The following is a 115,343-nucleotide window of genomic DNA, read 5'->3' on the forward strand; positions in this document are numbered from 1 at the left end:
CTGCCGAGGCAGCGGTACGTGCTGCACTGATCAGACTGCCCTCAAGGCAGGCGCGCGGATAACCTGTATGTCGGTCATTAACAATAAGCACTGCCGAAGCACGATCCAACCCCTTATCAATATTTTCTGGGAAGCTGGATATCCACTTAATACCCGTAATCGGGTTATCGCTTTCGATGGAAGCAGGTAGTGCAATAATCCTCTGCCGAGGATGATCTGGAAAACGAAGAAAATAGCTGTCCGGACTGATAGTTTTCCCGTAAGCATGTTGCAGATAAGCCTGTTTGACCGCCTCCACAAGAGTGTCGGGGTTCGCATTGAGCCAAGGAGCGATTTGTGCGGCACCAATTACCGTAAAAGAAGGTGTTGTATTTGCCATAATTACTCTTTATTCACGTGTTATTTAAAGTGTCCTAGACAACCTCTGCTTCCGGCTGCAGGATAGGAAAGTGGGTTTTTACCCAATTGGGGTTATAAATAGTATCGATATAACGATCTCCCATATCCGGTGAAATAGCCACTACACATGATCCTGCGGGGAGAATAGCAGCATATTGCTCAATACCAGCCAGTACCGTGCCTGACGATCCGCCTAATAGCAGACCGTGTTGAGCTAACCGATGACACATTGCCACGGTATCAATTTCTGGAACCATCAGTAGTTCATCAAAACTTGAATGAGTGCGGATTGCAGGAGGATTGCTGGTGCCAAGACCGGGGATAAGACGTTTTCCGGCTGGGTGACCAAAAGTGACGGAACCTTTACTGTCCACTGCAATTATACGGGCAGAAGGTGCGTGTTCCCGAAGATAGCGTGACACCCCGCCTAATGTACCAGTTGTACCCGCACCGATAAAAACATAATCTGGTGAGGGAAAAGCGTCCAGAATCTCCGGTCCAGTTGAGAGATAATGAGCCCTGACATTTTCCTCATTTTCATATTGGTTAATCCAGAGCAACTGTTCATCCTGCGCAAGCATAGATTTGATCAGGTTGATACGGGTAGCAAGAAAACCGCCATTTTCATCCCGTGCCTGCACAACAATCAATTTTGCTCCGTAGGCCTCAATAATGCGTGCGGTCTGCGGTGAAATGTTAGGGTCACTGACACAGGTAAATTTGTAGCCTTTAGCAGCACAAATCATTGATAATGCTAAACCGAGGTTTCCTGATGAACTTTCAATAACTCGCATGCCTGGAAGTAGTTTTCCCTCACGTTCCAGTTGCGTTATCATGTGCAGTGCTGACTTGAATTTTATCGAACCCGTGGCCGAAAATCCTTCCAGTTTCAGGTTTACATTAATTCCGTTACCAATGCATATTTTTATAAAAGCCTTTGAAAACAAAAAGTAATGCGAGTTGTCAACAATCATTTACTCTTCCCCATTCACTATTTTTCTACATGCTTGATTTGGGTGATATATGTTAAAGTAAAAACATAAACATGTTATTTTATTAAACCATTAATAAAATTAGTGATTATTTTTACCACAACATCTGAAAGTTAAACAACAGGATATTAAAAAATATCATAATATTTTTTAATATAAGAGTAATGTGTTGGGAAAGATCAAAGATGTGAAGTTGGATGTTTTTTTATTGGCAATAATAAAATTATGTCATGATTGAAGGTATAGTTGGCTATCCCTCAAATTAGTTTCTGATATACTGTTTAAAACCTCCCAACAATCATTTTGACCTGTGATTACACTAACGCGCTGCGCTTGTCTTCTCCGATTTACCGGGCTAATAAATTATCCAGGTAAATCGGAGAGCTAAAAAACACCTGCTAGAGAAAACTTTTTTGCTTACCCCACCCTATTAGAGAATTAGTAATAAAACTGTTCACCCTATTCACCTTTGAATATTTTTATTTAAATTCATATTGTTAAAGGATGATGACTTGAAATTGAACTCATCACCACTCTTCACCCAACCATTCACCTCATATCTGAAAAGGGTGAACAGTAGTGAAGAGTTGTGAACAGTTTAAAAATAACTATTCACCCTATAATACATTGATATATAGGGTTTAAATTATAGAGTGAACAGTGGTGAACACTTTTTTATATTTCTTTGAAAACTATCAGCAATAAAGAAAAAAATTATTCTTCCGGTAGGTTATCCCTTGTCAGTTTTGGCATCCACTCGATGGCGGTATCAAGATCTAGATTCAAGTTGCTACGAATGCCGTGTTTGCTTTTCTTACGCAGGTAATGCTGACCGTACTCTGCCAATGCGCCAGACATATCCATGCCAAAACGCGTTACAGAAACAGGTTTGTTCAGGTTATTGCCTTTCATATAAGCAAGGTAAGCGTGATAAAGATATTTACGGGGATTGAACGGCATAATTTCCGCATTGCCGATTAACAGGCCATCCGCTTCATCGGTCGCAAGCAGGTAGCCGCAGAAATCGACCAGTGGATCGGTGCTGCGTTTGATATCTAATGCTTCCGCAGATTTTTGTTGCTCTGCCAGTAAATGTCTTGCGGCTTGTGGTTCAGCGAACCAATGAAGCAGGTGCCGGATAATCACAGGCAATTCTGCTGCGATTTTATCCCGCAAGAGTGGATCACGTTCATTTTCCGGTACGACTTCGGAAAAGTTGAAAATCACCCGACGCCGCGATACACCACCACTGCGATCACTGAAACTCATGGCGTTGTTATTTACCGCCAGTACCACTGCTGGAATATGGGTTGAATAGGGCTGTTTGTGCTTCGGGTCAATGGCAACTTCGTCGTCGCCTGTAATCGCCTTGATACCGGAGCCATCGCCCACATAGCGGGTTTGGTCTGGTAAGATAATCAGAGAATAACCGACAATCAGCGCCCGTTCCCGTGGGTTTTCCAGTGCCGCCATACTGGCAGAAACCGTATTGCCTTTGCCTGCCAGCATCGCGCAGATTTCAGCAAAGATGCTTTTGCCACTGCCTCCGGCACCAGTGACTTCCAAAAATAACTGCCAATCGTAACGGTTTGCCAGCACCATAAACAGCGCTGCCAGTACCCGATCAAACTTGTTCTCACAGTTGGCCGTTGCCCGATTGAGCCAGCGCCAGAACTGTGGGGCATGGTCTTGCAGAGTTTCCTCCGAAATTGGGGAATTGAATTCAACGTCATTGGCAAGCAATAACCAATCATGTTTGTGGTGAGGCCGGAACTGGCATGTTCTCAGATCAAACACGCCATTGCTGAATCCGATTAAGTGCCGTTCTGGTGGCTGCATCATGGGAAGCTGTAATTTCAGGGCATCCACCGCAGAGCTGATGCCATGCGGTGAGTACGGTAGTTTCTCTTCCATGAAGGCTGCCACCATTTCCCGTTTTAAATCGCGGTCACTAACCGGACACCAGACAGTACCGTCATAGTGATGAACGGTTTCCGAAGCGCTATCCAATGCTAAATCACCGTCATAACGCGCCAGCAAGACTTCCCCGCGCTGGCTGGCTCCCATCTGGCATAATGTCAGCTTGGAAGGTTCGGTATCATTAGGTTGAGCGGCTGCTTTTTTCTCGGTTGATGTTGGTCGATAAAGCCTCTGAAAAAAAGCCAATTTTGCCCTTTCCACATCATGTTGTTGGCGGTAATCGTCCCAGTCGGCTTTATGCTCTGTCGGTGGTAACGAGATCCAGCCATTCACCGTCAGCGCTGCTTTCTCTGCTGAGATCCTGCCGATATTTACTTTGGGTTTGCCGGGGCTATGCCAGTCATTATCTGCCGCAATAATGATTTTTACGTCCGGCCATCGTGGGGACAATTTTTTAAAGTGCGAACAACGGCATTAATACTGATATGCAGTGCCCGTGTTGTGTCACGGATGCTAGCTGTTGTGGTCACCAAAACTTTGCGCCCGGAACAGCCCTCACGTCAATTTCTTATCCAGAATTCTGGTTATTTAGTTGCCAGAAGATGTTTTAATTTTACCAAATTAATGTGAACCTGTTCCAATATGATAACTTGTTCTTAAATAACAAATTATCATATTGTTGGAACAGGAGTGTCATTTAAGCTTTAAAATTATTTAAATTAATAATTATATCTGCGGATTCAATTGTTTCTTTTCTATGTGCCACCATTATTTTTGTAATATTCAAGCCTTTTAGATTAGATGAAATTATCATTTCATTCTCAACATCAAGGTGACTAGTTGCTTCATCTAAAAATAAAATCTTAGGGTCTTTGTATAATGCTCTCGCCAAACATAATCTCTGTTTTTGGCCTCCAGATAAAACAGTTCCCATATCTCCAATTAATGTTTCATATTTCATGGGCATTTTCATTATATCATCATGTATTGCAGCTATTTTAGCACAATTTACCGATTTTTCTATATCAGGTTTTTCATCGAAAAAAGTTATATTATCCATAATGGAGCCAGAAAATAATGCATCATCTTGTGCAACATAACCTATACTATCCCTGATGCTTTTAATATGAGATTCATTAACTGCAACATTTCCAATTATGACTTTCCCTTCTGTAGGTAGAATACTACCCATCATTAAATTAAGCAATGTTGACTTACCACATCCCGAAGCCCCTATTATAGCAGCAGAATCTCCAGCCGGGATATTGAAAGATAAATCCTTTATCAAATAAGGGGAGTTATCATTATATTTAAAACAGAGATTTTTAACTTTTACATTACTTGACGATATTTCTTTTTCTTTCAGAGATAAATCAGAATTAAACTCTGTTTCAGTTAGGACAATATCTGATAATCTCTCAAGATGAATTCCTAGCATTTTCAACGAAATAAACTGATCAATAAGAGATAGAACTCTAGACTCAAATTGGGATTTATATGCCAAAAATGACATTAAGATTCCAATAGTAAATACATTATCAAATATAAGAAGTGTACCTAAATACACTATCAATATATTTTGAATTCCAAATAATATTTTATTAACAAAAGAAAAGAGCAAAGATAATCTTTGAGTTTTAAGACTTGAATTAAGTGTATCAATAGATAATGATAACCAAGAGTTATATCTATAATTTTCTTTTCCGAAAATTTTTATCGTTTTTATACCTCTTATTGTTTCCATAAAGTTAGAACTTAGTTTTGCTGCATGAGCGATATTTTCTTTAGAAATTTCCCTTAAAGGAAAATACCATGCAATTCGTATGACCATATAAATAAGAAGTGTAATTATTGATATTAGAGCCAATTTAAAATTATACATTAGCATAATAAAAAGCGTAATTACAGATACAAAACTATTACATATAGAGATAAAAAAAGAAGATGTTAAAGTATTTTGTATACTATCAATAGAAGAAAATCTTGATATTATATCACCCAAGTGCCTTTTTCTAAAAAAATCTATTGGCAAATTGATTAAATGTGTAAAAACATTTGATTTCCATTGTATGTTCAAATTAGTACTAATATATGTAGTTAGTAAACTCTGCACAATAGTTATAACTTGTTCAAAAATTAGTAATATGCCAAATCCAAACGATAACAATAATATTAAATTTTTGTCTTCAGAAACAACCCCATGGTCAATTATTAATTGCATATAATATGGGCTAATAAGCGCAAAAAACTCTAGTGCAAAAGCTAAAAATAATATTTTTATTATTGATTTTTTTACTCCTGATATATTTCTAATAAACTTTGAAACATTTACTCGTTCTTTAAAAATATCCTTTTTGAAATCATTATTTGGCCAAAATTCAACAGCGATACCTGTAAAATAATCGGAAAAATCATCAAAGTTTAAGTATCTTATACCAATACTTGGATCCAAAATAATTATTTTTTTTGATAATACCTTTTTTAGCACTACAAAATGATTAAGCCCCCAGTGGAGAAGACATGGTAATGTCAGTTGTTCTATTTCATCAATATCTAAACGAATTGCTCTATAGGATAGATTTAGTTCTTTAGCATAGTTAGTAATATCATTAAGATTTATACCAGTAAGGGGTACAGAAAACTTTCTCCTAAGTGAAAGTAAATCAATCTGATACCCGTGAAAAGAAGCAATGGACGCGAGGCAAGCTAAACCACATTCAGCCATTTCTGTTTGCAATATAACTGGCAAATTATTAGAAGACCAAAATCTAATCTGATTCAATTTTATCATTTTAAATACTATCATTTATTGAAAATAAAGGCTCAAACATCCACTCATATAATTTTCTTCTTTCATGCAAAATGTCCGCATCAATAGTCATTCCAATCTCCAATGGCTTCTTGATTTTATTAATTTCAATATATTGTTTTTCAAGCTCAGCCTTTATTAAGTAAACTGGTTCATTTGTGGCATTTAATGCTGGAAATACACTTCCTATACTTTTTACTTCCTGAGCAGCCATAGCAGATCGACTAACAGATGTAACTTTTGCCTTGAATATTCCAAATTTTTGATATGGATATGCTGAATATTTTATATTTACAATATCTCCGATTTTTATAAATCCTATAGACTGATTAGGTACATATAAATGAAGAACAAGATCTTGGTTACTAGGAACTATACTCAATAGTAATGTTGATTGATCCACATATGAGCCTAACTCAAAATTGTTAATATTAACAAAGCCGGATGAATTGGCTCTTATTACAGACTCAGTCTGACTTTCAATATTTAAGATTTCTTGGTTAACAGAAGACAATACTCTTTCTATTTCTTGTCGTTCTATAATTTTTTTTAATGGAGCCTCCTCAATTTCCAATTCTTTTTCAGTAATTAAACGATCTATTACTATAAGGTCTTTTTTAGTTACATTTAGTCTTTCTAATTGTTCTAACTCATTACTCTCAATCGAAGACATATATTCTTTTGATATAAAACCTTTTTTTTCTAAATTTCTATATCTATATGTATTTTCCCTTAAATCATTTAATCTCTTTTTTTGTATTTTTATTTGAATTTTTATTTGTTCTTTTTGTTTAATTAAACCATTAAGATTATTTTTAAGCAACTCAATTCGGTTAACTTGAAGAGACTCCATTTTATTGATCTCATTGATTAATGTAATTTTCTTTAGAATTGCTTGTTCTTTTAAACTATCCTGCAATGTTCCTTCATTTATATACTGAGCCTTATAAATAACACCTAAAACATCCCCTTTTTTAACAAATTGTCCATCCTTAACCTTAATATCACTAATAACACCACTTTCTTTAGAGTAAATCTTAGACATTCCATCTTTAGGATAAACTTGACCTTTTATTGATGTTTTTCTAGAATATTCAGTAAAAATGATAAATATAATAATAAATATTACAAGCAAGCTGGAAAGGTATGTCAATACAGTAAAAACAAATGGACTGGTCAAAACCATTTGGCCAGCCATAGGTATTGATTTTTTTTCAAAGCTTCTTGACGAAAAAGGTCGCCTTTATAAATCATTTATGATTTCTAATATATTTTGATAGCCAAGATTATAAATCAGTTCTTTCATTTTTTCATGCATTTCAGTTTCAAAGAAAGAGAGTAATTTTTTAAGAGAAATATATGGATTATCATCAATTTTCTTAAGCAATTCAGTAGATCCATGATCTAAGTTTAATTTAATCCCATTACAAATTACATATCCATCATCTATAGATAAATTATTATTTGAATTTATTCTTAAATATGCCTTGTCAGATAGTTTAGATTTATTATTGCAAAATAAATCTAAATTCAATTTATTTGGTGTTCTTTGTTCTGAGCCAATTGATTGTAAAAATTCATTATATGCTTCTTCTGAACCTAAATATTTAAAAATAAACTTTGATAAATCCTCAATTTCGCTTTTAGCTTGTACCCATGATCTAGGAAGAGATTTCCTCCCTATCTCAAAATCATTTATTTTATTTGATAACCAGTATAAATAATTAAAGACATAAGGTGGAAAAATTCCAACAGATAAATGTATAGTCTCTTCACCAACAGGTAATGGATTATGCCACCAACCTCTAGGAAGATAAAGAACATCTCCAGCCTCCAATACGAAATCATCATATGGTTCAGAAGGACATGGATATATATCCTCCATATCCTTTGATTGATGTACATACAAAGGGTTTTGAAATGATGGCTCATAAATAACCCATCTTTTTTTGCCAGTTAGTTGTATTACAAAAATATCTCTGCTATCCCAATGGGGTTTAAATGAACTTTTCTCTCCATAAGATAAATATATACTTGAAAAAGTATGACTATCTGTCAATGAAGAACAGCATTTAGCTAAATAATCAATTTTAGGTTCGTTGATAATACCATTTGCAACTAATGTTGCACCAGCATTTAAATAATCATATAACTTAGAGTAGATATATCTATATCTTGTATTCCCTAAATCTTGATAAGATTCTAGGTATTCTCTTTTATCTAGAATACCATTATACATTAACTTAAGTCCTTCAAATGATTCTAAGTCAGAACGATTGTATATATCTTCTATTTCACTCCTGTTTATAAAATTCACATCATATATGCCCTTAAATACATATGTTTTTTTTCAAAAAAATTATCTAAAAAATATTTCTTTTCAATATTAAAATTAATTGTCATCATATTTACTATTTTTACAATAAATGTAGATACTAACATAAATTAATTATAATAATTTGAACATGAGTTGTGCATCATAATCAAAACGTAATAAATAATAAATAATAAATAATAAATAATAAATAATAAATAATAAATAATAAATAAGAGTACTGAGCACACCCCAAGTTCAAAATGATATATAAAATAATATCCTTATCTAAGGAAGTATCTAAACATATATAGTTATGCGTTCATGTCAGGGGGAATGAAATTACTCATTCTATTGATATAAAAGGGAATTGAATTTCATTCAGTGAAATTTAATCACATATAAAAAGATACTAGATGGTGTCGTCATGAGAAATTTCGTGCAATAATAATGCCCCATCATTCCATCATAAGAGTTGATTAACCATGAGTACACCTGCACACCGCCGCCACGATATTTCAGATCGCGTCTGGAGCCTACTTGAACCTCATTTGCCAGGACGTCAAGGCGCTTGGGGGCGTGTAGCTGAAGATAATCGGCGTTTTATCAATGGGGTGTTTTGGATTTTACGGACGGGTGCGCCTTGGCGAGACCTACATACTGATTATGGTGACTGGAAAAATACCCACCGCCGTTTTTGTCGCTGGAGAGATAAAGGGATATGGGAAAAACTGCTCGAACAATTGGTTAATGACCCCGATTTCGAGTGGTTAATGATTGATGCCAGCCATATTAAGGTTCATCCTGATGCGACAGGCGCTAAAGGGGGTAATCAGGAGATGGGGCTCACAAAAGGGGGCTCAATACCAAGATACATTTGGCCGTGGATGCGCATGGTATGCCGGTCAGAATTGTTATTACAAGCGGTACCCCAGCAGATTGTTCACAAGCTGAGGCCTTAATTAAAGGACTCGATGCAGAGCATCTATTGGCGGACAGGGGCTATGATAGCAATGCAATAGTAGAAAAAGCGAAACAACAGGGCATGCAAGTCCAGATCCCTAGCCGGAAAAATCGGAAGGTCGCCAGAGAATATGATCGTGAACTCTATCGGCTTCGCCATTTGGTTGAAAATGCTTTCCTTCATCTTAAGCGCTGGCGTGGTATAGCCACTCGCTATGCAAAAAATAGCGCGTCTTTTCTTGCCGCAGTGCAAATCCGTTGCCTTGTCCTTTGGCTGAAAATCTCATGACGACAGCATCTAGGTTAATATTAACAATAATTACAACCTGTATCCCCGCAGTAGTGACTTCCACTTTCTGGTACTGGAGGTCTTGTAAACAAATCCCGTATAAATGATGAGCCTGCAGCCCTGCGACCAGCCTCAGCACCTGCAGCTTGCTCAACTACCCCTCCTCCTATTCTACCGGCCAGACCTCCAACAATCGCACCACCTACAGTACCAACTCCTGGAACAACACTTCCAACCGCAGCACCCGCCATAACTCCAGCCTGAAAGCCAGCCCATCCTCCAACCTGTTTACCAACTACGCCTCCAGCTACTGCTCCTGCTACCTGATTGGTGTAACTAGGCTGCGTCCCTTAATTAGATAACCGCCTGTAAAAGAGTCGAATACAGCCTAATTTCACCATGGACAAATAGTTTCGGGCGGTTTTTTCGTAACGGGTTGCAATACGCCGATTTCCTTTCAGAAAACCGAAACAGCGTTCGACAACATTGCGGTCACGATAAGCCTGTTCATCAAATTGCGTACGACCATCAGCACTGCCTTTTTCATTGATTTTATAAGGAATAACGCTTTTGATCCTCAATTTACGCAGATAACCGCGGAGCTTTCTACTCGAATACCCTTTGTCTGCCAGCACGGCTTTGCCACGTCGTTTCATGAAACCATTTTTGCGTTGTATACCAATGCCGTCGAGCAAAGGGATGGCGGATTGACTTTCATGAGCTTGCCCAGCGGTCAACATCAGGTTGAGGGGAAAACCCTTTCCGTCGGTTGCCAGGTGGATTTTGGTGCCATAACCACCGCGTGAGCGACCCAGCGCATGATCGTCAGTGATATCGGGATGTTTTTTTTCGCGCCTGCGGCATCTTTACTCGCGCGAATATTGCTGCCATCCAGGCAAATTTCAGCCCAGTCAATCAAGCCTTTTTCATCCAGAATGGACAGTAACCGATTAAATATCTTGTTGATAATGCCCGATTTTGACCAGCGATTAAATCGGTTATAGACCGTTTTCCAAGGGCCATAGCGTTCAGGTAAATCACGCCACGGTGCCCCGGAGCACAAGACCCAGAACATCCCATTCATCACACGGCGGTGTTCAACATGTGGACGTCCTGCTCGCTCTGAATGGACCGGGGGCAAACAAGGTTCTATCACTATCCATGCGTCATCAGGAATGTCGTAGCGTGCCATCATCTTTTTCCCATATTGAAAACAGTTTAGATGAGAATACTATCAATTTACATTAAGGGACACAGCCTAGGGCCTGTATCACCAGCACCAGAAACTAAATCAAATTCTTGAATTGTTAATTGGTTGTGATATCAATTTATTGATCATGTATAATCTTTCTATTTGGAGAACATTCAAATGGCAAAGATTGATGTAACCTGCCCCGCTTGTCGTGCGTTTAAAGGGATCCATCGCAATGGGCGCTCACGTTCTGGTCATCAGCGTTATCTTTGCCAATCCTGCCGTCATTCCTGGCAACTTGAGTTCACTTATGCCGCATGTCGCCCCGGAACCCATAAGCAAATCGTCGATATGGCCATGAATGGCCTGGGATGTCGGGCGACAGCGCGGGTGATGGGGATTGGCCTAAATACCGTGCTTCGCCACTTAAAAAGCTCAAACCCAAATCGGTAACAGAAGCCATTGCACCCGGCACCGAAGTGATTATCTGCTGTGAAATGGATGAACAATGGTCGTACGTGAAGTCAAAGAAACAGTCGCGCTGGCTCTTTTACGCCTACGACAGGACAAGACGAAAAGTGATCGCACATGTTTTTGGTTCAAGGACAAAGAAAACATTAATGCGCCTGATGGCCTTGCTGGCACCTTTCAATATCGTTATTTATATGACAGATGGCTGGAAAAGTTATGAAAAAGCATTGGCAGGGAAACTGCATGTGGTCAGTAAGCGTTATACCCAACGTATAGAGAGGCATAATCTGAACCTTCGTCAGCATTTGGCAAGACTGACGCGAAAAACATTATCTTTTTCAAAATCCATAGAAATGCATGACAGAGTTATAGGATATTATCTGAACATTCATCACTATCAATAAATTGTAGTCATAACCTGTTAATTCACGCATAATAAATGTCTCTTATTTAGTTTAGTTGAAAATTTTCATAATTAAATATAAAATGACGCTATAAAAAATAAAAAAGAATAGCTTTAATGAAAAGTCATATTTAATAATTACTGATAAATATGAATATATAAAATAAAGAATTATAATTCCTGAAATTAAAATTAAAAATGTGAGAAATTTAAATGAATATACTGTTTTTTCATTTAGAAAATCATAATTTCCATATTCATATTTTAAAAAGTGAGATTCATTAATCACTTTAACAATCATGCTAATGAAACAAACCAACAACATTATCGCAATAATGTAGTCTATATATTCAAAAGCAGGATCGCCAATATCAAATATAGCCATAGAGAAAATATATATAAGAAAAAAATTTAAAAAGACAATTTCTTTCCTAAAAATATCTAAACCCTTTGATTTAGAAAGGTTATTCACTTTGGCAAAGATTGATTTTTTACAATTAGATTTTTTCATTAAATTTATAACAATCTATTTAACAAATAACTTGCATCCACATCTATTTGGAAACAATATATTTAAAGCCGTAACAAGTCAATACAATTTACATATTAAAATTGTTAATTTATTAAAGTAATATTGTAGGGGTTAAATATCCACCAATCAATAAATCTCACTTATATTAATTGTTCCAAAAATTGGTCAGACTTCTAACTTTATTGATAATGATGAATGTTTAGACAATATACTATGGGGAACCTCTAAAAACTGGTCATGTATTAAATGGTTAGATTGAATATTAAAAATAGTACTCACGCTCAATAAAAGTCCCTATCACCTTATCGTGCATTTCTTCGGATTTTGAATAACTGAGAGTTTTTCTATTCAGTCTTTTTACTCGAATACGCTGCGTTAAATTCGTTCTCTCTATACGCTGAGTAAACATCTTTCCAGTCAGGCACTCTTCCTCGGGAAGGTTGTTATAAACAACATAATCATCCGGGCAGTAAAACCGAATATTAAAGGGCGATAAGAGGGCAAGCAGCTTGTCTAACGTTTTTCTACTGCGATCGCCAAAAACAGGGGCCACTACTCATTTCAGGCGGGGTTCCCAAGCATACCAAAGCCAGCGTTGATTTTTCTTGTTCCTCACAAACGACCATTGCTCATCTATTTCACAGATAAGCTGAAAGTTATTTCCATCAAGGGGCAGTGTCGTTACGTTTCGGGGCGTGAGGTTTTTAACGTTTTCATGACGGTAGCCGTTGCGACTTTCAGGACTCGAGCGGTGTCACGAATTCCCCCGTTATTCATCGCCATGTCGATAATCTGCTCTTTAACGCCGGGTTTGCAGGCTTGATAGGTGTATTCCAACTGAAAAGCCTTACAGCAGGTATAGCAGCGATAACGAGGATGACCGCCATTCCCTTTTCCATGTCCTTTTACCTGTTCGGATTTATGACAATAATGGCAATAGACGTCAACTTTGGCCATGCTTCCTCCTTAAAAAGCAGGAAGCCTATCACAACAACTAACCATTTAATATATGACCCCCTTTAATTGTAAACAGCACCATCTTTCTTCTTCCGGAAGAATATACATGAGCCACAGTTCAAAAAAATTGTTCTTCTCTGAGGAAGTTATTACTATCTCTCTTTATTATTACCAACACCTTTAAGTGGCGAGTTAAAACTCCCGTAGCCTGAAAGGGAGTGCAGACAATGCGGTACATCTGCGCACTTTTGGAAGCAGATATTGTCAGACACCTAAACCCTCGTCTGGCGATGAAAGTTTCCCGCTCTCACAGTGAAACCGGCTGACCACACAATAGAACAGAACATTCCTGTCTTACGCTGATCGATACCGTTTTCATCGGTACAGCATTCATCCACATTGTGCATTTATCACAATAAACGTCCCGAAAACGGCGCGGCGTCACTTGCGTTAAAGCGCAGCGATGACCAAGTGACGCCGCCAGGCGTCCAACGTCCAGAGCACGTAGAGCCTGACTTTACGGCCGATTTGAACCCCGCATTACTCAGTGAAACCACTCATAACAGACCACTAACCGCCATTTTGTTTGATTGATAAACGATCGTCTTATCGGATTTTCAACCCATTGCCTGATTGCAGGCTGATGCAGTAAAAATGAAGGAGAAATTCATCACGTCAAGATAATGAGGCGTTCATCCTGAGTGAATCAGGCACTGAACGGGGAGTATGCCACCGCCGTGCTGAGCACGTAGCGAACTCCTGCAAAAACTTAACATAACCCTCGCTCTGCTACACATTGTCTGGCGCACCACGGAACGGTGAACCTGAACCGACATGCAGGGATTTGTTTAAAAATGAATAAAAACACGGCAAATTAGCAGGAGAGGCGGGAATGGCGCAGAAATCAGCACGTTCGAAAATTGAGCGGTTCAGAAAAGAATTTATTACCCACGCCCGGAAAGCGGGCGGGAGTTTTGCCACGGTGGCCGATCGTGAGCGGATTGCCCGACAGTTTCTTGGCTTTCTGAAAGACAATGGCATCAGGCTCCGGCAGATGGACAGCCTGAAAACCCGACACATTGAGCGCTATATTGCTGAACGTAAAGCCAGCCATATCAGCCACCGAACCCTGCAAAATGAGATGTCGGCACTGCGCATGATTTTGGCGCGGGCCGGAAAACACAAGTTAGCATCCACCGACAATGCGCGGCTGAACAACCGGGCGCTGGGAATTGCAAACACCCGCCGTAAGGGAACAAAAGCTGCGCTGACACCGGCCGCATTCAGAGAAATTTTTCAGCAGGTCGAACAAAAAGATCGGCGCGTGGCGGCGGTGATGCAACTGGCCTGGGTGCTGGGACTGCGTACCAAAGAAGCGGTAGAAGCCTATAAGTCCTTAGCCACCTGGAAAAAAGCGCTGGAAAACGGGCAGACGTCTGTGCGGGTGGTGTTTGGCACCAAAGGCGGGCAATCGTGGGAGCTGATGCTCCATGAACGTTATAACAATGAAATTCGTAAATAGTCCGTATTGAAGTTGTGTCATTCTGCATCCTGTTCAACGTCACAGGGTGCAGCCCTGACATTATTTTTGCCGACTCAATTTAAAAGCCAAGGCCGGAGATCAAGGATCATGATACCCCCGCACGGATTGTGGGTATCTGCCTGTGTCCATGCAGGCGGATATTCCGGTGGTATTAACGGCACTGACGCGAACCGACCCGGCCATGACTGACATTATCAGTCAACTGGACGAACAACTTGTTTCCCGCGTCTGGAATGACAAAAAAATCACGGCTCACCATGCCATTATCCCCACACGTCACGCTTTTGACCTCACCCGGTTAACAACCGATGAGTTACAGGTTTATCAGCTTATTCGTCAGCATTATCTGGCCCAGTTTCTGCCCGTGCAGGAAACGGATATGACGGAAGTGACGCTGGATATCGGCGGGCAACGCTTCCGGGCGAAAGGGCGGGTGAATGTGGTAACAGGCTGGAAAACGTTGTTGACCGATGAAGCCGGAGAGCAGACAGAACAGGAGACAGATTTGCCCTTACCGGTGCTGCATCAGGGCGATTGTTGCCAGATTGTTGAAGCTAACATCCGGTCACTGCAGACCAAACCGCCGGCTCCGTTTACCGAAGGCACGTTGATTGCTGCGATGAAAAATGCGGCCAGTCTGGTCAGTGATCCGCAATTAAAGCAGGTCTTGCGTGAGAATGCCGGACTGGGCACGGAGGCGACCCGTGCCGGCATTCTGGACACCTTGTTTAAACGCCGGCTGATTGAGCGGAAAAAGAAAGCGATTCAGTCAACACCACTGGCACGCGAACTGATTGCCGGGTTGCCGGAGGTTCTGACCAGTCCGGGCATGACCGCGTTATGGGAGCAGTCGCTGGAGGATATTGCGCAGGGTAAAACGTCGCTGGCGGTGTTTATGCAGAAACAGGCGCAATGGCTATTGCATTTAGTCGAACGCGGCAAAGCCCAACCGTTACACCTGACGTTACCGAAAACCCCGGACTGCCCGAACTGTGGCAGCCGGATGCGGCAGCGGCAGGGAAAAACCTCGCCGTTCTGGGGCTGTGTGAACTACCCGGGTTGTAAAGGGATGCTGAATGACAAAGCGGTCACCCAATCGCGTAAGGTCAGGCGGGCAAATCAAAAAGTCTGATGATCTGGTTGTTGATTGACGTGCTGACGGGATGCTTTAAGAATCACCCTGTTTCTTAAATGATCGGTGAGCCTGCAACGATCGCCTTTGGGTGGCTGTAAAACTCCCGTAGCCTGAAAGGGAGTGCCTCAACGCGGTACATCTGCCCTCCTTTGGAAGCAGATATTGCCAGTCCAACGGCAATGAAGGTTCATTATTCTTTATCATAACGTCAGCATCAGCAACGTCTATACCTGACGCCCGGCGGGAAAAACTATTCCCGTCAGGGAGTAGGGTTTTCTCCGTCACATTGTATTTTTACTTCCGTCATGGAGAACATCGTATGTCTGAGAACACCACAACCTTAACCAAAAACGACTATTTCAACCTGAATATTAAAGGACTGGGTTATCTGAATAATATCCGCCATGTCAGCACGGCCAGCGGTACGTTTCTGAGTTGCGTGATCAATGCATTAAATGGCCCGGGTGATAATCCGGTCTATGTGCGTTTTGATATCACCGTGGTGAGTAAGGAAGCGACCAGTCTGATCGGTCGTTGCCAGAAATCGGTGGATGAGGATAAAAAAGTACTATTGGGCTTTACCTTAAGTAACCCGTCTACTGATATTTTCACCCTGAAACGCGGCGATCATGCCGGTGAACAGCGCGTCAGCCTGAAAGCCCGTCTGATTAAAGTTGACTGGATCAAAATTGGTCAGGACAAAGTCTATCAGGCTGAACAGTCTGATTCGGCTCCTCCCCAGAACGGAGTTGCGCAAACTGAATATGCAGAAAATTCATTCTGATATTCCTTTTACTCCACCGACTTGCCCTGATGTTTCAGGGCAGTCTTTTAATTATCAAAGACAACAGGAAACAGAGATGAATATTGCCCCGATTGGTGTTCTGGCCCTGCAATATTGCCATAAGCAGTTACCGTTAACCGTGTTGCGAAGCCGTGCCGGATTTTATATCGGCACACTGGATGAGGGTGAACCCTGCTCCCGTGAATCCGTGGAATATTTTGCCTACCGTGAACAGGCGGAATTTGCTCTGAAACAAGGGTGCTGGACGCAACGTCAGTCAGTATAACTAAGAGGAAATGGATATGTCTTCGCGCGGTGTGAACAAAGTTATTTTATTGGGTCATCTGGGGCAAGCTCCGGAAATCCGTTACTTGCCAACGGGTGGTACGGTCGCAACGCTGTCACTGGCGACGTCAGACAGTTGGCTGGATAAACAAACCGGCGAAACCCGGGAAAAAACCGAATGGCACCGGGTAGTGATCTTCGGCAAATTAGCCGAAATTGCGGCGGAGTATCTGCAAAAAGGTGCTCAGGTGTACATTGAAGGCCAGTTGCAAACACGCAAGTGGCAGGATAATCAGGGACAGGATCGCTATTCCACCGAAGTGGTGGTCAATGTGAATGGCACGATGCAGATGTTGGGCAGTCGTAGTGATGTAAAGAATGCAACGGCACAGCAGGCTGGGCATAAGTCAGCACAAAAGGGACAACCCTCCCATCCGGTGAAAGAGATAAAAAATACTCAACTGGTACAGACAGCTGTTTTACCGGACGGTGATAACGAAGAATTGGGTTGGTTGGATGAAATCCCATTTTGACATTGTCTAACATATGGCCCTGTTATTACAGGGCTGATTAAGTAGCATCTTGGTATGATTTTCATTCCATGGACTTAACAAATAAATGATACAAAAGCTACATTCCCCACAGATTTTTTCAATCTTATCCATCCATTTTGTTAATATAGAATCATAACGTCTAAGTGATGCCTATAATTAAGGATAATTACTCAAATTTTATGCAATAGCATCGAATGAGTTTACTTCTTCGTTATTTCTTGTAAGTAGGAGCTAAGGCGAAATAGTACTAGCTCTTGATAATATGTAGGTGGGAGTTTCTCGCCAAGTACCCAACTCTGAAGTGTTCTACTAGGGACACCATAAAGTATCTGACACATCTCTGATTGTGTCATTGCAAGAGATTTTTGATATTTCTTTAGTTCTAAAGAGAACTCTTTCTTTTTTATCATTGTACTTATTCTAAATAAACATTGACGAGTGCGCACTGAGTGCGTATTATGCCCAGGAATTAATGATACCGAAATTAGACCTAATATACTATGCCAACTGAAACGTACTCAAAGCAATATATCGAAGCAAGTCAGCTTATTGATAATTTAGTTGAAAAATATAGCAGAAAACTCATAGTTAACTCTGACTTAGATAGAAAGTTAGTTAGTTTTCAGGCAAATAAAATCGAACCAATTTTTAGATGGTTTCACTATAGAGAGGGATTCTCAAAGCAGTTAATTGAGTATATTTTGGATAAGCTTGATGCGAAACCAGGGCAAAGTTTACTTGATCCTTTTGCTGGGACTGGTGCAGCTCCATTTGTTGCTGAAAAATACAAAGGTATGCATGGTATCGCTATTGAATTAATGCCTGTTGGAGCTTTTTTTATAAACTGTCGTAATGTATTTGCTAATATTTCGTCTGAACGATTAATTGAATATGCAAAAAAAGCTCTTGAAAGCAGAGATAAATGGCTTTCTGTGGTACCCAAATGGAAATTTAGCCATTTAAAAATAACTAAAGACGCATTTTCGCCTGAGTCGGAGTTGGAACTATGTAAATACAAAACTTGGCTTGATACACAGGAAGATGAGTCATTTAGATTATTTTTAGATTTTGTTTCATTTTCCATTTTAGAAAAATTTAGCTTTACTAGAAAAGATGGACAGTATTTAAGATGGGACTATCGCTCACCTCGCTTTTATGGTAAAGATAAAAAGACATCTTTTGACAAAGGCCCGATCTATACTTTTTTTGAGGCTTTAAGTGATAAACTTGATCACATAATTAATGATCTTGAACATTCGAAAGATCTATTTGAAGATAAAATAAACGCAGAGAAAAAGCAGATTGATATTATTCAAGGATCTGTACTTGAAAAAATAGATGAATTAGAAGATGAAAGCTTAGATTTTGTGATTACTTCCCCGCCATATTGTAATCGCTATGATTATACTAGAACTTATGCTTTAGAGCTGGCATATCTTGGTGTAGATGAAGATATTATTCGGGAGCTTCGTCAGACCTTACTTACTTGCACGGTGGAAAATAAACCAAAGTCATTTGAGTGGATCGAATCTGAATTAAAAAATAAAATTGATACTACTTTCAGAAGTCAGACGTGTTTATCAAAGATAGTATCTTTTTTAGATAGTGAAGCAAAAAAAGGAACTTTAAATAATAAAGGCATAAAGACAATGGTCGAAGGATATTTCTATGATTCAACCGTTCATCTCGCTCAGGTTTCTAGAAAAATGAAAATTGGGGCAAAGTATGTAATGGTTAATGATAATGTTCAGTATAATGGATTAGAAGTACCTGTGGACTTACTATTGTGTGAAATTGCTTCAGAATTTGGGCTTAAAACGAAGACGATTTGGGTTTTGCCTAAGGGTAAGGGAAATAGCTCGCAACAAATGAAAAAGCATGGACGAAGCGAGCTGAGAAAGTGTGTGTACGTTTGGGAGAAGCAATAAAGAATAACTTATTAGCTATTATTATGGCTGGCCAGTTTATATCTTCATGATATTATGATGTCTATCACTTCATCAAACTGGTCAGGATAGTTTATGTTTGCGGCACCTTTTAGCCAGCCAGATTCTAGTAGTGAGAATATTTCTTTTGACATGGCAGTTTCAATGGCTGAACCTAAGAATACTAAGTTAGGTGCCCTAATTTCTTTTTTTCCAAATGAAGAAATTATACGCTCTAATGCTGTCTTAGCTGTTTTCCAATGTTCATCAGCACCTGCAGGATCTATTCCTCCTTTCAACTCCCCACAGCAAAGGTAGTCTTCCGGATTTTCAAGATCTCTAGTAATAGCCGAATGACCTTTTAATACTATGATGTCAACAGATTTATCTATAAATTTTGGTTTCTTATCAAAAATTATACACCGTTTTTCATCACTATGGCTTGTCCATTGAACCGCAACAATTTTATTTGATTTATTATATTCTGGTTTTGGTGATAGCCTCCGATTCTCTAATTCAGCTATAATAGAATTTGTAAGCTTCTCTTGTGCTAATTGTCCGATAACATTCCTCATTGTCCCTCCTAGCGAATCACCAGCAGTTAATAAGTAGCGTTGTTGAAGAGAGCTTACATATTCACCATCATTTAGCTTTGAGAAATCTATTAGTTTGTTAATTATTTCGTCTTGAATGTCTGTTGACAAGTGAGATAAGCTTTTTTTAGAAAGCATACAGGAAGCTATAACAAATTCGAGTAGAGTATCATCATCTCTAATGTCTTTGATTGTTTCTATATCATTGGCATTTTGGGCGAAATACTGAGCGGTTTTTATAATTGATTCTGTACGCCTAAGTTTTTCATTTGCTTGTGAGAAGAAACCCGTTTCAGTAGCTCCTTTATTAGTTACTAAATCAAAGGCTTGTGTGACTGTTTTCATAAGTTAATCCATTGTTAATATGAATAGATATTTTCCGCCCTTTACAACATGAGAGGGTATAATTTATAAAATTACATAACCTAATGTATTTTAATGATTTTTACAATGGGTCTTTTTGCAGATATAAAATTTATTTTTGCCTTATTGTTCTCTATTTAGTGAAAATCAAAAGTAGAAATCGCCTTCATCTATTGGGAAAACATGTAATCCTCTTCTAGAAAATATTCGACTTGTGCAAATATTAATCCCTGCTCACTATGAAGTTCGAATGTGAAAATATTCTTTGAAAATAACTTAGGAAAGAGCCTATTTTGATTATGGCAATACAGTGAGTGAGGCCAAACTAGCCGTTCAATTTATTTACTTATTAAACTTACACATTCGATTATTGAATTAGATAACTCAATCAGTTAAAGTAAAAAAGCTATCGGCAAAATCCGATAGTCGGGGATTTGCGACCTCGTTTGTTATCCACTGGTAGATAGTTTCTACCAGTGTGCCTGCTATCGCCCTTTCAATGGTGGTTCAGGCAGGGGAGACTCACGTCTCGCCGGCTGATAACTCCGGTATCGCAAACCCTGTCTGAACTACCACCAATAATCAACAGAAGGGGACGCAGGTATGATTAACACTCTACAAGACTGGCACCCAGCCGAAATTATTTGAGCATTACGCAAGTGTGGTACCACACTCGCCGCTTTATCCCGTGAGTCGGGGCTCAGTTCTTCCACCCTGGCAAATACTCTATCCCGCTCATGGCCCAAAGGGGAACTTATCATCGCGACCCGTTTGGGAATGGAACCCGCTGAAATCTGGCCCAGCCGTTATTTCGATGACTACGGAAATTTTATTGAACGAAAAATCCGTCAGTCGGTTGATGAAAATCAGGCAGCGGCTGAATAACGCGCGGATAAAAACCCTGAAATTGACACACAATAACGTTTTTTTCGGTATATTAATTTTCAGCAAACACAGTTGAGTTGTTCATTGAATACATTACCGGGTTCCTTGCATAGTCAGGATTATTTTACGACTGAGCAGGAACCTATTTGGCATGAAAATAACGGTGTTAATCGGCTTAATCGCGGTCATACTGACGGGATGTACGACTCCCGTGAAACAACCGCTCCCTCAGCCTTCCCAAAATAGCTTTTCTTCCGTGACGCTGACACGAAATATTCAATCAGTTTCACCGGATATTTATCAGCAAACACCCGAAGTCGTCCGTTATGGCCGCTATGTGCTGGTCAGTATCGACCTGACAGCAGCACAGCGTGATCCACTTTCTCAACTGATGGATATTCAGCTCCCCGCATCCCAGAATCCCACTGTTGCCGATGCGATGCGTTACGCACTGCGTCAATCCGGTTACGCACTCTGTGTGCCTGACAAGAGGAATGACATTTTATATCGCCAACCACTGCCGTCCGTGCACGCTCAGTTAGGCCCTGTCAGGTTACGCACTGCGTTGCAGGTGATTGCAGGTCCAGCCTGGCAACTGGAAGTGGATGAGGTGCAGCGTGTTGTTTGTCACCATTTGCGGCAGGGTTATCAACTTCCGACTCCGGTCAAACATACTCAATCGGAAGGGCATTGATGAAATTACACCAACTCAGTGTGTTGGTATGGTTGCTGAGCAGTCCGGTCTGGGCAGTAACACCGGCACCGTTAGCTTTGCAGCAGACACTCACGACAGAAAGCCAGCCGCAATCCCTGAATAATCAGGCTGAACAGTGGCAATTAAGTACCGGCGAATATCAGCGTTATCAGCACCTGATGAACGGGCCACGGGGTATTCAGTCGCCGGGGCTTGATCCGCTGACCGCATTAGGCATTGAAACCGAAAGAGAGGCCGAACGCCGCCGTTATGCTGAACAGTGGGTTAAGGCAGAGTTTGCCCGAACGGAAAAAGAACTGCGTTTCCAGCGGGAAGTGAATGCCGCCTGGCAGCGGTTGTTTCCGGATGTTTTGCCGATCAATATGGAAAAATCGCATGAAGTAAACGGTCGGTTGGCTCTGTTTGTCAGAACCAAAGATTGCCCACAATGTGACACCCGTTTGGCCGAAGTCTTGGCGGCAAAGCAACCGGTGGATATCTATCTGGTCGACAGTCAACGTAATGATGACATTTTACGGCAGTGGGCTAAAACGCATCATATTCCGGTTGAACAGGTCCGTAACCGACACATCACGCTGAATCATGATGCAGGATACTGGTTCCGGTTTGGCAAAGGACTGATGCCGGTATTATTGCGACAGGGGGAACAAGGATGGCAGGTCACGTCATTACAATGAAACGGCTGAGCGTATTTCCCATTATCGGTCTGTTATGGATGACTACCGGCCATGCTGAACTGAACGTGATTGCCGATTTAGGCGGCAAAGATGCCTCGCCCTTTTATGAAAGCATTAATGCCCAGCCGAATTATCGTTCTGCACAGCCCCACCATTTCTCGCCAGAATTGGCGGATGAAGCGGCCATGTTGCCGGTTAACACACCGGAACTGACACTGGGAAAAGTGATCAACCGCTCACTGCAATTGCCGGGGATTGGAGCGTTATTTCTGATTGGCGATGATCCTGACTCTCGTCAGTGGCTAAGTCAGCATGCAGCCCGCCTTGCACAATTGCACGCGGTGGGACTGGTCGTTAATGTCAGTACAATGACTGGATTACAGTCACTGCGCGCCTTAGCACCGGATATCCTGTTATCACCGGCTTCCGGCACAGAGCTGGCGCGTCGTTTGCAGTTACAGCATTATCCGGTGTTGATCACTGAAAATGCACTTACGCAGCAGCCCTCATTATGAGCCGTCGTTATGTGGTTGAAGCCCTGCTGCGTCCGGCTGTCGAGCTGAATACCGCTGTGGTTTCAGCGGTTGCCGCATTTATCTGCATTCGGGCACCTTGGGCGATTGCACTGGCACCTTCAGTCAGCTATGTGATGGCCGGTGGTTTTACTGTATTAGCGATAATACGCACCTGGCAGGGCATTCAGGTTATCCGTTATCGCCGAAATCTGAGCCGTTTACCGCGTTACCAGATGAGCACAAAACACATTCCCGTCAGTCATCAGCGCTTGTTTCTGGGCCGGGGTTTTCGCTGGCAGCAGAAGCATACCCAGCGTTTGCAGGATACGCGGCGACCGGAAGTAGAACGATTTGTGCAACCCTCTCAGGTTTATCAGCTTGCCCGTTTACTGGAGCATCGAACCGAATACCGTTGGTCGGCATTGTCAAATCTGTTGCGTAAAGATTCCCCGTTAAATCCGGTGCGACCATTGCCGCCGGTTGGGGGCAATCCGATGATCCACGGCATTGAACCACAGGAAGCGGAAGTGTATATGGATCTGCGCGAGCGGGTCGGGCATACCTTAGTGATGGGCACGACGCGGGTGGGGAAAACCCGGCTGGCTGAACTGCTGATAACCCAGGATATCCGGCGCGGTGAAGTGGTGATTGTCTTTGATCCCAAAGGGGATGCTGACCTGTTAAGGCGCATCTGGGCAGAAGCCCACCGGGCAGGCCGTGGAAATGAACTTTACCTCTTTCATCTGGGTTGGCCGGAAATCTCGGCACGTTATAATACGGTCGGGCGGTTTGGCCGGGTCTCCGAAGTCGCTTCCCGTCTGGCGGGGCAATTGAGTGGCGAAGGCAATAGTGCGGCGTTCCGGGAATTTGCCTGGCGGTTCGTCAATATTGTCGCCCGCGCGTTGGTGGCACTGGGGCACCGGCCGGATTACACGCTTATCACGCGTTACGTCAATAATATCAGCGAACTGTATCAACTCTATGCCACCAAAGTGATGGCAGACAGGCAGCCTGCGTTGCTGGAACAAATCAATCAAACCTTCGGAAAGCTGAAAGAGAAAGATATTCCGCGCAATATGCAGGGGCAGCCGGATGCGCTCCGGCTGTGGGCAATGGAAATGACGCTCAGTTCTGAGGCCGGTAAACAGCTCTATGACCCCATTCTGGATGGGTTACGTTCAGCCGTGCGTTATGACCGTACTTATTTTGATAAAATTGTCGCCTCGCTACTGCCTCTGCTGGAAAAGCTGACCACGGGAAAAATCGCAGAACTGTTATCACCGGATTATCTCAATATGGCGGACTTGCGCCCCATTTTCGACTGGGAGCAGGTGATCCGCAAGAACGGGATTGTCTATATCGGGCTGGATGCATTGTCTGACAGTGATGTGGCTTCGGCAGTGGGCAACAGCATGTTTGCGGATTTGGTCAGTGTGGCCGGGCAGATTTATAAATATGGCATGAATGCAGGGTTGCCGGTGCGCCAGGACGGCAAGCTCGCAATTAACCTGCATTGTGACGAATTCAATGAACTGATGGGGGATGAGTTTATCCCGCTGATTAATAAAGGCGGGGGCGCCGGTATGCAGGTCACGGCCTATACCCAGACCTCCTCGGATATTGAAGCCCGTATCGGCAGCCCGGCCAAAACCGCGCAGGTGATTGGTAACTTTAATACCCTGATTATGCTGCGGGTACGGGATAACCGGACGGCAGAACTGCTCACCAGCCAGTTGCCCGAAGTGGAAATCTACAGCAAGACACTGGTCTCAGGGCACTCAGATATCGCCGATGTTGAACAGGGACAGGATTTTACCTCATCCACGCAGGATAGGGTCGGCACAGTCAAAACGCCGCTGGTGACGCCGGCTGAGATGATTAATCTGCCGAAAGGGCGGGCATTCGCCTTATTGGAGGGCGGACAGTTGTGGAAAATTCGCATACCTCTGCCCACCGGCGATGACGATGATGCCCTGATGCCGGCGAGTTTGCAGAACATCGCTGAGCATATGCGGCGGCACTACCGCACCAGTGAAAACTGGTGGGAAGAAAAAGGGTAGTTTCCGAAATGGCACAGTCAGAAAATCCATCCCGCACCGTCTCCCAACCGCCCCGCAAGCATGGTCTGTTGTATCGCCTGTTATGGGAATGGCCGTGGCAACTGATTGGCTTTATTGTCATGTCTTGGCTATTCAGTCTGTTACTGGAATATATCGGGATGACTTTTCTCTGGTCGGACGAGGGCGCGGCTCACAGTCAGACCATGATGAAAACCGAGCTGCAATTTTTATCCACGGAGTTTACCCGGAGTCTGTTGTTGTCAGAACCTTCACAAACGGTCTCTGATTGGCTGGCACAGACCTATCAATGGCTGTTTGTTGACAGTGGTTTTATGCACTGGATACAGGGGCAATCACACTCTCAGCTTAATAGCCGCAATGATTTTATGCGTGAATTCAATGCGGTATTACATAGCATATCGGGTTATTTGCGGGAATATGCGCTGGCGACGGTGTTTATCACGATGGTGACATTGATCCGGCTGGTCACTCTGGTGTTGTCCGTTCCGCTGTTTGTGATGGTGATTTTGGTCGCACTGGTTGACGGGCTGGGACGGCGGGATTTACGCCGGTATGGCGCAGGCTATGAATCCAGTTTTGTTTATCATCATGCCAAACGGGGCATTAAACCGGCTTGCACCATTCCCTGTGTATTGTATTTATCGTGGCCGGATGTGGTGTATCCCACGGTGATATTATTGCCCGCGGCACTCTTGCTGGGGATGGCGGTGGTGATTACAACATCGATGTTTAAGAAATATCTTTAAGCGCTGCATGATGGAAGGCAAAACAGGTTTTTATTTTGCCTTCGGTTGTTAGTAGACAAGCCGCGTGAGCGGTGTGTCAGTGATAAGTATTAATACATTTATTTCATTTAAAATGCTATTTTTCAGTTTTGAATTATTATGAATATGTAATAAATAACCAAATCCATACATATTCAATTTTATTGAGTATAAATGTTTATTGCTCCGAGTTTAACAGAGTCAAATTTTATAGAAGGCTCTATTGCTGAATCTATTTTCCATCTTCCCTTCGGACTAAAATTTGTTACATAAGAGATAGAGATACCAGATAAGACGTCTCCGAGATAAAGTTTGAAATGGACAAATACGTAATCTAGTTTTTGATCTGTATTATTTTGTACGTCAGCTAATATATATTTAACTCCATCTTGTCCTGTGACGATACGAATATTTGTAACTGATATCATATCATTGCTATTGGCAACTAATGATAAATTTGCCTTGACGTGCATTTCTAAGAGATCTGTCATATGATTTTTCATATTATTATCCTCGATATGTTTGCTATGTTAAGGTCATTGTAAATATCTCATATCTTTCCTCTGTTTAATATTTCATTTTATATTTATCATTTGTTATATGAACATATTTCATAATCTATACCCTTTATATTTCAAGTTGATATTACTGTTTGTATTTTTAATTTTTATCGAATTGATAGATGAGTTGGAATAATGGGACTTACAACGATATTGTCGGAAACTCAATGTTTAAGAAATATTTTTTGGGCGCTGAGTGATAGAGTACAAAGGTTTTTGTTTTGTACTCTATCATTCAGTAGACAAGCCGCTTGGCGGCGCGTCAGTTTTTCCGGTTAATGCTGATATTTTGAAGGCACATTTACGACCTGTGTCATGGATTCAAACCAGTCACAGGCCTGACAAGCCCGGTTGCTTCCCTTTGGATCGAAACAGTAATGTTCGTGCGAAGTATCTTCACAATACACTACGAATGGCTGATCGATTCGGTGCAGCTGAATAGTCGCGGCCTGTTCTTTGGAGGCCGGAAAAAACGCGCCACCGACTTCGGTAAACAGTTCGGTATCGTCCTGCTGTGCATGACAGTGTTCGCAGTGGTTTATCCAGTGCTGTCGGTGTAACTGTTGGCTGATGGCTTTGCGCAGGGTGTGGTGAAAACCGGGTAGCACATTACGCACGATAGACGGGATATCGACGATATAAAACACAAATGCCGGGCTGTCCTGTTCGGTGTAGTCCACTTCCGTGTCGGGTTCCTCATCTTTATCTGCTTCCAGTAATTGATGTCCGGCAGGTAACATAAAGGCAGTGACGGTGGTGGGTTCATGACAGTGCGGACAGGGTATCCGGGTTTGGGCGAGATACCAATATTCCGCATGCACATTGTAAAACGGCAGCCACTGCATAAACGGTTCCGGGTCAAAACTGCCATCGATATACCAGATTTGGGCGGTCGCATCCCAGTGTGCGCCCAGCTTTCTCACTGTCTCATACTCATCATCAGGGACGTGTAAATCAATCCGCAGCATATTGCTTCCTTCATGGCTCAGTGTTGGCTGAATAAATTAATCAGACTATTTATCTAATTTTCACCCAAGCATAAAGAGTTTATTGCTGACTGGTGGCAAAAAACTCCGCATCCTCGTATCCGGCGTCTATGATGAGGGGAGTTTTTATGCGTGGTGGCTTTTCGATATCCGGTGCGGCCTGTCTGCTGGGATTGACTGTATTGTGCATGCCGCTGGCTCAGGCGGCGGAGAAAGATGAGCTGGTTAGTGCCAAGCGTCTGATTGATCAGGTACTGATAGCACTGGAGCGCGCCAGCATCGCCGAAAAGCAATCTGACACGTCAATACAGCCTCGTTATGAGTTTGATTACTCCCGTATCAGGACGGATCTCAACACCATCAAAGCCGGTATCGATCACTACCTGATGCCTTCCCGCGATCAGCCCCGTGCTCCCGTCCTCCTCTCCGGCGATTACCGTCAGGAACATCCGCAATGACCTTGGCACAACGCCAGGCCTTTGAAGTGGCCTCAGGACACTTTGATGTCACTTTTTTATATCTGGTGTGTGTCGGCTTTTTCCTGGCCACGTTGTTTCTGTGGGCCGCCTGGGCGGCGGTGGAGGTCTGGAACGGCTGGGCGAATGAAAAAGTGCGTAATCAGACCCTCAGCCAGTTTGCTCTTCGAACCGCAGTATTGCTGGTCGTGGCTGTCTGGATGTTTGCCAGTTGAATCAATGAACATAACAAAAAGGAACTGAATCACTATGAAACGAATTTTTACGGCCTGCCGTCAGTTCAGCACAAATCTGATGACCCGGGTCAGCACTTTTCTGTTGCTGCTGGGGCTTTCCTGTGAGTCTGCCTGGGCCGATTTGCCCTCGATTGAACCGCCCACAAGTGGGGGTCGTGGCGGATTAATGGGGCAGGTGAAAGGGTATGCACAGGATGGCATTGTGATTGGCGGGTTGATCCTCTCCGCAGTCGCATTCTTTAAAGTGGCCTCGGCTGCGGTGGAAACCTTCTCCGAAGTGCGCGATGGAAAAGCCTTGTAACACGCGATTGCTTATGCTGAACGCGAGCAGGCCGGGCGCAGTGGTAAACTGATTGATAAGCCGACGATCACGCAGGCCATCGACCGTTACCGCTATATTGTCAGAAGCTCAGGATTGACGGGTAAGAATGCCCCGCACAGTATGCGTTACCATTTTGCTCAGCAATCCGGGGAGCATTATATAGTGCAAGGATTCAGCGAGCGGGAAGCGCTGGCACTGGTCTCAATGGATTTAGGGCATGGTGACGGGCGCGGACGTTATATTAAGCAGGTGTATTACCAGAATATTGAGGGCGAATAAGTTGTATGGAGCACACACGGTCGCTGCTTTAGTCATTGGAATATGAGCGAATCAACCTTGAGTCTTAGGCGATTATTCCTATGTTACGCTAACTCACTTTTGGACAGAAATGCGTTAGAGTTTCTTCTCTAACGCTTTCTAGCTTCAGATTAGTAAAAAGATGTTGAAGAGTTAAATCTTTGTTAGGCAAAAAAATCAGTGAATAGTGTTTGGGCTTGTGTACGATTACACAAAGTCAAAGCAAGAGGACTTAATTTCTTTCTGTTATTGCTTTTTCTTTCTTGATATGAATGCCTTACCAATAATAGCTGCATATGCTATACAAGATTCAAGCCCTTTTTTGTCTGCAAATTCTATCAAGAAACGACCAAGTTGTTGTTCGTTAAAACCATTTTTGATTAAAAATGTTGTTATCTCATCAATGTCCAAGTCATTACTTTCATTACTATCATAATTAAAACTATTTTGCTCAGGTCTATATGTGTGTTGCACTGAATTTTCCTTTCTTGCAGGCTCATCGGGTTGCGTGACGTCTATAGAACGAAGCTGTGTAATCTCAACAGTTTTAACCTTGCCAGTTTTACTCTTAATTAAAATTGACTGCCCAAAGTCAAATTTCATCCACTGCCATGAATGTGTTTTCGTTTTCGAGATATTATTATCAATAGGATTAACAGTGCCAAGCCCTATGACATAATAATTGCCTTCATAGTTTCTTACTAAGGTGTCGCTTTGTGTTTGTGGCGGCTGCCATTTATTTATATTAGGATAAATGAAACTTGTCGCAATGTTCCCTTCGGAAATTTTATTTAACCTAATAGACTCTTTTATTATATAGTCACTATCTTGTATATCCCAATGGGGAATATCGTTGTAGCAACCTAATATTGCACCTGCCATGCTTGCAATTGAATCAGTATCAGTACCTAAAAAATTAACACAAGAAATAATGGCCTCGTATGGAGAACAGTCCTTAAATAAATGGCATAGCAAACTGCTAGCAATAGCAGTATTAGTGGCAGTCCCTCTTCTCTCATTTTTATCACATTTTAGAGCAACAATTACAGCCTGATAATTTTCAGATGGTTTGCTTGTTTTCTTTAAGGCATTTACAGCATTTGATAAGTACTCTTTGGATTCCCTACGAATTCGCTCTACTTCATCATATAAATTCTTTCTGCTAATGTTTTCCCAGTTTGGCAACCAGAAATTCTTCAACTCATAGACACTATTTATAATGTCTGGTATGGCTGAGAAGTTATCTATTATTTTCTCGAGTTCTACAGGACTCGCTGGCTTTCCATTTAGTAATGCATATTGTAATGTATCTGCATGTAGTATTGCCCCACATACGGATAATAAATGCCCGTGAGTGACCAGAGAATCTTTAATGACAGAAACTTCATATTTTCTTTCGATTAAATTTTTACAGCTCCAAACATGAGGTTGTATCCTCATGGCTGTTCCATTCCCCCCTGAATTTGTATACTCAATGTAATTATTTTTATAAAAATTTGAAAACCAATTGGTATCTTTTCGCATAAGGTTAATAGCTGCAGCTTTAGTTGCCCTTCCCGCACCTAATGCATAAGATAACCATACAGGAAGTTCAATCTTAGCGAATGATTCAATATCAAATTCGCCATTTCCCCTTATGCATCTTGAAATAGCCAATCTCAGCTGAGTATCATCAGAATATGTACCAGCTGGCAAATTAACATTAGCTCCTGAATATCCGCCGATTTTTCTACTCCAGTTTACTGGCTTTTGCAGATAATTGTCAGAGATTCTCCGTTTTAATCCCTCATCATCAGCAAGCTCTGATATCCACCCAATAGAATCACCAGCGGCAGCCCACAGTGCAGAATTTATGACTTTTTTTTCTCTGAGTGAGTTCATTTTACCCTCTTAGAGTGTGTTAGGCACACCGGAAAACTTTTCTGGACAAATAATAACATTTACCCGGTCAAAACCAAAGGTCCTAAGTGTTCCATGTATCGACGCAGCATGTTCTTCATTTTGAACATAGACGCACCTTAGAAAATTCATATCAAGTGGGTTTGGATATAAGACTTCAGCTTGTTCACAGGTAGTTAAATGATTAGCTCTTTCATTTCGGGAAATATTATTACCTATCCATCTTATAATTGTTTCATCAAACATTGCTTGTAACCCAGCCAAGTCTGGTGTTCTAATCACCGAAGTATAAATGTTGTTTGTAGTTGTAAAATATACACCTAGATGGGTTAATATAATAGGATTGAAAGACATTATACACCACCATTTATTATTTGAACCACTAAACCAGCGCTTTGCTGCATTGAAATATCTAGTGTTAATTTCACTAATGGAAAGATTTATATAATCTAACCAGTCTTTATCTTTATTAAATACTTCTTGTGCCTCTTGGCGTTCACTTGCTACAGGAGACGCAATATAACTCAAGTATTGATCTGTATCCAATGCTTTCCGTGATAATACAGTTCTTGAGCCTGCACAACCTGTAAGCCCTTTTTCTGATGTAAAATGCAGAATTTCTTTTATGCCATTATCTTTAATAAATTGTTTAATTGTCATTTATAAATTTACCTCGTCAAAGGTTCCATTTGTGAAATAATTTACTAAATCTGATTTTTCGGATTCTTTGTATCCTATAACAACGGACTCTCTTGCTCGACTGATAGCCATTGCTAATAGACGTTTTAATTGTTGCAACTTATCATCATTTTCATCGTCGAGGTGTTGCATATTAATATTGCTCAAACCTAATATAATAACGTGATCAAATTCAAGGCCCTTAGCCGAATTCATTGTTGATAGAGCAATGTTTTCTGATCCCCTGGGCCATACTTTATTCTTTGTGATTGTTATGTAAGAGAGTCTGCTATTTGTTAACTGTTTTTTTATTTCGTTGAACCAAGCCCCGCCTTTAGGTTTTAGAAATGCTACGGATTCAGTTTCTAAATCTACATGCCTACGAATATAATCAATTGCATAACTAACTTGCTGAGAATATAAGCCTTTACAAACAATTGGCTTGGGTCCATGCCTAGTTGCTTGTGTAAAATCACTGACGCTTCCATCGTCATCTATAGTTAAACCTTGAGTAATAGAGGCAGCAAAAGTTGCAATCTCTATTGTATTTCTATGGTTTTCTTTTAGCCTATAGTATGTTGCATTCCTCATGTCTAAACCTGTCTCAGCCCAAGTAAACCCACGAGGATATAGTCGTTGTATTGTATCGATAACAAATGTTAAATAGTAATCTTCCTTGAGGTGATTGAGAATTGCCCTAATTTGATTAACTGAAAAATCTTGTGTTTCATCAACAACAATTATGTCATAATCTAAACAACTATTTGAGATCATTTTCTCACATTGTGTGTGCCAATCATCTAATTTTCTTTCTTCAAGATATTGCACATATTCTCGAACTATATTAATTAGAATCTGGCGTGTTGATCTAGTTACTTGAGGAGATAATCCACGGCCGGTTCTTTCTATAGTTAAATACCTATCTAAATCGGAATGAAGAAACCTACCTCTTAAATAATCTATTTCATCAAGGATGAAATTTAAGTCATAGCCTAATGAGATACATTTATTTAATAAATATGAAGTTTGCTCTTTATCTTGTATTAATTCAGTATTTAAATGAACCTTCGCCCAGTTAGCAAAAGTATCATTTTCAACTTGTACAGGTATCGCGCCAGTTTGAATACTATCGTTTATAAGACCTTCTATGTACCCAGCTAATGTTCTATTGAATGAAAGAACTAACGTTTTGATAGGGGCTTGATCATTATTAAGTGTTCTACGATATGATAGGGCGTTGACTATTGCAGTCAATCGAAGTAAAGCACTTGTGGTTTTACCACTGCCTGCGGCACCTCTAATAACCACAATTCCAAACGTGTTTCTACTTACTATCGGCAATTGTTCGCGTGTAGCTCGATGGTTGGATAAAATTTTCAAGAATTCTCCTCATTCTATCTTTCATATCAAAGTGTTTCTTGCTTATCTAACAGATAGTTAATTTTTAGAAATAGTATATATTGTTGTTATTTCTGATCCTTATTATTTCCATATCAAATATAGAAATTATCAGGTTTTATATTCTATAAACTTCAAGTTACAATTTGCAAGGCGAAAGCAGATTATTATTTCCTGAATAGTGGAGGATAATAAATGCATCTTGAAATACGATGATATAAAAAATGCGTTGTGACTTTCCAATCTTCCAGATAAGAGATTTACTATTTAGGTCATGATATATTTAACCATAAATATGGTGTTCTATACCAATCGCCATTGAAGATGCTTGATTTCTTATCCAAATCAGATCATGCATGCAACCATGAAAATTCATCTGACACCAGAACAAAAACACGCCCTTGAATTGATGCATGATACTACTCGCGACAGTCGAGTCTGTGATCGCATTAAGGCGGTGCTTTTGGCCTCAGAAGGTTGGACTGCTCAGATGATTGCACAGGCCTTGCGTATTCATGAAAGTACGGTCAGCCGTCACCTGAAAGATTTTATCGCGCAGGAAAAGCTCACCCCAGAAAATGGCGGCTCTGAAAGCCATCTCTCTGCCGAACAAACCGCCGACCTGATTGATTATTTGACCGCCAATTTGATGCATACCACAACCCAAATTGTGGCCTATGTCCAAGCCCGTTGGCAGGTTTCTTTCAGCGTGGGCGGAATGACAAAATGGCTTCACCGCCAAGGTTTCAGCTATAAAAAACCCAAGGGTGTTCCTCATAAATTCGATGCGCACAAACAGCAACAATTTATTGATGACTACAAGGCGCTGAAAGAGGAAGCGGGGCAGAATGAACCGATCCTATTTATTGATGCGGTGCATCCTTCACAGTCCACAAAGCTCAGCTATGGCTGGATGAAAGCAGGAAAAAATCAGGTAAAAGGGATCGAAACCACCGGCAGTCGTACCCGTCTCAATATTCTGGGCGCCCTGAATTTACAACGGATTGAAGACACCGTGATCCGTGAATATCCGCGCATCAATGCCGAAAATATCGCCTATTTCTTCGGTGCGCTCCGAGAAACTTACCCGCTTTCGCAAAAAAATCCACATCATTTTGGATGGAGCGGGTTACCATCGAGCCGAGTTGGTGAAAGATATTGCGTATGTCCTGAATATTGAATTGCATTACCTCCCGCCTTACAGCCCAAACCTCAATCCGATAGAGCGATTGTGGAAGTATATGAATGAGCAAGTGCGTAACAATATCTATTTTCCGGATGCGAAGACCTTCCGTGAAACTCTTCGTCACTTTTTTCATGTCACTTTGCCAGAAAAAGCGAAAGAGCTCACGACTCGACTGACTGATAATTTTCAGATTTTAAAACCTGCATCTTCAAGTTAGATTGGTATATTAGATAGAATAAAGTCAACAAAAAAATAGTAAGATATCTCAGATTTAATATTAACTTGAAATGGGGCATAAACGTGTTAGACCACACGGCTTGAACGGGTCACGGCGTATTGACAGTTTCTCCCTGACGCCCCAAAAATTCCGTCGCACTCCTGACATTATTTTTTTTCCCGGAAAATGAATTACCCATTGACCTGATGATTTCTGTTTATTAGCGTAGTCAGACTTATCCATGATCCGGTCGCTTGTGAGGATCACCTTCGGGCAGCGACAGCAACACTCCTGTAGCCTGCAAGGGAGTACACTAGATGCTGTCGTCATGAGATTTTCAGCCAAAGGACAAGGCAACGGATTTGCACTGCGGCAAGAAAAGACGCGCTATTTTTTGCATAGCGAGTGGCTATACCACGCCAGCGCTTAAGATGAAGGAAAGCATTTTCAACCAAATGGCGAAGCCGATAGAGTTCACGATCATATTCTCTGGCGACCTTCCGATTTTTCCGGCTAGGGATCTGGACTTGCATGCCCTGTTGTTTCGCTTTTTCTACTATTGCATTGCTATCATAGCCCCTGTCCGCCAATAGATGCTCTGCATCGAGTCCTTTAATTAAGGCCTCAGCTTGTGAACAATCTGCTGGGGTACCGCTTGTAATAACAATTCTGACCGGCATACCATGCGCATCCACGGCCAAATGTATCTTGGTATTGAGCCCCCTTTTGTGAGCCCCATCTCCTGATTACCCCCTTTAGCGCCTGTCGCATCAGGATGAACCTTAATATGGCTGGCATCAATCATTAACCACTCGAAATCGGGGTCATTAACCAATTGTTCGAGCAGTTTTTCCCATATCCCTTTATCTCTCCAGCGACAAAAACGGCGGTGGGTATTTTTCCAGTCACCATAATCAGTATGTAGGTCTCGCCAAGGCGCACCCGTCCGTAAAATCCAAAACACCCCATTGATAAAACGCCGATTATCTTCAGCTACACGCCCCCAAGCGCTTTGACGTCCTGGCAAATGAGGTTCAAGTAGGCTCCAGACGCGATCTGAAATATCGTGGCGGCGGTGTGCAGGTGTACTCATGGTTAATCAACTCTTATGATGGAATGATGGGGCATTATTATTGCACGAAATTTCTCATGACGACACCATCTACGGTGTGGTACATCTGCGCCCCTTTGGAAGCAGATATCGTCAGTCTGATGACGATGAAGGTCGCTTAATCTTATCCATGATGGCCAACCGGCCAGTCACCCAACGGGGAACACATTTCCCATTGGGTCAGGTGTTCTCCGTTGTTTTTATCAGGAGAATACCATGCAACAAAATACTCCCCCGGCCACGGTGCACACTGTGCCCCCGGCTGAATTATCCCCTTTTGCTGAAATTTTTCCTCACACCGGTTCACTGGAACTGATGTTGCTGGAGCACACGTTCATTAAAGCTGCTGCCGGTCTGTGTGACGATGACCGGTGTGACCGATGGCAGTATCGGAAGGTGTCAGACCGCGTCGCCTATATCGTGCCCATGCGGCCGGATTCCTCTGGGGTCAATATGAGTACGACGGACTTTAAAGGTGAAGTCTCCGCCGATGCCTTTGGACTGATGGTGACACTGAGCGTATTGGGTTAGCCTGATCACCGGGCAACCGTGGCGCGGACAACAACGACAGACACGTATGGCAGTCTATCGCTGGCTGCCTGTTCACCAATCACAGGCAAACCACTCAACGTTATCTTCAGTGGCCGCACTCAATCAGGTCTGCGAGCGGCTGGTGTCGTCACTGGCGGCGGCGGGAATTGTGGCTGTCCGGCAGCATGGCGCGCAGATCCACAGTTGGTTGTTACGTCATTTTAATCCATCCTCGGACTGGGGTATGGCAAAAGCCGATTTTTATCGCACGGTGAGTGATGAAACGCCCCTGCAGCTCGATCTCCCGATCCATAATGACTTTGCCGAAAGCCTGTGGTTTACCCCGCCGGTGTCTGATCCTGACAATGGCATCTGGTGGTTTGATGGCCTGCCACATAAAGCGGTGCCGGTTGAACGTCTGCGCCGTCCGCCAGAACCGGGCACGCTGACGGGCGAAGTGAAACGGGGCGATAATATCAATGTGCTGATGGATATGATGCCGGCAGGCACTGTGGTCACGCTGACCATTGTGGCGCAGGCACAGGATACACTGGAAGAAAGCTCCACCCGACTGGCAAAAAATGCCGTAGGGGAAAATACCGAATCACTGCGCGTCCGGCAGGATGTACAGGCCGTGAAGGAATTACTGGGGAGACGCCATAAACTGTACCGCAGTGCACTGACCTTTCTGGTGTGCGGTCAGGATTTAGATAATCTGAACCAGCGGGTGCATCAGTTATCTTCCACATTACTGAGCGCCGGATTACAGCCCGTGCGACCTGAATTCAGTGTGTCCCCGCTGAATGCTTATTTACGTGCGTTGCCGATGGGCTTTAACCCGCAGAAAGACAAAAAACACTGGTACAGCCGCCTGACGTGGGTCCAGCATCTGGCAGGACTGATGCCGGTCACCGGACGCTCAACCGGCACCGGGCATACTCCAGTGCTTGACCAGTTCCATTTGTATAATTATCAATGACGGCACTATCTTTAGCCGATTCTTCATGTGTGAATGCAATAACACTATTATCGAAATAAAGTCTTCCAGAAAGGTCTTCGACGGATTGTAGTGCCTGATTGGCATACTCGCTAAGTGTAACAGCGCACATAGTTGGATTGGCTTGACACTCGGCTTTGAGGGATTCTCGCTTTCCTGCTAGTTTACTGCTCGTTCTTTCAAAGATAGGTGCCGTGTCTTCCCCTTTTTTCTTCGCGGCCTTGATTGCGTTATCTAACTCAATCAACTCATGTGCAAAGAAGTTATACTCAAGAACTATTTCACTAGGCTGTGTCCCTTAATGTAAATTGATAGTATTCTCATCTAAACTGTTTTCAATATGGGAAAAAGATGATGGCACGCTACGACATTCCTGATGACGCATGGATAGTGATAGAACCTTGTTTGCCCCCGGTCCATTCAGAGCGAGCAGGACGTCCACATGTTGAACACCGCCGTGTGATGAATGGGATGTTCTGGGTCTTGTGCTCCGGGGCACCGTGGCGTGATTTACCTGAACGCTATGGCCCTTGGAAAACGGTCTATAACCGATTTAATCGCTGGTCAAAATCGGGCATTATCAACAAGATATTTAATCGGTTACTGTCCATTCTGGATGAAAAAGGCTTGATTGACTGGGCTGAAATTTGCCTGGATGGCAGCAATATTCGCGCGAGTAAAGATGCCGCAGGCGCGAAAAAAAACATCCCGATATCACTGACGATCATGCGCTGGGTCGCTCACGCGGTGGTTATGGCACCAAAATCCACCTGGCAACCGACGGAAAGGGTTTTCCCCTCAACCTGATGTTGACCGCTGGGCAAGCTCATGAAAGTCAATCCGCCATCCCTTTGCTCGACGGCATTGGTATACAACGCAAAAATGGTTTCATGAAACGACGTGGCAAAGCCGTGCTGGCAGACAAAGGGTATTCGAGTAGAAAGCTCCGCGGTTATCTGCGTAAATTGAGGATCAAAAGCGTTATTCCTTATAAAATCAATGAAAAAGGCAGTGCTGATGGTCGTACGCAATTTGATGAACAGGCTTATCGTGACCGCAATGTTGTCGAACGCTGTTTCGGTTTTCTGAAAGGAAATCGGCGTATTGCAACCCGTTACGAAAAAACCGCCCGAAACTATTTGTCCATGGTGAAATTAGGCTGTATTCGACTCTTTTACAGGCGGTTATCTAATTAAGGGACGCAGCCTAGCATTTGCACCACTGTTAACACCCTCTGCACTATTTGTAGCAAATGCACCGGCAATGCCCCCAATGATTTTACCGCCTGCTAGAATTTGTGCTGGATCATTAAATGTCTTAGCCAGTGTCACAGCTCCAAGTTCAGCTGCGAGTGCGCCAGCTGCTGCGCCTCTTGCATCTCCGCCACCAATGTGTGCAGCAATAGCTGATACTGCTGCATGACTAACCGCTTTTCCAGGAATGTCCAGTGCTTTGCCATAGTCCCCTATAACATTCGCCCCTTCAGCATTAATTTGATTACCCACATTGGAAAGTAACGCTGTAGCAAAATTATCTTTGAAACTACCACCATTAATTGCAGTATTTAGACTGGAACTGATAATTGACTGCCCTGCAACACGTTGGGCAACTTTGCTCCATTCTTGATTACTTAATAAAGGTGCTTTAGTTGCACCGTTAGCCGCTTTTTCCACGCCCATAAACTTGTCAAATCCGGCTAAAGCACCACCAATTGCCATTGAAGTGACGGTTGATTTTACCGTTTGACTGCTACCCATCTCTTTGAGAGTTTTGGATACATTGCCTTGGTTATTAATAAGGCTAACCGCCGCAGTAGACGCCAAAGATGCGATACCAGCAGAAACTGCGCCATATGTAGCAGTGCTTACTGTTGCTGCTGTTGCAGCACTAGCTCCAGCTGCCGCTGCTGCGCCACTGGCTGTACCTGCGGCAGCATTGGCGGCGGCGATAGTTGCCCCCGCACCTGCTGTGACGACAGCAACAGCAATAGCGATAACAGCAGAAACAGCAGGATTTAAATGCTGGCTCTCATAATTCCAACTCTTATAAGCATCCTGAACTTCATTCCAATGTACATCCCGGCGCTGATTTAACCCTTTTAACCAAGCTGTTTCAGGTGTATCACCAAGTGCTGCCAATGCAGCTTGCAAGGTTTGTCCTTTCTGTGTTTTGATATCAGCACTGATTCCATTTTCGGCATCAATTGTTAATTTTCCACCAATATGAACAGAAGGTAATATCCACGTTTCTTTTGAATAACCTTTATCTTGGTTTTTAATAAAAAAACCTTCAGAGTAATTAATGAATTGATTAAACTCTGTATCTTTAACTGCTTTAAAATTTATTTTACCGTGAGTACTAGGGGCTGTGGACGTTTTGTGACGGGAATTTGAACGGCATGATGATCTGGTATCATTGTTTTCGCCAAAAAACGGTTACCGTGAGAACATCATGCCAAGAACTATGTTACCAGCTTCTTTGCGGAATAAGCTATTTTTATTCATGCAACAAAATGGACTTGTCTACAACAAAGAAGAGCATCACCTCACTTTCGAAGGTATTCTTTACCGCATGAGAACGGGGATCCCATGGCGGGACTTGCCTGACGAATTTGGAAAATGGAACACCGTCTTTCGACGTTTTAATGCCTGGTCAAAAAAAGGCATTTTTAATTTATTATTCAAAATGTTGTCTGAATATACGGATACCGAATGGTTGTTTATTGATGGCAGTATTATACGGGTGCATCAACATAGTTCGGGAGCCGCCACAAAGGAAGATGAAGCCATTGGAAAAAGCCGTGGGGGACTCTCAACTAAAATTCACTTAGCCGTAGACAGTTACGGCTTACCTGTGCATTTTGAGCTTTCCGGTGGTCAAGCCCATGATATTGTTCATGCTGAAAGCCTCATCGTACAATCTCCGGCCTCAGATTTTGTGATTGCAGATAAGGGTTACGATAGCGAAGCCTTCCGAGAAATCGTCAAACGAGAAGGAGCGACCCCCGTTATTCCCTACCGGAAAAACAGCCGAAGATTGAATAAGAAGATTGATAACGGTTTATACCGTTATCGTCATTTAGTGGAAAATGCGTTCGCCAGAATTAAACATTTTAGAGCAATAGCAACAAGATACGATAAATTAGCACGAAATTACGCCAGTATGTTGGCACTGGCGTTTATCATTGTCTGGCTGCCAATGTGGGGAGAATAAATGATGAACACAAAACGTCAACAGACCCTAGTTAATGTAGCATTCTTACCAGCTTCGAATTTGCTAGCCTCATAAGTACTATCACCCCTACTTAGTAAATTGATATCTCCAATAGATTTAAACTCAGTTACTTTATTTGTTACATCATGACGATTCTGTGTAGAAGTTTTTGTGTTACCAAACCCACCCCAACTAGTTTTTGAACTTGTATTTGTTTCATGAAGAACCTCTTCTTGAGCTTGAGCATATAAGTATCCACCTTTAGCAGCTACGTTTAATTTATCCCAAGAGTTTAATTTAGTAGCTTGAAACAAAAGACTACCATTAGTTACAATATTTAAATTACCAACACTATTTATCTCTGTACTTTTATGAGTTATATTGGTTAAGCTACTGTCTCTGGTTATTTTATGAATGCCATTTCGACTAGATTCAAAACGTATGTTTCCATCGCTAGTAATATTTATATCTCCCTTAGATTGAAGATAACCTCCTTGAGTGGTTAAAGTATTATTAGAGATTAAAGTTAATTTTTTTTGGCCAATCAGGCTGGAATCTAACTGATACCCTCTCTGTTCCCAATCATAGCCTATAGGATTAGGCGCTGTCGAATATGGAAATGAGTTAAAAGTTATATTTCGGCCAGAAAATAATAATGTATGACCATTCGAAGATAATGTGGCACTTTGTCCACTGAGATCTCTTCCTGATTGAACTAAAAGATCTCCTCCTGCCTTAACTTTACTTGAAATTTTATCAATCAATTCTGTAGAAATCCAGAATTCAAATGGATCTATAGCTGAAGTTATTTCTGCAGAAGTATTTTTATGACCTCCTTTATACGTATCATCTACTAAAGAGAAATTAGGAGAATTATACATCCAAAGAGTATCTTTATCCTCTGTCCAACGCACACCTTGAGAACCTATCCAATATCTATACCCAAAGTCTTTTGAAATAATTCTAGGGCCTAAATCTATATCTTTTGCGGAAATTAAATTAATATCTTTTCCAGCTTCAATACCGATTCCACGTAAATTAAGAGATTGATTTACAGAATTTAGATATACAGAACCTTTTGTGTTTAATTTCTCAATTGACAATGCTTCTTCAAATGCTTTTAATTCCTTATCTCTATTAAATAGTTCCGACATTCTTTTATTATTTTTTAGGATAGAATCATCATAGTTTACGGTGATCCCTTGATTAGCAATTATACTTATATTGCCACTTTGAGGCTTAAATCTCAAATTAGATAATTTAGCGTTATTTCCAGCTGATATTGTAAGATCATTTGTAGCCTCAATTCCACCTAACCAACGAATTCCATTCAGTAAAAAATAACCTATGCGATTATCAGTGAGAATGTTTGCATCTCCCTCTTTACTTAATAAAGAGATATCCTTACCTTTAAGATCGCTTTGGATTATTTCAATGTCATTAACAGCATTAATGGATAAGCCCTTGTTAGCTAAGACTTTTGACTGATTTATATTAATAAAATCATTTGCTATTATTGAAATATCTCCACTTGATCGTATATTACTCTTGTTATTTATTGAATTAGAAGATAATACTATATTCTTCATACTAACTAACGATTCTGAATTATCATTATCAATGGTGATTTCACCTGTTTTTTCAGTATAATAAGGTCTTTTCTTTTCAATGTTTATATTATTTGAAAAATCAGCAATTAAATTTCCTTCAGAGAATAAAAGAGAATTCACTTGAGGATTAATATCTTTCCAGGAATGAGCTTCTCCTAAATTAAAAAATGAATGATCAGTATCACATCCTCCCCAAAAATTAAAACAAGGAAATGCATAGTCAAAAGTGTGGAATATGTTTTTTTCACCATTCTGAGTACTTATTACGTTTAAATCTCTTCCAGTTGGAATTAAATCTTTCTTGGATTTTATGTCAGAATTTATATTATCTAAATTAGTTGCATTAATATACAGATTATTCCCAGAACTTATAGATGCTTTGGTAAAATTAACATTGTGTTGGGTTAAATATCTCTTTACATTGACAGCATTGTTCTGATAAAAATCTATCGTATCGAACCATTTAGAATACTCAAATTTTTTTATATTTGCACTTTTTTTTCTCCACTATATCCTTCGATAGATTCTATATCATGATATTCAGTTATGCCTAATCGATTATTCTTACTAGTCGAAGTTGCTTCAACTTTCATATCATTGTTCAAAGAGGACTCTTGAATATTATCTAATTTTTCAGTTCTAATAATCAAATCGCCCTTATTGGTTTTTATAGCTGCTGAGTTATTTTCAATGTATTTACTCTTATCTCCTTCTGTATTCTTCTGAATCCACATATTGTTGTCAGCTTGAAAAAGAGCATCAGCACTAATATTATGCAATTCATTTGCATATATTCTCATATCTTGCCCAGCAGTCACATTACTTTTATTACTCAGTTTGCTGCTTGCAAGAATAATATTTCGTTCTGCCTGAACCGGAGAATTCGGTCCGATATTAATTTCTTTGGCATCTGCATTTAAGTCTGTCTTAGCTTTAATGCTGCCAAGCTCCATTTTGCCATTAGCACTGAGCGTAATATCGCCCTGATTACTGGTGATATCTTTCAGATTCACCCCGACACCATTTTCCGTAGCAATTAGGCGGATTTTATTGGCGTACATGCCACCCAGCGCTTTGGTATCGACAGCCAATTGTGGTGCTGCACCTTCTCCGGCAATGGTTTTTGTCGTGCCGTCTTTGAAGGAAATCTGGTTGGCCCCCTGAGTGAGTGCAAGGTTATTGGCCTGGATTTTTCCATTCAGTTCGGTGGCCCGGCTGATAATATCAACATAATCTGTTGACTGACCATTTAACCCTTTACCACCAATCGTGATTTGGCCTTTTGTCACATTCAGCGCTTCCAGTGCACCCTGGGTGTCAAATTGCGTTTTACCAGTAGTCAGTACTGCACCGGAGGTATTAATAAATCCGCATCCGTCACAGGTAATGCCATTGGGGTTGGCTATCATGACATTGGCTTTCTGGCCTGCAACCTCCAGTTGTCCCAGTAATTCAGAACGGCTGCTTCCGGTCACTTCGTTGATGATGAGTTGGGCTGCCTCTCCCTGCAGATTGGTGTTGGCGTTGATTTGGCCGGCCAGTTGAGAGTTAACCGCTTGTGTAGCGTTATTTAATACGGCGCCCTGAATATCGGTATTAAACTCTTTATACGTATTGTGAGATATCCCGGCATTATTGGGTGCAGCAATATTCACTACCGGAACATTGCCATTGTTTTGCACCTGTGTCTGCGAATTGTCAGGGGTAATGCCTCCTGCAAAGGCAGAATTCAGAGGATATACACCGGTCAGGTAAATTAAAAGATAGCAGGTTCCCCTTGCCATGGGATTATTATATTTATCCATTTTTTGTCCTTTAACTAAATTAAGTCTTAATTTGCTGGTATAGTTTCATTAAAAACTGAGTGAAGCAGACCAATAAATAACCCAGTGGTCTGGTTTGAGATGATTGGGATAAATCAGCGGTTTTCCTAGTGTGACCCTCTGATTCATCCTGTTGTGATTGAGCGAAATACCCAGTGATGTTCCTGTGACATTACCTCCTTCGATTTGCCTTTTTTTATTGTTTTCCAGCCAGCCTGTATCCAGTGCACCATTTAAAGAAAGTTCACCCAATAAAGGGAGTCTGGCTAATTTCCAGTTCAGTTCATTACGCCAATATCCACCATTATTCCCGATGAGATTTTGCTCCTTAAATCCTCGGACGGAATATTGCCCGCCTAATGAAAGGCGTTCACCGGCATAAAGATTATCCGGAGTAAACTGCCCATACAGGGAGGTCAGGTAATAGATATCTTCCGTAACAGGAATAAAATAACTGCTACTCAGGCTGAATTTACGGAACTGACTTCTGAGAGCATTGCGGTCGCCGGAGTTATCTTTAGTCGCACCCCAGATGCTTAAACCATGACTGAGCGTCGGGTTGAACGTAAGATAGCCCCCTGCCAGTACAGTGCTGTAGTTAGCACCCAGACTGACAGCGTTTAATGTCGGCTACTGACGGATAACTTTACTCCGGCCGCAATGTTGGAGGTCTGGCGGCGGACTAGCCCTATATTCAGCCCCAGTTTTTGCTTGCTATCACGGTATAATGTCCGGTTTGCTTTTAACTGATGAGTTTGTCCCTTGCTTTCATGGCGATAACGGTCGGTGCCTACAGATATCATTTGAAATGAGCTGTTTCTGGCATACTGGTAATCGAATGACCAGTAGCCATAAGGAATTGTTATCCCTGATGCCACGTTCCAGTTCTGGTGATTATGGCGAAAATCACTGTTACGGTTGGCGGATATTGACCACAGATCAGCAAGGTGCAGTAGGTTATCCAGCCCTAAAGTGACATTAATTTGTTCTTTCCCGGTATTTTTTTGCCCACTGTTATCCATTCCCAGACTGGCATGGACCGGCAATCGGGAAGCGGCTCGTTTTAAAATAACGTCAGAAAAACCGGGTTGTTTAGCCGGCTGGATATCAATCGTTATCTGTTGGGAAGGCAGACGGTTTAACTGTTCCATGCCCTGTTCAATATCCCGCAAATTAAGGGGTTTTCCGACCATATATGGAAAAGCCATTTTCAGGGCAAGGGGCGTTTCACCATCAAGCAGGATGGAGCCGACTTTTCCTTCCGTAACCGTAATTGTCAGGATGCCGGTGGATAAATCCTGCTCTTTTAATCCTGCCTGAGAAGTTACATAACCTTTTTCTATATATACGTAATTAACTTGAAGATGCTGGTTTTAAAGTCTGGAAATTATCCGTCAAACGGGTGGCGAGTTCTTTTGCTTTTTGGGGCAGTATGACATGAAAGAAATGCAGGAGTGTTTTACGGAATGTGGTGGCGTCCGGAAAATAAACATTATTGCGTACCTGCTCATTCATGTACTTCCATAATCGCTCTATCGGATTGAGATTAGGACTATAAGGTGGCAGATAATGGAGTTCTATATTAAGCACTTCCGCGAAATCTTTGACCAGTTCAGCGCGGTGATAACCCACTCTATCCAGAATAATATGGATTTTTTGTGTTCGGGGGTAAGTTTTCCGAATTTCGCCGAAAAACAGGACAATATTGCGGGCATTGATAGCCGGATATTCACGGATCACGGTGTCTTCAATCCGTTGTAAATTCAGGGCACCCACGATGTTAAGACGAGTACGGCTGCCTGTGGTTTCAACGACTTTGACATGCTCTTTTCCGGCTTTCATCCAACCGTAGCTTAATTTTGTCGATTGCGTGGGATGCACCGCATCAATAAAAAGAATCGGCTCACGCTGACCGAAATCTGCTTTCAGGGTGTTGTAAGCATGGATAAATTGCTGCTGTTTATCCGCATCGAATTTATGGGGGGGGTCCCAGGGGTTTTTTATAGCTGAATCCCTGACGGTGCAACCATTTCGTCATGCCTGCAAGGGTAAAAGTTATCTGCCAACGTGCCCAAACATAAGCCGTAATTTGTGCCGTTGTGCGCATCAAATTCTGAGTGAGATGTTCAATCAACTCCACCGTTTGTTCGGCCGATAAATGGCTGTCAGAGCCGCCGTTTTCAGGGGCAAGTTTTTCTTCTGAAAAATAATCCTTGAGATGGCGACTGACCGTACTTTCATGGATACGTAAGGCTTGAGCAATCATCTGCGCAGTCCAACCTTCCGAAGCCAATAGAACGGCCTTAATGCGGTCACGTACTCGCCCATCACGCGTCGTATCATGCATCAATTCGAGCGTTTCTTTTTGGGCATCGGTCAGGGTAATTTTCATGGGCGCGATCATGATCTGATACAAAGGAAAAATCAAGCATCTTCAATGACGATTGGTATAGGTGTTTGATACCTTACGTACCAATTCGTTAATTTTACCGGCGGTCAGGCAACGGGATAGAAAGGGTTTGGATAATGTCTGTTGCATTGATGCGGAAAGACTTTCTGCGCCTTCAAACTGAATTTGGTGAATCGGATGGCAGAATGCTCCTTCATCATCAGATGTCGGCACTGTGAGTGGTGATAGCGTAATGCTATTGCGGATGTCATCGCGCTGCTGTTGTGCTTGTTGTAATAAGTCTTTTTGTTGCTGAGTAATGGCATCTTGATCAACAGGGCTGATAAATGATGATGCATTTGATTTCCCTGAAATTGCTAGCAGCGCAAGGAGCAATAAACCAGCAGAATTAGTAGAAATTCTGCCCGGAGAATAAAGAGGCATAAATAAATTACACATATATAGAAAATGACGCTGCATTATATAGAAATGTAAATTTAAAACAATATTCTTATAGTTTTGTATTTTTTATAAATTTGGTTGTTTTTAAAGTATGTATGGAAACTGGACTGAGTTTGTTTAGTATTTGATCTCGCACCTTATTTATAGTGATTATAAATTTTATGTAAACTGTCTTAATATAAAAATTACATTTTTTTATTTTCAAATTATTTTTAATTATTAATATTAAATTGATGAGTTTGTTGGTTGAAAAGCAATCGCGAATTGGTGGTATACTTTTTTAGTGCATTAAAAATAATAAGTTGTGTGGAAATAATAATCAGACAGTAAATGTAAAAGATATGAAGATATAATTTTTTACTGGATGTTTTTTATTTAACGTTTGGAAAATGGCTTTATATTCAATATTAATTCATTAATTAACCCGAATTCTGGATAAAGAATTGACGAGGGGCCTGTTCCAGGAGCAGTGTTTTGGTGCGCGCCGAAACAGCTCCGGGGAGGAACAGGCCATGGATAACTTAGTTGAAGTTTTCTGTAATGTCGATGATTTTTGCCACTTTTTTATCCCACAGTGGACACAATTTTGTCTTGATAATGGATACCGCCTGCGCCGTAGGAAAGGCCATATGTATCCCAGTGAAATCATGACCATTTTGATCCTCTTTCACTTGTCGCATTACCGTAACTTTAAAGCCTTCTACTTGGAATTTCTCTGGAAATATCATCACCCTGATTTCCCCACCTTGCTCAGTTATACCCGTTTCGTCAGTGTCGCGCCTTCCGTTTTGGTTCCTCTGTGCAATTATCTGACTAAATTAAAAGGAAAACCCACAGGCATTGCTTTTATTGATTCCACCAGTTTGAAAGTTTGCCATAACATCCGCATTCCCCGCCATCAGGTCTTTCAGGGGATAGCCCAACGCGGAAAAACTTCACTGGGTTGATGTGATGGACGCCCCCTTTTTCAGTGGAAAATAGGGCCATCTTTTATCCGATGCACTGAATTTCGGGAAAACATCTCATGAGTACGATCAAAGTGGTGGGTATTGACCTCGCTAAAAATATCTTTCAAGTTTGTGTCTGGATGGAAGACGGAACTGTTGCTTCGAACCGAAAAATCCCACGACAAAAATTGCTTGATACCCTACGGGTTTTTCCGCCTAAAACCCTCATCGCCATGGAAGCCTGTGCGACTTCTCATTATTGGGGCCGGACATTGCAGTCTATGGGCTATCATGTCCGGCTTATTCCCACCCAGCATGTAAAAGCTTTCAGTCATCATCAAAAAAATGATGCCAATGATGCGCTGGCTATTTGTGAAACAGCCTGCCGACCCGGTATCCATTTTGTTCCCATCAAAACCGTAGAACAGCAAGATATCAAGGCACTGCGCAATGCCCGGCAGCTCATGGTGGAACAGCGTACCGCCCTTGCTAATCAAATCAGGGCCTTCCTCGCTGAGCAGGGAATCATTGTGCCTGTAGGGATTCAGACACTCCAACAGCACCTGCCTGATATTCTGGAAGAAGGCGATAATGACCTGTCTTGTGTGCTGCGCCGTTTATTGCATAGGCTGTGGGAAGATCTGCGGAATTTGAACGTCAGCATTCATGAAATGGATAACGAAATTATGGCACTTTCCCGTCAACAAGCAGGGTATGGGCACTTGCTGACTATTCCCGGTGTTGGTCCCCTGATTGCGGCGGCTTTCGTCAGTGACGTCAGCGCCTCCCAATTTGCTAATGGTCGGCAACTGTCAGCCTGGTGTGGCCTAGTTCCCCGACAACACAGTTCAGGCGGGAAAAGCCGTCTCTCTTCCCTAAGCAAACATGGCAACCGTCATCTCCGAACGTTAATTATTCATGGTGCCCGCGCGATGATGCAGGGCGTACAAAAACGGGATGACCCTTTAGGCGAGTGGCTAAGAACACGGATTACCCGATGTGGCCCCATAAAAGCCATCGTTGCTTTAGCTAACAAGCTGACCCGAATTATCTGGCGTATTCTGACAGATGAGGTTGATTATGATATGAAAAAAGCTTTTGCTATCCATTAATTAAATTAAGTGAATTGAAACAGACGCTTTAACTGAGTTTGCAAACACTGATGAAAAAACGGCTATCGGCCCTGCAATAACCTGAGTAAAACCTAGGTAGTCACATACCGATGACGGCTGAGAAGGAAACAGGGTGCGGATGACATCATGGCGCGGGCAAATAAGTCCTTTATGACGCCGGATATATGGTAGCAAACCGTATCGACTCAATGCTTGCACAACCGGGGGCGTCCATATATGGTTTTACGGTTTTAAGTTACATTTGGTCGTCAATCATCAGGGGGAAATTCTGGCGCTTAAAGTGACAGCCGGTAATGTGGATGATCGGGAGCCCGTCCGCGAATTAACAACAGAATTAACGGGATCTCTTTACGGTGATAAAGGTTACCTCAGTCAAGAGCTCGCGGACGATTTAGGCAAAACCGGTGTGACTTTCATCACCCAAAAGCGCCGAAACATGAAAGCCCGTCTGTAAGCTGAATGGGATAAGATGATGTTATCAAGGCGTTTTATTATTGAAAGTGTGCCGCAGGCATACAAACTGGCAGTATAGGGAACGCAGCCAGTATGTAGCATAAGCTCAGGAGGAGATGGTGGCAGACCCACCGAAGTCCGCTGTCGGAAGCCGGCTTCAAACCCCCTCAAGCGGCTGCTGTAAAGAGCGGTGGTCGTGAGCGTTGAGGTCAAAGCGCGAACAATAGTTCGGCAGGTAGGGTACAAAGAGACGAGTAAAACCGAACCCATGTGGACGCGTCGTAAAGAAGAGACTTGACATCAAAACCGGGGGCGTTTCTATCTTCCGGGATAAATCTGTGAGTGAATTCCGAATGCTGCGCAGGTGGTGTCCGGCGTAGAGTGGGCGTGACTTTGTATCGGGCTCTTTCTGGGAACTGCGGGAACCCGTCATCACGATGTCAAGGGAGAAATGCAAGTCACTAAATTGACAAGTATGAGAGTACCGATGGGTGATACGGGGGCGGAGTGACTCGTAGTAGTGAGGAAATATTAGTAATGAATGTGGAGCGAAGGGGTCACGTCAGGCAGCCTTACCCGGTATCCAACTGTCAGGCAGGAGGAGATACGGAGGTTAAGGCAAAACCGTTTGTCATTGAGAAAAGGGATGTGTATCGTGCCTGGTTATTGGTTAAAACCAATCAAGGTGCGGCAGGCGTGGATGGTCAAACCATCGCGGATTTTGAATCCAATCTGAAAGATAATCTGTACAAACTCTGGAACCGCTTATCATCGGGCAGTTATTATCCACCCCCAGTGAAAGGTATCGCTATTCCCAAGAAGTCGGGAGGTGAACGTCTGCTGGGTATTCCCACGGTGGCGGATCGCGTGGTGCAAATGGTGGTCAGGCTTCATTCGAACCGCTTGTTGAGCCTCATTTTCTGCCGGATTCTTATGGCTACCGACCGAATAAATCGGCAATTGATGCCATCAGAGTAACAAGGCAGCGATGCTGGCAGCAAGATTGGGTATTGGAGTTCGATATCAAGGGCTTGTTTGACAATATTCCTCATGATTTACTCATTTCCTCATGATTTACTCATGAAATCCGTGAGGAAACATACAAACAGCCCGTGGATCTGTCTGTACATCGAACGCTGGCTAACTGCAGCGATGAAATGCAATGGTGAGGTGTTATTCCGGGAGAAAGGCACCCCACAGGGAGGAGTTATCAGCCCGGTGCTGGCAAATCTGTTCCTGCATTATGTGTTCGACAAGTGGATGCAAAAGCATCATCCCCGGCTGAAGTGGTGTCGTTATGCCGATGATGGTCTAGTTCACTGTCAGAATGAAGCTCAGGCCAGAGAAATACGGAAAATACTGGAGCGACGTTTCAGTGAGTGTGGACTGGAACTGCACCCGGACAAAACCCGGATTGCCTACTGCAAGGATGGGGACCGAAAGGGCAGGTATGAACACATCAGTTTCGATTTCCTTGGATACACATTCAGGCCAAGATTGGTGAAGAACCGCAAAAGGAACAGCCTGTTTGTGAGTTTTATGCCAGCAGTCAGCAAAACGGCGCAAAAGGCCATGAGATTCAAAATTCGCAAGTTGAAGATCCGAATGCGGACAGAACTGAACTTAACACAGATGGCAAACTGGCTAAATCCCATGATAAGTGGATGGTTGAGCTATTATGGTCAATTTTGTCGTTCAGAGCTGTATAAGGTATTCAGGCAACTCAACAAAGCCTTAGTGCGCTGGGCCAGACGAAAGTACAAGGCACTGAGCCAGGCATAAAACCCAGGCTTCAAAACTGCTTCAAAGGATTGCAAAGCAGCATCAGGGGTTGTTTGCCCATTGGCGGGCAGGAATGACAGGCACGTTTGCTTGATGGGAGCGGTATGAGTCGAGAGGCTCACGTACCGTTCTGCGAGAGGTTGCGAGGGCAGTTCCCGCGGTCTACTCAACCGGTCGTCGACCAGCTCAAAAATATTTCTCAGATAGAGCATTCAAGGCATCGCAGTCAGCTCGGTTTTTTGTTGGAAGTTGCTGCCGGTCTTATTGCTTATACATTCCAGCCTAAAAAACCGAGCTTGAATCTACGGGATAATGAAATCGCTATCTTTAAACGAAGCTGAGGTTAATTAATTTATTCGGCATCTTTCTAACAAAAAGCCGAATATCAATGTATTGCCCCAAAAATTTAACAACATTCATAACGGCTTGTTATCTTATTCCATTTCCATTTATCATTTCTTGCTGCGGGATGTAATTCCATGCCCCCATTTATGTTCATAAACCCCATATTTATATATGCTTGCCTCGCCTCATCATATGGAGAAAGTTTTAACTTTCCTTCCATCCCTAATTGTTGTGATTTATTTACTGCATATTCAATGAGTAAAACACCACAACCTCGAATACCGCAATGAGTGGCCAAAAAAGAAACTTCAGGTAACTCATTTTCATGATTATCTTGCACTAATAATTGTAAGGCACCGACAGGAATACCTCTGAAATAAGCAACAGCAAAAAACTTTTTTGAACCGTCAGTTTTATCTCTCATAGATTGAAGCTTTGCATTAGTCGAGAGACAATTAAGTATACTAAACGCCTGATTATATCTCATTTTCCACCTTTCCTGTTCCTTATCAAGCTTAAGAAAATCAAAATAAAACCAATCCTCAGCCATAGTTTCTGTTAGCATCTTTTCCGTTGCGTAGAATGCTTCTTCTGGGCTGACCTCCTTGATTGTGATAAATGTTTTCATATTAACCAATGTTGTGTACATATCCGTACAGGATTTAGACCGGGTTAAAGGACCAAATCCTACAGAACGGTTGTTAATATTAAAAGATTTTGATCTGAACATTACATTAATTCCCCTCATTATATTTTGGAAGATGTAAATAATTCACCTGACTTTTCTCTAACAAAAATCCAAATATATTACAACGTATTAGGTGTCCAGACTGATATTTAACAGAATCTATAACGACCCGTTGCCTCATTCCATTTCCATTTATCATTTCTATCAGCAGGATATAATTCCAGGTGTTCCCCAGCCCCAGTAAATCCCATTGCCATATATGTCGCTCTCGCTCCCTCATATGGAGAAAGTTGTAACTTTCCTCCCATTCCTAATTGTTGTGATTTATTTACTGCATATTCAATGAGTAAAGCACCACAACCTCGGATGCCACAATGAGTTGCCAAAAAAACGACTTTAGGTAACCCATCAGTAATTAATAATTGTAAAACTCCGACAGGAACACCTCTGAAATAAGCAACAAAAAACAACACTCTTTTATCAATTTCTTCTAATTTAAGGCGAATACCAATATCAATATAGAAAAATTTAAATATTCCCAATGCCTGGTTATATCTAGAATTCCATTTTATTTGCTTCTCATCAAGCTGACCAGAAGAATTAGGGCACAACCACTCATTATTCATAGTTTCTTTCTTTATTTTTTCCGTTGCATGAAATACTTCTGATAGACTAGCCTCCTTGATAACTATAGAACATCTGATATCAATTGATCTTGGCCATATTTCTGAAAAAGATTTTGATCTGAATATCATATTACCCTCCTTATGATATAAAAGAATTGGGATAATTAAATAATTTTATAGTTTTCAATGCTGACTGATATAAAAACTCATCTATATCAAAAATAAAAAAATCTTTTAATTAAGTAACCTGAGCTTCGCTTAAGGGAAGGGAACTAAAGTGCCTGAGGCACGATCAACGTTTTTGCTAAAGAAAACAAAATAGTGGAGACCCTCAGGCATGTATAATTTAGAAGAACTTTACTGCTGCGTCGATGACTTTTGCCAAAAATTTATCCCTCTCTGGCATCAACAACTCATTGAAAATGGATTACGTAAACGGCACCGTGAGGCATCCCTTTCTCTCAGTGAAGTCATGATGATCCTCATTTTATTTCATATGAGTCATTATCGTGATTTTAAAACATTTTATATTGAACATGTAAAACAATATCTTACAGCCGATTTTCCCGGATTAGTCAGCTATACTCGTATCCTCACCCTGAAGAAAAGGGCGCTTATTCCTTTATGCGCTTTTCTTTCATCACGTAAGGCGCAAACTCAAGGGATTGCTTTTATTGATTCTACCAAAATTGCTGTTTGTCACAATCTTCGTATTCCCCGTCATCGCGTATTTGAAGGGATGGCACAACGAGGTAAAACGAGTACAGGCTGGTTTTATGGCTTTAAACTTCATTTGGTTATCAATGATTGCGGTGAATTGTTAGCCGTGAAACTCACCGCAGGAAACCAGGATGATCGTCAGCCAGTCAGAGTGCTGACAAAAGGACTAGCAGGATGTTTGTATGGTGATAAGGGGTATTTATCCCAGGCTTTATGCGATGAGTTAGAAGCGGAAGGCGTCACGTTAATCACCAATGTCCGGAGTAACATGAAAACCAAAGCATTATCTCTCTGGGATAGGTTGATGTTAAGACGGAGATTTTTGATAGAAACGGTCGTCGACCAGCTCAAAAATATTTCTCAGATAGAGCATTCAAGGCATCGCAGTCAGCTCGGTTTTTTGTTGGAAGTTGCTGCCGGTCTTATTGCTTATACATTCCAACCTAAAAAACCGAGCTTGAATCTACGGGATAATAAGATCGCTATCTTTAAACGAAGCTGAGGTTGATTAAAAAGCAGACGACTGTGCCTGTGGCACATGCGATTAAAAAATATTCTGTTTTGAGAGAAGCAACAGAAGCTGGAAATCATCCTGTGTTGCCTGAGCTAAGAATGGCTAAAAAGCATACGGCTGTGCCCGTGGCACATGCGATTAAAAAATGTTCTGTTTTGGACGAATCAACAAAGGTTGGAAATTCCCCTGTGTTGCCTGAGCTAAGGATGGTTAGAAAGCATACGTTTGTGCCCGTGGCACATGCGATTAAAAAACATCCTGTTTTGAACGAGGCAACAAAAACTGGAAATTATCCTGTGTTGCCTGAGCTAAGGGTGGTTAAAAAGTATACGTCTGTGCCCGTGGCACACGCGATTAAAAAACGTTCTGTTTTGAGCGAGGCAACAGAAGCTGGAAATCCTCCTGTGTTGCCTGTGTCAGGGATGGTTAAAAAGCGTATGCCTGTGCCTGTGGTACATGAGGCTAAAAAATCATCACTTCTGGTCGCGAATAAAATTCACTCTTTTTCCCGTTTCCCATAACTGGTTATTCATTGAGTCGCAGACGCCTTTGCCTTGATAGTTCTACTGATTTATCAAGGCAAAGGAGTCTTTGTGCATGTCTGATTCAGAAGACAAATCATCATCCCAGTCGCGTTTACGCGCCGGGGTATTAACCTCCTCATTAACGATTGAACTGCATACCCACTATGCCATCCGTCTGTGGGCAGGGCGCAGACGGGAAGAGATCAGCAATCCACGAAAATTTTCAGGCATTCTCGGGATGCCACAGGTGATTAAACGCGCGGGCACGATCAGTGTGGATGCCGCTGCCGATAATCCGTATGCCGATACCTGGCTGGTGAAGCTGGAACAAGCGCTGGATAGGGCTTCCGCCAATCTCCAGCAGAGTCTTGCCACTTTGCAGGATACGTTGAACGCGGTACCACAGCAGATCACCTTATCCGCCGTTTCCTCCGTCGAACCGCTGAATATCGGGGTTTACAGCCATTCACCATTAGGCTACCGCTGTGTCTGGCTGCTGGTTGGCTATGACCAGCTCGCTATGAAAACGTTTCAGGTTTTCCATTACGGGCTGATTTCACGCGCAGAGCGTGATGCCTTTCTGCACAATGGCAGCCGTGCCGTTCGCCAGATTTATGGCATTGTACGCTCTTACCGTTCCCTGGCGGTCACCCGGCAGGATATTGCGGAAAAAACGCCGGCCGGGCTTGAGGCGATTAAGTGGCTGGGTGAACCCCACCCCGACATTTTGTCAGGCAAGTTGCGGTCGGTTTTCTCGCCGCCATTGCGCCCGGCTGTGCAAGGCTGAGGGAGGGAAACTATGCCACTTTATCTGTGTGAAAAACCCTCCCAGGCCAAAGACATTGCCAACGTCCTGGGGGTGAAACAGCGCGGACAGGGATTTCTCTTCGGACCCGGTGTGATTGTCACCTGGGCCATCGGGCATTTGCTGGAGGTGGCTGCACCTGAACACTATGGCGAGCAATTTGGTCCGCCGTGGCGGATGGAGGTGCTGCCGGTGCTGCCCGCTCAATGGCAATGGACAGTCAAAAAAGAGACCGCCGGACAGTTTGTGGTGATCCAGCAATTATTGAAACAGACGGAGGAAGTGATTATTGCCACTGATGCCGACCGCGAAGGGGAAGTTATCGCGCGGGAGTTGCTGGAGTATTGCCATTTCACCGGTACGGTCAGGCGTCTTTGGTTGTCGGCACTGGATGAAACCAGCATCCGGCAGGCACTGGCCGCGATATTGCCGGGTGAGCAGACGGCAGCACTCTATCAGGCCGGCCTGGGACGGGCACGTGCTGACTGGTTAACGGGCATCAACCTGACCCGTTTGTATACCCTGAAAGCGCAGACCCTGGGTTTTGGCGATGTGCTGTCCATCGGACGGGTGCAGACCCCGACACTGGCACTGGTGGTGAACCGGGATAAGACCATCGCCCGGTTTGAGCCAAAACCTTACTGGCAATTGGTGGCTAAACTGGAAAAAGACAGCATGCGTTTTCGGGCCAAATGGCAGCCGGTAACGGATGAGTGTGATGAAGAAAATCGTTGTATTCAGCCGGATATTGTTCAGGCCGTTCAGCAACGTTGTCAGCAGGCAACACACGCCACCGTCATGGATGTCAGCAAAAAACGGGAGAAAACACCCCCGCCACTCTGTTTTGATTTGGGGACATTGCAGCAGACCGCTTCCCGTCACTGGGGCATGGGCGCGAGCCAGGTGCTGGCGATTGCCCAGTCCCTGTATGAAACCCATAAAGCGACCACCTATCCGCGCACGGATTGCGGCTATTTGCCAGCGTCCATGCAGGCAGATATTCCTGTCGTGTTGACAGCACTGGCGCGCACCGACCCGGCTATGGAGACCATTATCAGCCAGCTGGATAAACAAGGTGTTTCCCGGGTCTGGAATGACAAAAAAGTCACGGCACACCCTGCCATTATTCCCACGCGTCATGCTTTTGATCTCACCCGGTTAACGACCGATGAGCTAAAGGTTTATCAGCTTATCCGTCAGTATTATCTGGCGCAATTTCTGCCGGTGCAGGAAACCGATGTGACCGACGTGACACTGGATATCGGCGGGCAACACTTCCGGGTGAAAGGGCGGGTAAATGTGATCACAGGCTGGAAGGCACTGTTTGCCGATGGAGCGAGAGAACATGAAAAGGAAGACGAGCAGGAAGCCGGTTTACCCCTGCCAGCCCTTAACCAGGGCGATCGCTGTCAGGTGATTGAGGCAAAAATTCAGTCACTGTACACCAAACCGCCGGCCCCGTTTACTGAAGGTACCCTGATTGCCGCGATGAAAAATGCCGCCAGTCTGGTCAGTGATCCGCAATTGAAACAAGTCTTGCGAGAAAGTGCCGGGCTGGGTACGGAAGCGACCCGGGCCGGCATTCTGGATACGTTATTTAAACGCCAGCTGATTGAGCGAAAAAAGAAAGCGATCCACGCAACACCGCTGGCGCAGGAACTGATTGCCGGGCTGCCGGCGGTACTGACCGATCCGGGTATGACCGCGTTATGGGAACAATCGCTGGAAGATATTGCACAGGGTAAAGCGTCGCTGGCGGTTTTTATGCAAAAACAGGCGCAGTGGCTTTTGCATTTAGTCGAGCGCGGCAAGGCACAGCCGCTGCATCTGACGTTGCCGAAAACCCCCGAATGCCCGAACTGTGGCGGCCGGATGCGGCAACGGCAGGGAAAAACCGCGCCGTTCTGGGGTTGTGTGAACTATCCGGCCTGTAAAGGCATGCTGAATGACAAAGCGGTCACCCAATCGCGCAAAGCCCGGCGGGCAAATCAACGGACATGAAGATCTGGTTGTTGGTTGACGCCCTGACAGGATGCTTTAAGAATTAACCTGTTTCTTAAATGATCGGTGAGCCTGCAACGATCGCCTCCGGGTGGCTGTAAAACTCCCGTAGCCTGAAAGGGAGCGCCTCAACGCGGTACATCTGCCCACCTTTGGAAGCAGATATTGCCAGCTCAACGGCAATGAAGGTTCATTATTCTTTATCAGCGCGTCAGTAACGTATCTGTCTGACACCCGGCGGGGAAAAATCTTCCCGTCAGGGGACAGGATTTTCTCCGTTACCCCTTATTGTTGACCTCCATGGAGAACATCGTATGTCTGAGAACGCAACAGCATTAACCAAAAACGACTATTTCAACCTGAATATCAAGGGACTCGGCTATTTGAATAATATCCGCCCTGTCAGTACCGCCAGTGGCACGTTCCTGAGCTGTGTGATTAATGCGTTAAATGGTCCCAGTGATAATCCGGTCTATGTCCGTTTTGATATTACCGTGGTCGGCAAGGAGGCGACCAGCCTGGTCGGTCGTTGCCAGAAAGCCGTTGACGAGGATAAAAAAGTGTTGCTGGGCTTTACCTTAAGTAACCCGTCCACCGATATTTTTACCCTGAAACGCGGCAATCATGCCGGTGAACAGCGCGTCAGCCTGAAAGCCCGCCTGATTAAAGTGGACTGGATTAAAATCGGGCAGGACAAAGTGTACCAGGCAGAACAATCCGATTCGACGCCGCCACAAAACGGTGTCGCGCAAGCCGAATATGCAGAAAATTCATTCTGATACTCATTCTACTCCACTGACTTGCCCTGATGTTTCAGGGCAGTCTCTTTGCTAACAAATACAATAGGGTACAGAGATGACTATCCCCCCCATTGGCGTTCTGGCACTGCAATATTGTTATAAGCAATTACCGTTAACGGTTTTACAAACCCGTGCAGGCTTTTATATCGGCACGATAGAGGGCGGCGTGCCCTGCTCCCGTGAGTCTATGGAATATTTTGCCAGCCGTGAGCAGGCGGAATTTGCCCTGAAACAGGGGCGCTGGACACAGCGTCAGTCAGCGTAACAGAAAGGAAATCGATATGTCTTCACGTGGAGTAAACAAAGTCATTTTATTGGGTTATCTGGGGCAAGATCCGGAGATCCGTTACCTGCCAACCGGTGGTACCGTGGCAACGCTGTCAATGGCAACATCAGAAAGCTGGCGGGATAAACAAACCGGCGAGATGCGGGAGAAAACCGAATGGCACAGGGTGGTGATCTTCGGCAAACTAGCCGAAATTGCGGCAGAGTACCTGCAAAAAGGCGCTCAGGTTTACATTGAAGGCCAGTTGCAAACGCGCAAATGGCAGGATCAACAGGGGCAGGATCGCTATTCAACCGAAGTGGTAGTGAATGTGAATGGCACGATGCAGATGCTGGGCAGCCGTGGCGAGGCAAAACAGACGGCGGTTCAGCAAACTGGGCATAAGCCAGCACCGAAGCCACCGTCTTCTAAACCCGCCAATAAGGAAAGAAAGGTGACTCCGGCAGTACAACCTGCTGTGTTACCGGAAGAGGAGAACGTCGATTGGGATTCAGAGATCCCATTCTAGATCATGTATAAAACAAAAGTATAAAAATAACTTCTTTTATTGGTTGATTTAAATGATAACCCAGCAAATATGCTGGGTTTTTTTGTTTACCCAGCAAAACTGGCAAGCCTTTCAGACTGAAAGAATTCTGAATCACCCCGATTGAAAGGAATATAATCCAGCTGGAAAAGATGTTGCCAGATAGCTGCTGGGTCTGAAGGAAGTAAGAGGTCATAGAGTAAGCGAATCTGAGTTAACTTGATTGGTAGGTAAGCGTACAAAATATCGTGAAGTCCAATACTCAGTCAGATCAACCGGGTAGAGTGGAGTTTCTTACAGGGAGAAGGTGCATTGATCACTTAGCTAACTCATTTTTTCCCAAAATTGTGCCAGTAGTACGCTATACCACCAAGTGGTAACATTCTGACTTGACTCAATTTTTGTAATGCTACAGAGTATCTATTGTACAGGAGGCGATTCAAATCACTCATGAAACAAAAATTACGCAAATTTAATTCACAGGAGCTAATTGTATGCACCTTAGCAACTTTGGACTGGATAGCTTAACTTCTGAAATAATAAAATGACAAAAATTGAACAGTTACAACGTTTGGTTGATCGATTCAATAGTGACTTAGATTACTATCGTTCCAGTCGCTATAATGAGACTCAATTAAGAACAGATTTTCTTGATCAGTTCTTCATGATCCTTGGATGGGATATCACAAATTCGAACGGTAAGCCGACGAATGAGCGTGAAGTATTGGTTGAGGAAGGTTTAAGAGCTAGAGCAGGAGAAAACACTAAAAAGCCTGATTACACGTTCCGTTTCTTCTCAGAACGTAAGTTCTTCGTCGAAGCTAAAAAACCGAGTGTTCTGGTTTCAACTGATCCAGAACCAGCAAAACAAGTTCGTCGTTACGGCTTTACAGCAAAATTAAAAATCTCAGTTTTATCAAACTTTGAATACACTGCAATCTATGATTGTTCTAACCAAGTCTCAGAAGACGATACTGCTTTTAATTCCAGGATTAAATTATATCACTTCACTGAGCTAGTTGATAATTTTAATGAAATTCAGCAGATTCTTGGTAAAGACAGCGTGTATTCTGGTCGATTCGATTCTGAATGGTCAGACATTGAAAACAACATTTCGCGCTTCAGCGTTGATGATCTGTTTTTGAAACAAATCAACGATTGGCGTTTGATGCTGGCTAATGAATTCATTACTATCAAACCTGAATTAAGTGAAGAAAAACTAAATGACTTAACGCAGAATTACATCAACAGCATAGTGTTTTTGCGTGTCTGTGAAGACCGAGATTTGGAAGATTATGAGACACTTTATCATTTTGCTCATCAAAAAGATTTTCAATCTCTTATCAGTAAATTACAAGATTCTGATCGAAAATATAATTCAGGCCTATTCGCCCTTGAAAATATTGACGAACTGATTAGTAATAAAAATTCTTGTATTTGGACAATCATCGAACAGCTTTACTTCCCCCAAAGTGCATATTCTTTCTCCGTATTTTCTTCCGATATTTTAGGGAGTATTTACGAAGTGTTTTTGAGTGAAAAAATACGCATTAAGGAGCCTGGCGAAGTAGAGATTCAGCCAAAAGAAGAGCACATTGATCGGGATGTTGTTACTACTCCCAGTCATATCATCAAAGATATTATTCGAAATACTGTTATTGAGTTCTGTAAAGACAAATCTGACGAGCAGATATTAAACTCTAAATTTGCAGATATTGCTTGTGGCTCAGGCGCTTTTTTACTTGAAGTATTTCAGACGATTCAAGATATTTTGATTGACTACTATATTGAACATGATCGTTCGAAATTGCAACAGCTAACTGAGCACAGTTTCAAATTGAAACTCTCTGTTAAAAAAGAGATTCTAACTCGCTGTATTTACGGTATTGATAAAGATTTCAACGCTGTTAAAGCCTGTTCGTTTGGTCTACTTCTCAAACTACTTGAAGGTGAGTCAAAAGAGACTATAGGCTCCAATACGCCAATTCTACCAAAAACAGATAGCAATATTCTTTTCGGAAATAGTTTGATTACTCTGTCTGACAATGTGAAAACAACTGATCTTTTTAGTGTTAATCCATTTAACGTTGGTCATAGCTTTGACGTAATTGTGGGTAATCCACCCTACATGGCAACCGAACACATGAAGCAAATAACGCCAGCTGAACTACCAATTTACAAGAAGAAATACAAATCCGCTTTCAAACAATTCGATAAGTATTTCCTTTTTGTAGAACGTTCAATGCAACTTCTGAAGGATAATGGCTATTTAGGTTATATACTGCCGTCAAAATTTACCAAAGTAGGTGCTGGTAAAAATCTACGTAAATTACTTTCTGATAATAAATACCTTTGTAAACTAATTTCGTTTGGTTCGAATCAAATTTTCAAAAATAAAACAACCTATACTTGCTTATTATTTTTGAAAAAATCTCAGCAAGAAAAGTTTTCTTTCTATGAGGTGAAGAATTTCAAGAAATGGCTCATTCGTGAAGATACATTCTTGCTATCAAGTAATTATGAAGTAGATAAATTGGATTCAGATACTTGGATTTTGGAAAAAGAAACCAATGAAATCTTGCAGAAGATGTACAGTAAGTCCCAGCGATTAGGAGATATCTTAGGTCAAAAAGCGATTGCAAACGGTATTCAAACCAGTGCCAACGATTACTATATTCACAAAGAGATTAAGATCGAACAAGGCTATATTTACTTTGCATACGATGGTCATGAATATCATGTTGAGAAAGAATTGACTCGCCCATACTTTGAAACTCAGCGTTCAGGAGAAGACCATTTCTATACGTATAAAGACGTAGAGCCGAATGCTTTCGTCATTTATCCATACAAAAAAATAGGTGATAGAGTTCAACTTATAGAATATGCGGATTTAGAGCAGAATTACCCGAAAATGTTCGAATTCTTGCAAGTAATAAAAGATAATTTAGATAATGGCAAACGTTCTATTAAGCCTGATCCTACTACACCTAATGAATGGTATAGATATGGCCGTAGTCAAGCTCTCGAAAACTGCGATGTACCACAAAAGATCATTGTGGGCGTTTTATCAAATGGCTATAAATATTCAATAGACAATAACAGGACCTTCATATCATCAGGGGGAACCGCTGGTTACAGTATCATTAATGTTCCTGAAACTTGTCCTTATTCTATTTACTATATTCAAGCGATTCTATCTTCAAGATACTTAGAGTGGTTTGCTTCGATATATGGTGAAGTATTCAGAGGTGGTTTTGTCGCCCGTGGGACAAAAGTTCAAATACGGATGCCAATCCCAATAATCAATTTTGGCAATATAGAAGAAAAAGCGAAGCATGACGTTATTGCAGATTTACAACAAGGAATGAACAAACTGCATTCAGATATATCCAAAGCAGATACACGCTCGAAAATCGTTTTAGAAAGACAGTTCGACAATGCAAAAGAACAAATGGATAAGTTTATAAAAGATTTGTTCGATCTTGGTATGCTAGACAGTAGAATCCCTTCTGTTACTGATTTGTATAACCATTTGTAATTTAAAAATAAAAAGCAGCTCATATTAAGTGAGCTGCGATTTTGATACATACTATTTACGTAAACGTCTATCTCTTAACTTTTTCCAAATAGACATTAGGTTTTCATTATCTTCATTGGTAAAACCTAATTTAGATAAAATTGCGTCTCCTTGCATTCGCATAGCATCTTCAACTTTACCTTCTTTCACTAGCTGGTTCAGAGTAATCATATCGTGCTTATTACCTTCAATGACTGGGATATAAAGCTTTTCTATTTCAGAAGGAACAAGCTCTAATACCCCACCACCATAATAACGCCCTTCTAACTCTGCTGTGATGGCTGTTAGAGGGTTTAAAAAACTGCACACCAAGTTTTCTGCGCTTGTGAAAGTCGAAGATACACGATAAGCCGTATCTGTTGTGTATGCTCCAAATTGGTTTAAAATCAGTCGAGGAGCTTCGTGACAACGTTTCAGCATGCCAATTTCGGTGCTGTAAACGGATGGCACCTTATACCAAGGCTTGCGAATACGGCACTTATAACGTTCGTGATATTTCTCAGCTTCACCAAGCTCAATATAATCTTTTACCTTTGCAGGAGGCTTTTTAAGCTCTTCTTCGATGTATAAAAAGTTTGTTGGAAGACCTTGATCCTGATTGCTCTCATGTTGTACTTTGTCATACAAGATACCAGGGCAGTGTTGACTACGGCCAAACATAGGATGAGCGTATTGTTCTAATCCATATTGCTTGATAGTTTCGTTATCTACTAAAAAGAACTTGTTGGCTCCTGTTACAATGCCAACATCAACTTTTGCTATGTCTCTGAATTTATGTATAGATTCATGACTAATAAGCTTTTTAATAAGTGACAGTTCGTTCTTTTCCAAGATTGCTTTTGTCCACTTACCTTCTATTGTTTCGCCGTTTATTCCCAAGGTCTTGTTAAATAGCTCATCAGGGGATTCTTCAAGAAAGTCGAAACCATTTACACTAACAATACCAACACCTTCTGATGGTTGTTCAAGCCGTTCTTTCTTCTCAGCTAAAATAATGACAGCCCCTTGCAGAGTATCTTCAAACCAAATCTCTTTCGGGTCGAGTATCACGATTTTTGAACAGACTTGTCCCATATAGCTACGAAGCGATTGAGCATGCATTACGTGAATAATCTCAGAAGGGATAACCATTCCCATTCGACCACCATTCTTAAGTAAAGCAAGAGTCGATAGCAAGAAAGGAACCCAAGCATTTGTATGTTTAGTAAACTTCTGTCCTAATTGCTTAAAAACAAGTTCAGCCTGTTCCTGAAATGATTTTTCAAGAAATTGGTATCTTATAAAAGGAGGATTGCCGATAACAGCATCAAACAAACTATGTTCTAGATTCAGTTGCTTGTTTGCCCAGACTAGAAAATCACCTTCTTTAACAATAGCATTGTCAAAGCCCAAGGTTTGACAACGTTCAGATGCTTTTTGAGCTTCTGTATCAAACAATTCAAAACAAGAAAGCTTAATAGTCTTATCACATTGATTATTGTTAAGTGATTGAATGAATACACCATCACCGCAGCTTGGCTCTAAAACTGATTTAGGCCGTTTACTTAACACCCATTTAGTTACGTAATCTGCTAAGTTCTGAGGTGTGTAGTAACCACCTCTTAGCTTTTGGCTTGTCTGGTCTGCTTTAAATTTCATCATCTACCTTTGAAAAACTCTTAATAAGTTCATTTCTTTTTTCTTCTATATGTTTCTGAGCCTTATCTACAAACCAGTCTTTAAGTGTTTGTTGTTCATGCGCTAATATTGAGTATAGGGCTTTTTTTAATTCTGGATCGACTTCCAAAACTATACGCCCTGATTCACCTTTCGCCATTAGATAACCTATGTGATATTTGTTATGTAACATAAGTTACAGATTTTTAGGCTAAATAGAAAGCTTCATTGGTAGAAAAATTTGAGTACCTTGGAAAGGGTTCTCTTTGTACCACCTATGGAGGTTTGTTAACGTAACGCGATGCTCGACTTTAACATCCTATAACATTGGCTTGTTGAAGCCAGTCGCGTTGACTTTTACCTTGTTTAAAATTGGCAAAGATACCCAACGTGTGAGAAAGCAGTTTTCTGGCAATTCGATTACTCAAATGCCACAAATCCCGTGCCCAGCACTTCTCGATAGCAAATTGTCCGGCGAGTTGACTAATCACGGTTTCAATTAAACGGCGTTTGGCGTTAATGGCCCTTCTCGTTTTTCTGGGGAGGGGAGCATCCATATTGGCCCGCACCGGGGTAATCATTTCAATACCCTCTGCTTTCATTTCCTTTTTAAATTCAACGCCTAAATACCCTTTATCACCCAGCAAACAGCCTGTTATCGAGCCGATCACACCCCAGGCTGCTTTACGCTCACTGACATTGGCGGGCGTCAGTGTAAACCCGGTTACTACGCCGATTTCGTCTATCATGAGATGTCCTTTGAAACCGTAGTCAGTTTCGTTTTTGGCCGCACAGTACCCATAATCGGCTTGTCCTTTGAAGTTGGCACAGCCTTTTGCTCTTTTGAATCCACAGACGGGCAGCGGAAATCCGTCGATAATATGTACCGGCCTGTCGAGTGCGCCCAATAACCTCGCCAGCTTTTCTTGCAGTTGTTGTTTAACAACCCAAAGATTCGAAGTCTGTTTAGCGAAATTGGCGCGTGAACCTAGCCCCGGAAACCATTCGCGCCAGTGATGATTAAAGTATGTCCAAATGCCTTTATCTGTTGAAAATCCTAAAAATTCACCCACCACTTCCATCGTGATGGCTTCTGCATCGCTCAGTTTAGGCGGATATCCCCGGCTTCTGAATCGCCTACCTTGCTGTAACTGCGTTAAATTGTCATCTATCCAACAAAACACCCAAATGATAAAATTTTGCTGTGACATAGCCTTTTGTTCCTTTATTTCTCTATTTTTGACGACTTAAAGTTATAAAGGAGCGGCTATGTCATTTCAACTCACCCTAAAAGTCGAGCATCGCGTTAACGTAAGTACATATTGTTTCAATCAAGCCTGATTTAATAGTCGACTTTGAATGTGTAAGACAATACAAACCAAAATTCGAAAAAGAATTTTTCATCACAAGAAAATTTGAGAAATATATTAAAGCGGTTAAAACTAAATAACATTCCAAAATAGTGCTACACCTTGCATAACATAAGCCCTTTGTATTCAAATGGTTGAAGGCAATATGTGTAGCAACATTATGAAATCCTATTTAGCGACAAACATGTTCTTACGTAGTCTGGAATATCGTTTTACTAAGCTTTAAAATAACTATGATCAGTTAGATGTATGAGCTATTATTATGGTGCCTTCTTGTTGAATTGTTTTTTATTTGAACAGAGTCGGTAACCAAATAACTTAATTTACTTGTTAAACTTACATATTCGATTATTGAATTAGATAACTTAATCAGTTAAAGTAAAAAAGCTATCAGCAAAATCTGATAGTCGGGGATTTGCAACCCTGTTAAAGAGTAACCCACTGGTAGAAATTTTCTGCCAGTGTGCCTGCTATCGCACCTTCAATGGCGGTTCAGGCAGGGGAGGCTTCGGTCTCGCCGGACGGTTACTCCCGGTATTGCAAACCCTGTCTGAACTACCACCAATAATCAACAGAAGGGGAAGCAGGTATGACTCACACTCAACAAGACTGGCACCCAGCCGAAATTATTTGTGCATTACGCAAACGTGGTACGACACTCGCCGCTTTATCCCGTGAATCGGGACTCAGTTCTTCTACACTGGCAAATACCTTATCCCGCCCATGGCCCAAAGGGGAGTTTATCATCGCTACCCGTTTGGAGCTGGCGCCGTCTGAAATCTGGCCCAGCCGTTATTTTGACCGCCATGGTAATTTGATTGAGCGAAAAGCACGCAAATCGTTTGCTGGATAATACTCTGTTATTATCTATGACATTCAATACGATAATACCGGTTCAGGGTTTATCCGTTATTCTCTGTTACGACCTCTTTATTTTCAGCAAACACAGTTGAGTTGTTCATTGAATACATCACCGGGTTCCTTGCATAGTCAGGATTATTTTACGACTGAGCAGGAACCTATCTGGCATGAAAATAAACGCGTTAATCGGCTTAATGGTGGTCATACTGACGGGATGTGCGACTCCCGTAAAACAACCGCTATCTCAGCCTTCCCAAAGTCGTTTTCCTTCCGTCACGCTGACACGCAACATTCAGCCTGTTTCACCGGATATTTATGGACAACAACCTGAAGTTGTTCGTTATGGCCGTTATTTGCTGGTCAGTACCGACCCGACAGAAGCACAATATGCCCCGCTTTCCCAATTGGTTGATATCCATATCCCTGCGTCCCAGAATCCCACGGTTGCTGATGCGATGCGTTATGTGTTGCGTCAATCGGGTTACTCGTTATGTGCACCGGATAAAACCCATGACATCTTATATCGCCAGCCATTGCCTTCTGTGCACTATCAGTTAGGCCCTGTCCGGTTACGCACCGCATTGCAAATCATGGCAGGCCCGGCCTGGCAACTGGACGTGGACGAGGTGCAGCGAGTGGTTTGTCATCATTTACGACAAGGCTATCGGCTACCGGCTTCGGTTAAACAAACGCAGCAGGGAGGGCATTGATGAAATTGCATCGTTTCGGTTTATTGGTCTGGTTACTGAGCAGTTCAGTGTGGGCAGCCACACCGGCACCGTTAGCTTCGCAGCAGACACGAACGACAGAAAGCCAGCCGCAATCCCTGAAAAGCCAGGCTAAACAATGGAAATTAAGTGCCGATGAATACCAGCGCTATCAGCACCTGATGAAGGGGCCACGGGGTATCCAGTCGCCGGGGCTTGATCCGCTGACCACATTAGGCATTGAAGCCGAAAACGATACCGAGCGCCGCCGTTATGCTGAACAGTGGGTTAAATCAGAGTTTGCCCGTACCGAAAAAGAGCTGCGTTTCCAGCGGGAAGTGGATGCGGCCTGGCAGCGGCTGTTTCCGGATGTGTTGCCGGTCAATATGACAACATCGCGCGAGACAAATGGCCGGCTGGCACTGTTTGTCAGAGCCAAAGATTGCCCACAATGTGAAGCCCGTTTGAGCGAAGTCCTGGCGGCTAACCAGCCCGTCGATATTTATTTGGTAGACAGCCAACGTAATGATGACACCTTACGGCTGTGGGCCAAAAACCATCATATCCCCGTTGAACGGGTACGTAACCGGCAAATCACACTGAATCATGATGCGGGGTACTGGTTCCGGTTCGGCAAGGGGTTGATGCCGGTACTATTGAGGCAAGGAGAGCAGGGATGGCACATCACATCATTATAATGAAACGGCTGAGGGAGTTACCTATTATCAGCCTGTTATGGATCACTGCCTGTCAGGCTGAACTGAATGTCATTGCCGATTTAGGCGGCCAGGATGCCTCGCCTTTTTATGAAAGTATTTATGCTCAACCGGGTGATATTTCTGCACGACCCCCGTATTCCTTACCAGAAATGGTTGGCGAAGCCGCGATGTTGCCCGTTAAAACACCGGAACTGACACCGGGGCAGGTGATAAGCCGATCACTGCAATTGCCGGGCATTGGGGCGTTATTTCTGATTGGTGATGATCCCAATTCACGCCAGTGGTTAAGCCAGAATGCCGCCCGATTCAAGCAATTACACGCCGTGGGGCTGGTCGTCAATGTCAGTGAGATAGCCGGTTTACAGTCACTGCGGGCATTAGCGCCGGATGTCTTGTTATCGCCGGCTTCCGGTTCGGAATTGGCTCGCCGGTTGCAACTGCAACATTATCCGGTGTTAATCACCGAAACGGCGCTCTCTCAATAGTTATCACCATGAGCCGCCGTTACGTTGTTGAAGCCCTGTTACGTCCTGCCGTCGAGTTGAATACCGCGGTGGTCTCCGCCGTTGCCGCGTTTATCTGCATCCGGGCACCCTGGGCTATCGCACTGGCTCCCTCAGTCAGTTATGTCATGGCCGGCGGTTTTGCGGTATTGGCGATGATACGCACATGGCAGGGTATTCAGGTACTCCGCTATCGCCGAAACCTGCGTCGCCTGCCGCGTTATCAGATGAGCACAAAACAGATCCCCGTCAGCCATCAGCGCTTGTTTCTGGGCAGGGGATTTCGCTGGCAGCAGAAGCATACCCAGCGTTTGCAGGATACGCGGCGACCGGAAGTCGAACGCTTTGTGCAACCCGCTAAGGTTTATCAGCTTGCCCGTTTGCTGGAGCACCGAACGGAATACTGTTGGCCTAAGTTATCAACGCTGTTACGCAACGATTCCCCTTTTAATCTGGTGCGGCCTTTGCCACCGGTTGGCGGTAATCCCATGATCCACGGTATTGAGCCACAGGAAGCCGACGTGTTTATGGATCTGCGTGAGCGGGTCGGTCATACCTTAGTGATGGGTACCACCCGTGTGGGAAAAACCCGGCTGGCCGAATTGCTGATAACCCAGGATATCCGACGCGGCGAAGTGGTGATTGTCTTTGATCCGAAAGGTGATGCTGACCTGTTAAGGCGGATTTGGGCAGAAGCGCACCGGGCGGGTCGTGGCAGTGAACTTTCCCTCTTTCATCTGGGCTGGCCGGAAATCTCGGCGCGTTATAATGCCGTCGGGCGGTTTGGCCGGGTTTCGGAAGTCGCTTCCCGTCTGGCGGGGCAATTAAGTGGGGAAGGGAACAGCGCCGCTTTCCGTGAGTTTGCCTGGCGCTTTGTCAATATTGTCGCCCGGGCTTTAGTCGCGCTGGGACACCGGCCGGATTACACACTAATTACGCGTTACGTCAATAACATCAGCGAATTGTATCAGCTCTATGCCACTAAAATGCTGGCAGAAAGGCAGCCCGCCCTGCTGGAACACATCAACCATTACCTCGGCAAGCTGAAAGAAAAAGATATCCCGCGCAATATGCAGGGGCAGCCGGATGCGCTCAGACTCTGGGCGATGGAAGTCACGCTGAGTTCAGAAGCGGGTAAGCAGCTCTACGATCCGATTCTGGACGGGTTACGCTCTGCCGTGCGTTATGATCGTACCTATTTTGATAAAATTGTCGCTTCTTTATTGCCGCTATTGGAAAAACTGACCACGGGCAAAATCGCTGAACTGTTATCACCGGATTATCTCAATATGACGGATCTGCGCCCCATCTTCGACTGGGAACAGGTGATCCGTAAGAACGGGATTGTCTATATCGGGTTGGATGCACTGTCTGACAGTGATGTGGCTTCGGCGGTGGGCAACAGTATGTTTGCCGATTTGGTCAGTGTCGCGGGGCAAATCTACAAATATGGTATGAATGCAGGATTGCCGGTTCGCCATGACGGCAAACTGGCGATTAACCTGCATTGTGATGAATTTAATGAGCTGATGGGCGATGAATTTATTCCGCTGATTAATAAAGGCGGCGGTGCGGGCATGCAGGTCACCGCCTATACCCAGACTTCCTCCGATATCGAAGCCCGTATCGGCAGCCCGGCTAAAACCGCACAGGTGATTGGTAACTTCAATACCCTGATTATGCTGCGGGTGCGGGATAACCGGACGGCAGAGCTGCTCACCAGCCAGTTGCCCGAAGTGGAAATTTACAGTAAGACCCTGGTCTCAGGACATGCCGATATCGCCGATGTTGAACAGGGGCAGGATTTCACCTCGTCCACGCAGGACAGGGTAGGCACAGTCAAAACGCCGCTGGTGACGCCGGCTGAGATGATTAACTTACCGAAAGGGCAGGCGTTTGCACTACTGGAGGGCGGGCAGCTGTGGAAAATTCGTATGCCTTTGCCAACCGGCGATAACGATGATGCCCTGATGCCGGCGAGTTTGCAGAAAATCGCCGAGCATATGCGACGGCACTACCGCACCCGTGAAAACTGGTGGGAAGAGAAGGGGTAATTTCAGGTCATGGCACAGTCAGAAAACCAATCCCGTCCATCTTCCCAACCGCCCCGCCAGCATGGCCTGTTGTATCATGTGTTATGGGCATGGCCGTGGCAACTCATTGGGTTTATTGTCATGTCCTGGCTATTCAGTCTGTTACTGGAATATCTCGGTATGATTTTTTTCTGGCCAGAACAAGGTGCCTCTCATAGCCAGACGATGATGAAAACCGAGCTGCAATTTTTATCCACGGAATTGACCCAGAGCCTGTTGTTGTCAAATCCCGCACAAACGGTCTCTGACTGGCTGACGCAGGCATATCAATGGATTTTTGTCGACAGTGGTTTTATGCACTGGATACAGGGACAACGGCAGTATCAGCTCAATAGCCGCAATGATTTTCTGCGTGAATTCAATGCGGTATTGCATGGCATATCGGAGCATTTGCGAGAATATTGTCTGGCGACGGTGTTTATCACCATGGTGACGTTAATCCGGTTAGCGATTCTGGTGTTATCCATCCCTTTGTTTGTGATGGTGATCTTAGTCGCTCTGGTTGACGGGCTGGGACGGCGGGATTTACGCCGTTATGGCGCAGGCTATGAATCCAGTTTTGTTTATCACCATGCCAAACGGGGCATTAAACCGGCCTGCACCATTCCCTGTGTGCTGTATTTATCGTGGCCGGATACGATGTATCCTGCGGTGATATTGTTGCCTGCGGCATTCTTGCTGGGTATGGCGGTGGTGATCACAACGTCGATGTTTAAAAAGTATATATGAATGCCTCCCTCCCGTTTGCCAAACATTGTACTTTGATGACAGCAGGACGATTGTGGCTATATATCTGTACATGGACCCCCGTGTATGGGTAAGAGAAATGTCTCTGGTTGAGGTCATGACTGAGCCCGTACATTCGGCTTATTAAACATTCATGCGTTAGCATTGGTGTTGCTCCTTCAAAGTAGTATCCAATAATAATAAAAATATATTTATTATTCTCTCGTTCTGAATGGTTTTCATGAATGCTGGTTGAACTTAAATTAGTGCTCGTAAGTTATTTGTTTAATTATTTTTATGAATTTTATTTTCCTTATAATGTTAAATGAATTAATTTAAAATTATTTAATTTATGGTGAAATTTTAGCCACCCGTTAATGGCTAAAAGAATTTGATAACATGTATTTTATGAATGCCGTATACCGTCGGTTTAATTATTATTGGGTATGATATATTTCATTATGTAATGAAAAAGAAATAATATCCTTTAGATAAAATATAACGTCAATAAATCGTATTTTTAATATTTTCTCATGGGGTTTTTTATGAAATTACCCTCAGAGGTAAAAGAGTCTGGTAATTAGGGTTATAAGACTAACAGGAGTATTCTGACAAGAATTTACAGTTTATGATTTTAATTCCTAATCTCAGTCTATATGCATCGTAATTCGTTTGCAAGAACAGAGGTTATGATAATCACCACTCAGAACTCATCATTCTCGATGACTTTATCACTATGCGAGTCTTGATAATGAAAAGATGGTATTGCTAACCCAACAAAATGAAATCGTAAATTTCTGCGCGAATGCTCCCGCTGGTTCATTATTAATTGCATCCAGAATATGATTGTGAGCGAACGTCAATTAAATTCGGATAATCAGTGCTACATATTAATTAACCTGTGATGAGATTAAAGGAAAGATAATGGCTTGTATAGTCGTTGTGGGGGATCGTTTTACTGAATTCAGTGAAAATAATAATGTACTTACGTTTTCTCAGGTGTTGAAATTTCTCTCCGCTGCCCAATGTGAAGATGATTATCAGGTTATCTTTGGTCAGGGGCTTTCTAAAGAAAATATTGAGGAATTTAAAAATTTGTTACGTCATGGCGATACTGATAAAACGTTGCTACTTAATAAAATTCATTTGCTGCGGGAAACAACCCGGAATACACATAAACACAAAGTGGAAAATGTTCTTATTTCCGAAACTATTAAAACCGGGGTGGTTTCATATCAATGTCATTTGTTGATTGATGACGGCTGTGCGGAAATGGCCGACCACGTAACCGGGCAGCATATCCAGGGCATGGTTTTACTTGAAGCATGTCGGCAAATGGTTAATTCCGTCTCTGAGCGGTTTCTTATCAAAACGGGTAGTGAAAAATCGTTTGTTCTACATGTGATGAATTCTGAATTTAAAGAATATCTCTTTCCGGTTGCATCGAGCATGGAAATGACTATCAGGCATTTTCGCCGGGGATTAAGAGGGGATTTTACCGCTGAATGTATTATCACAATAATGCAAAACAACACCGTGTGTCTGTGCGTTGACATTAAATTTAGCGCAATTGACAAAGGATATCTAAGTTTGATTGAACAACAGATGGCAGCAAAATTGCTCAGTCATCTGCATTGAATTAGTAAATTTGAGGAGTACAAAAATGAGAGAAAAACCGGGACTTATTTGGTATCTGGTATTGGTTGCGCTACTTGATTTTATCGGTTTGGGAATGGTGGTGGCGATATTCCCACATATGATGATTTCCGATGCCGCTTCACTATTCCCGGATGGCTGGGATCATCAAAAAAAGGTGATTATGTTAGGAATTTTCCTTGCAATCTATCCTCTTGGTCAGTTTTTTGGTGCCTCCATACTGGGCAAAATGTCGGACATTTATGGTCGCAGAAAAATGATGCTAATTACTGTGGCGGGTACTGCCGTAGCCTTTGCTGCCAGTGCCTGTGCGGTTGTTGAAGCGTCGGCGGGGTTACTGCTGTTTAGCCGTTTGCTGGCTGGGATGATGGCGGGTAACGTGGCGATTGCACAGGCAAGCATGGCGGATATCAGCGCGCCGGGCAATAAAACTAAAAATCTCACCATGATTCAGACCGCACTGGGCCTAGCCTGGGTGATAGGGCCGCCGACCGGAGGCTGGCTAACCAATTTCTCTCTGGGGCAATTGAGCGGATATATGACGCCGTTTGTTATTATGGCTGCCATCTTTACTCTGTTATTTATTTATACTTTGGTTGCGTACCCCGATACCCTGGAAAAGCATACCCCTGAAAAAATAAATGTCTTTTCCGGTCTGGTGCAAATCGCGAAAGCCTATAGCCATGCTGAATTGAGAATGGCATTTGCTATCTGGACGGTTTTTGTTGCTGGCTGGTGGCTGTTTGAGTCTTTCCTGCCCGCTTATCTGCTGGATATTTACAGTTTCAGTTCGTTTCAGATTGGTTCTTTCCTCGCGTCAATGGGAGCAACCTATGCATTATTCCAGTATCTAGTGGTAAGACACGTTGCCAAAGTCGCTAAACCTGAAAATATGGTGCGATATTCACTTGTGGTGTCATCACTTGCCGTAATGGCAATTTCAATGGTTAACAATGTTATTTACCTGCATATATTAATTACCATTTTCGTAACCTCCATGGGATTTGCATTGACCGGTCTGATAAGCAGCATTTCAAATCTTGCGCCGGAGAATGAGCAGGGCGAAATCATGGGTTCTATCAGTTCCATTCAGGCACTGGCCACGCTGATGGTCATGTTATTGGGTGGTTTCCTTGATACCACTAATATCCGGATAACGGTGGTGGGCGGCGGATTATTACTGTTAATTAGCTGGCTACTTTTTATGGTGCGCCTGGGAGTCATTAATCGTGAAGCGATTCGCTAGGTATAAGGAGCCACAATGAAAAGCCATTATCAGGTATTAATTGTGGGTGCGGGTCCTGTCGGACTGCTGCTGGCGTGCAGTCTGAAGAAAAGTGGAATTGATGTGGTGGTGGTCGAAAAAAGATCTTCTCGCTCAACGCACTCGAAAGCATTATCAATGAACGCCGCCTCACTGGCTTTATTACGTTCTCTTGGCGTAGCGGAGCGTTTTGAACGGTCAGGAAAAGAGATCAGTGATATTTCAATTTACTGGAATCAGCAGCGAATTTCACACGTCGACTATCGCCAGTTGAACAGTTGTTATCAGCACATTCTTGCCATTCCACAGCCAGAAACTGAGCGGTTACTGGAAGAGTATTTTATTGAACTGGGTGGCGAAATCAGACGTTCTGTTACGTTAAGCGCGATTGATGTTGGCTCTGATGGTATTAATGCTAGCTTCCCCGATGGGATGACGCTGACCTGTGACTATCTGGTGGGTTGTGACGGTAGCCATAGCATAGTGCGCGACTTTGCCGGTATCACCTTCAGTGGTTTCGACTACGGTATTGATTTTTACCTGTTTGATGCTCAGGTCAGCTGGCAGGGCAAACGTGATGAAGTGCATTATTTTGTCGACGAGCAGGGCTTTATTATTGTTATCCCACTGGCGGACGGTAACCATCGCTTTGTACTTCGATGTCCCCGCGAGGATAAGTCGCTGCCATCGTTGGCTGAATATCAGTCAGTGCTGTCACGTTACATCCCGCAACCCGTTGTCATTGAGCGTGTGGTCTGGGAATCGAAATCTCAGTTTTACAATCGACTGGCCAGTCAGTATCGGGTGGGCAATATTTTTCTTGCCGGAGACTCTTGTCACCTCTTCAGTCCCATCGGAGGGCTGGGGATGAATACTGGCTTCCAGGATGCCTGGAATCTTGCGTGGAAGTTGACCGCGGTAATTAGCCAGAGACAGCCTGATGATCTGCTTGATACTTACGATGAGGAGCGGCGCAGCGTGGCGGCGATGCTGCGTGACAGCACCGATACTAGCACCCGCCTTATTGCTCGTATCGACCGTGACAGCGAAAAAATTTGCTGCTGGTTGCCCCGTTTCAGCAACAGGCAGCGTGCGAGAACGCTGCATCCACAATTGTTTTCAGGACTGGCACAACGCTACAGCGGGTCATCGTTGATTTATGAAGGAAGGAATCTGGCGGGAAAATATCTGCCAGATCTCACACTGATCCAGCAGGGAAACCGCGTTAGCAGCTACGACATCGTGGATGGTGAAAATTATCATCTTATTGTGGGTAGCGAAAATGATAAGCAGTCGCTGATGACCGCTCTGATTGATCGTCATCTGTCAGTATATTTTGTCGAAGTTAACGGCTCTGATAAAAAAATCGAATTTCAACCCGGAGAATATCTTCTGGTACGCCCTGACGGTTTTGTCGCTATTCACGAAAGCTTGGGAACTTTGGAAGTCGTTGCTCACTATATTGAAACAAATAACATAAGGAATATCTATGAAAGATAAAATACGCCATGTCATTATTCAGTCGGTTACAGAACTCAATGCCACCTTGCCCGAACCACTACCGATTGAAAATGGCAATGAGTGCTTTATTTATCGGCATGACTCTCATCTTGATTCAATTTCTCTGGTAATGCTGATTGCTGATTTGGAAAGTAAACTGGAAGATGATTTTGATGTTTCACTAACGCTGGCAAATGAAAAATCCATGTCGGCTAAAAACAGTCCATTTTCATCGGTAGGTCGACTGACCGATTATGTTGCTGATTTAATTAGAGAGCTACATAGTGCGTAAACCTGTTACCTTAATTACCGGAACCCGCAAAGGAATTGGCAAGTATCTGGCAGAGCACTATGTGGCTCAGGGACATATTGTCGTGGGATGCAGTCGTTCTGATGTAGACTGGCAGTTAGCCGATTATCATCATTTTCTGGCCGACGTGATAGATGAGCAAGCAGTAAAAGCATTATTTAAATATATCCGACAAGAGTTTGGCTTTTTGGATAATTTAATTAATAACGCCGGCATTGCCTCAATGAATCATCTGATGCTGACCCCGTTATCTACCGTAAACAACATATTTAATACCAATGTGGTGGGCACATTCCTGTTTTGCAGAGAAGCCGCGAAAATAATGGCGAAAAACAGGTACGGTCGCATTGTTAACTTTACTACTGTAGCGACACCGCTGAAGCTTGAAGGTGAAGCTATTTATGCTGCCTCTAAATCGGCGGTTTATTCCCTTACGGAGGTGCTGGCACGCGAGTTGGTGGAGTTTAATATCACCGTCAATGCCGTGGGTCCTACGCCGATTGATACCGATCTCATCCGCTCTGTGCCTCAGGATAAAATGGATCGTCTGATTGCCCGTCAGGCCATCATCCGTAAAGGCGTACTGCGGGATGTATCGAATGTTACTGATTTCTTCCTGCAGAAAGAGAGCGACTTTATTACGGGTCAGAACCTTTACCTGGGGGGGATCTGATGGACAGCTCCCTGTTATTTAAGCACCTTTACAACAACGGTGACCGGATTGCCTGCTGGTATCAGCAGAAGTCATACAGCTATAAATGGTTATTGTCGCGATGTGATGAATTGATCTGGACCTTTAGCACGGTTGGTGTGGTTGCCGGCACAATGGTTTCCCTTATCGCTGATTACCATCCGGACTCACTGGCTTCACTGCTTGCATTGATCAAGCTGAAAGCGATTGTTCAGCCTATGACTCGCCTCAGTGAAGAGGCCATCGCCAGAAACAGTGAAATTTGCAGTAGTGAATTCCAGTTGTGGATTGATGAAGACGGGTTCAAAAATATTGGGTCCACGGGGATGAAGAGTGAGCATGCGTTAATTGATAACTTACGTCTTTCCGGTCAGGCGGGCCTGATTATCATGTCTTCCGGGACTTCGGGGCAAAGCAAAGCCATTGTGCATAACCTTGAGCAGTTGATTAGCGTTGTAAAGCCCTCTTTGCAGCCGAGGACGGTGCTTTCGTTTCTGCTGTTTGACCACATTGGCGGTATCAATACCATGTTGAGTGCGTTTGCTAGCGGTAACTGCCTGGTCGTTCCTGAACTGCGAACGCCAGAGAGCATCAGTGAAGCTATCTCGCGTTATCAGGTTGATGTACTGATTACCTCACCGTCTTTCCTTAACCTGATGATCTTAAAAAATTGCTTTGAAAATCGTTCGCTACAAGTACTAAAACAGATTAATTATGGCAGCGAAGTGATGCCGGCTTCAATACTGAGTTATCTGGCGGAAAAATTACCGACAACCAGAATGATTCAGGCTTATGGACTTTCTGAGGCCGGTGTAATTAAAACTCGCAGCGATGATAACCAGTCAACGTTCATTCGTATCGTTGACGATGGTGTCCAGGTCAGAGTGAGAGAGAACAAGCTGGAAGTATTATCAAAAACCTCAATGCTGGGTTATATGAACGCACCATCACCCTTTACATCTGATGGGTGGTTAATAACTGGTGATGTGGTGGAGGTGCGCGACAATAGTTTTCGCATCGTTGGCAGAGATACAGAGGTGATTAACGTCGGCGGTGAAAAAGTTTACCCCGGCGAAGTGGAGAACATTATTCTTCAACTCACCAGGGTAGAAGATGTGGTGGTGAGTGCGGAGAAAAACGCCATATTGGGGAACATAGTCGTCGCAAGAATAAAAGCCAGTGTCGATACCGATTTTATTCAATTGCGCCGCGAAGTAATTTTATGGTGTAAGAAACATCTTCCCTTATTTAAAGTTCCGCAAAAAATTACTTTTGTTAATGAAGTTGATTATGGCCTGCGATTTAAAAAGAAACGTCAACCAATAGCCTGAGGTAAAAAATGAATAAGATACTACTGCTTGCCGACCTGTCTGAACTACTGGAAGTGGATATCACCTTACTGAATGATGACTATGTCCTTGACCCTGAGGGGCGCTGGGATTCTCTGGCGATTGTTTCGGTAATCGGTGCGATCAATCAGCACTATTCGGTATTGGTTAACGGAGAAGATCTTGGCCGTTGTCAGCGAGTGGGCGAAATATTTAACCTGGTATTTAATCAAAATATTGTGGATATGTAATGAACGTTACACTTCATGGTTTAAAAATAGAGGCGGTTGCCGCCTCTGTTCCGTCAACAAAGCTGACGCTGGAGCAACTGGCTCAACAATTTGGTGAAAAGGAAGTGGAGAGGATTGCGCTCAGTACCGGCATCAACCAGTTGGGTATTGCGCGAACCCCGCTACGGGCTTCAGACCTGTGCGTACATGCAGTGCACAAAATTTTTAATGAACAGACCGATCCCGACGAGATCGACGGTGTGATTTTTGTTTCGCAAACGCCGGATTATCTGATGCCCGCCACTTCTTGCGTGTTACAACAGAGACTGGGGCTGTGCCGGGATGTGATTGCTTTTGACATTAACTATGGTTGTTCCGGCTATATTTACGGCCTGTATCAGGCCGCGCTGTTGATAAGTTCGCATAGCTGCCGCAAGGTTCTGCTCTGTGTGGGTGACACAATGACCCGACATATCGCTGACGACGACCATAAGCTTCGTATGGTGCTGGGAGATGCCGGTAGTGCGACCATCATCGCTGCCGGTGATGATGACTGGGCCTTTGATATTCATACCGACGGCAGTGGTTATGACAAGCTCATCGTCCCACAGGGAGAGGATTTACGCCACGGTTATCTGCAGATGGACGGGGCGGCTGTGATGGAATTTGCGCTTAAAGTGGTACACAACACCGTGAATAAGGCGCTCGAAATGAAGGGATGGGATAAACAGCAGGTGGATCATTTCTTTCTACACCAGCCCAACCGCTTTATGCTGCAGTACCTCACTAAAAAACTGCGGGTCGCCGCTGAAAAGGTGCCGATTGCGGTGGAAAATTACGGTAACACCGGCCCGGCATCCATCCCTCTGACTCTCTGCCAGCATTTCAGTAGTAATAGTGAGCAGCGGCCGGGAAAGACTATTATGTCGGGGTTTGGTGTCGGCTTATCCTGGGGGACAGTAGGCCTCAGTCTGAAGAATGTCCGCGTGTTCTCTCCTTTAACCTGCACCAGCTGAAGGAGACGTTGCCATGTCGTACTGTGTATTTTTAGACGTGGATGAAACGCTAATTAACAGTAAAACCTTGTTAGCTACGTTCAGGCATCATTTGAACTCAGTACTCGGTGTCTCGGTGGGTGAGGAACGTTTTGCTTATGTAATGGACACTCTGTCTGATGCTCAGGCGGCAGGTTTCAGCGATCGGGCAAGTTTAAATCAGCTTTACTACCGACATTTTGCCAATATTGACGTAGCCAGTTTGGCTACCACTTGTGAATCTTGGTTTAATTCTATCGGCATAAAATTGCTGAAAACTCGGGTATGTGACGAAATTGCCCGCCATCAGCAACGTAATGCCCAGATTGTGCTGGTGTCAGGTTCATATCACGCATGCCTGGATCCGTTGTCGCGCTATCTCAAAGCCGATGCCGTCCTTTGTACCGAACTGGTTAGTGCGCAGGGCGTGTATACGGGTGAACTGCAAGGCTGCCCGACCATCGGTGAGGGCAAGGCTAGGCGCATTGCAGATTATATCGCGCAGCATCGGTTCTCTTTGCGTGGCTCCTTTGCTTACGGCGACCATCAGAGCGATGTGCCCATGCTGGAAATGGCGGATGAAAAAGTGATTGTCGATAACTACGATCTCTACTCCGCCCTCAGAATTCGCTGGCCTGAACTGGAATGGCTCGACAGCCAGCAGGCATCCTGAGCTCAGGATTTTACCCTTGTGAGTGGGTGCTGGACGTTGGAAGGCAAAACGGGTTTTTGTTTTGTATTCCAGCGTCAGCAGACAAGCCGCACTGCGGCGCGTCAGTCAGTCTTTCTTTCTTGTTAATGCTGATATTTTGATGGCGTATTCACCACCGGTGTCATCCATTCAAACCAGTCACAGGCTTTACCGATATGGCTCCCCCCCTTCGGATCAAAATGATAGTGATGATGTGAGATATCTTCACAATACCCGACAAAGGGCTGATCAATACGATGAAGCTGAATAGCGGCCGCTTGCTCTTTGGACGTCGGGAAAAATGCCCCACCGGCTTCGGCAAACAGGTCGGTATCATCCTGCTGCGTGCCACAGTGTTCACAATGGTTTACCCAGTGCTGTCTGCGCAGTCGTTGGCTGACCACTTTGCGCAGGGTGTGGTGAAAACCGGGCAGCACGCTACGCACAATAGTGGGAATATCGGCGAGATAAAACAGAAACGCCGGGCTGTCCTGCTCGGTATAGTCCACTTCCGTGCCGGGTTCATCATCGTTATCCGCTTCCAGTAGCTGGTGTCCGGCCGGTAGCATAAATGCCGTCACGGTGGTGGGTTGATGACAGTGTGGGCATGACGTCCGGGTTTGGGCCAGATACCAGAATTCCGCATGGACATTGTAGAACGGCAACCAGTGCATAAACGGGGTCGGGTCAAAACTGTTGTCGATATACCAGGTTTGGGCGGCCGCATCCCAGTGCGCGCCCAGCTTCCGTACTTTCTCGTATTCATCGTCGGGGACGTTTAAATCAATTCGCAGCATATGTCTTCCTTCATTATTAAATCGTTAACCCAATAAATTAGTCAGGCTATTTAGCTAATTTTCACCAAAGCATAAAGAGTTTATTGCTGACTGCCGCGAAAAAACCCCGCATCCTCGGCATCTTGGCATCCATGACGAGGTGAGTGTTTATGCGCGGTGGCTTTTCGATATCCTGTTTTGCCGGCCTGCTGGGATTGGCTGTGTGGTGTATGCCGCTGGCTCAGGCGGCCGAGAAAGATGAACTGGCCAGTGCAAAGCGTCTGATTGAGCAGGTACAACTGGCCCTGGCGCGCGCAAGTCTCGCAGAAAAGCACTCTGACCCTGCAAAACGCCCTCGTTATGACTTTGATTATCCGCGCATCAAAGCCGATCTCAACACCATTAAAGCCGGTATCGATCACTACCTTATGCCTTCCCGTGACCAGCCCCATGAATCCGGTTTGTTATCCGGCCATTACCGTCAGGAAAACCCGCAATGACGCCGGCGCAACGCCATGCCTTTGAAGTAGCCTCCGGACACTTTGATATCACTTTTTTGTCTCTGGTGTGTGTCGGATTTTTCTTAGCCACCTTATTTTTCTGGGCGGCCTGGGCGGCGGTGGATGTCTGGAACGGCTGGGCAAATGAAAAAGTGCGTAATCAGACCCTCAGCCAGTTTGCCCTTCGAACCGCGGTATTGCTGGTCGTGGCTGTCTGGATGTTTGCGAGCTGAGGCAATGAACACAATGAAAAGGAACAGAGTCACTATGAAGCACATTTTTACCGTCTGCCGGCGTATCGGTACCCGAATAAATGCCTTTCTTTTATTGTGCTGCCTGTCCTGTGAATCCGCCCGGGCTGATTTACCGGCTATCGAACCGCCCAAAAGTGGTGGCGGGGGCGGATTGCTGGGACAGGCGAAAGGGTACGCGCAGGATGGCATTGTGATTGGCGGGTTGATCCTCTCGGCGGTGGCGTTCTTTAAGGTTGCTTCGGCTGCCGTCGAAACGTTTTCCGAAGTGCGGGATGGCAAATCGACCTGGACCCAGTTTGGTGCCATCGTCGTGGTCGGCGTGGTGCTGTTGGTTGCCGTGATTTGGCTGCTGTCGAAATCGGCCAGCATTATTTTTTAAGGGCATCACCATGCAGACAATCGCTTTCTTACCGGATCGTTTAAACGCCGAACCGGTGGTCTTTCGCGGATTCACCACGCCGGAGCTGGGACTGGCCGCACTGGCGGGGATCGTGCTCGGACTGGCCGTCAGTCTTCCCCTGATCCCCTTAGCCGGTTGGGTCGTGCTCCCGACCGGCATGTTGGTGATGCCCTTGTTACTGATAAGCTTTGGCGGGCGTTGGCTCGCACACCTCAAGCGGGGTAAGCCGGAGAATTATCTCTGGCTGAAGCTGGAAGAGAAAAAACGCCGGCTGGGTCTCGGTGATCCGGCCTTGATTATTGCCGCCCGGGGCTGGTCGTTGCGCCGTAGCCGGAGCGTGCGATGAGCCGGTTTCGTCATGCAATCAAAAACCGGGATCAGCATATTCTGACCCTGCGGGTGGCGTGCGGTATTTTGGTGCTGGTATTACTGCTGAGCCTGACGGGCTGGATGGCGTCACCGCGCAACCTCACTATCCATCATCCGCCGGACTTACGTACCGGCAGCACACGCCCGTGGTGGGAAGTGCCGGCGCCCAGTGTCTACAGTTTCGCCTTTTATATCTTCCAGCAACTGAATGCCTGGCCGAAAAATGGCGCACAGGACTATCCGGCCAAAATTGATGCACTTTCTCCTTATCTGACGCCGGCCTGTCAGGATTTTCTGCGGGAAGATGCCAAAACCCGGGCTGACAGTGGCGAGCTGCTTGACCGGGTGCGCGTGGTGTATGAGATTCCCGGCCGCGGCTATGGGACGCGCCGTGTGACGGTGCGTGACCGGGATAACTGGGTCGTCCGGCTGGATTTGGTGGCCGATGAATATTATCACGCCGAACCGGTCAAACGGGCATTAGTGCGCTACCCCCTGAAAGTGGTGCGTTGGGAGGGTGATGCCGAGCGTAATCCCTTCGGATTAGCACTGGATTGTTATGACGGCATGCCACAGCGGCTGGAAGCCCTGCCGCAACCTTTGGAACAGAAAAAGGGGGTATTTCAATGAAAGGATATCCACCTGGCTGTCGCCGTGTTTGGCTGGGTTTGGCCTGCATGTTGCTGTTTTGCATCGGCGCTAAGGCCGATGAACTGATGAAATGGGAACGTGTGCCGTTAGCCATTGCGCTTAAGGTGGGGCAAGAGCGGATTATTTTTGCGGAGCGAAATGTCCGTATCGGTTTGCCGCCGTCACTCAATGATAAATTGCGGGTACAAAGTGCCGGCGGGGCGGTGTACCTGAAAGCCAGCCATGCTTTCCCGTCAACCCGCCTACAATTGCAGGACAGCGAAAATGGCGAAATCATTTTACTGGATGTGACCGCAGGAAAAACCGATGCCACTGAACCGGTACGCATTATTTATCCGAATGAAAAACAACCTGCTTCAACCGAAAAATCACAACACCAGAGTAAACCCCAATTATCTGCGCCCGTTCCGGTGGCCTTAATCCGCTATGCTGCGCAGCAATTGTATGCCCCATTACGTACCGTCGAGCCGGTGACAGGAATCCAGCCGGTGAATCTGCATTTACCTGAGTTTATCACGACGCTTTACCCGTCAGAGCCGATTGAAATTACCCCGCTGGCCGGCTGGAGACTGCACCATCACACAGTGGCAGCACTGAAACTGCGCAATCCCACCCAACGAAAAATCACCCTCGACCCGCGAGAATTACAGGGGCAGTTTGTCGCGGCCACGTTCCAGCATCGCTGGCTGGCTGAAACGGGGACGCCGGAGGATACGACGGTATTGTATCTGGTCACAAAAGGGCAGCCGGATAATACCTTTATCCCTGAGCCGGTATCGGTGAAACCGGGAGGCCGCCATGGAAGTTAAGTCCAATGCGTTGGTGAAAATACTGGTGCCGGTGGTATTCCTTATCGGCGGGGTTATTGGCATCAAAAGTTGCCGTTCAACGGAAAGTGCCGCGCCCGGCACGACGGCGAATCATGTGCTGGCCACGCTGTCACCGGAAGAGTTGCAGGCGCTGGGGGTCGGAGGAGATACGCCGGAAGATACCCTGCGTACCCTGATAGGCGCCCTCAATAAAGTGCGGGCAGAGCAGAAACGTTTAAGCCAGCAGAATGCCGATATTTTAAAAGAAAATAACCAGTTAAAAAGTCAGAATCAGGATGTTGCCAGCCAGATAGATACGGCGGTTGCGGCTATTCGTCGGGACGATGAACAGCGTCAGCGCACGTTGCAGGATGAGCAGCAGGGATTACTGGCACAGGTTGATTTGCTCACCGAGCGGTTAAATTCAGCACCGTTGCCTGCTCAGAACAGCCAGATGCCACCTGGGTGGGAGTATGCGGCTAATCCAGCCAAGGGGCAGGATGAACTTATCTGGGTGACACCGGCCGATGAAAAACCGGTTGATCCCCCAAACGGGGCTGACGGCAAACCCGCCGCTAAATTCCCGACTTCTTTTTTAAGTGAACAACCGGCAACGGGGCAAAATACCCCACCGCTCCCTTTGCTGAAGGAAGAAAACCAAAAACCGGTCTATACCCTGCCGGAAAATGCCACGCTGGCAGGCAGTCAGGCGATGACTGCGTTGCTCGGTCGGGTACCGGTCAATGGCACAGTGACAGACCCTTACCCGTTCAAGATCCTGATTGGCAAAGATAACCTGACCGCCAACGGTATCGAACTGCCGGCAGTGGAAGGGGCGGTGGTGTCCGGCTCGGCCAGTGGTGACTGGACCCTCTCCTGCGTACGCGGGCAGGTCAATTCCATCACGTTTGTGTTTCAGGATGGCACCGTGCGTACCCTGCCGGGCAAAGGGCAAAACCCGCAGGGTATCGGCTGGTTGTCGGATGAAAACGGCATTCCCTGTATCAGCGGTGAGCGTAAATCCAATGCCAGCACCTATCTGCCAACGTTGTTTGCCCTCTCGGCCATGAATTCAGCCGGGGATGCCTTGAACGAAAGCCAGCGTACCGCCCAAACCAACGGCACCGGTGGTATCACATCCGCCTTAACAGGCAATGCCGGACAGGCGGCATTAGGCAAAGCGATATCCGGGGGGATGAAGGAGATGGGCGAATGGCTCAAACAACGTTACAGCCAGACGTTTGATGCGGTTTACGTGCCGCCCGGTGCCGGCGTTGTGGTGCATATCACCCAGAGTCTGGCGATAGATTACGAAACGAAAGGCCGTAAGGTGCACTACGGCGTGAGTGAACCCACTCAATATGATACGACTCAGGAAGCCTTAGATTAATGGAAAAGCCTGTCTTTCAATGGCTGTTCAGTGCCAGCCAACCCTATTGCCTGCAAATTAACAAACCCCCACATGCTGAGCCTGTACCGGTTCAGCTCTGCTGGCGGCCTGCCGATAAAAAAACATCCCGGCTCTGTCTTGCCATCGGCAATGCGTGTCAACCGCTGGGTGCCGGTGATTTTACTGTTTTTCGTCTGTCAGACACACAGTGGCAATCCGTGGTGGCAGGCAACAGCGGGGCTGAACCGGAACAGTGGGAGCGCCTGGCGTTTACGGTATCGGAACTGGCTGTCCATCCTGAGTTTGTTACCTTTACCGCCATGGGCACTACGGAGGTTCAGCGATGCGAAAAATAAACGCGGTTGTCGTGTTGTGTCTGTCAGGGCTGATGGCCGGTTGTTCAACCTCGAAAGACACGTTGCTGCCTGCCGGAAAGCAGACGGTGCTGGCGATGTGGCAGGGTAATAAAGCCGGCCACACGCCCGTGCAGGCAAGAACCGCATTGCGCAGAACGTTGACCGGGACCGAACACAGACGAGCGCTGGAAGCGCCCTATCATTACAGCCGTTCGGCTGAGCAGGAAATCAGTCAGCAGTTTCCCCGTCTCCCCAATCCCGATATGGTGATGTATGTCTTCCCGCATCTGGCCGCCGGCAATACGCCGATACCGGGCTACAGCACCGTGTTCCCGTTTTATCAGCAGGTACAGTACGCCCTGCCGGGTGAACGCACGGAGGCCCTGTGATGGAAATCCCCAAACCGCTGCACCGCCCCGGCCAGCTGCGTGAAGCCGATGAAGCCGCGATTTACCGGGCCAACCCTTCCATTATCGATTATCTGCCCTGGGTGGAATATCTGGAAGACGGTCAATGCCTGTTGCTGGATGATGGTGTCTCCGTCGGGGCAGTCTACCGCATCGAGCCTGTTGCCACCGAAGGGCGTCCGCTTGAACGACTGGTTGAAATTAGGGATCAGCTGGAAGATGCGATACAGGACAGTCTGGAGGAAGACGATATCTCACCGTGGGTGGTGCAATTTTTTTGTCAGGACGAAGATGATCCTGCGGCCTATCTCAATACATTACGGGATTACGTCAAACCCTGGGCGCAAGGGACCGCGTTTACGGCGGCCTTTCTGGCTGAATCTGAGCGCCACCTGAACAGCATTGCCCGGCCTGAGGGAATCTTTCAGGATAGCCTGATCACCGGGCAACCGTGGCGGGGGCAGCAGCGCCAGACGCGCATGGTCGTCTATCGCTGGCTGCCTGCCCACCAATTACAGGCAAACCACTCAACGTTATCTTCAGTGGCCGCACTCAACCAGGTCTGCGAGCGTCTGGTGTCGTCACTGGCGGCGGCGGGAATTGTGGCTGTCCGGCAGCATGGCGCGCAGATCCATCGTTGGTTGTTACGTCATTTTAATCCATCTCCGGATTGGGGCATGGCAAAAGCCGATTTTTATCGCACGGTCAGTGATGAAACGCCCCCGCAGCACGATCTCCCGCTTCATCATGATTTTGCCGAAAGCCTGTGGTTTACCCCGCCGGTGTCTGATCCTGACAATGGCATCTGGTGGTTTGATGGCCTGCCACATAAAGCGGTGCCGGTTGAACGTCTGCGCCGTCCGCCAGAACCGGGCACGCTGACGGGGGAAGTGAAACGGGGGGATAATATCAATGCGTTGATGGATATGATGCCGGAAGGCACCGTGGTTTCTTTGACCATCGTGGCGCAGGCTCAGGATACGCTGGAAGCGGATTTTACCCGGCTGGCAAAAAATGCGGTGGGGGAAAATACCGGATCGGCGCGTGTCCGGCAGGATGTGCAGGAAGTCAAAGCCTTACTGGGACGACGCCATAAACTGTACCGCAGTGCGCTGATCTTTCTGGTGCGGGGCAACGATATCACTGACCTGAACCAGCGGGTGCATCAGTTATCATCAACGTTACTGACCGCCGGATTACAGCCGGTGCGACCGGAATTCAGTGTGTCCCCGCTGAATGCCTACCTGCGCGCTTTGCCGATGGGGTTTAATCCGCAGAAAGATAAGAAACACTGGTACAGCCGCCTGAGCTGGGTGCAGCATCTGGCCGGACTGATGCCGGTGACCGGTCGTTCAACCGGCACCGGGCACCCGGGGTTCAGCTTTTTTAATCGCGGTGGGGCACCGCTGACCTTCGATCCGATGAATAAACAGGATCGCACCCAGAATGCGCATTTATTATTATTTGGTCCGACCGGGGCAGGTAAATCCGCTACGTTGTGCGCCTCCCTGGTGCAACTGATGGCCATCCACCGACCGCGCCTGTTTATTGTCGAAGCCGGCAACAGCTTTGGTTTACTGGCCGATTACTACGCCAGTCTCGGGCTGACCGTGAATAAAATCGGTATCAAGCCCGGTTGTGGGGTGAGTCTGGCGCTGTTTGCTGATGCGCACCAGCTGCTGCAACTGAGTCCCGGACAACTGTGTATTCATGAAGCCGATATTCCGGATACCGATGAATCGCAGGATGACGGGGATGAACAGCGTGATATTCTGGGTGAGATGGAAATCGCGGCCCGGCTGATGATCACCGGCGGTGAGAAAAAAGAGGAAGAGCGTTTAACCCGTTCCGATCGGGGTTTGATCCGCGAAGCCATTATGATGGCGGCACAGATCAGCTTTGTTGAGCAACGTCAGATGCTGGCTTCTGACTTACAAAATGCGCTGTATGCTATCGCCCGCAATCACCGGCAGGATGAGCATGGGCAACCTTTAATTACGGCACACCGACGGGCGCGGGCAGATGAAATGGCCGGCGCCATGTCGATGTTTACCCAGGGTTTTGAAGGCGAACTGTTTAACCGTCCCGGCACCCCGTGGCCGGAAGTGGATGTCACCCTGATTGATTTGGGCACACTGGCACGGGAAAACTACTCGGCGCAAATGGCGCTGGCGATGGTGTCACTGATTAATACCGTCAATAACCTGGCCGAACGCGATCAGTATCAGGACAGGGAACTGCAACTGGTGATTGATGAAGGGCATATCACCACCACCAACCCGCTGCTGTCGCCCTATATGACCAAGGTGGTGAAAATGTGGCGTAAACTGGGCGCCTGGCTGTGGCTGGCGACGCAAAACCTCGCCGACTACCCTGATACGGCTGAGAAAATGCTGAATATGGCCGAATGGTGGCTGTGCCTGACCATGCCCCCGGATGAAGTCGAACAAATCGCACGCTTCAAAAAACTTAATGAAGAACAGAAAGCTGTCTTGCTCTCCGCCAGTAAATTACCCCGCTGCTATACCGAAGGTGTGGTGCTGGCGAAAAAAATCGAGGCGTTGTACCGGGTCGTGCCCCCGAGCCTTTATCTGGCACTGGGGATGACGGAAAAAGAAGAAAAAGCGGAACGACGGGCGTTAATGCGCGAGCATCAGTGCAGTGAACTGGAGGCGGCTGTGTTAGTGGCCAGAAAGATGGATGTTGCGCGGGGGTTAAAACTGACATAACGATTTAATCTTATTATCGGGTATATTGACTGACGTTACCTCTCTTGCCTAAAAAAGTGAGATGAATATAAGAATGAAAAAACATCAATCCAATCATGGAAAAAAGAAACTTTATCGCAGGGTCAATACGACAACCCATTTCGTTTTTCATCATGGCGGTGAATATCGATGGGAACGAGCCAGACAAAAATTAATCAGGGAAGATATGCCCTGCTTTCTGTCTATGAAAGGCAAGCAAAGACGCGGCTTAGATTACACGCCACTTTTTATGTTTTTATTGAGTAAAGTCGGCGAAAAATGGGATGCAATTCACAGTGAAGCCATTCAGCGACTGGACAGTCCAGAACCTTTATTTTGGCTAGTGGCGTTACATGAGCATGAACAACGAGAGTATATCCGCTGTGGTGAATCCAGTTATTACAACGGGTTGTTCGTCGATGGATCTGGTTTTTTAAGGAAGGTGAATCCAAATCTGTCAGTAAATGATATTCCTGTCCAGTGTCAGTGCTGTACGCATACATTTAACGGGGTTCCTGTTCATCGCTGATCCAGGTAATTTTCACCATGAGAAAAAGAATTAACCGCAGTATTTAACGCCCTTTTTCTGCATGTTACCCCTTTCAGTATGAATGAAAAGGGTCACAATCCGTGGTGCAAAAAAACCAATCCACCTGGCACAATAGAACAAAATTGCTGATTATTAGCTGGTTAAGTCTGTCGCTGAGTTTTCCCGGTCAGGCCAGGCCAGAAGATCAAAACCAAGATCTGCCGGCACAAAAACTGGCCGAAATCACCACCCAATGGGGTCAACTCACGCAGTCACAATCGCCCGGTGAGGCAGCAAAAACACTGGCTGCCCAGCAGTTATCATCTGCGGTGACATCAACACTGACACCGTGGTTGAACCAATATGGCAATGCCCGCCTCACACTTCCTTTCGACAGCCGTTTTTCGTTAAAAGATGTTGCATTTGACTGGCTGTTACCCGGGTACAACGTAGCATCGGGTACTGCATTTAGTCAGTCAGGGGTAAAAACCCATCACGGTCAGGCAACAACCACACTTGGATTCGGCTATCGCTATGTCGCCGATGACTGGCTCTGGGGTGCCAATATCTTCTGGGATGCGTTGTGGCCGGAGCAGCATCACCGTTACAGCATCGGGCTGGAAGCCTGGCATGATAACGTCAAACTGTCTGCCAACCTTTACCAGCGCTTATCTAACTGGAAACCCGCCCGGCTCACCGATTTCGATGCAAGACCGGCCAATGGCTGGGATATTCAGGCCGAAGCGTATTTGCCGGCTTTTCCTCACTGGGGCGGGCAGTTGACGTATGAACACTATTATGGGCAGCAGGTTGCCTTATTCGGTGGATCCGAACGCCAGAAAAATCCGTACAGCGTCACCGCCGGGCTGACTTACACGCCAGTCCCCTTAGTCACACTGGGTGCCGATTTTCGGCAGGGTAAACAAGGGACCAGTGAGAACCGTTTTACCCTGAACCTCAATTATCGGTTGGGTGTTCCGTTCAGCCATCAGCTTGACCCGAACGCGGTCGCTCCCCTGCGCAGCCTGAGATCCAGTCAGTTTGATTTTGTGAACCGGCGCAGTGATATGGTACTGGATTATCAGAAGCAAACGTTGCTGACGCTGGCCTTTCCGACTTCGGTTAAAGGCTATGAAGGCAAGGAAGTGACCTTTGTGCCGGTTATCCAATCCCAATATCCCCTGGCACGTTTAGCGCTGGATACCAGTGAATTACAGCAGGCAGGCGGAAAAATACTTGATCAGCAACCAGGTAAAGTGACATTACGGTTGCCGACAACCACGGAAAAGCCCGTCCGGCTTTCGGGAATAGCTATCGACAGCCGGGGTAACCGCTCCAACCGGGCAGAAATCATGATGGTGAGTCTGCCGACCGAAAAACAATTACAGGTGACAGCGAATAAAACGCAGGCCAAAGCCGATGGTCATGACAGTGTGCTCTATACCGTCCTTGTCATCGATCAGGAAGGCGCTCCTGTTTCCACTCAGGCGGTTATCTGGTCAAGTGATAAAGGCGAATTATCCCAAACCCGGCAGGATACGGATGCGCAGGGGCAGGCATCGGTCGTGCTGCACAGTCGTCAGCAGGGGCTGCACACAGTACGTGTTTCCGTGGATGGAGAGGTTGCTGTTGCACCTTCAGTCCAGTTTAATGCGGTGCTGATACCCGAAATCACCATTGATAAGCACAGCGTTAAGGCGGATGGAAAAGCAAGGGTAACCTTGACGGTCACGGTTAAAAACGCCGATGGTCAACCGGTACCCAATCAGGCTGTTGGCTGGCAGAGCAGTCTTGGACCGCTCTCCTTATTTTCATTAATGACTGATGCGAAAGGGCAGGCCACCGCCTATTTAACCAGCAAAGTATCAGGAAATGCAGAAATTGAAGTGGCGGTTGGCAGTGAAATGGTGATGGCTTCACCGATTACTTTTATCGCTTCGTTAACGCACACACTTCAGGCAGACAAACAAACCGCGATGGCCGATGGTCAGGACAGCATTCTTTATACGGTGAACGTGCGCGATGCAGCAGATCAACCCGTTGCCAACAGCAAAGTGCAATGGTCAGTGGGTAGCGGGCAACTGCTGGACAGGCAAGAGCAAACAAACAGTCAGGGAGAAGCGACAGCCCGGTTAATCAGCCGCATCGCAGGGCGGGCAACGGTGAAAGCAGAGGTGGTGGGAAAAACCCTTGATGCTGCTCCGGTGACGTTTGAACGCCGGCTGAAACCCGCTATCACGGTGGACAAAGTCAGGGCTAAAGGTGATGGGCAGGATACGATTGTGTTAACGGCTATAGTGCGAGATTCATTGGGGTCACCTGTGGCAAATCAGCCGGTGAGTTGGCAAGCAGATCACGGTGTGTTGTCTTCAGAACGCACACAAACTGACCCTCAGGGGCAAACGCAAGTTCGATTGAACAGCACGTTTGCTGGGCTGCATCAGGTGCAAATCCAGGTTGAAGATCATAAAGTGGCCGCCCCCATGGTGGCGTTTGATGAAGTGCTGTTATCCACCATCAGGGTCAATAAAACCCGCACCGCGGCGGATGGCGAAGATCGAGTGACTTTTACTGTCACCGTCACCGATATTCATGGGCAGGGAGTTCCGGATAAAGCGGTTGACTGGTCTGGCAACCTTGGCGAGATGATTTTTGCAGAAGACAGGACAGACCGTCAGGGAAATGCAACGGCAACCCTTGTCAGTCGTCATGCTGGACAGGCTTCGGTCACTGCTGACGTTGGTGAGCAGTCAGTCGCCTCTTCTGTGGAATTTATCCTGCCGTTACGCCTGGTTGATACCGTTGCCATTGACCGTCAGGGCGGCAATGTCAACCAGAAATCGTTTGGTCTTCGGGGGCCTTCCGTACTCTGGCGTGGTGCGAAATTTCGCCTTATCACGGCCGGCAATACAGGCCGGGTAAGCTGGCAGAGTGATTCACCCTCGGTGACGGTATCGGGGGATGGGGTGACGGTGCAACAAAATCCTGACGGAGTCAGGCTCACCGGCACTGATGAGACCGGGCAACAGGTCGCACTGACCTTGACGGTTCACACCTGGTTTGAGCGCTCCGGCCTGACAAAAGACTTTTATTCTCATGCGAAACAGCGTTGCCAATCACTCGGCAGCCGGGTTGCCTCCAAATATGCCCTCGAACGGCTCTATGAGGAATGGGGGAACTTTTACCTTTATGATGGCTGGGCGCGGGAATTTTATGTCACTTCCACGGATTACCTGGCGGCCAGCTCAGGTTCCGCAGAGCATCAGGCGAAATGGGCGTTTTGGGCAGAAACAGATCGGTGGATGCGAAATGGCTGGCCGATGACAGGATTTGCATGCAGTCGTTAATGAATAACAGGGCGGTTTTGCTTTGCTCTTCAGTCCCTTTTTTCATTTTTCGGAAAACTAATTAATGGCTGATTTTTATAATACATTTCTTCAGGCTATCCCGGTGTTTGATAAAACGGGAAGTGGACTATGTGGAAGTCGGCTTTATTGCTTTGGGGGGGCGTGCTGGCCTCATTATCGGCTAATGCGAAAGTGGTTATCTATACCGACAGCCAACATCCTCCCGTCAATCTTTCCCCGGAGACACAAATTGTCTGGCTGGATGTGGCTGAACAACATCAGAGACAAATCTTCGCTCACCTTTCTGCCGATCCGCAGCAAACCGCTATTCAGGCACAAACTATTCTGCAATCACCCCAATGGCATCAGCAGGAACAGCAACTGATTCAGTCTTATCGTGCTGTTGTTAAAGCCTGGCAATCAGGCGTGCGTAAATACCCTGCGGTGGTATTTGATGACCGGGATGTCGTGTATGGTACGGTGGATGTGGCAAAAGCAAGTGCCCTCAGGGAGCCGCGCCAGCCATGAAGACACCCCGCCTTGCTTTTCCTGTTGTTATCACGCTGATAGCGGCGTTTGCTCCCTTTGCGCAGGCTTCCCTCAACACCGCCCAGATTGTGGCCGGCAGTCTCTCGCCATCCTGTATCCAGTGGCGGGTCAGCGGTATTTGTTACTGGCTGTTTTGTTCCTGGCATGGCTGTACGGTAAAAACGTCGGTTAAAGTCACTCACTACCTCCCCGAAGCGGTGGTGTCCACTTATCACGCCCCCGGTGGCAATCCGTGGGCAGACATGGCGCAAGTCAGCCGGTTATCCGGCGGACTGGAAAACGCTGTCACCGGGGCGTTATCCCACCTGACTGCCGGGGGAATAGTCTTCTGACGCTTTATCACATGATTTTTTCATCCTGAAGATGGCTCATGCTCATAAACACTTCACATAAACTCACATTTTTAGGCACAATGGTATTGATATCATATTTTGGGGAACTAAACAGAAAGGGAAAAAGATCCCGGCCATTTTCAAGTTTTCTTGTTTTATCGAGTGTTTCAAAGTAGTTGTAGATCTCCGATACCACTTTTTTATGTATTTCACTTTTAATAAAATTATTTCCCTGAAAGGGATTTTCATAGTCGCCATAGTACAATTCACGCAAATAAAGAATATCTTCTTCTCCGTCTTCATACATTGAAGAGGTGACTAAGGCCATAATTTGATCTGTGCGATCTTTCTTGACGTGGGTAAAAAAATCATTAATGCACTGCTGTAACTGAGGTGTGCATTTTCCTTGTGGTTTTGGCCGTTTTATTGCTTCAAAAGTGGTCTGTTCTTCCGACATTTTTAACATATCAGTCATGATATTTTTAAATTCTTTCGGGCATTGTGTCTGTTTTACTTCCGCATAAACACAACGGCCAAAATGACCGGAATTGTGGGTGTAATTGTATTTTCTGATAGTCAGGACATATATTCCCGGCTGCGGTGCACACTCTTCTATGCCAGTGGATTCGTAGACGAACCTGAAATAGATGCCGTTTTTTTTGTTATAGCCGATCAGTTTTCTCGCCGCCGCAAAATCGGCGACAGTACATCCACAATCGCAATAAAAGGGGATCTCGCCATTAATAAGAAGAAACCAGCCTTCTGGAACGGTGATTTCGTTTTGCATGGGATTTATCATGTATTGTGTTCCTCTCCAAGATTGATAATGGTGGTCAGTGTGTATCAGTCGGCGCTGCCGCCAGTCTGCCTTTTTCCAGCGGGGGAATGCCTCTGTTGCAACGTCGTCAGGTATTTTTTTATTGACAGGGTAGCATTTTCCTTATTCTCATGAAGCTTCTGTTGGTTTCCGCTGACTTATGCCATCTGATAGCCGGACAGAAAAGGAACAGGCAAATCCCGTTATTGATGCATGTCCTTGTTGCTCATTATGATGAAATGCTGACTGTGTTATCGGCATATTTTTCATTGAGTTCATTACAAATTTTGTCAGCCGGTGTGTTTATTTTCATTTTCAGAAAATCAGTTACGGGCTGACTTTTACGGTGGCTTTCTTCACGCTGGCCTGATGGTTTGCAACAGAGCAACAGAGGCGGAGAGGATGAAAAAGCCGTATTTAATATTTTTGCGGGGAGGGTGTGTGGCAGGGAGTGCAGGTGCGGGCACCGTGGTGTATGGCACAGCGGATATGGCGAACGCACGCGCACTCAGGGAGCAGACTCAACCATGAGTATTCAACGTGTGACTTTTCCTGCGTTCATCACCCTAATAGCGGCATTTTCCCCGGTTACGCAGGCCTCAATCAATACCGCTCAGATTGTCGCCAGCAGTCTCTCGCCCGCCTGCATTCAATGGCGGGTCAGTGGCATCTGTTACTGGTTACTCTGTGGCTGGCACGGTTGTACCGTGAAAATATCGGTTAAGGTGACCCATTATCTTCCCGAAGCGGTGGTGTCCACCTATCACGCCCCCGGTGGCAACCCGTGGTCAGACATGGCGCAAGTCAGCCGATTATCCGGCGGAGTGGAAAATACGGTGACCGGGGCGTTATCTCATCTGAATGCCGGCGGGGGACATCACAATGTCCAGATTGCCGGGCAACGGCGTACCAGCCTGCGTTTTAAATATGCCGATGCCATCGGACATCCTGCGACCAACCTGATAGGGGGGCACATTCCCGGGTATTCCTGCCGCAGTGCAGCCACCCCGTTGATGCCGTATTTTCTCAGCACGCTGGATACGATGGCGTGGCGCTCCGGTTTGCCGGAATCATTCTATCCGGAAGCCCTTATTCCCGGTCAGCGGGAGCTGGGCAGCCAGATGGCCGGGAATCTGTGGGGCAATATTTATCCACGCTCAGGGTTTGTCAATCAGACCGATGAGGACAAGGCTGCCGCCGTGGTGGCGCAGCGGGTGGCGGATATCATCACCCGAACCGGACAATCCCATGTTTATCAGACACTGAAAGGCACACCCACCGCCGGTTACTGGCCACCGGAGCCGGTGAAAGAAAATACCGGCACGAAAAATCACCAATGGCAACGGTTATCACCGAAGCTAAGCCCGTCCTGCGCCGTGTTTCCTGATGGTGAACATTCGGCTGCAATTGATGGCAATCAAGCCTATGCCCTGTGGCAGCCTTACAGTTGCTGCCAGCGGCGGGGACAACGTTTTCTCAGCAGCACAGCTATCTGAAAAAAGGATGAATAATGACGAAGATAAACGCGTTATTACTGATAATCAGTGGGCTGGCCATGACTTCTGTACAGTCCAACGCAGCCGGGCTGTCCCTCACATTACCGCAGGTGAACCGAAGTGCACTGGGTTATGGGGCAGAGGCCAGCGGTGCGGTATCCGATACGCTGTTCTATACCCTGGGGGGCGGTTCGGTGATTTCTGAACCCGCCAGTCGCAGTGGTTCAGCCACCCTTGGCGGGTTAGAACTGGGCTGGCGCTCGGATTTGATGTGCGGCAATTTTGACCTGAAAGCGACCGTCAGCAACCAGTTGAACGGTATCACGGCCGGGTTCAAGAACCTGATGAGTGATGTGATCCAGGGCGCGACCGGTGCCGTAGCCAGCCTGCCGGCGATGATTATCCAGCGGGCCAATCCGGGGCTGTATGACATGCTGACTAACGGCGTTTTGCAGGCCAATGTAGCTTTCGACAAAGCCCAGTTCAATTGCCAGGCCATGGCCAATAAGATGATGGATTTTGCGCAGAACAATAAATGGACTCAATCGGCAGCCTTGCAGGAATACAAAAGTCTGGTCAATGGCGGGGATGGTGATGCGGTGCGCGCTAATAACGCCGGCAGCAAAGTGACCGGTGCCGGCGGACATCCATGGATTGGCGGGCAAAGGCAGGGGGGCAAGGGACAGCATGCCATTCGTCCGACACGCGATTTAGCCAGCGCCGGCTTTAATATGATGAATCAGCTGCCGGTGCTGAGCCAGTCATCGGTCAGGACCCAAAATTGTGAGGGCAGTGCCTGTCGCAAATTCAGCACAGCGAGTGAAGCGGCAGAAGCAGTGGTCAGGGTACTGGGCGACCGGGCAATCCGCACCTGTGCTCACGCAGCAGACTGCATCAGCGGTGGTGAAAAACACCAGCCGGGTACGACGGTAGCAGGAACGGGTTTTGCCCCGATGCTGGAAGCGCATACCAAAACCAATATGGAACAGTTGCTGAAACTGGTCAGCGGCACGGAAAAACCGACGATAGCCAATCTGGCGAAACTGAAAACCGGTAGTTTGACGGTCACTCAGGGGGTTATTCAGGCATTGCAGCGTGATCCGGATAAAGCTGCACTGACAGCACGTTTGGCGGGCGAACTGGCGATGGCCGAAACCACAGAGACGGCATTGTTAATGCGGCGAATGCTGATTACCGGCATGTCTGAACCCAATGCGGCGGCACAATCGGAAGCCCTGGCGGAAGGCGAACGGCGGATTGAGGCACTGGACCGGGAAATCCATGCGTTAAGGAATGAAATGCAGCTGAAACGCGAACTGGCCCACAATGCCATTCTGACCATTATTGAGCGCGACACCCAACGTATCAGAATGCATCCGCAAAAACAGGTGCCGGACAGCACCGATGTCCGTTTTTATCAACTGGAAGCGCCAAATCGTGAGCGCAGGTAAGACCGATGATGGCAAAGACGATTTCAGTATTCAGAAAAGGAGTTGCGTTATCACTCATCATCGCTTTAGTTATGATTATCACTGTGGCGACAGGCTGGGTCGGGCTGCACCAGGCGGAAAAACTCACCGAGATGCATCATTGGGTGACTGAAACCGGGGGATTCTGGTTAGTCTGGCGGTTAGGCCTGTATGCCGTACTGGGCTGGGGTAGCTGGAAAATCGGGCAAAAGACAACACATCAGCCGGCACACCGTGCAGTGTTAATACGGATGAGGGTGTCCAGCCTGCTGTTTATTCTGCTGGGTGAATATGCCCTGTCAGGGAATATTGGGGGGATGCTATGATCACCAACAGCTATCTGGAATACTTTCTGACCCTGCTTGGCTGGGTGGTCAATAACGGGTTATGGCAAATACTGATTGCCACCGGGCTGTTTACCCTGCCTTTAGTGATAAAGGTCATCGCGGTCTGGCTGAAAGTGCGGGAGAATGGTGAAGAGGACGGTCACGGCGGATTACAGTCGCTTGCCCGTCTCGAAAATACGTTGTATGGTGCCTTTTTCGTCATGGTGGTGTGTTGTGTGCCACTGATCAATGTCAGCCTCAGTACCCTCCAGTACGATCAGTCCCGCGCCGAAAGTTGCGGTACCTGGACACCGCAAGCGCCGGATAAAAGTGGTTATGCGCCGGTGATCTCCAGCCTGAACAATCAGACGGCGGCGGTGCCCCTCTGGTGGGCCGTGGTGCATCGGTTGTCAAAGGGATTAACGCAAGCGGCGGTCGCTTCCATTCCCTGCCGGCCGGATTTAAGGCAGCTGCGTTTTGAGGTACAGCACACCCGTATCCATAGCCCGGCACTGGCGACGGAATTGCAGGATTTCACTAATGACTGTTATGCCTTAGCGTTGTATCAGTGGAAACAACGGGATCAGGGGCAAACCACCGATCCGACCACCCTGCATGATATTGACTGGCTGGGCAGTCGCACCTTCTTATCCGGCGATTACCGGACGCTGCAATCCCGAATGCCCAGGGTACTATTTCCGTGGAATGAAAGCCGGGACACTGGCCGGCCCAATACCGGGCAGGGCGGTTATCCCACCTGTCAGGCCTGGTGGTCAACCCCTGAAACCGGACTGAAGGCCAGGGTATTGACCGAGGCTGATCCGGGATTGTGGTTGCGTCTGTCGGCAGCCCTCAAAATGCTGGGCAAAGAAACCCGAGAATATCAAGAAGCGGTGATCCGCCGTTTAGTCAGTCCGGTTAACTTGACAATGTCTCAGGACGGCTATGTGTATGCGGGGTATGGCGGCAATGCCGATTTTACGGTCTGGGACAGATCAAATCGAGTGGGGTCTTCTGCGGGAACTCTGCTGGGGGGATTCCTCAGCATGACGGCGTTTGATGCGGTGCGTCAGGCTTTGCCGATGATACAGGCGGTGATCCTGATGGCGTTGTATATCCTGATCCCGTTGATCCTGCTGTTTGCCGCCTATGAATTTAAGACGGTACTCACACTGACGTTCGCCCTGTTTGCGTTGAATTTTCTGACTTTCTGGTGGGAGACTGCCCGTTGGTTAGACAGCTATTTACTGGACGCCTTGTATGGCTCAGACACCCACAGCCTGTTGAATCTGGCGGGATTTCAGAACACCTCGGATGATTTGATTATGGGGCTGGTGATGGGCGCACTGTTTATTGTGCTGCCAATGGTCTGGCTGGGCGCACTGGCCTGGGCAGGGGTGCGGATGGGCGATATGGCGGGCATGATGAGTCAGGGCGTGGGGCAAGTGAAACAGTCGGCCGGCCTGTTCGGGCAAATGGTGATGCAGAAGGTATTATCCCGAGGAAAGTAGTCAAATTAGGTGCTTAAGACTTAAGGAATAGAACGTTATTCCCTAAGTTGAGTTTGAATTTGATATTTTCCTTTTTTTAATCTATTGACCGTTGTTTCGATAATTAAAATAAGTCATATTGTTGCGTTAATGTTTTAATTCATGTTCTTCTCAGTTTAAGTTTTGTTTTTACATCAGTAACACAATACTTGTGAGATATATCACAAAAAAATAAATTATTGAATGCCATTTCAGTCAGTATCTATTATATATAAATAGCTATAATTTCATGTTTATATCGATACCCTTTTCAGGGTAATAGACGATATTTAATCATAATAGAAGCCTCAGGGGTCGCAACCGTTGAGGCTTCGCTACTATTATCATGGCAATAAAGAGTGCGTAAACACAGTGAGTAAAAATTTTCATCTGGTTCGATGTCTTATTTAAATAATCCTGTAAAATGGCGGTTCATGTATACACCCTGTGTATTTCGTGGAATATGAACTTTTATGATTTTTAATTTTTCGCAATGAGGAAAATCGATTTGGCTGACTTAACTTAAATGTTAAGGTTAGTTTTTTCGTTATTGAATTAATAATGAACAGAGTTAAATTAGAACGCATTGAATGTGCTACAAAATGGATGAAAAGAAGTGATGAACGATACCAATGAAAAGGGTAAGAACAGGAAGAATAAAAAACCCGCTGACTATTTTATTCCTTATAAAACGACATATGATTTACGCTTAAGTAAAAAGGAGCCTAATTTAATCAACATACTGATACAGATTCAAGGCTATGAATATGGCTTTTTTACCGTGTTAGGTGTCCGCCCTTTGTCTCAACGGAGTGACGGAAAAAGTAATGCCATTTATGTCGTCAGGTGTCGGTGTGGTAAATATGCTGTCAGGACATTAAAAGCCATTAAAAACCCGAATAATGTTAATGATATGTGTGTGCATTGCCAGCATTTATTTAGTCAAAGGCGTAAAGCAATTTTTCGTACGACAGGAAATGATGTGGATTTATCGGAGTTAACCGGAATTAAATGTAAAACTCCTTTGGAAATTAAAGAATAAGAAAATGGTTTTGCACTTAGGAATAAAACTATCAGAATACACTTTATTCTGCTCAGGATGTGGGGGTTGATTGGAAATTATCAGGTAGGGTAATGGTAATAAAGCGGGAAGACTTCTGTGATCCTCTGGCTTTTGCATGATGACATGCCTCTATACTCAACAAACTTGAAGATGCATTATTAAGAATTCATATAATGCTGATTTTTTAGAATAAAAAATCATAACAAGCCTTCATCTTGAAGTTAAATTGGTATATACCAATCGCCATTGAAGATGCTTGATTTCTTATCCAAATCAGATCATGCATGCAACCATGAAAATTCATCTGACACCAGAACAAAAACACGCCCTTGAATTGATGCATGATACTACTCGCGACAGTCGAGTCTGTGATCGCATTAAGGCGGTGCTTTTGGCCTCAGAAGGTTGGACTGCTCAGATGATTGCACAGGCCTTGCGTATTCATGAAAGTACGGTCAGCCGTCACCTGAAAGATTTTATCGCGCAGGAAAAGCTCACCCCAGAAAATGGCGGCTCTGAAAGCCATCTCTCTGCCGAACAAACCGCCGACCTGATTGATTATTTGACCGCCAATTTGATGCATACCACAACCCAAATTGTGGCCTATGTCCAAGCCCGTTGGCAGGTTTCTTTCAGCGTGGGCGGAATGACAAAATGGCTTCACCGCCAAGGTTTCAGCTATAAAAAACCCAAGGGTGTTCCTCATAAATTCGATGCGCACAAACAGCAACAATTTATTGATGACTACAAGGCGCTGAAAGAGGAAGCGGGGCAGAATGAACCGATCCTATTTATTGATGCGGTGCATCCTTCACAGTCCACAAAGCTCAGCTATGGCTGGATGAAAGCAGGAAAAAATCAGGTAAAAGGGATCGAAACCACCGGCAGTCGTACCCGTCTCAATATTCTGGGCGCCCTGAATTTACAACGGATTGAAGACACCGTGATCCGTGAATATCCGCGCATCAATGCCGAAAATATCGCCTATTTCTTCGGTGCGCTCCGAGAAACTTACCCGCTTTCGCAAAAAATCCACATCATTTTGGATGGAGCGGGTTACCATCGAGCCGAGTTGGTGAAAGATATTGCGTATGTCCTGAATATTGAATTGCATTACCTCCCGCCTTACAGCCCAAACCTCAATCCGATAGAGCGATTGTGGAAGTATATGAATGAGCAAGTGCGTAACAATATCTATTTTCCGGATGCGAAGACCTTCCGTGAAACTCTTCGTCACTTTTTTCATGTCACTTTGCCAGAAAAAGCGAAAGAGCTCACGACTCGACTGACTGATAATTTTCAGATTTTAAAACCTGCATCTTCAAGTTAGATTGGTATAAACTACTCAGCCAAGATAAATTTAATCCATTATCTTGGCTGATTTCTAGATATTTATACTCCTAAATTATAAATATTATCGGCTTCCTTATCCCCATCTTCCTCCATATCGACGCTACCTAAAGCCCCCAAATCTAGACTATAAATAACATCACTTTCCTTACCTTTTTCTACATAAATAAAATAACCAAGATCACCATCTTGACCAATTAAAAAATAATTCCTCTCAACATCCTGAATAGTATATGTTTTATTCCTTTCAATGACATAATCGAAATTATAAATATAGATATTCTCTTGTTCTTTCCCCGTTATCTCAATATAAGGCTTATCTTGAATTTTCTCGGACAAAAATTTCCTATAGTAATGGGGTAATTTAATATCCATTTCTTTTTCAATAAAATCTAATCTTTCTAAAAAATCTTCTTTATTCATAAAAATTTCCTCTTGATAAACCTAAATATCAAAGAATGGATTGTTTTTATTAGCCCCCCTAAGCCCATCAAAATACTTATAAGCATCACCAAGGGATTTCCTTGCTTGAGCTTTAGGTACGCCAGCATCAATCATCTCTCTATAACTTATATTGAATTCTTCTTTTAACGTTTTGTCCCATCCACCAGATTCTGCTCGTCTTGTTCTTTGTGCCGCACTGATTTGAGCATGTGGCATTCCCGAAGATGAATGTAATAATGTGGCTGGCGCTGAATTCCTTTTATAATCTTTGATGCGTTTCTTAGCCCAATGATCTTGTATTGGATGGTGACTCTGTACAAGATTATCAGCTTTAGTATTACTGTGGCCTGGTGCTCTATTTACGCCCGGAGACAAATTGCCATGTAAGTCTACATCTCCAGCTTTATATCCATTAGGGTTGTTACATGCTAATCCTAATGGATCTATCCAGCCAGTTGGATTTTGCACATATGCATACAAGTTTTCCCCACCCATCAGTCCAATTGGATCTGGCGTCAAATACTGCCCCGCCACCGGCGAAAAATATCTATGCCGATTGTAGACCAGCCCACTCTCGTCGTCCAACCACTGGCCGGCAAATTTTAACCCCGGATTGAATTCAGGATTCTCTCCCAACATGCCCAGACGCAGCCCATACAGGCTTTGCGGCGGCTGGCGCCAAACCCGATGCCCCGCTTCATCAAACAACGCCAGCGGTTCGCCGGTCGGTGCACACACCGCATATTGTGTCTGCATTTTTCCGGCCAGTAATTCACGGCGGTTTTCCGGGTTCGGGGTAAAAAACTGGATCTGCTGCGCCAGCAACTGCCAGCCGTCAAACACCAGATGGCGGATACAGTGCAACCGGTTGTGCCAGTACTCATGGATTTCCGCCGGCACATCCCCATCCCACAGGTACGTCGTGCGCTCACCTGACTGTTCACACACTTTCTCGGTGCGCCGCCCGAAGGCATCGTAGCGATAGGCCCACTGCTGCCCGCCCGGCGTTTGTACCCCGATAAGCTGGTTCTGGCTGTTCCAGCGGAACCTGGTCAACTGAGCACGGTGGCCTTCCTGCCAGAGCTGCATGGCGGTCATGCGGCCGGCTTCATCATATTCAAACAGATGCTGGCCGAGCTGCCGTAACCGGTGGCCTTTCTGGTAAAGACGTTCACCGCTAATGTCATGCAAACCGTCAAACCGGCGGGCAGGATAACCGGCGGCATCGTATTGATAATGCTCTCGCAACCGTTCGCCATCACTGACTGAGGTCACCTGCCCGTTGCCGTTCACCACATAGCGCAACCACTGCCGCTCATCATTCGCGGCCACCAGATTCAGTGCCGCATCATAGCGATATTCCCGGTCGATGCCAGCCAGGGTGGGCTGGGGAATATCCGCCACTTCATGGGCGTCAAAAAACTCGGTATTGCGCCCGGCACGCTGTGCCGTCAGTTGCCTCATCAGGGTATGCGCCTGACGCAGGATAAACCCTTTATCCGACTGGCGATGCCACTCGTGCCCGTCTTCATCCCGTTCAAAACGGAGAACATGTTCACCATTCAGGCTGAACTGTTTCAGTTCCCCGACATGGTTAGCTTCAACTTTGGCCTGCCAGTGCAACCCCGCGACCGGATGATAGGTGCTTTCGACGCTCGCACTGTCCGGGTAATCACGCTGGATTTCGCCATGCGCCTGCGTTTCTTTCACGATGCGATCTTTCTCATCGTACTCAAACGTCAGCGGTTCGCTGTCAGGCGCCGTCACGACAAGCAAACGCCCCAGAATATCGTAACCATAAGTGGTTGTCCCTTCCGGCGTATGCATCGCGGTCATGCGGCTGGCTGCATCGTACTCAAAGCGCGTGATGTGGCCCAACGCATCCCGTTTTTCCATGCAGTTACCGTTGCCATCGTACGCATAGTGCCACTGCGTGCCAGCATAGTCGGTTTCGGTGATCACCCGCCCGTCGGCATCCAGCGTATAGCGGTAACTTTCACCCTGCGGGTTAATGACTTCAACGAGTTGCAGGCTGTCAGGGTCATAACGATACTGCCAGCGATGGCCTTCGCCATCGACGCGCGCCACCGGTAAGTCAAACGGGCCGTATTCGATATGCCATTGCACACCACGCGCATCTGTCCATTCGGTCAGGTTGCCATGCCGGTCATGGCGAAAACGCTCTGTGCTGTTGTTCGGCCGATCGCTTAGCGCCACCCGGTGATGGCGATCGTATTCCCACAGCCATAATGCCCCGCCCCCCGAAGCCAGTCGCTGCAACCGATCATGGCTGTCGTAGCCCAGCCGCAGGCTGCGGTTTTCTTCATCAAACAGTCGGGTCAGCCGTTTCTGTGGGTCATATTCCCACGACCGCTTGTATCCCTCCGTGTCCTCTGCCGCAATCACCAGCCCGAATTCATTGCGCGTCAGCGTGGTTTTGTGGCCATCCGGTGCAATAAAGCATGCCGTATTGCCATTATCGTCATATTGCTGCCACCAGACCCGTCCCAGCGGATCGGTCATGCTGATAAGCCGGTCTGAATCATCGTAGTGATACTGCCATGCCGCACCGGTGGCATCAGTGAATTGGGTGACCAGTCCGGTATCCGCCAGATAATCTAGCGTCAGGGTTTGCCCTTCCGGTAAAATCTGGTGGCGCAGGTTGCCCCATTCATCATAGTCATAACGCGTGACATGACCGCACGGGGTTTCGACCTGGGTTACCTGCTGCTGGTCATTGTAATGCCAGGTGGTGGTATGGCCTTGCGGTGTGGTGGAACGGGTGATACCCGACTCATAAGTCAGTTGCACCGGGTAGAACCCGTCACTGCCGACACTGTGGATACAACGTCCCTGTGCATCATAGGTATAATCAACCGCAGTCTGGTCGCCATCCGACCAGCGGCTAATCAATCCCTGTTCGTTATAGTCATAGAACAGGTGAAATTGCTGGGTACTGTCCGCTTCGGACAGAGTGCCATTGTCATGATAGGCATAGCGTGCCATCACGTCATTCAGCCCATTGTCAGTGCGATAGATCGCTTCCAGCAGGCCATCTTCCCGGTAGAACAGCCTCAGTTCAGGGCCATCACTGTGGGTCACTTTGTCCAGTTGATGAGTAGCGTTATGGTGAAAATGCACGGCATTGCCATTGCGGTCACGGTGTTCGGTGAGTAGCCAGCACTGTATCGCCTGCCCTCCGGTGGGCACCAATCGGGCGAAGTATTTGCGTACCGGATTATTCCGCTCTGCCAGCACAAAGCCGGATTTTTCCCGACTTAGGGTAAAGTCGGGATGTTCCGGGTTGATGCTGTGGTTAACACTTTGTGGCAGGGCAAAATGCAGGGAAGCTCCTTCGGTGGTCAGGATTTCTATCCGATCCCCTGTGACAAGGGCACATTCCGAAAAGTTGTCGAACCAGTTCTCGCCCAGACATCCCCGCAACCCCGGTGACCAGCTCCGGGTAAAACGCAGCGGCAGCGTTTGTCCCAGCTCAATATCGGTACGCTGATCAAACAGGGCACCGGTGGTGACATCAATCGGGTCTCCGGTAAAGAACTTTTTCGTACTGGCCCAGTAACGTTTTAAGCCTTTGGTTTCCTTGAATGCGGTTTTGGCACACTGGAGTGTTTTGCCCCGAACAATCCCCCCGACTTTTTTTGCACCGTTAAATGCGCCCCTTACAACCGCTTGCTGTCCTGTTTTGGTAAAGAGCTTGCCTATACCTTTGGTCAGCCCACGCGAAGGGGGAACGATAAATTCGACAGCGATCAGTAATACCCTTTGCCAGCCGGAAAATTCTTCCTCTATTTCCAGGTACGTGCCCTGACCGGAGCCGATAAAAACTTTGCTGGCACCGCTCTTGATGGTGGAACCGCACACCAGCTTATCATTCATCCGTGCAGCGGGTTCGCCATTGATAAACACCGATTCACTGCCCTGTGCTATCAGCGGTGGCGGATGTTTGCTGCATGTAGCTAAATCCACGGTCGCCCGGGCGGCCGGCTTGCCCTCAATCTGCACATTCGGTGAACCTTGGCTGATGGCGCCATCCGGTGGCCCGATGCTGTTCACCATATTGGTGACTGCTGAACTGACATCACTGATAAACCCACCCAGCGCCATCGTTCCCGCCGTGCCTAATGCCAATACCGCCGCGGTAGCCAATCCGCCGGTGCCGACAATCACGGCCGATGCTGCCGCAAAGACAGCAGCGCCAATCAATGCCCCGACCACTGCTCCTGCCAGTGCGCCTAAAAAGCTCGAGTGCTGGATAATATCACCCTCACGCGCAGCAGCAGGGCCGCGGGGCTGTGCGGGGGGCATGACTCTGCCCACCGCATGGGTCGCCCCCACACGGGCAATCCGTGTGACAATATCGTCACCCAATCCCATGATGACCTCCCGTCACGCCGCCTGAAAACTGGTAATGACGGCCAGTAACGCGGTACGCTGCCCTTCTTCAAAGGGCTGTGGTGACGTCAGGTTAAAGGCCAGTGACTGGCTGCTCCGGATTTGCAGCACCACGATCTGGTGCATTTCCCCTTCCGGGCTTTGCCACTGATAATCCAGCCGCCATGCGGGTTCGCCACTGAGGACCAGTTGTAAACGCTGGTGCTCCTGATAGCCCGGCAGGTGAGTCGCAAATTGCGCCAGCGTTTGTTCGTAATACGTTGTTGCATCAGTTCCCTGCGGTACTGGTGTGCGGTTAATCACCAGATTGACTCCGCTGTCATCCGGCAGGACAAACACCTGCATCGTTTCATCACGCCAGTTAGCAGGGAGAGTCAGAGTGCCTTCATTCATCTGGTAAGGTTGTGTGCTCATCGGTATTTCCTTTTTAAATTGTCGTTTTTTTAACATCACGAATGCGATCAGTTCAGGGTGATCACTTTCTGGCCGTTGATAATGACGGTGTCGCCGGTAATATGGATATTGCCGTCCTTGTCGATCGAAATGCTTCCTTTGGCATTGCCGATATAGATACCGTCTTCGGTAGACTGAATGGTGATGGCACCTTTGGCACTGAGCACACTGGTTTTTTCCACTGTCACCTGTCGGGTCCCGATGTTGCTGACTTCCGTACCGATGATTTCCTTATGACGATCTTTGCGCACGGTAATTATCTGGTTGTTACCAACACTTTCTGTATGGTCATGAACCACGTGGGTTGACCGGTCATTGAGAACTTCCGTACTCATATCCCGCTGCGCATGCAATGCCAGCTTCTCACTGCCTTTCGCATCCTCAAACAGCAACTCGTTATACCCTTCGCCCTTGTGGGTTTTGGAACGGAACGCCATCTGGGTTTTACTGCCCGGCAGCCCACCCGGCGGGATATTGCTGGCGTGGTAGGTTCGACCGGTGACAATCGGCTGATCCGGATCGCCGTGCAGAAAATCGACAACGACTTCCTGACCGATGCGCGGGATCGCCAGCATGCCCCAGCCCTGTCCCGCCCACGGCTGGGTGACGCGTATCCAGCAGGAACTCTGGTCATCGCTCTTGCCGTAGCGATCCCACGGGAACTGGAGGCGGATACGGCCATACTGGTCACAGAAAATCTCTTCCCCGACCGGTCCCACCACTTTGGCGATCTGCGGGCCGTCAATCACCGGTTTTGGCAGCGGCGCAGGGCGCCAGTGCTGGTTATGGCGGATAAAATGAAACTGGCTGTGCAGGGTAGTGCCCGTGCCGCTGTTGGCGGTTTCGAGTGCCTGCGGCTGGCTGCCGGCATGACTGGTGCCCACTACCTGCCAGGACTGGTTCAGATCTTCACGCGGGTGGTTGTACAGGGTGAATAATTTACCCGGCTGGATGGCAATGGCATTGCCGCTGCCTTGCCCGGTCACGGCATTGTTGCGCAACGCTTCCAGACGGTAACGGGTGAAATCTTTACCGTGCGCCTCATCCTTAAAACGCCCCGGATAATCGTAGTGCTCGTAATACATCTGTTGCAGGGTGTCTTCCTTCATCTGCTGGCTGAATTCGGCCGGCCACGCGGGATTTTTGAAGGTGTAGTCTTTGAGTTGCACCTGTGCAGGGCGGACTTGTGCCCTGTGTGTCAGGTTGCTTACGGCGGGTTCACCCAGCGTACTGGTGTCACCCGACTGGTAGGGCAGGACAATGCCTGGCGGGACAGAGCCGGCGTCATCGGCAAATACCAGTGTATTGCGCCCGTTGCCGCATTCAAAAAAGTAGAAGATGCCTTCTTCTGCGGTCAGCCGTTGCAGGAAAGCAAAGTCACTTTCCTGATATTGCACACAGAATTCCCGCTCCGGGTGGGCATGGCGCAGGCTGAAGACGACGTCGCGGATACCATGCTCTTTCAAAATCATGGTGATAATGGTGGCAATGTTCCGTTGCTGGAAGATGCGCGAGTTTTGCCGCAGGGTGGTGCGCCACAGGTCAGGACGAATACTCATCTGGTAGGTGGTCTGGTGCAACCCGGTATTACCCTGTTCAAAGCTGGCAACCATACCGGTGATACTGCGGCTTTCTACCCCATTCTGGGTGATCGTCAGGGTAGCGGTGCGATCGAGTACCGCCGGAAAATCGATGGCCGGGTCGGCACTCGCCAGCCCCACTTCCAACGTGAACGGCTGGGAAAAGTGTTCATTCAGGGTAAAATCGGTAACGACAAAGGTTTGCGGCGGTAACCCGCCCGCCGTCAGGGTAAATTGCAGGCCGCTTGGGGTTTTGCCATCACTCAGCATTTGCAGGGCTTTGGTGGCGGCGCTGTGACCGCTGGCGGCTTTCTTTGCCAACCCTTGTCCGTGCCCAACGAGTGTCCCGGTTGCCTGCTGAGCCAGCCGGGTGGCTTGTTTCCCCTGCCCAAACAGTGCCTTTCCTTGCTGAAGTTTTGCGATGTGCTTTTTCACTGACATAGATGTCTCCCTGAGATGATAACGGATAACGTGATAACCTGACAGCGATGTCGGTCATCACGCTCGGGCATAACATTTAAATTCATCCGGCGTTGCCTCTGACAAATGTGATGATGAAAGCATCAACAGTACACCGTAAACCTGAGATAATTTGAAAAGGCTGTGATACCAGAATATTGTGCTTAATTCATGAAAAATAATAATGAGGGGGAATGATAAATAAGGGATAAATGAAAACCAAATGAAATCAAGTGAAATAAAAAAACGCCCCGACAATGGCAGCGTAAAAAGTTAAAATAATTGCGCCATTAGTGTAATACACTCTGTTTTTATCAATGGTTAATTAATTGTTCTGTGGTTTATTGTTAGCAGATTCAATGCTTATCTGGTAACATAATGATTTAATAAGACAAATAAAATATCAAGGGTGTTGAAAATCATGATCATTTTCATTTTGTGATTATGATCACAAAAATTGTTATTTGAAATGATGACAGCATCTTTCAATCCAATCTTAAAATAAAACACCATAACAAAAATAGATACTTCATTCTTGTTAAAATACAACTCAGATGTTTATTTGTGATAAGAATAAATATCACGATGAGATAATATTGATATAAACACGATGAAAAGATATTTTTCTTTATTTTAGACAGATTGCTGTTCAAACTGATTGAAAATACACCGTGAAAAAGCGGCATAAAACACAGTTTGACCGCGCCTGACACAATCGCTATTATCTTGCTGTTATTTCATGATCCCTCACGCCTGCAAGGATCAGCGTTAAGCGGCGAACCAAAACTCCTGTAGCCTGAAAGGGAGTGCATGCAATGCGGTACATCTGCGCACTTTTGGAAGCAGATATCCTCGGACACCTAACCCTCCGTCTGGGGATGAAAGTTTCCCGGTGGTATTCATCATCGGCTATTCACATACATAACCGAGCAGAACAGGCTCTGCCTTACGTTAATCGATACCGTTTTAACCGGTACAACATTCACCTGCATTTTGCATTTATCACGATAAACGTCCCGAATATTGCGCGGCGTCACTTGTGTTAAAGCGCAGCGTTTACCAAGTGACGCCGCAAAGCGGCCAACGTCCAGAGCACGTAGAGCCTGACTTTACGGCCGATTTGAACCCCGCATTACTCAGTGAAACCACTAATAACAGACCATTAACCGCCATTTTGTTTGATTGATAAACGATCGTCTTATCGGATTTTCAACCCATTGCCTGATTGCAGGCTGATGCAGTAAAAATTAAGGAGAAATTCATCACGTCAAGATAATGAGGCGTTCATCCTGATGAGATCAGGCCCTGAACGGGGAGCATGTCATCGCTGTGCTGAGCACGTCGCGAGCTCCTGCAATAACTCAACACAATCCCGCCCTGCTACACATTGTCTGACGCACCACGGAACGGTGAACCTGAACCGACACGCAGGGAATTGTTTTAAAAACGACTAAAAATGAATAAAACACAAGCAAAGCAGCAGGGGAGGCGAAAATGGCGCAGGGATCGACACGTTCAAAGGTTGAGCAGTTCAGAAAAGCCTTTATTACTCATGCCCGACAGGCGGGCGGAAGTTTTGTGACAGTGGCTGATCGTGAGCGGATTGCCCGGTATTTCCTTGATTATTTAAAAAACAATGGCATCAAACTCCGGCAAATGGATAGCCTGAAGGTGAAATATATTGAGCGCTACATCGCTGAACGGAAAGCTCACCATATTAATCACCGGACATTGCAAAATGAAATGTCGGTGCTGCGGGCCATTTTAACGCAGGCGGGAAAGCACAAGCTGGCTGATCCCGATAATGCCCGCCTGAGTAACCGGGCATTGGGTATCGCTGAGACGAGCCGCAAGGGAACGAAAACGGCGTTGACACCGGTCGCGTTCCGGGAAATTTTTCAGCAAGTGGAACAAAAAGACCGGCGCGTGGCAGCGGTGATGCAACTGGCTTATGTACTGGGGCTGCGCACCAAAGAAGCGATCGAAGCCTATAAATCGTTAGCGACCTGGAAAAAAGCGCTGGAAAACGGGCATACCTCTGTGCGGGTGGTGTTCGGCACCAAAGGCGGACGTCCAAGACAAACGGTCATATTGGATCGGGAAGCCCTGCAACACGCGATTGCTTATGCGGAACGCGAGCAGGCCGGGCGTAGCGGCAAATTGATTGATAAGCCCACTATCACCCAGGCCATAGATCGCTATCGGTATATTGTCAGAAGGGCAGGCCTGAGCGGCAAGAAAGCCCCACACAGTATGCGCTACCATTTTGCCCAGCAATCTGGTGAACATTATACCGCGCAGGGCTTCAGCGAGCAGGAAGCACAGGCCCTGGTCTCGATGGATTTGGGGCATGGCGATGGGCGTGGGCGCTATATCCGGCAGGTGTATTACCAGAATATTGAGGGTGAATAATGCGTTTTTTCCTGCCAAAGAAATTATCCGTCATTCCGCACTAATTTTATGATTTAAATATAGTGTGACTTTCATCATATTTTTTACACTCAGTGATGCTGAATGATTGACGGCAATATTCATTTTTGATCCATTTCTTCTATTTACCGGAAAAATGCGATGTCTACGCCAGAGCCTGTCATTCAGCTCCTTGAGCACCTTGGAATTATTTTTGCTTTTTGCCATGAGCTAAGGTTGCCCCGCATGATTGAAACCATCATGCTCAAATACGCTGACCACCACGTTTCTCACGGCGATGTATGCGGCGCTGGAGCATAAGATCCTTAACGGATTGAGCCAACAAGCGCCATTCTTTCCGGATATGAAAAACAAGCTGACACAATCGCCAACGGCTCGCTGGGTATTCCTGATATTTGAAGGGATCAGTACCTTTGAATTTCAAGAGCATAAAATGGTAACAGGGATGCAATCCCATCACCATAAACTCCTGAATATATTAGGGCAACGTTATAAGTAGGCTCATTTCTGAATTAGGTGCGGAATGACGGATTATTACTGTACTGACAGGTTGTTAATTATTCAAATTGCCGCTGTATCCATCCGAAAATTACATAAATTCACTATCTGTCTTCTATTCGGATTGTAGGGATTGTGTATACAGCCCCTACATGACACTCAAAAATCAAATAGAAAATGCTTTTCTTTTTTGATATTTTTCAATTATTTGACTCTTTCTTATTTTGTAACTACCAAATTGTTTTTCAGTTCTTTCCTTTATACGCTTAATTCGTAAGTTTATGTGTGCTTCAGATGAAACCTTAGCATTTGATATGGATAGGATTGATTTTGTTGTTAAAAACTCTTCTTCAGAGTCATTACATACATAGATTAGTGCATCTAGGTTTTTGGATTCTAAAAATTTTTTTATTTCATTTTTATATAAATTACATTCATTTTCATAACTTTCTTTTTCAGATAATATTTCATGAATTTTTTTTAGCTTAGGTGTTTTTATTTCTTCAAGTTTAAGACTGCAAACTTCATGGTAAGTAACAATTAGGTACTTTATATTATTCATAAGGGTAATTATTTTTTGCATCGTTGGGATTGGTTTTAAATTACATAAGGTGCCAACAACCCACTGAGATTTGTTTTTTTTCAAAATCGGAGTATGATTTTTTTAATATATCTATCTTTATCTCCCAGTTTTTGTTTTTTTGTGCACTGTAAATAAATTGTAGTACTACGTTAGGGAAAATTTTATAAAAGAGAGCCGCTTTTTCTCGTGTTTCAATGAGATTAGATCTTAGATTTGAAAGTTCTTCATTCCAAATCAAAACTTGATCGCGATATTCCTTTATTTTATCTAGTATTTTTTTTCTTTCAATTTCTTTTTTAACACGCTTTCTTTCAATATTAAAATTTTTATCCGCCTTAAAATAATTTCGTGCACAATGACCGCCAATTAAAGCTTCTATACCACCTGTAGTGATACCGAGCCATCCACTTTTATGATTTTGATGACAAATTCCTTTTTGTCCCTTAACCTGACAGGCAACATCTTCGTCAAACTTATATTGGCCAATTAACTTCTTGAAGTTTTCCGGGCTAATTTCTTGTTCATTTGAAAATGCAGGGCGGTTTTCAATTTCAATAAAACTTGAAAAAAACTCCGATTTTTCTGACATTTAAGCTCCTGATATAGTGGTTCTGGTTTAATATCAACCGTTTGTTAAATATACAATTTAAAGTCCAGGTAGGCAAGAGGGGGTTGTAGGCTAAAATCCTAGAAAATTCCGTTAAATGGACATTGTCTGGCATATGGGGGCTCCTATTGTGAGAAAGTCTGTTCCTGAATACGAAGGTAACGAAGATAAAACTGAGATAATAGTTTTTGCTCTCCAATATTATCAACACCTTGATTCAATAAATTGAAAAATTCCATCATATCAGCGCTTGAGCCCAGCTCTACCATAGAACTACCGCCATGAAATCCTATATGTTTCATAATATGATCACCGTTTAAATTCAGTGTTAGTTGGTTCGATAGTATTATTGGATTTACGGTAGTACTATCTTCTGGTTTGGCAAAAAAATCTGGTTTATTAGGAAAGTATACTAACCGGAAGGTGGGGGAATAAAGTGAGATCATCAGATAATTATAATTCTTTCACACAAAAAGAAAGCTGTGGGATATTTTCATCCACACAGCTTGATTTGAAAAACTGTCACTCATTCAATTCAATATATTATGGCTGGAATTGATAATCCAGCTGATACACAGACTATTTATAATCACTCAATGAAAAAATTACGTCCAATACAGCTCACCGCTCTCTAAAATCCACACGATCCCGCCCGGACACTCCTCAAAAACGAACCATAGCCCATCATATAATTCTTCTTCCGTTTCAGGGAAAGCTACCCGAAAACGGGTTAACTGTTCATCAATAGTTCCCGCCAGAAATTCACCATGCTTGGCGAGCTTAATCCTGCCATTCTTTAAGAGTAACTCAAGAAACTCGAGAAAATAGTCTTGTTTATCCTTATAAGAAAAATCAGGCTTGCCAAAACTCTTTGCTTCCATTGCTGCCCATACAAGGCTGGGAGAGCATCCTTCTAATCCTTCCAGAAATAACTTATACTGGCTTTCACTAAATAGCATATTTTCCCCTTACCTAAACTTTATTTCCACGTTTCTTTTAGCATCATTACTAACTTGAAATTGTTTATCGCGTATAATTTCAACTGTCCAGCGTGCCTTGGTTTTATCTGCACTGGCTGAAACTGCACGCAAGTTTATGGTGCTACCATCAGCAAGTTTAGCAAAATAAACACCAGCTTTATTAGGAACTTGCGTAAGAGGTACGCCACCTGTTAAACTTTCAGCATAAGCGCGGATATTCTGTTCAGTCAATTTTTGGGTTTCAAATACTTTAACAGTACCTGATGCGTTGCTTCCCCCATCACCATACACTTGTTTAAATTTCTGTCCAAAGACCGTCAACTCACTTTCAGTATTGTTCCTGTCAAAAATTTTAAACACGTTTTCTTTGTGTGCTCTCTTGATTGATTCCAGGGCATCAAGAGTCGGTTTTGACAGCGCATCATTCTTAATTTCAGCCTGAACGATCTGGGAGACCGATTTCCCTTCTAATTTACCCGTCTTTGAGAAAGTTTCTCCTGATTCATTCAGGGCTTTTGCCAGTGCACGCGTGCTCTCTTTGCTTTTGCCCAGAACCAAGATGGAGCTACTTGTCAAAACACCCGTACCTATAGCAGCTTCGGGTGCTGCTGCATCAAGAGCTGCAATTGACGCCTGGTTCAGGCATAACAAAGGATTGGCCTTACAGCTTTGAAGAGCGACACGCCCCGCAGTGAGCAATCTTGCAGAGCCGGCGACTAATATATGTCCACCAATAGCAGTAGTATAGCCACCTGCTGCCGTGATTGTCACAGCAATCGCTGCATCTCGCCGGGCAGCAACACGTTCAGCGGCGGCGTTATCCCCTTTCGTTGCCGCTAGCATGTCTTTTTGGTTTTCAAGCGCCAGCCAAGACCACATATGTTCAGTCCAGTTATTACGATAAACCAGTTCTGCGGTACTCGCGGCTTGATAAGCCCCTTCTGGGGTATGACTGATTAATGCCCCCGACAATGCGCCAATAAACTTAGCTAATTGAGCCTTGGCTTCATTTCCCCTTAGTGCTTCCTGAATTTTATAAAGCTGGCGTATTGATTCATTTTTATACGCAGGTTCAAACAACCTGTTTTCCATTGTAATTGCAGCAAATTCCGCCGCCAAAGCCCCGACGACAGCCCCTTTAACATCCCCGTCTGCAATTTCTGCACTGATCCCTGAGACAACAGCATGACTGAGCGTTTTGCCTGCATGTCCCAAAATTTCCCCGTTATCACCAACCAGTTTGGCCCCTTGCGCCTGAATTTGATCCCCAATATTGTTCAAAAATGCCGTCTTCAAATTGTCCGTAAAACTGCCACCATTCATGGCTGTTCCCAGTGTTGAACTCACGACAGAATGCGCGGCAACGCGCTGGGCTACTTTAATCCAGTCATTATTTACTAAAGGAAGCTGGGCTTTTGCGGGATCAACAACACCGGTCTCTTCTGCGATGTTTCCCCACTCCATTGAATGATCCAGACCTGCCAATGCCCCCCCCATCGCCATTTTCGTCACAAGAGATTTTACGGAGTCACGTTTTGCTAAGGCTTCCAGTGTCTTGGAGAGATTGCCTTGATTTTCAACTAAGGCAACCGCAGCCTGTGAAGTCAACCCTATCATGCCACTATAGGTCGCCCCATAAACTGCACTCGCAGCGGCTCCTGTTGCCCCGGTCGCTCCCACCGCAGCTTCTCCCGCCCAGGCAGCCATACCTGAACCTGCTGTTACCGCTGCGACGGCAATCGCAATCACAGCGCCAACAACCGGATTCAGGCTCTGGTTTTTCTTGTCCCAACTACTGTAAGCATCCTTAACCATGCTCCACTGAACGTCATTACGATTGCTCAGATCTTTCAGCCATTCGGTTCCCGGGGTATTGCCAAGCCTCACCAACGCATCTTCAAATAACTGCCCCT

The 115,343-nt window shown here is 45.3% G+C and carries 98 protein-coding genes and 19 pseudogenes (2 of these 117 running past the window's edge); 78 read left to right on the forward strand and 39 right to left on the reverse strand.

Annotated features, from left to right (window positions below; genetic code table 11):
* The 7 genes and pseudogenes from sbnB to BDE27_RS03590 all read right to left on the reverse strand — a co-directional run.
* Positions 1 to 379 carry the 5' end (the start) of a 2,3-diaminopropionate biosynthesis protein SbnB gene (gene sbnB, locus BDE27_RS03560; RefSeq protein ID WP_099133984.1) on the reverse strand. Its footprint begins 638 nt before the window's first position, so 379 of the gene's 1,017 nt are visible here — the first part of the coding sequence; its start codon is at positions 377 to 379; its stop codon lies off the left edge, out of view.
* 34 nt (positions 380 to 413) lie between these two features.
* Positions 414 to 1,373, reverse strand: coding sequence for a 2,3-diaminopropionate biosynthesis protein SbnA (gene sbnA / locus BDE27_RS03565; RefSeq protein ID WP_099133985.1), 960 nt, complete (start codon positions 1,371 to 1,373; stop codon positions 414 to 416).
* 732 nt (positions 1,374 to 2,105) lie between these two features.
* Positions 2,106 to 3,680, reverse strand: coding sequence for a DUF5906 domain-containing protein (locus BDE27_RS03570; RefSeq protein WP_420882907.1), 1,575 nt, complete (start codon positions 3,678 to 3,680; stop codon positions 2,106 to 2,108).
* A gap of 69 nt (positions 3,681 to 3,749) precedes the next feature.
* Positions 3,750 to 3,829 (reverse strand): annotated as a pseudogene (locus BDE27_RS20350) (IS1 family transposase); the annotation flags it as partial.
* A 179-nt stretch (positions 3,830 to 4,008) separates the two neighbouring features.
* Positions 4,009 to 6,102, reverse strand: a complete 2,094-nt coding sequence (locus BDE27_RS03580) for a peptidase domain-containing ABC transporter (RefSeq protein ID WP_099133989.1) — start codon at positions 6,100 to 6,102, stop codon at positions 4,009 to 4,011.
* 1 nt (position 6,103) lies between these two features.
* On the reverse strand, positions 6,104 to 7,318 hold the full coding sequence (locus BDE27_RS03585; protein ID WP_099133986.1) for an HlyD family secretion protein: 1,215 nt from the start codon (positions 7,316 to 7,318) through the stop codon (positions 6,104 to 6,106).
* 45 nt (positions 7,319 to 7,363) lie between these two features.
* A complete protein-coding gene (locus BDE27_RS03590; RefSeq protein ID WP_167450537.1) occupies positions 7,364 to 8,437 on the reverse strand; it encodes a JmjC domain-containing protein in 1,074 nt (357 codons plus the stop codon).
* Between the two features lie 482 nt (positions 8,438 to 8,919).
* Here BDE27_RS03590 and BDE27_RS03595 point away from each other — a divergent pair.
* Positions 8,920 to 9,686, forward strand: a protein-coding gene (locus BDE27_RS03595; RefSeq protein WP_099134150.1) for an IS5 family transposase whose coding sequence is annotated in 2 segments (ribosomal slippage) — positions 8,920 to 9,295 and positions 9,295 to 9,686 — 768 coding nt in all. Because the reading frame shifts where the segments join, the coding sequence is not laid out codon by codon here.
* Positions 9,687 to 9,706: 20 nt separating this feature from the next.
* Here BDE27_RS03595 and BDE27_RS03600 read toward each other — a convergent pair.
* Positions 9,707 to 9,937, reverse strand: coding sequence for a hypothetical protein (locus BDE27_RS03600; RefSeq protein ID WP_099134154.1), 231 nt, complete (start codon positions 9,935 to 9,937; stop codon positions 9,707 to 9,709).
* A gap of 99 nt (positions 9,938 to 10,036) precedes the next feature.
* Positions 10,037 to 10,878, reverse strand: a protein-coding gene (locus BDE27_RS03605; protein ID WP_120211323.1) for an IS5 family transposase whose coding sequence is annotated in 2 segments (ribosomal slippage) — positions 10,037 to 10,536 and positions 10,536 to 10,878 — 843 coding nt in all. Because the reading frame shifts where the segments join, the coding sequence is not laid out codon by codon here.
* 177 nt (positions 10,879 to 11,055) lie between these two features.
* On the opposite strand from BDE27_RS03605, the gene BDE27_RS03610 reads away from it, so the two are divergent.
* Positions 11,056 to 11,753, forward strand: a protein-coding gene (locus BDE27_RS03610) for an IS1 family transposase (protein ID WP_244208676.1) whose coding sequence is annotated in 2 segments (ribosomal slippage) — positions 11,056 to 11,305 and positions 11,305 to 11,753 — 699 coding nt in all. Because the reading frame shifts where the segments join, the coding sequence is not laid out codon by codon here.
* Positions 11,754 to 12,546: 793 nt separating this feature from the next.
* On the opposite strand, the pseudogene BDE27_RS03620 reads toward BDE27_RS03610, so the two are convergent.
* Positions 12,547 to 13,241, reverse strand: a pseudogene (locus BDE27_RS03620) (IS1 family transposase).
* Between the two features lie 892 nt (positions 13,242 to 14,133).
* On the opposite strand from BDE27_RS03620, the pseudogene BDE27_RS03625 reads away from it, so the two are divergent.
* From BDE27_RS03625 to BDE27_RS03655, 6 genes and pseudogenes are all read left to right on the forward strand, one after another.
* Positions 14,134 to 14,739 (forward strand): annotated as a pseudogene (locus BDE27_RS03625) (integrase domain-containing protein); the annotation flags it as partial.
* Positions 14,740 to 14,875: 136 nt separating this feature from the next.
* A pseudogene (locus BDE27_RS03630) lies at positions 14,876 to 15,916 on the forward strand (DNA topoisomerase); the annotation flags it as partial.
* 322 nt (positions 15,917 to 16,238) lie between these two features.
* On the forward strand, positions 16,239 to 16,703 hold the full coding sequence (locus tag BDE27_RS03635; protein ID WP_099133951.1) for an STY4534 family ICE replication protein: 465 nt from the start codon (positions 16,239 to 16,241) through the stop codon (positions 16,701 to 16,703).
* On the forward strand, positions 16,684 to 16,989 hold the full coding sequence (locus BDE27_RS03640) for a hypothetical protein (protein WP_420882906.1): 306 nt from the start codon (positions 16,684 to 16,686) through the stop codon (positions 16,987 to 16,989). The genes BDE27_RS03635 and BDE27_RS03640 overlap by 20 nt, the downstream gene beginning before the upstream one ends.
* A 16-nt stretch (positions 16,990 to 17,005) precedes the next feature.
* Entirely contained in the window at positions 17,006 to 17,521 is a 516-nt protein-coding gene (ssb, locus tag BDE27_RS03645; RefSeq protein WP_099133950.1) for a single-stranded DNA-binding protein, read from the forward strand.
* Positions 17,522 to 18,042: 521 nt separating this feature from the next.
* On the forward strand, positions 18,043 to 19,470 hold the full coding sequence (locus tag BDE27_RS03655) for a restriction endonuclease (RefSeq protein WP_099133948.1): 1,428 nt from the start codon (positions 18,043 to 18,045) through the stop codon (positions 19,468 to 19,470).
* Between the two features lie 44 nt (positions 19,471 to 19,514).
* On the opposite strand, the gene BDE27_RS03660 is transcribed toward BDE27_RS03655, so the two are convergent.
* The gene (locus tag BDE27_RS03660) at positions 19,515 to 20,405 is read right to left on the reverse strand and encodes an AvaI/BsoBI family type II restriction endonuclease (protein ID WP_099133947.1); all 891 of its coding nucleotides are present in this window, start codon (positions 20,403 to 20,405) and stop codon (positions 19,515 to 19,517) included.
* 621 nt (positions 20,406 to 21,026) lie between these two features.
* On the opposite strand from BDE27_RS03660, the pseudogene BDE27_RS03665 reads away from it, so the two are divergent.
* From BDE27_RS03665 to BDE27_RS03690, 6 genes and pseudogenes are all read left to right on the forward strand, one after another.
* A pseudogene (locus tag BDE27_RS03665) lies at positions 21,027 to 21,308 on the forward strand (helix-turn-helix domain-containing protein).
* Positions 21,309 to 21,459: 151 nt separating this feature from the next.
* A complete protein-coding gene (gene pilL2 / locus BDE27_RS03670) occupies positions 21,460 to 22,002 on the forward strand; it encodes a PFGI-1 class ICE element type IV pilus protein PilL2 (protein WP_099133946.1) in 543 nt (180 codons plus the stop codon).
* Complete coding sequence (locus BDE27_RS03675; RefSeq protein ID WP_099133945.1) at positions 22,002 to 22,700, forward strand: TIGR03759 family integrating conjugative element protein; 699 nt, start codon at positions 22,002 to 22,004, stop codon at positions 22,698 to 22,700. The genes pilL2 (BDE27_RS03670) and BDE27_RS03675 overlap by 1 nt, the downstream gene beginning before the upstream one ends.
* On the forward strand, positions 22,676 to 23,215 hold the full coding sequence (locus BDE27_RS03680) for an integrating conjugative element protein (RefSeq protein WP_099133944.1): 540 nt from the start codon (positions 22,676 to 22,678) through the stop codon (positions 23,213 to 23,215). The genes BDE27_RS03675 and BDE27_RS03680 overlap by 25 nt, the downstream gene beginning before the upstream one ends.
* Positions 23,212 to 25,275, forward strand: a complete 2,064-nt coding sequence (traD, locus tag BDE27_RS03685; RefSeq protein WP_099133943.1) for a type IV conjugative transfer system coupling protein TraD — start codon at positions 23,212 to 23,214, stop codon at positions 25,273 to 25,275. The genes BDE27_RS03680 and traD (BDE27_RS03685) overlap by 4 nt, the downstream gene beginning before the upstream one ends.
* A gap of 8 nt (positions 25,276 to 25,283) precedes the next feature.
* The gene (locus tag BDE27_RS03690; RefSeq protein WP_099133942.1) at positions 25,284 to 26,042 is read left to right on the forward strand and encodes a TIGR03747 family integrating conjugative element membrane protein; all 759 of its coding nucleotides are present in this window, start codon (positions 25,284 to 25,286) and stop codon (positions 26,040 to 26,042) included.
* A 179-nt stretch (positions 26,043 to 26,221) separates the two neighbouring features.
* On the opposite strand, the gene BDE27_RS03695 is transcribed toward BDE27_RS03690, so the two are convergent.
* Complete coding sequence (locus BDE27_RS03695) at positions 26,222 to 26,563, reverse strand: FxLYD domain-containing protein (protein ID WP_099133941.1); 342 nt, start codon at positions 26,561 to 26,563, stop codon at positions 26,222 to 26,224.
* 332 nt (positions 26,564 to 26,895) lie between these two features.
* Complete coding sequence (locus BDE27_RS03700; protein WP_099133940.1) at positions 26,896 to 27,588, reverse strand: DUF5710 domain-containing protein; 693 nt, start codon at positions 27,586 to 27,588, stop codon at positions 26,896 to 26,898.
* Positions 27,589 to 27,734: 146 nt separating this feature from the next.
* Between BDE27_RS03700 and BDE27_RS03705 the strand changes: the two genes are divergently transcribed.
* The 4 genes and pseudogenes from BDE27_RS03705 to BDE27_RS20270 all read left to right on the forward strand — a co-directional run.
* Positions 27,735 to 28,064 (forward strand): integrative conjugative element protein, RAQPRD family, encoded by a 330-nt coding sequence (locus BDE27_RS03705; protein WP_099133939.1) that lies wholly within the window; start codon positions 27,735 to 27,737, stop codon positions 28,062 to 28,064.
* Positions 28,061 to 28,297, forward strand: coding sequence for a TIGR03758 family integrating conjugative element protein (locus BDE27_RS03710; protein ID WP_099133938.1), 237 nt, complete (start codon positions 28,061 to 28,063; stop codon positions 28,295 to 28,297). Before BDE27_RS03705 ends, BDE27_RS03710 begins: the two co-directional genes overlap by 4 nt.
* Before the next feature lie 79 nt (positions 28,298 to 28,376).
* Positions 28,377 to 28,613 (forward strand): annotated as a pseudogene (locus BDE27_RS20265) (TIGR03745 family integrating conjugative element membrane protein); the annotation flags it as partial.
* A 6-nt stretch (positions 28,614 to 28,619) separates the two neighbouring features.
* Positions 28,620 to 28,919: pseudogene (locus tag BDE27_RS20270) on the forward strand (integrase domain-containing protein); the annotation flags it as partial.
* A gap of 264 nt (positions 28,920 to 29,183) precedes the next feature.
* Here the strand turns inward: BDE27_RS20270 and BDE27_RS03720 are convergent.
* The 3 genes from BDE27_RS03720 to BDE27_RS03730 are packed head-to-tail and all read right to left on the reverse strand — an operon-like array spanning position 29,184 to position 32,894.
* Complete coding sequence (locus tag BDE27_RS03720) at positions 29,184 to 30,818, reverse strand: ADP-ribosylglycohydrolase family protein (RefSeq protein WP_099133937.1); 1,635 nt, start codon at positions 30,816 to 30,818, stop codon at positions 29,184 to 29,186.
* A 9-nt stretch (positions 30,819 to 30,827) separates the two neighbouring features.
* Positions 30,828 to 31,496: a DarT ssDNA thymidine ADP-ribosyltransferase family protein gene (locus BDE27_RS03725; RefSeq protein WP_099133936.1), complete on the reverse strand. Its 669-nt coding sequence runs from the start codon at positions 31,494 to 31,496 to the stop codon at positions 30,828 to 30,830.
* Positions 31,497 to 32,894 (reverse strand): 3'-5' exonuclease, encoded by a 1,398-nt coding sequence (locus tag BDE27_RS03730; RefSeq protein ID WP_099133935.1) that lies wholly within the window; start codon positions 32,892 to 32,894, stop codon positions 31,497 to 31,499.
* A gap of 382 nt (positions 32,895 to 33,276) precedes the next feature.
* Here BDE27_RS03730 and BDE27_RS03735 point away from each other — a divergent pair.
* Positions 33,277 to 34,315, forward strand: a pseudogene (locus BDE27_RS03735) (IS630 family transposase).
* 326 nt (positions 34,316 to 34,641) lie between these two features.
* On the opposite strand, the gene BDE27_RS03740 reads toward BDE27_RS03735, so the two are convergent.
* Positions 34,642 to 35,408, reverse strand: a protein-coding gene (locus BDE27_RS03740; protein WP_120211309.1) for an IS5 family transposase whose coding sequence is annotated in 2 segments (ribosomal slippage) — positions 34,642 to 35,033 and positions 35,033 to 35,408 — 768 coding nt in all. Because the reading frame shifts where the segments join, the coding sequence is not laid out codon by codon here.
* Positions 35,409 to 35,642: 234 nt separating this feature from the next.
* Between BDE27_RS03740 and BDE27_RS20135 the strand changes: the two are divergent.
* From BDE27_RS20135 to BDE27_RS03755, 3 genes and pseudogenes are all read left to right on the forward strand, one after another.
* Positions 35,643 to 35,954 (forward strand): annotated as a pseudogene (locus BDE27_RS20135) (antirestriction protein); the annotation flags it as partial.
* Between the two features lies 1 nt (position 35,955).
* Positions 35,956 to 36,894, forward strand: a pseudogene (locus BDE27_RS03750) (TraC family protein); the annotation flags it as partial.
* 414 nt (positions 36,895 to 37,308) lie between these two features.
* A protein-coding gene (locus BDE27_RS03755) for an IS5 family transposase (RefSeq protein ID WP_120211323.1) occupies positions 37,309 to 38,150 on the forward strand; the annotation gives its coding sequence in 2 pieces (ribosomal slippage) (positions 37,309 to 37,651 and positions 37,651 to 38,150; 843 coding nt in all).
* 12 nt (positions 38,151 to 38,162) lie between these two features.
* Here BDE27_RS03755 and BDE27_RS03760 read toward each other — a convergent pair.
* A pseudogene (locus BDE27_RS03760) lies at positions 38,163 to 39,317 on the reverse strand (DUF637 domain-containing protein); the annotation flags it as partial.
* 88 nt (positions 39,318 to 39,405) lie between these two features.
* Between BDE27_RS03760 and BDE27_RS03765 the strand changes: the two are divergent.
* Positions 39,406 to 40,167 (forward strand): IS5 family transposase, encoded by a 762-nt coding sequence (locus tag BDE27_RS03765; RefSeq protein WP_099133354.1) that lies wholly within the window; start codon positions 39,406 to 39,408, stop codon positions 40,165 to 40,167.
* 17 nt (positions 40,168 to 40,184) lie between these two features.
* Here BDE27_RS03765 and BDE27_RS03770 read toward each other — a convergent pair whose 3' ends face one another.
* The 5 genes and pseudogenes from BDE27_RS03770 to BDE27_RS03790 all read right to left on the reverse strand — a co-directional run bounded on the left by BDE27_RS03770 (position 40,185) and on the right by BDE27_RS03790 (position 46,433).
* Positions 40,185 to 41,897, reverse strand: a complete 1,713-nt coding sequence (locus BDE27_RS03770) for a hypothetical protein (protein WP_099133356.1) — start codon at positions 41,895 to 41,897, stop codon at positions 40,185 to 40,187.
* A gap of 434 nt (positions 41,898 to 42,331) precedes the next feature.
* A pseudogene (locus BDE27_RS20140) lies at positions 42,332 to 43,582 on the reverse strand (filamentous hemagglutinin N-terminal domain-containing protein); the annotation flags it as partial.
* A gap of 48 nt (positions 43,583 to 43,630) precedes the next feature.
* A pseudogene (locus BDE27_RS20355) lies at positions 43,631 to 44,943 on the reverse strand (ShlB/FhaC/HecB family hemolysin secretion/activation protein).
* 10 nt (positions 44,944 to 44,953) lie between these two features.
* Positions 44,954 to 45,992: pseudogene (locus BDE27_RS03785) on the reverse strand (IS630 family transposase).
* Between the two features lie 42 nt (positions 45,993 to 46,034).
* A complete protein-coding gene (locus BDE27_RS03790; protein ID WP_244208681.1) occupies positions 46,035 to 46,433 on the reverse strand; it encodes a POTRA domain-containing protein in 399 nt (132 codons plus the stop codon).
* 530 nt (positions 46,434 to 46,963) lie between these two features.
* Between BDE27_RS03790 and BDE27_RS03795 the strand changes: the two are divergent.
* From BDE27_RS03795 to BDE27_RS19815, 6 genes and pseudogenes are all read left to right on the forward strand, one after another.
* Positions 46,964 to 47,395: pseudogene (locus BDE27_RS03795) on the forward strand (transposase); the annotation flags it as partial.
* Positions 47,396 to 47,475: 80 nt separating this feature from the next.
* Positions 47,476 to 48,510 (forward strand): IS110 family RNA-guided transposase, encoded by a 1,035-nt coding sequence (locus BDE27_RS03800; RefSeq protein ID WP_099133359.1) that lies wholly within the window; start codon positions 47,476 to 47,478, stop codon positions 48,508 to 48,510.
* Between the two features lie 181 nt (positions 48,511 to 48,691).
* Positions 48,692 to 48,982: pseudogene (locus BDE27_RS03805) on the forward strand (transposase); the annotation flags it as partial.
* A 509-nt stretch (positions 48,983 to 49,491) separates the two neighbouring features.
* Positions 49,492 to 49,962 carry an RNA-dependent RNA polymerase family protein gene (locus BDE27_RS19800; RefSeq protein ID WP_244208682.1) on the forward strand — a complete coding sequence of 157 codons (471 nt, stop codon included), beginning with the start codon at positions 49,492 to 49,494 and terminating at the stop codon, positions 49,960 to 49,962.
* 102 nt (positions 49,963 to 50,064) lie between these two features.
* Positions 50,065 to 50,766, forward strand: a complete 702-nt coding sequence (locus tag BDE27_RS20150) for a reverse transcriptase domain-containing protein (RefSeq protein WP_279628550.1) — start codon at positions 50,065 to 50,067, stop codon at positions 50,764 to 50,766.
* A 167-nt stretch (positions 50,767 to 50,933) separates the two neighbouring features.
* Positions 50,934 to 51,107, forward strand: a pseudogene (locus BDE27_RS19815) (IS982 family transposase); the annotation flags it as partial.
* A gap of 65 nt (positions 51,108 to 51,172) precedes the next feature.
* Here the strand turns inward: BDE27_RS19815 and BDE27_RS03825 are convergent.
* Together BDE27_RS03825 and BDE27_RS03830 are read right to left on the reverse strand one after the other, a co-directional pair.
* Entirely contained in the window at positions 51,173 to 51,841 is a 669-nt protein-coding gene (locus BDE27_RS03825; RefSeq protein WP_099133361.1) for a hypothetical protein, read from the reverse strand.
* 107 nt (positions 51,842 to 51,948) lie between these two features.
* The gene (locus tag BDE27_RS03830) at positions 51,949 to 52,554 is read right to left on the reverse strand and encodes a GNAT family N-acetyltransferase (RefSeq protein ID WP_099133362.1); all 606 of its coding nucleotides are present in this window, start codon (positions 52,552 to 52,554) and stop codon (positions 51,949 to 51,951) included.
* A 208-nt stretch (positions 52,555 to 52,762) separates the two neighbouring features.
* Between BDE27_RS03830 and BDE27_RS03835 the strand changes: the two genes are divergently transcribed.
* The 8 genes from BDE27_RS03835 (at position 52,763) to BDE27_RS03875 (ending at position 62,139) form a co-directional block, all read left to right on the forward strand.
* The gene (locus tag BDE27_RS03835) at positions 52,763 to 53,647 is read left to right on the forward strand and encodes an IS982 family transposase (protein WP_099133364.1); all 885 of its coding nucleotides are present in this window, start codon (positions 52,763 to 52,765) and stop codon (positions 53,645 to 53,647) included.
* Positions 53,648 to 53,670: 23 nt separating this feature from the next.
* Positions 53,671 to 54,180: a hypothetical protein gene (locus BDE27_RS03840; protein WP_143707534.1), complete on the forward strand. Its 510-nt coding sequence runs from the start codon at positions 53,671 to 53,673 to the stop codon at positions 54,178 to 54,180.
* A gap of 76 nt (positions 54,181 to 54,256) precedes the next feature.
* Entirely contained in the window at positions 54,257 to 54,970 is a 714-nt protein-coding gene (locus tag BDE27_RS03845) for a PFL_4669 family integrating conjugative element protein (protein ID WP_099133367.1), read from the forward strand.
* Positions 54,971 to 54,982: 12 nt separating this feature from the next.
* Entirely contained in the window at positions 54,983 to 56,989 is a 2,007-nt protein-coding gene (locus BDE27_RS03850; protein WP_099133369.1) for a DNA topoisomerase III, read from the forward strand.
* Positions 56,990 to 57,303: 314 nt separating this feature from the next.
* Positions 57,304 to 57,768 (forward strand): STY4534 family ICE replication protein, encoded by a 465-nt coding sequence (locus BDE27_RS03855; protein WP_099133370.1) that lies wholly within the window; start codon positions 57,304 to 57,306, stop codon positions 57,766 to 57,768.
* A 76-nt stretch (positions 57,769 to 57,844) separates the two neighbouring features.
* On the forward strand, positions 57,845 to 58,054 hold the full coding sequence (locus BDE27_RS03860) for a hypothetical protein (protein WP_099133372.1): 210 nt from the start codon (positions 57,845 to 57,847) through the stop codon (positions 58,052 to 58,054).
* 16 nt (positions 58,055 to 58,070) lie between these two features.
* Positions 58,071 to 58,583 (forward strand): single-stranded DNA-binding protein, encoded by a 513-nt coding sequence (gene ssb / locus BDE27_RS03865; RefSeq protein ID WP_099133374.1) that lies wholly within the window; start codon positions 58,071 to 58,073, stop codon positions 58,581 to 58,583.
* Positions 58,584 to 59,145: 562 nt separating this feature from the next.
* Positions 59,146 to 62,139, forward strand: coding sequence for an Eco57I restriction-modification methylase domain-containing protein (locus BDE27_RS03875; RefSeq protein WP_099133377.1), 2,994 nt, complete (start codon positions 59,146 to 59,148; stop codon positions 62,137 to 62,139).
* Positions 62,140 to 62,190: 51 nt separating this feature from the next.
* Here BDE27_RS03875 and BDE27_RS03880 read toward each other — a convergent pair whose 3' ends face one another.
* The 3 genes from BDE27_RS03880 to BDE27_RS03890 all read right to left on the reverse strand — a co-directional run bounded on the left by BDE27_RS03880 (position 62,191) and on the right by BDE27_RS03890 (position 65,045).
* Positions 62,191 to 63,819 (reverse strand): N-6 DNA methylase, encoded by a 1,629-nt coding sequence (locus BDE27_RS03880; RefSeq protein ID WP_244208683.1) that lies wholly within the window; start codon positions 63,817 to 63,819, stop codon positions 62,191 to 62,193.
* A complete protein-coding gene (locus BDE27_RS03885; RefSeq protein WP_047768403.1) occupies positions 63,806 to 63,994 on the reverse strand; it encodes a hypothetical protein in 189 nt (62 codons plus the stop codon). The genes BDE27_RS03880 and BDE27_RS03885 overlap by 14 nt, the downstream gene beginning before the upstream one ends.
* Before the next feature lie 151 nt (positions 63,995 to 64,145).
* Positions 64,146 to 65,045, reverse strand: coding sequence for an IS982 family transposase (locus tag BDE27_RS03890; protein WP_099133381.1), 900 nt, complete (start codon positions 65,043 to 65,045; stop codon positions 64,146 to 64,148).
* Between the two features lie 748 nt (positions 65,046 to 65,793).
* On the opposite strand from BDE27_RS03890, the gene BDE27_RS03895 reads away from it, so the two are divergent.
* From BDE27_RS03895 to BDE27_RS03965, 15 genes are all read left to right on the forward strand, one after another.
* Complete coding sequence (locus BDE27_RS03895; RefSeq protein ID WP_099133383.1) at positions 65,794 to 66,057, forward strand: helix-turn-helix domain-containing protein; 264 nt, start codon at positions 65,794 to 65,796, stop codon at positions 66,055 to 66,057.
* Between the two features lie 175 nt (positions 66,058 to 66,232).
* Complete coding sequence (pilL2, locus tag BDE27_RS03900) at positions 66,233 to 66,775, forward strand: PFGI-1 class ICE element type IV pilus protein PilL2 (RefSeq protein WP_099133385.1); 543 nt, start codon at positions 66,233 to 66,235, stop codon at positions 66,773 to 66,775.
* Complete coding sequence (locus BDE27_RS03905; protein ID WP_099133387.1) at positions 66,775 to 67,470, forward strand: TIGR03759 family integrating conjugative element protein; 696 nt, start codon at positions 66,775 to 66,777, stop codon at positions 67,468 to 67,470. Before pilL2 (BDE27_RS03900) ends, BDE27_RS03905 begins: the two co-directional genes overlap by 1 nt.
* The gene (locus tag BDE27_RS03910) at positions 67,449 to 67,976 is read left to right on the forward strand and encodes an integrating conjugative element protein (RefSeq protein WP_099133389.1); all 528 of its coding nucleotides are present in this window, start codon (positions 67,449 to 67,451) and stop codon (positions 67,974 to 67,976) included. The genes BDE27_RS03905 and BDE27_RS03910 overlap by 22 nt, the downstream gene beginning before the upstream one ends.
* A gap of 8 nt (positions 67,977 to 67,984) precedes the next feature.
* A complete protein-coding gene (traD, locus tag BDE27_RS03915; protein WP_099133390.1) occupies positions 67,985 to 70,048 on the forward strand; it encodes a type IV conjugative transfer system coupling protein TraD in 2,064 nt (687 codons plus the stop codon).
* 9 nt (positions 70,049 to 70,057) lie between these two features.
* The gene (locus tag BDE27_RS03920) at positions 70,058 to 70,816 is read left to right on the forward strand and encodes a TIGR03747 family integrating conjugative element membrane protein (RefSeq protein WP_099133392.1); all 759 of its coding nucleotides are present in this window, start codon (positions 70,058 to 70,060) and stop codon (positions 70,814 to 70,816) included.
* A gap of 921 nt (positions 70,817 to 71,737) precedes the next feature.
* Positions 71,738 to 72,451 carry an AfsA-related hotdog domain-containing protein gene (locus BDE27_RS03925; protein WP_099133394.1) on the forward strand — a complete coding sequence of 238 codons (714 nt, stop codon included), beginning with the start codon at positions 71,738 to 71,740 and terminating at the stop codon, positions 72,449 to 72,451.
* A 25-nt stretch (positions 72,452 to 72,476) separates the two neighbouring features.
* Entirely contained in the window at positions 72,477 to 73,715 is a 1,239-nt protein-coding gene (locus tag BDE27_RS03930) for an MFS transporter (RefSeq protein WP_099133395.1), read from the forward strand.
* A gap of 15 nt (positions 73,716 to 73,730) precedes the next feature.
* Positions 73,731 to 75,233 carry an FAD-dependent oxidoreductase gene (locus BDE27_RS03935; RefSeq protein ID WP_099133397.1) on the forward strand — a complete coding sequence of 501 codons (1,503 nt, stop codon included), beginning with the start codon at positions 73,731 to 73,733 and terminating at the stop codon, positions 75,231 to 75,233.
* Positions 75,223 to 75,525: an acyl carrier protein gene (locus BDE27_RS03940; RefSeq protein ID WP_099133399.1), complete on the forward strand. Its 303-nt coding sequence runs from the start codon at positions 75,223 to 75,225 to the stop codon at positions 75,523 to 75,525. The genes BDE27_RS03935 and BDE27_RS03940 overlap by 11 nt, the downstream gene beginning before the upstream one ends.
* Positions 75,518 to 76,216 (forward strand): SDR family NAD(P)-dependent oxidoreductase, encoded by a 699-nt coding sequence (locus BDE27_RS03945; protein ID WP_099133401.1) that lies wholly within the window; start codon positions 75,518 to 75,520, stop codon positions 76,214 to 76,216. The genes BDE27_RS03940 and BDE27_RS03945 overlap by 8 nt, the downstream gene beginning before the upstream one ends.
* Positions 76,216 to 77,565: an ANL family adenylate-forming protein gene (locus BDE27_RS03950; protein ID WP_099133403.1), complete on the forward strand. Its 1,350-nt coding sequence runs from the start codon at positions 76,216 to 76,218 to the stop codon at positions 77,563 to 77,565. Before BDE27_RS03945 ends, BDE27_RS03950 begins: the two co-directional genes overlap by 1 nt.
* An 8-nt stretch (positions 77,566 to 77,573) precedes the next feature.
* Positions 77,574 to 77,813, forward strand: coding sequence for a phosphopantetheine-binding protein (locus tag BDE27_RS03955; protein WP_074025162.1), 240 nt, complete (start codon positions 77,574 to 77,576; stop codon positions 77,811 to 77,813).
* Positions 77,813 to 78,808: a ketoacyl-ACP synthase III gene (locus BDE27_RS03960; RefSeq protein WP_208638554.1), complete on the forward strand. Its 996-nt coding sequence runs from the start codon at positions 77,813 to 77,815 to the stop codon at positions 78,806 to 78,808. The genes BDE27_RS03955 and BDE27_RS03960 overlap by 1 nt, the downstream gene beginning before the upstream one ends.
* A 13-nt stretch (positions 78,809 to 78,821) precedes the next feature.
* A complete protein-coding gene (locus BDE27_RS03965) occupies positions 78,822 to 79,499 on the forward strand; it encodes an HAD-IB family hydrolase (protein WP_099133405.1) in 678 nt (225 codons plus the stop codon).
* A 122-nt stretch (positions 79,500 to 79,621) separates the two neighbouring features.
* Here BDE27_RS03965 and BDE27_RS03970 read toward each other — a convergent pair whose 3' ends face one another.
* Positions 79,622 to 80,314 carry a DUF5710 domain-containing protein gene (locus BDE27_RS03970; RefSeq protein WP_099133407.1) on the reverse strand — a complete coding sequence of 231 codons (693 nt, stop codon included), beginning with the start codon at positions 80,312 to 80,314 and terminating at the stop codon, positions 79,622 to 79,624.
* A 149-nt stretch (positions 80,315 to 80,463) separates the two neighbouring features.
* Between BDE27_RS03970 and BDE27_RS03975 the strand changes: the two genes are divergently transcribed.
* The 14 genes and pseudogenes from BDE27_RS03975 to BDE27_RS04040 form a co-directional block, all read left to right on the forward strand.
* Positions 80,464 to 80,793, forward strand: a complete 330-nt coding sequence (locus BDE27_RS03975) for an integrative conjugative element protein, RAQPRD family (protein WP_099133409.1) — start codon at positions 80,464 to 80,466, stop codon at positions 80,791 to 80,793.
* Positions 80,790 to 81,026 carry a TIGR03758 family integrating conjugative element protein gene (locus BDE27_RS03980; protein ID WP_099133410.1) on the forward strand — a complete coding sequence of 79 codons (237 nt, stop codon included), beginning with the start codon at positions 80,790 to 80,792 and terminating at the stop codon, positions 81,024 to 81,026. Before BDE27_RS03975 ends, BDE27_RS03980 begins: the two co-directional genes overlap by 4 nt.
* A 34-nt stretch (positions 81,027 to 81,060) precedes the next feature.
* The gene (locus BDE27_RS03985; RefSeq protein ID WP_099133412.1) at positions 81,061 to 81,426 is read left to right on the forward strand and encodes a TIGR03745 family integrating conjugative element membrane protein; all 366 of its coding nucleotides are present in this window, start codon (positions 81,061 to 81,063) and stop codon (positions 81,424 to 81,426) included.
* Between the two features lie 10 nt (positions 81,427 to 81,436).
* A complete protein-coding gene (locus BDE27_RS03990) occupies positions 81,437 to 81,793 on the forward strand; it encodes a TIGR03750 family conjugal transfer protein (protein ID WP_074021447.1) in 357 nt (118 codons plus the stop codon).
* The gene (locus BDE27_RS03995) at positions 81,790 to 82,446 is read left to right on the forward strand and encodes a PFL_4703 family integrating conjugative element protein (protein WP_099133414.1); all 657 of its coding nucleotides are present in this window, start codon (positions 81,790 to 81,792) and stop codon (positions 82,444 to 82,446) included. Before BDE27_RS03990 ends, BDE27_RS03995 begins: the two co-directional genes overlap by 4 nt.
* 47 nt (positions 82,447 to 82,493) lie before the next feature.
* Positions 82,494 to 83,276: a TIGR03749 family integrating conjugative element protein gene (locus BDE27_RS04000; protein WP_244208710.1), complete on the forward strand. Its 783-nt coding sequence runs from the start codon at positions 82,494 to 82,496 to the stop codon at positions 83,274 to 83,276.
* The gene (locus tag BDE27_RS04005; protein ID WP_120211310.1) at positions 83,266 to 84,666 is read left to right on the forward strand and encodes a TIGR03752 family integrating conjugative element protein; all 1,401 of its coding nucleotides are present in this window, start codon (positions 83,266 to 83,268) and stop codon (positions 84,664 to 84,666) included. Before BDE27_RS04000 ends, BDE27_RS04005 begins: the two co-directional genes overlap by 11 nt.
* The gene (locus BDE27_RS04010) at positions 84,666 to 85,022 is read left to right on the forward strand and encodes a hypothetical protein (protein ID WP_099133419.1); all 357 of its coding nucleotides are present in this window, start codon (positions 84,666 to 84,668) and stop codon (positions 85,020 to 85,022) included. Before BDE27_RS04005 ends, BDE27_RS04010 begins: the two co-directional genes overlap by 1 nt.
* Positions 85,010 to 85,411, forward strand: coding sequence for a TIGR03751 family conjugal transfer lipoprotein (locus tag BDE27_RS04015; RefSeq protein WP_074025058.1), 402 nt, complete (start codon positions 85,010 to 85,012; stop codon positions 85,409 to 85,411). The genes BDE27_RS04010 and BDE27_RS04015 overlap by 13 nt, the downstream gene beginning before the upstream one ends.
* Positions 85,411 to 88,158, forward strand: a complete 2,748-nt coding sequence (locus BDE27_RS04020) for a conjugative transfer ATPase (protein WP_099133421.1) — start codon at positions 85,411 to 85,413, stop codon at positions 88,156 to 88,158. The genes BDE27_RS04015 and BDE27_RS04020 overlap by 1 nt, the downstream gene beginning before the upstream one ends.
* A gap of 73 nt (positions 88,159 to 88,231) precedes the next feature.
* Complete coding sequence (locus BDE27_RS04025) at positions 88,232 to 88,705, forward strand: hypothetical protein (protein WP_099133422.1); 474 nt, start codon at positions 88,232 to 88,234, stop codon at positions 88,703 to 88,705.
* Positions 88,706 to 88,806: 101 nt separating this feature from the next.
* Positions 88,807 to 92,052, forward strand: coding sequence for an Ig-like domain-containing protein (locus BDE27_RS04030; RefSeq protein WP_099133424.1), 3,246 nt, complete (start codon positions 88,807 to 88,809; stop codon positions 92,050 to 92,052).
* Positions 92,053 to 92,181: 129 nt separating this feature from the next.
* Positions 92,182 to 92,580: a TIGR03757 family integrating conjugative element protein gene (locus tag BDE27_RS04035; RefSeq protein ID WP_099133425.1), complete on the forward strand. Its 399-nt coding sequence runs from the start codon at positions 92,182 to 92,184 to the stop codon at positions 92,578 to 92,580.
* Positions 92,577 to 92,921 (forward strand): annotated as a pseudogene (locus BDE27_RS04040) (TraU family protein); the annotation flags it as partial. The gene BDE27_RS04035 and the pseudogene BDE27_RS04040, both read left to right, overlap by 4 nt.
* 19 nt (positions 92,922 to 92,940) lie before the next feature.
* Here the strand turns inward: BDE27_RS04040 and BDE27_RS04045 are convergent.
* A complete protein-coding gene (locus BDE27_RS04045; RefSeq protein ID WP_099133427.1) occupies positions 92,941 to 93,732 on the reverse strand; it encodes a hypothetical protein in 792 nt (263 codons plus the stop codon).
* Between the two features lie 420 nt (positions 93,733 to 94,152).
* Here BDE27_RS04045 and BDE27_RS20155 point away from each other — a divergent pair, with 420 nt between their 5' ends.
* From BDE27_RS20155 to BDE27_RS04080, 7 genes are all read left to right on the forward strand, one after another.
* The gene (locus BDE27_RS20155; protein WP_274540007.1) at positions 94,153 to 94,281 is read left to right on the forward strand and encodes a hypothetical protein; all 129 of its coding nucleotides are present in this window, start codon (positions 94,153 to 94,155) and stop codon (positions 94,279 to 94,281) included.
* Positions 94,278 to 95,246, forward strand: coding sequence for a TIGR03756 family integrating conjugative element protein (locus BDE27_RS04055; RefSeq protein ID WP_099133431.1), 969 nt, complete (start codon positions 94,278 to 94,280; stop codon positions 95,244 to 95,246). Before BDE27_RS20155 ends, BDE27_RS04055 begins: the two co-directional genes overlap by 4 nt.
* A 14-nt stretch (positions 95,247 to 95,260) precedes the next feature.
* The gene (locus tag BDE27_RS04060) at positions 95,261 to 96,697 is read left to right on the forward strand and encodes an integrating conjugative element protein (protein WP_099133432.1); all 1,437 of its coding nucleotides are present in this window, start codon (positions 95,261 to 95,263) and stop codon (positions 96,695 to 96,697) included.
* A 5-nt stretch (positions 96,698 to 96,702) separates the two neighbouring features.
* Positions 96,703 to 97,041 (forward strand): hypothetical protein, encoded by a 339-nt coding sequence (locus BDE27_RS04065; RefSeq protein ID WP_208638555.1) that lies wholly within the window; start codon positions 96,703 to 96,705, stop codon positions 97,039 to 97,041.
* On the forward strand, positions 97,038 to 98,552 hold the full coding sequence (locus BDE27_RS04070) for a conjugal transfer protein TraG N-terminal domain-containing protein (protein ID WP_099133434.1): 1,515 nt from the start codon (positions 97,038 to 97,040) through the stop codon (positions 98,550 to 98,552). The genes BDE27_RS04065 and BDE27_RS04070 overlap by 4 nt, the downstream gene beginning before the upstream one ends.
* A gap of 637 nt (positions 98,553 to 99,189) precedes the next feature.
* Positions 99,190 to 99,612 (forward strand): hypothetical protein, encoded by a 423-nt coding sequence (locus BDE27_RS04075; RefSeq protein WP_074025067.1) that lies wholly within the window; start codon positions 99,190 to 99,192, stop codon positions 99,610 to 99,612.
* A 313-nt stretch (positions 99,613 to 99,925) separates the two neighbouring features.
* Positions 99,926 to 100,963: an IS630 family transposase gene (locus tag BDE27_RS04080; RefSeq protein WP_120211325.1), complete on the forward strand. Its 1,038-nt coding sequence runs from the start codon at positions 99,926 to 99,928 to the stop codon at positions 100,961 to 100,963.
* A 62-nt stretch (positions 100,964 to 101,025) separates the two neighbouring features.
* Here the strand turns inward: BDE27_RS04080 and BDE27_RS04085 are convergent, their stop codons facing one another.
* Genes BDE27_RS04085 through BDE27_RS04100 form a run of 4 tightly spaced genes read right to left on the reverse strand, consistent with a single transcriptional unit; the run spans position 101,026 to position 108,314 of the window.
* Complete coding sequence (locus BDE27_RS04085) at positions 101,026 to 101,406, reverse strand: SMI1/KNR4 family protein (protein WP_099130974.1); 381 nt, start codon at positions 101,404 to 101,406, stop codon at positions 101,026 to 101,028.
* A gap of 21 nt (positions 101,407 to 101,427) precedes the next feature.
* Positions 101,428 to 105,822: an RHS repeat-associated core domain-containing protein gene (locus BDE27_RS04090; protein ID WP_099130975.1), complete on the reverse strand. Its 4,395-nt coding sequence runs from the start codon at positions 105,820 to 105,822 to the stop codon at positions 101,428 to 101,430.
* Between the two features lie 12 nt (positions 105,823 to 105,834).
* Positions 105,835 to 106,254, reverse strand: a complete 420-nt coding sequence (locus BDE27_RS04095) for a DUF1795 domain-containing protein (protein WP_099130976.1) — start codon at positions 106,252 to 106,254, stop codon at positions 105,835 to 105,837.
* Positions 106,255 to 106,301: 47 nt separating this feature from the next.
* Positions 106,302 to 108,314 (reverse strand): type VI secretion system Vgr family protein, encoded by a 2,013-nt coding sequence (locus BDE27_RS04100; RefSeq protein ID WP_099130977.1) that lies wholly within the window; start codon positions 108,312 to 108,314, stop codon positions 106,302 to 106,304.
* A gap of 833 nt (positions 108,315 to 109,147) precedes the next feature.
* Between BDE27_RS04100 and BDE27_RS19220 the strand changes: the two genes are divergently transcribed.
* The 5 genes and pseudogenes from BDE27_RS19220 to BDE27_RS04115 form a co-directional block, all read left to right on the forward strand.
* On the forward strand, positions 109,148 to 109,378 hold the full coding sequence (locus BDE27_RS19220; protein ID WP_143707504.1) for a hypothetical protein: 231 nt from the start codon (positions 109,148 to 109,150) through the stop codon (positions 109,376 to 109,378).
* On the forward strand, positions 109,372 to 109,518 hold the full coding sequence (locus BDE27_RS19350; protein WP_167450538.1) for a hypothetical protein: 147 nt from the start codon (positions 109,372 to 109,374) through the stop codon (positions 109,516 to 109,518). Before BDE27_RS19220 ends, BDE27_RS19350 begins: the two co-directional genes overlap by 7 nt.
* A gap of 308 nt (positions 109,519 to 109,826) precedes the next feature.
* Positions 109,827 to 110,744 carry an integrase domain-containing protein gene (locus BDE27_RS04105; RefSeq protein ID WP_099130978.1) on the forward strand — a complete coding sequence of 306 codons (918 nt, stop codon included), beginning with the start codon at positions 109,827 to 109,829 and terminating at the stop codon, positions 110,742 to 110,744.
* A 159-nt stretch (positions 110,745 to 110,903) separates the two neighbouring features.
* On the forward strand, positions 110,904 to 111,062 hold the full coding sequence (locus BDE27_RS20360; RefSeq protein WP_120211311.1) for a DUF4277 domain-containing protein: 159 nt from the start codon (positions 110,904 to 110,906) through the stop codon (positions 111,060 to 111,062).
* Positions 111,040 to 111,261 (forward strand): annotated as a pseudogene (locus BDE27_RS04115) (IS1634 family transposase); the annotation flags it as partial. The gene BDE27_RS20360 and the pseudogene BDE27_RS04115, both read left to right, overlap by 23 nt.
* A gap of 165 nt (positions 111,262 to 111,426) precedes the next feature.
* Here the strand turns inward: BDE27_RS04115 and BDE27_RS19820 are convergent.
* The 5 genes from BDE27_RS19820 to BDE27_RS04130 all read right to left on the reverse strand — a co-directional run.
* On the reverse strand, positions 111,427 to 111,843 hold the full coding sequence (locus BDE27_RS19820; RefSeq protein WP_244208684.1) for a hypothetical protein: 417 nt from the start codon (positions 111,841 to 111,843) through the stop codon (positions 111,427 to 111,429).
* A 19-nt stretch (positions 111,844 to 111,862) separates the two neighbouring features.
* Positions 111,863 to 112,432, reverse strand: a complete 570-nt coding sequence (locus BDE27_RS19825; RefSeq protein WP_244208685.1) for a hypothetical protein — start codon at positions 112,430 to 112,432, stop codon at positions 111,863 to 111,865.
* Positions 112,433 to 112,575: 143 nt separating this feature from the next.
* The gene (locus BDE27_RS19355) at positions 112,576 to 112,752 is read right to left on the reverse strand and encodes a hypothetical protein (RefSeq protein WP_167450539.1); all 177 of its coding nucleotides are present in this window, start codon (positions 112,750 to 112,752) and stop codon (positions 112,576 to 112,578) included.
* Between the two features lie 303 nt (positions 112,753 to 113,055).
* Positions 113,056 to 113,409, reverse strand: a complete 354-nt coding sequence (locus tag BDE27_RS04125) for a DUF596 domain-containing protein (RefSeq protein WP_099130980.1) — start codon at positions 113,407 to 113,409, stop codon at positions 113,056 to 113,058.
* A 9-nt stretch (positions 113,410 to 113,418) separates the two neighbouring features.
* Positions 113,419 to 115,343 carry the 3' portion of a DUF637 domain-containing protein gene (locus BDE27_RS04130; protein WP_099130981.1) on the reverse strand. The gene runs 3,199 nt beyond the window's last position, so 1,925 of the gene's 5,124 nt are visible here — the last part of the coding sequence; the start codon falls outside the window, past its right edge; its stop codon occupies positions 113,419 to 113,421.

The organism is Xenorhabdus ehlersii, from assembly GCF_003610465.1.
GTDB lineage: Bacteria > Pseudomonadota > Gammaproteobacteria > Enterobacterales > Enterobacteriaceae > Xenorhabdus > Xenorhabdus ehlersii.

What these genes read in the sequence shown, in the direction of transcription:
- BDE27_RS20155 (WP_274540007.1), top strand. Translation starts at nt 94,153, where the DNA reads ATGAAAAAGCCGTATTTAATATTTTTGCGGGGAGGGTGTGTGGCAGGG.
- pilL2 (WP_099133385.1), top strand. Translation starts at nt 66,233, where the DNA reads ATGAAAATAAACGCGTTAATCGGCTTAATGGTGGTCATACTGACGGGA.
- BDE27_RS03995 (WP_099133414.1), top strand. Translation starts at nt 81,790, where the DNA reads ATGAGCCGGTTTCGTCATGCAATCAAAAACCGGGATCAGCATATTCTG.
- BDE27_RS03710 (WP_099133938.1), top strand. Translation starts at nt 28,061, where the DNA reads ATGACCTTGGCACAACGCCAGGCCTTTGAAGTGGCCTCAGGACACTTT.
- BDE27_RS03925 (WP_099133394.1), top strand. Translation starts at nt 71,738, where the DNA reads ATGGCTTGTATAGTCGTTGTGGGGGATCGTTTTACTGAATTCAGTGAA.
- BDE27_RS03655 (WP_099133948.1), top strand. Translation starts at nt 18,043, where the DNA reads ATGCCAACTGAAACGTACTCAAAGCAATATATCGAAGCAAGTCAGCTT.
- pilL2 (WP_099133946.1), top strand. Translation starts at nt 21,460, where the DNA reads ATGAAAATAACGGTGTTAATCGGCTTAATCGCGGTCATACTGACGGGA.
- BDE27_RS03660 (WP_099133947.1), bottom strand. Translation starts at nt 20,405, where the DNA reads ATGAAAACAGTCACACAAGCCTTTGATTTAGTAACTAATAAAGGAGCT.
- BDE27_RS04105 (WP_099130978.1), top strand. Translation starts at nt 109,827, where the DNA reads ATGGCGCAGGGATCGACACGTTCAAAGGTTGAGCAGTTCAGAAAAGCC.
- BDE27_RS03970 (WP_099133407.1), bottom strand. Translation starts at nt 80,314, where the DNA reads ATGCTGCGAATTGATTTAAACGTCCCCGACGATGAATACGAGAAAGTA.
- sbnA (WP_099133985.1), bottom strand. Translation starts at nt 1,373, where the DNA reads ATGATTGTTGACAACTCGCATTACTTTTTGTTTTCAAAGGCTTTTATA.
- BDE27_RS04070 (WP_099133434.1), top strand. Translation starts at nt 97,038, where the DNA reads ATGATCACCAACAGCTATCTGGAATACTTTCTGACCCTGCTTGGCTGG.
- BDE27_RS03600 (WP_099134154.1), bottom strand. Translation starts at nt 9,937, where the DNA reads ATGGCGGGTGCTGCGGTTGGAAGTGTTGTTCCAGGAGTTGGTACTGTA.
- BDE27_RS04060 (WP_099133432.1), top strand. Translation starts at nt 95,261, where the DNA reads ATGACGAAGATAAACGCGTTATTACTGATAATCAGTGGGCTGGCCATG.
- BDE27_RS19355 (WP_167450539.1), bottom strand. Translation starts at nt 112,752, where the DNA reads ATGAAACATATAGGATTTCATGGCGGTAGTTCTATGGTAGAGCTGGGC.
- BDE27_RS04095 (WP_099130976.1), bottom strand. Translation starts at nt 106,254, where the DNA reads ATGAGCACACAACCTTACCAGATGAATGAAGGCACTCTGACTCTCCCT.
- BDE27_RS03990 (WP_074021447.1), top strand. Translation starts at nt 81,437, where the DNA reads ATGCAGACAATCGCTTTCTTACCGGATCGTTTAAACGCCGAACCGGTG.
- BDE27_RS19820 (WP_244208684.1), bottom strand. Translation starts at nt 111,843, where the DNA reads ATGCAAAAAATAATTACCCTTATGAATAATATAAAGTACCTAATTGTT.
- BDE27_RS04035 (WP_099133425.1), top strand. Translation starts at nt 92,182, where the DNA reads ATGTGGAAGTCGGCTTTATTGCTTTGGGGGGGCGTGCTGGCCTCATTA.
- BDE27_RS03960 (WP_208638554.1), top strand. Translation starts at nt 77,813, where the DNA reads ATGAACGTTACACTTCATGGTTTAAAAATAGAGGCGGTTGCCGCCTCT.
- BDE27_RS03580 (WP_099133989.1), bottom strand. Translation starts at nt 6,102, where the DNA reads ATGATAAAATTGAATCAGATTAGATTTTGGTCTTCTAATAATTTGCCA.
- BDE27_RS03895 (WP_099133383.1), top strand. Translation starts at nt 65,794, where the DNA reads ATGACTCACACTCAACAAGACTGGCACCCAGCCGAAATTATTTGTGCA.
- BDE27_RS03885 (WP_047768403.1), bottom strand. Translation starts at nt 63,994, where the DNA reads ATGGCGAAAGGTGAATCAGGGCGTATAGTTTTGGAAGTCGATCCAGAA.
- BDE27_RS03835 (WP_099133364.1), top strand. Translation starts at nt 52,763, where the DNA reads ATGTATAATTTAGAAGAACTTTACTGCTGCGTCGATGACTTTTGCCAA.
- BDE27_RS03690 (WP_099133942.1), top strand. Translation starts at nt 25,284, where the DNA reads ATGGCACAGTCAGAAAATCCATCCCGCACCGTCTCCCAACCGCCCCGC.
- traD (WP_099133943.1), top strand. Translation starts at nt 23,212, where the DNA reads ATGAGCCGTCGTTATGTGGTTGAAGCCCTGCTGCGTCCGGCTGTCGAG.
- BDE27_RS03875 (WP_099133377.1), top strand. Translation starts at nt 59,146, where the DNA reads ATGACAAAAATTGAACAGTTACAACGTTTGGTTGATCGATTCAATAGT.
- BDE27_RS03800 (WP_099133359.1), top strand. Translation starts at nt 47,476, where the DNA reads ATGAGTACGATCAAAGTGGTGGGTATTGACCTCGCTAAAAATATCTTT.
- BDE27_RS04005 (WP_120211310.1), top strand. Translation starts at nt 83,266, where the DNA reads ATGGAAGTTAAGTCCAATGCGTTGGTGAAAATACTGGTGCCGGTGGTA.
- BDE27_RS03695 (WP_099133941.1), bottom strand. Translation starts at nt 26,563, where the DNA reads ATGAAAAATCATATGACAGATCTCTTAGAAATGCACGTCAAGGCAAAT.
- BDE27_RS03845 (WP_099133367.1), top strand. Translation starts at nt 54,257, where the DNA reads ATGTCTGATTCAGAAGACAAATCATCATCCCAGTCGCGTTTACGCGCC.
- BDE27_RS04100 (WP_099130977.1), bottom strand. Translation starts at nt 108,314, where the DNA reads ATGTCAGTGAAAAAGCACATCGCAAAACTTCAGCAAGGAAAGGCACTG.
- BDE27_RS03965 (WP_099133405.1), top strand. Translation starts at nt 78,822, where the DNA reads ATGTCGTACTGTGTATTTTTAGACGTGGATGAAACGCTAATTAACAGT.
- BDE27_RS04025 (WP_099133422.1), top strand. Translation starts at nt 88,232, where the DNA reads ATGAAAAAACATCAATCCAATCATGGAAAAAAGAAACTTTATCGCAGG.
- BDE27_RS03790 (WP_244208681.1), bottom strand. Translation starts at nt 46,433, where the DNA reads ATGCCTCTTTATTCTCCGGGCAGAATTTCTACTAATTCTGCTGGTTTA.
- BDE27_RS04085 (WP_099130974.1), bottom strand. Translation starts at nt 101,406, where the DNA reads ATGAATAAAGAAGATTTTTTAGAAAGATTAGATTTTATTGAAAAAGAA.
- traD (WP_099133390.1), top strand. Translation starts at nt 67,985, where the DNA reads ATGAGCCGCCGTTACGTTGTTGAAGCCCTGTTACGTCCTGCCGTCGAG.
- BDE27_RS04010 (WP_099133419.1), top strand. Translation starts at nt 84,666, where the DNA reads ATGGAAAAGCCTGTCTTTCAATGGCTGTTCAGTGCCAGCCAACCCTAT.
- BDE27_RS19825 (WP_244208685.1), bottom strand. Translation starts at nt 112,432, where the DNA reads ATGTCAGAAAAATCGGAGTTTTTTTCAAGTTTTATTGAAATTGAAAAC.
- BDE27_RS03920 (WP_099133392.1), top strand. Translation starts at nt 70,058, where the DNA reads ATGGCACAGTCAGAAAACCAATCCCGTCCATCTTCCCAACCGCCCCGC.
- BDE27_RS03955 (WP_074025162.1), top strand. Translation starts at nt 77,574, where the DNA reads ATGAATAAGATACTACTGCTTGCCGACCTGTCTGAACTACTGGAAGTG.
- BDE27_RS03720 (WP_099133937.1), bottom strand. Translation starts at nt 30,818, where the DNA reads ATGAACTCACTCAGAGAAAAAAAAGTCATAAATTCTGCACTGTGGGCT.
- BDE27_RS03725 (WP_099133936.1), bottom strand. Translation starts at nt 31,496, where the DNA reads ATGACAATTAAACAATTTATTAAAGATAATGGCATAAAAGAAATTCTG.
- BDE27_RS03890 (WP_099133381.1), bottom strand. Translation starts at nt 65,045, where the DNA reads ATGTCACAGCAAAATTTTATCATTTGGGTGTTTTGTTGGATAGATGAC.
- BDE27_RS20150 (WP_279628550.1), top strand. Translation starts at nt 50,065, where the DNA reads ATGAAATCCGTGAGGAAACATACAAACAGCCCGTGGATCTGTCTGTAC.
- BDE27_RS04015 (WP_074025058.1), top strand. Translation starts at nt 85,010, where the DNA reads ATGCGAAAAATAAACGCGGTTGTCGTGTTGTGTCTGTCAGGGCTGATG.
- BDE27_RS03880 (WP_244208683.1), bottom strand. Translation starts at nt 63,819, where the DNA reads ATGATGAAATTTAAAGCAGACCAGACAAGCCAAAAGCTAAGAGGTGGT.
- BDE27_RS03940 (WP_099133399.1), top strand. Translation starts at nt 75,223, where the DNA reads ATGAAAGATAAAATACGCCATGTCATTATTCAGTCGGTTACAGAACTC.
- BDE27_RS03680 (WP_099133944.1), top strand. Translation starts at nt 22,676, where the DNA reads ATGGCAGGTCACGTCATTACAATGAAACGGCTGAGCGTATTTCCCATT.
- BDE27_RS04090 (WP_099130975.1), bottom strand. Translation starts at nt 105,822, where the DNA reads ATGGGATTGGGTGACGATATTGTCACACGGATTGCCCGTGTGGGGGCG.
- BDE27_RS04055 (WP_099133431.1), top strand. Translation starts at nt 94,278, where the DNA reads ATGAGTATTCAACGTGTGACTTTTCCTGCGTTCATCACCCTAATAGCG.
- BDE27_RS03700 (WP_099133940.1), bottom strand. Translation starts at nt 27,588, where the DNA reads ATGCTGCGGATTGATTTACACGTCCCTGATGATGAGTATGAGACAGTG.
- BDE27_RS04045 (WP_099133427.1), bottom strand. Translation starts at nt 93,732, where the DNA reads ATGATAAATCCCATGCAAAACGAAATCACCGTTCCAGAAGGCTGGTTT.
- BDE27_RS04020 (WP_099133421.1), top strand. Translation starts at nt 85,411, where the DNA reads ATGGAAATCCCCAAACCGCTGCACCGCCCCGGCCAGCTGCGTGAAGCC.
- BDE27_RS03950 (WP_099133403.1), top strand. Translation starts at nt 76,216, where the DNA reads ATGGACAGCTCCCTGTTATTTAAGCACCTTTACAACAACGGTGACCGG.
- BDE27_RS19220 (WP_143707504.1), top strand. Translation starts at nt 109,148, where the DNA reads ATGCGGTACATCTGCGCACTTTTGGAAGCAGATATCCTCGGACACCTA.
- BDE27_RS04125 (WP_099130980.1), bottom strand. Translation starts at nt 113,409, where the DNA reads ATGCTATTTAGTGAAAGCCAGTATAAGTTATTTCTGGAAGGATTAGAA.
- BDE27_RS03635 (WP_099133951.1), top strand. Translation starts at nt 16,239, where the DNA reads ATGTCTGAGAACACCACAACCTTAACCAAAAACGACTATTTCAACCTG.
- BDE27_RS04000 (WP_244208710.1), top strand. Translation starts at nt 82,494, where the DNA reads ATGTTGCTGTTTTGCATCGGCGCTAAGGCCGATGAACTGATGAAATGG.
- BDE27_RS03985 (WP_099133412.1), top strand. Translation starts at nt 81,061, where the DNA reads ATGAAGCACATTTTTACCGTCTGCCGGCGTATCGGTACCCGAATAAAT.
- BDE27_RS03980 (WP_099133410.1), top strand. Translation starts at nt 80,790, where the DNA reads ATGACGCCGGCGCAACGCCATGCCTTTGAAGTAGCCTCCGGACACTTT.
- BDE27_RS03675 (WP_099133945.1), top strand. Translation starts at nt 22,002, where the DNA reads ATGAAATTACACCAACTCAGTGTGTTGGTATGGTTGCTGAGCAGTCCG.
- BDE27_RS03825 (WP_099133361.1), bottom strand. Translation starts at nt 51,841, where the DNA reads ATGTTCAGATCAAAATCTTTTAATATTAACAACCGTTCTGTAGGATTT.
- BDE27_RS03860 (WP_099133372.1), top strand. Translation starts at nt 57,845, where the DNA reads ATGACTATCCCCCCCATTGGCGTTCTGGCACTGCAATATTGTTATAAG.
- BDE27_RS03765 (WP_099133354.1), top strand. Translation starts at nt 39,406, where the DNA reads ATGCCAAGAACTATGTTACCAGCTTCTTTGCGGAATAAGCTATTTTTA.
- BDE27_RS04075 (WP_074025067.1), top strand. Translation starts at nt 99,190, where the DNA reads ATGAACGATACCAATGAAAAGGGTAAGAACAGGAAGAATAAAAAACCC.
- BDE27_RS20360 (WP_120211311.1), top strand. Translation starts at nt 110,904, where the DNA reads ATGTCTACGCCAGAGCCTGTCATTCAGCTCCTTGAGCACCTTGGAATT.
- BDE27_RS03830 (WP_099133362.1), bottom strand. Translation starts at nt 52,554, where the DNA reads ATGATATTCAGATCAAAATCTTTTTCAGAAATATGGCCAAGATCAATT.
- BDE27_RS03905 (WP_099133387.1), top strand. Translation starts at nt 66,775, where the DNA reads ATGAAATTGCATCGTTTCGGTTTATTGGTCTGGTTACTGAGCAGTTCA.
- BDE27_RS03910 (WP_099133389.1), top strand. Translation starts at nt 67,449, where the DNA reads ATGGCACATCACATCATTATAATGAAACGGCTGAGGGAGTTACCTATT.
- BDE27_RS04080 (WP_120211325.1), top strand. Translation starts at nt 99,926, where the DNA reads ATGAAAATTCATCTGACACCAGAACAAAAACACGCCCTTGAATTGATG.
- BDE27_RS03850 (WP_099133369.1), top strand. Translation starts at nt 54,983, where the DNA reads ATGCCACTTTATCTGTGTGAAAAACCCTCCCAGGCCAAAGACATTGCC.
- BDE27_RS03935 (WP_099133397.1), top strand. Translation starts at nt 73,731, where the DNA reads ATGAAAAGCCATTATCAGGTATTAATTGTGGGTGCGGGTCCTGTCGGA.
- BDE27_RS03930 (WP_099133395.1), top strand. Translation starts at nt 72,477, where the DNA reads ATGAGAGAAAAACCGGGACTTATTTGGTATCTGGTATTGGTTGCGCTA.
- BDE27_RS03585 (WP_099133986.1), bottom strand. Translation starts at nt 7,318, where the DNA reads ATGGCTGGCCAAATGGTTTTGACCAGTCCATTTGTTTTTACTGTATTG.
- BDE27_RS03705 (WP_099133939.1), top strand. Translation starts at nt 27,735, where the DNA reads ATGCGTGGTGGCTTTTCGATATCCGGTGCGGCCTGTCTGCTGGGATTG.
- BDE27_RS04065 (WP_208638555.1), top strand. Translation starts at nt 96,703, where the DNA reads ATGATGGCAAAGACGATTTCAGTATTCAGAAAAGGAGTTGCGTTATCA.
- BDE27_RS03640 (WP_420882906.1), top strand. Translation starts at nt 16,684, where the DNA reads ATGCAGAAAATTCATTCTGATATTCCTTTTACTCCACCGACTTGCCCT.
- ssb (WP_099133374.1), top strand. Translation starts at nt 58,071, where the DNA reads ATGTCTTCACGTGGAGTAAACAAAGTCATTTTATTGGGTTATCTGGGG.
- ssb (WP_099133950.1), top strand. Translation starts at nt 17,006, where the DNA reads ATGTCTTCGCGCGGTGTGAACAAAGTTATTTTATTGGGTCATCTGGGG.
- BDE27_RS03855 (WP_099133370.1), top strand. Translation starts at nt 57,304, where the DNA reads ATGTCTGAGAACGCAACAGCATTAACCAAAAACGACTATTTCAACCTG.
- BDE27_RS03975 (WP_099133409.1), top strand. Translation starts at nt 80,464, where the DNA reads ATGCGCGGTGGCTTTTCGATATCCTGTTTTGCCGGCCTGCTGGGATTG.